Source organism: Burkholderia sp. COPS (assembly GCF_019425585.1).
Lineage (GTDB): Bacteria > Pseudomonadota > Gammaproteobacteria > Burkholderiales > Burkholderiaceae > Burkholderia > Burkholderia cepacia.
The window spans coordinates 115,344-228,636 of record NZ_WIXR01000017.1; the positions used below are offsets into that span (position 1 = coordinate 115,344).

The 113,293-nt window shown below is 68.5% G+C and carries 98 protein-coding genes (2 of these 98 only partly in view); 44 read left to right on the forward strand and 54 right to left on the reverse strand.

From position 1 onward, the window contains the following. Positions 1-713 carry the 5' portion of an alanine dehydrogenase gene (ald, locus tag FOZ70_RS16975; RefSeq protein WP_059485035.1) on the reverse strand. 403 nt of this gene lie to the left of the window's left edge, so only the first 713 of its 1,116 coding nucleotides appear in the window; it begins with the start codon at positions 711-713; its stop codon lies beyond the left edge, outside the window. A 301-nt stretch (positions 714-1,014) separates the two neighbouring features. Here ald and FOZ70_RS16980 point away from each other — a divergent pair, with 301 nt between their 5' ends. Beyond that, the gene (locus tag FOZ70_RS16980; RefSeq protein WP_027791422.1) at positions 1,015-1,431 is read left to right on the forward strand and encodes a DUF3995 domain-containing protein; all 417 of its coding nucleotides are present in this window, start codon (positions 1,015-1,017) and stop codon (positions 1,429-1,431) included. Between the two features lie 9 nt (positions 1,432-1,440). On the opposite strand, the gene FOZ70_RS16985 is transcribed toward FOZ70_RS16980, so the two are convergent. After that, on the reverse strand, positions 1,441-2,025 hold the full coding sequence (locus FOZ70_RS16985; RefSeq protein WP_219706306.1) for an RNA 2'-phosphotransferase: 585 nt from the start codon (positions 2,023-2,025) through the stop codon (positions 1,441-1,443). Positions 2,026-2,629: 604 nt separating this feature from the next. Here FOZ70_RS16985 and FOZ70_RS16990 point away from each other — a divergent pair. The 4 genes from FOZ70_RS16990 to FOZ70_RS17005 all read left to right on the forward strand — a co-directional run bounded on the left by FOZ70_RS16990 (position 2,630) and on the right by FOZ70_RS17005 (position 8,478). Next, positions 2,630-3,367: a gluconate 2-dehydrogenase subunit 3 family protein gene (locus FOZ70_RS16990; protein ID WP_059591461.1), complete on the forward strand. Its 738-nt coding sequence runs from the start codon at positions 2,630-2,632 to the stop codon at positions 3,365-3,367. Further along, complete coding sequence (locus FOZ70_RS16995; protein ID WP_021163240.1) at positions 3,367-5,145, forward strand: GMC family oxidoreductase; 1,779 nt, start codon at positions 3,367-3,369, stop codon at positions 5,143-5,145. Before FOZ70_RS16990 ends, FOZ70_RS16995 begins: the two co-directional genes overlap by 1 nt. Continuing rightward, positions 5,142-6,554, forward strand: a complete 1,413-nt coding sequence (locus tag FOZ70_RS17000) for a cytochrome c (protein ID WP_048021877.1) — start codon at positions 5,142-5,144, stop codon at positions 6,552-6,554. The genes FOZ70_RS16995 and FOZ70_RS17000 overlap by 4 nt, the downstream gene beginning before the upstream one ends. Before the next feature lie 208 nt (positions 6,555-6,762). Next, positions 6,763-8,478, forward strand: a complete 1,716-nt coding sequence (locus FOZ70_RS17005; protein WP_219706307.1) for a cation:proton antiporter — start codon at positions 6,763-6,765, stop codon at positions 8,476-8,478. A gap of 51 nt (positions 8,479-8,529) precedes the next feature. On the opposite strand, the gene FOZ70_RS17010 is transcribed toward FOZ70_RS17005, so the two are convergent. The 4 genes from FOZ70_RS17010 to FOZ70_RS17025 all read right to left on the reverse strand — a co-directional run bounded on the left by FOZ70_RS17010 (position 8,530) and on the right by FOZ70_RS17025 (position 13,177). Further along, a complete protein-coding gene (locus FOZ70_RS17010; protein WP_059485031.1) occupies positions 8,530-9,294 on the reverse strand; it encodes an SDR family oxidoreductase in 765 nt (254 codons plus the stop codon). 19 nt (positions 9,295-9,313) lie between these two features. Then, on the reverse strand, positions 9,314-10,309 hold the full coding sequence (locus tag FOZ70_RS17015) for an arabinose ABC transporter substrate-binding protein (protein WP_219706308.1): 996 nt from the start codon (positions 10,307-10,309) through the stop codon (positions 9,314-9,316). A 210-nt stretch (positions 10,310-10,519) separates the two neighbouring features. Next, positions 10,520-12,415 (reverse strand): penicillin-binding protein 2, encoded by a 1,896-nt coding sequence (locus FOZ70_RS17020; protein WP_219706309.1) that lies wholly within the window; start codon positions 12,413-12,415, stop codon positions 10,520-10,522. A gap of 417 nt (positions 12,416-12,832) precedes the next feature. After that, positions 12,833-13,177, reverse strand: coding sequence for a DUF3564 family protein (locus FOZ70_RS17025; protein ID WP_021164050.1), 345 nt, complete (start codon positions 13,175-13,177; stop codon positions 12,833-12,835). Positions 13,178-13,823: 646 nt separating this feature from the next. Here FOZ70_RS17025 and FOZ70_RS17030 point away from each other — a divergent pair. Then, positions 13,824-15,035: an SDR family oxidoreductase gene (locus FOZ70_RS17030; protein ID WP_021164053.1), complete on the forward strand. Its 1,212-nt coding sequence runs from the start codon at positions 13,824-13,826 to the stop codon at positions 15,033-15,035. Between the two features lie 54 nt (positions 15,036-15,089). Here FOZ70_RS17030 and hpaR read toward each other — a convergent pair whose 3' ends face one another. Further along, entirely contained in the window at positions 15,090-15,530 is a 441-nt protein-coding gene (gene hpaR / locus FOZ70_RS17035) for a homoprotocatechuate degradation operon regulator HpaR (RefSeq protein ID WP_021164054.1), read from the reverse strand. Positions 15,531-15,682: 152 nt separating this feature from the next. Between hpaR and FOZ70_RS17040 the strand changes: the two genes are divergently transcribed. The 8 genes from FOZ70_RS17040 (at position 15,683) to FOZ70_RS17075 (ending at position 22,501) form a co-directional block, all read left to right on the forward strand. Continuing rightward, a complete protein-coding gene (locus tag FOZ70_RS17040) occupies positions 15,683-16,372 on the forward strand; it encodes a fumarylacetoacetate hydrolase family protein (RefSeq protein ID WP_219706310.1) in 690 nt (229 codons plus the stop codon). After that, entirely contained in the window at positions 16,369-17,133 is a 765-nt protein-coding gene (locus tag FOZ70_RS17045; RefSeq protein ID WP_219706311.1) for a fumarylacetoacetate hydrolase family protein, read from the forward strand. The genes FOZ70_RS17040 and FOZ70_RS17045 overlap by 4 nt, the downstream gene beginning before the upstream one ends. Before the next feature lie 22 nt (positions 17,134-17,155). Then, positions 17,156-18,619: a 5-carboxymethyl-2-hydroxymuconate semialdehyde dehydrogenase gene (gene hpaE / locus FOZ70_RS17050; RefSeq protein WP_059485026.1), complete on the forward strand. Its 1,464-nt coding sequence runs from the start codon at positions 17,156-17,158 to the stop codon at positions 18,617-18,619. Between the two features lie 49 nt (positions 18,620-18,668). Further along, positions 18,669-19,517 (forward strand): 3,4-dihydroxyphenylacetate 2,3-dioxygenase, encoded by an 849-nt coding sequence (gene hpaD / locus FOZ70_RS17055; protein WP_048021892.1) that lies wholly within the window; start codon positions 18,669-18,671, stop codon positions 19,515-19,517. 33 nt (positions 19,518-19,550) lie between these two features. Then, positions 19,551-19,943, forward strand: a complete 393-nt coding sequence (locus tag FOZ70_RS17060; protein WP_027791434.1) for a 5-carboxymethyl-2-hydroxymuconate Delta-isomerase — start codon at positions 19,551-19,553, stop codon at positions 19,941-19,943. A gap of 20 nt (positions 19,944-19,963) precedes the next feature. Next, positions 19,964-20,767, forward strand: coding sequence for a 2-oxo-hept-4-ene-1,7-dioate hydratase (gene hpaH, locus FOZ70_RS17065; RefSeq protein ID WP_219706312.1), 804 nt, complete (start codon positions 19,964-19,966; stop codon positions 20,765-20,767). 12 nt (positions 20,768-20,779) lie between these two features. Then, the gene (hpaI, locus tag FOZ70_RS17070) at positions 20,780-21,586 is read left to right on the forward strand and encodes a 4-hydroxy-2-oxoheptanedioate aldolase (protein WP_060231930.1); all 807 of its coding nucleotides are present in this window, start codon (positions 20,780-20,782) and stop codon (positions 21,584-21,586) included. A 135-nt stretch (positions 21,587-21,721) separates the two neighbouring features. Further along, positions 21,722-22,501 (forward strand): DUF3304 domain-containing protein, encoded by a 780-nt coding sequence (locus FOZ70_RS17075; protein WP_219706313.1) that lies wholly within the window; start codon positions 21,722-21,724, stop codon positions 22,499-22,501. A 159-nt stretch (positions 22,502-22,660) separates the two neighbouring features. Here the strand turns inward: FOZ70_RS17075 and FOZ70_RS17080 are convergent, their stop codons facing one another. Next, a complete protein-coding gene (locus FOZ70_RS17080) occupies positions 22,661-23,470 on the reverse strand; it encodes a helix-turn-helix transcriptional regulator (protein ID WP_124466096.1) in 810 nt (269 codons plus the stop codon). 95 nt (positions 23,471-23,565) lie between these two features. On the opposite strand from FOZ70_RS17080, the gene FOZ70_RS17085 reads away from it, so the two are divergent. Next, on the forward strand, positions 23,566-23,817 hold the full coding sequence (locus FOZ70_RS17085; RefSeq protein WP_048021897.1) for a hypothetical protein: 252 nt from the start codon (positions 23,566-23,568) through the stop codon (positions 23,815-23,817). Positions 23,818-23,863: 46 nt separating this feature from the next. Next, positions 23,864-24,832, forward strand: coding sequence for a zinc-binding alcohol dehydrogenase family protein (locus tag FOZ70_RS17090; protein WP_219706314.1), 969 nt, complete (start codon positions 23,864-23,866; stop codon positions 24,830-24,832). A gap of 119 nt (positions 24,833-24,951) precedes the next feature. On the opposite strand, the gene FOZ70_RS17095 is transcribed toward FOZ70_RS17090, so the two are convergent. The 6 genes from FOZ70_RS17095 to FOZ70_RS17120 form a co-directional block, all read right to left on the reverse strand. After that, positions 24,952-25,959: a hypothetical protein gene (locus tag FOZ70_RS17095; protein WP_219706315.1), complete on the reverse strand. Its 1,008-nt coding sequence runs from the start codon at positions 25,957-25,959 to the stop codon at positions 24,952-24,954. Between the two features lie 211 nt (positions 25,960-26,170). Further along, positions 26,171-27,262 carry a porin gene (locus FOZ70_RS17100; protein WP_219706316.1) on the reverse strand — a complete coding sequence of 364 codons (1,092 nt, stop codon included), beginning with the start codon at positions 27,260-27,262 and terminating at the stop codon, positions 26,171-26,173. Between the two features lie 163 nt (positions 27,263-27,425). After that, positions 27,426-28,493: an ABC transporter ATP-binding protein gene (locus FOZ70_RS17105; RefSeq protein ID WP_059552334.1), complete on the reverse strand. Its 1,068-nt coding sequence runs from the start codon at positions 28,491-28,493 to the stop codon at positions 27,426-27,428. Next, on the reverse strand, positions 28,486-30,258 hold the full coding sequence (locus tag FOZ70_RS17110; protein ID WP_059485020.1) for an iron ABC transporter permease: 1,773 nt from the start codon (positions 30,256-30,258) through the stop codon (positions 28,486-28,488). The genes FOZ70_RS17105 and FOZ70_RS17110 overlap by 8 nt, the downstream gene beginning before the upstream one ends. Before the next feature lie 114 nt (positions 30,259-30,372). After that, positions 30,373-31,473 (reverse strand): ABC transporter substrate-binding protein, encoded by a 1,101-nt coding sequence (locus FOZ70_RS17115; protein WP_059623146.1) that lies wholly within the window; start codon positions 31,471-31,473, stop codon positions 30,373-30,375. Positions 31,474-31,691: 218 nt separating this feature from the next. After that, complete coding sequence (locus tag FOZ70_RS17120) at positions 31,692-33,179, reverse strand: PLP-dependent aminotransferase family protein (RefSeq protein ID WP_219706317.1); 1,488 nt, start codon at positions 33,177-33,179, stop codon at positions 31,692-31,694. Between the two features lie 102 nt (positions 33,180-33,281). Here FOZ70_RS17120 and FOZ70_RS17125 point away from each other — a divergent pair, with 102 nt between their 5' ends. The 3 genes from FOZ70_RS17125 (at position 33,282) to FOZ70_RS17135 (ending at position 36,847) form a co-directional block, all read left to right on the forward strand. Next, positions 33,282-34,523, forward strand: coding sequence for a multidrug effflux MFS transporter (locus FOZ70_RS17125; protein ID WP_219706318.1), 1,242 nt, complete (start codon positions 33,282-33,284; stop codon positions 34,521-34,523). A 145-nt stretch (positions 34,524-34,668) separates the two neighbouring features. Then, complete coding sequence (locus FOZ70_RS17130; RefSeq protein WP_059853577.1) at positions 34,669-35,349, forward strand: response regulator; 681 nt, start codon at positions 34,669-34,671, stop codon at positions 35,347-35,349. A 79-nt stretch (positions 35,350-35,428) separates the two neighbouring features. Then, a complete protein-coding gene (locus FOZ70_RS17135) occupies positions 35,429-36,847 on the forward strand; it encodes a sensor histidine kinase (RefSeq protein ID WP_059651073.1) in 1,419 nt (472 codons plus the stop codon). A gap of 135 nt (positions 36,848-36,982) precedes the next feature. Here the strand turns inward: FOZ70_RS17135 and FOZ70_RS17140 are convergent, their stop codons facing one another. The 8 genes from FOZ70_RS17140 to FOZ70_RS17175 all read right to left on the reverse strand — a co-directional run bounded on the left by FOZ70_RS17140 (position 36,983) and on the right by FOZ70_RS17175 (position 45,164). Next, positions 36,983-37,849 (reverse strand): MOSC N-terminal beta barrel domain-containing protein, encoded by an 867-nt coding sequence (locus FOZ70_RS17140; RefSeq protein WP_219706319.1) that lies wholly within the window; start codon positions 37,847-37,849, stop codon positions 36,983-36,985. Positions 37,850-37,937: 88 nt separating this feature from the next. After that, positions 37,938-38,891: an ABC transporter substrate-binding protein gene (locus tag FOZ70_RS17145; protein WP_175888673.1), complete on the reverse strand. Its 954-nt coding sequence runs from the start codon at positions 38,889-38,891 to the stop codon at positions 37,938-37,940. A gap of 37 nt (positions 38,892-38,928) precedes the next feature. Then, entirely contained in the window at positions 38,929-40,122 is a 1,194-nt protein-coding gene (locus FOZ70_RS17150) for a cytochrome c (RefSeq protein WP_219706320.1), read from the reverse strand. Positions 40,123-40,172: 50 nt separating this feature from the next. Then, positions 40,173-41,000 carry an ABC transporter ATP-binding protein gene (locus tag FOZ70_RS17155; RefSeq protein ID WP_219706321.1) on the reverse strand — a complete coding sequence of 276 codons (828 nt, stop codon included), beginning with the start codon at positions 40,998-41,000 and terminating at the stop codon, positions 40,173-40,175. Beyond that, the gene (locus FOZ70_RS17160; protein ID WP_219706322.1) at positions 40,994-42,118 is read right to left on the reverse strand and encodes an ABC transporter permease; all 1,125 of its coding nucleotides are present in this window, start codon (positions 42,116-42,118) and stop codon (positions 40,994-40,996) included. The genes FOZ70_RS17155 and FOZ70_RS17160 overlap by 7 nt, the downstream gene beginning before the upstream one ends. 4 nt (positions 42,119-42,122) lie before the next feature. Then, on the reverse strand, positions 42,123-43,184 hold the full coding sequence (locus FOZ70_RS17165; protein ID WP_059677027.1) for an ABC transporter substrate-binding protein: 1,062 nt from the start codon (positions 43,182-43,184) through the stop codon (positions 42,123-42,125). Positions 43,185-43,216: 32 nt separating this feature from the next. Beyond that, on the reverse strand, positions 43,217-44,056 hold the full coding sequence (locus tag FOZ70_RS17170; RefSeq protein WP_059492314.1) for a class II aldolase/adducin family protein: 840 nt from the start codon (positions 44,054-44,056) through the stop codon (positions 43,217-43,219). 22 nt (positions 44,057-44,078) lie between these two features. After that, complete coding sequence (locus FOZ70_RS17175; protein WP_219706323.1) at positions 44,079-45,164, reverse strand: LLM class flavin-dependent oxidoreductase; 1,086 nt, start codon at positions 45,162-45,164, stop codon at positions 44,079-44,081. Positions 45,165-45,477: 313 nt separating this feature from the next. On the opposite strand from FOZ70_RS17175, the gene FOZ70_RS17180 reads away from it, so the two are divergent. Next, positions 45,478-46,860: an acyl-CoA dehydrogenase family protein gene (locus tag FOZ70_RS17180; protein WP_219706324.1), complete on the forward strand. Its 1,383-nt coding sequence runs from the start codon at positions 45,478-45,480 to the stop codon at positions 46,858-46,860. Positions 46,861-46,921: 61 nt separating this feature from the next. Here the strand turns inward: FOZ70_RS17180 and FOZ70_RS17185 are convergent, their stop codons facing one another. Then, positions 46,922-47,896, reverse strand: a complete 975-nt coding sequence (locus FOZ70_RS17185; protein ID WP_174413061.1) for a LysR family transcriptional regulator — start codon at positions 47,894-47,896, stop codon at positions 46,922-46,924. Between the two features lie 17 nt (positions 47,897-47,913). On the opposite strand from FOZ70_RS17185, the gene FOZ70_RS17190 reads away from it, so the two are divergent. Together FOZ70_RS17190 and FOZ70_RS17195 are read left to right on the forward strand one after the other, a co-directional pair. Further along, positions 47,914-48,480 carry a cysteine dioxygenase gene (locus FOZ70_RS17190; protein ID WP_021163696.1) on the forward strand — a complete coding sequence of 189 codons (567 nt, stop codon included), beginning with the start codon at positions 47,914-47,916 and terminating at the stop codon, positions 48,478-48,480. Positions 48,481-48,585: 105 nt separating this feature from the next. After that, the gene (locus tag FOZ70_RS17195) at positions 48,586-50,211 is read left to right on the forward strand and encodes a rhodanese-related sulfurtransferase (RefSeq protein WP_219706325.1); all 1,626 of its coding nucleotides are present in this window, start codon (positions 48,586-48,588) and stop codon (positions 50,209-50,211) included. A gap of 61 nt (positions 50,212-50,272) precedes the next feature. Here FOZ70_RS17195 and FOZ70_RS17200 read toward each other — a convergent pair whose 3' ends face one another. After that, positions 50,273-51,418: a glycerophosphodiester phosphodiesterase gene (locus FOZ70_RS17200; protein WP_059623130.1), complete on the reverse strand. Its 1,146-nt coding sequence runs from the start codon at positions 51,416-51,418 to the stop codon at positions 50,273-50,275. Between the two features lie 375 nt (positions 51,419-51,793). Here FOZ70_RS17200 and FOZ70_RS17205 point away from each other — a divergent pair, with 375 nt between their 5' ends. Further along, positions 51,794-52,858 carry a squalene/phytoene synthase family protein gene (locus FOZ70_RS17205; protein WP_021159263.1) on the forward strand — a complete coding sequence of 355 codons (1,065 nt, stop codon included), beginning with the start codon at positions 51,794-51,796 and terminating at the stop codon, positions 52,856-52,858. Between the two features lie 479 nt (positions 52,859-53,337). Continuing rightward, positions 53,338-54,537 carry a porin gene (locus tag FOZ70_RS17210; protein WP_060309135.1) on the forward strand — a complete coding sequence of 400 codons (1,200 nt, stop codon included), beginning with the start codon at positions 53,338-53,340 and terminating at the stop codon, positions 54,535-54,537. Between the two features lie 335 nt (positions 54,538-54,872). On the opposite strand, the gene FOZ70_RS17215 is transcribed toward FOZ70_RS17210, so the two are convergent. The 8 genes from FOZ70_RS17215 to FOZ70_RS17250 form a co-directional block, all read right to left on the reverse strand. Continuing rightward, a complete protein-coding gene (locus FOZ70_RS17215) occupies positions 54,873-56,363 on the reverse strand; it encodes an efflux transporter outer membrane subunit (protein ID WP_219706326.1) in 1,491 nt (496 codons plus the stop codon). 10 nt (positions 56,364-56,373) lie between these two features. Further along, complete coding sequence (locus tag FOZ70_RS17220; protein WP_219706327.1) at positions 56,374-57,528, reverse strand: ABC transporter permease; 1,155 nt, start codon at positions 57,526-57,528, stop codon at positions 56,374-56,376. Continuing rightward, entirely contained in the window at positions 57,525-58,484 is a 960-nt protein-coding gene (locus tag FOZ70_RS17225; RefSeq protein ID WP_219706328.1) for an ABC transporter ATP-binding protein, read from the reverse strand. Before FOZ70_RS17225 ends, FOZ70_RS17220 begins: the two co-directional genes overlap by 4 nt. Continuing rightward, the gene (locus tag FOZ70_RS17230; protein ID WP_219706329.1) at positions 58,481-59,446 is read right to left on the reverse strand and encodes an HlyD family efflux transporter periplasmic adaptor subunit; all 966 of its coding nucleotides are present in this window, start codon (positions 59,444-59,446) and stop codon (positions 58,481-58,483) included. The genes FOZ70_RS17225 and FOZ70_RS17230 overlap by 4 nt, the downstream gene beginning before the upstream one ends. After that, positions 59,443-60,141, reverse strand: a complete 699-nt coding sequence (locus FOZ70_RS17235) for a TetR/AcrR family transcriptional regulator (RefSeq protein ID WP_219706330.1) — start codon at positions 60,139-60,141, stop codon at positions 59,443-59,445. The genes FOZ70_RS17230 and FOZ70_RS17235 overlap by 4 nt, the downstream gene beginning before the upstream one ends. 306 nt (positions 60,142-60,447) lie before the next feature. Further along, positions 60,448-60,870 carry a cupin domain-containing protein gene (locus FOZ70_RS17240; RefSeq protein ID WP_021159256.1) on the reverse strand — a complete coding sequence of 141 codons (423 nt, stop codon included), beginning with the start codon at positions 60,868-60,870 and terminating at the stop codon, positions 60,448-60,450. A 10-nt stretch (positions 60,871-60,880) separates the two neighbouring features. After that, on the reverse strand, positions 60,881-61,318 hold the full coding sequence (locus tag FOZ70_RS17245; protein WP_021159255.1) for a carboxymuconolactone decarboxylase family protein: 438 nt from the start codon (positions 61,316-61,318) through the stop codon (positions 60,881-60,883). Between the two features lie 94 nt (positions 61,319-61,412). Next, on the reverse strand, positions 61,413-62,897 hold the full coding sequence (locus FOZ70_RS17250; protein ID WP_111997230.1) for a PLP-dependent aminotransferase family protein: 1,485 nt from the start codon (positions 62,895-62,897) through the stop codon (positions 61,413-61,415). A 255-nt stretch (positions 62,898-63,152) separates the two neighbouring features. Here FOZ70_RS17250 and FOZ70_RS17255 point away from each other — a divergent pair, with 255 nt between their 5' ends. Beyond that, positions 63,153-64,070, forward strand: a complete 918-nt coding sequence (locus tag FOZ70_RS17255; protein ID WP_021159253.1) for a LysR family transcriptional regulator — start codon at positions 63,153-63,155, stop codon at positions 64,068-64,070. 146 nt (positions 64,071-64,216) lie between these two features. Beyond that, positions 64,217-64,966 (forward strand): SDR family oxidoreductase, encoded by a 750-nt coding sequence (locus FOZ70_RS17260; protein WP_021159252.1) that lies wholly within the window; start codon positions 64,217-64,219, stop codon positions 64,964-64,966. A 94-nt stretch (positions 64,967-65,060) separates the two neighbouring features. Here FOZ70_RS17260 and FOZ70_RS17265 read toward each other — a convergent pair whose 3' ends face one another. Then, positions 65,061-66,695 (reverse strand): glycoside hydrolase family 32 protein, encoded by a 1,635-nt coding sequence (locus FOZ70_RS17265; RefSeq protein WP_219706331.1) that lies wholly within the window; start codon positions 66,693-66,695, stop codon positions 65,061-65,063. Positions 66,696-66,870: 175 nt separating this feature from the next. Continuing rightward, a complete protein-coding gene (locus FOZ70_RS17270; RefSeq protein WP_060376129.1) occupies positions 66,871-68,448 on the reverse strand; it encodes a glycoside hydrolase family 68 protein in 1,578 nt (525 codons plus the stop codon). A gap of 187 nt (positions 68,449-68,635) precedes the next feature. On the opposite strand from FOZ70_RS17270, the gene FOZ70_RS17275 reads away from it, so the two are divergent. From FOZ70_RS17275 to FOZ70_RS17295, 5 genes are all read left to right on the forward strand, one after another. Further along, a complete protein-coding gene (locus FOZ70_RS17275) occupies positions 68,636-69,676 on the forward strand; it encodes a substrate-binding domain-containing protein (protein WP_059492301.1) in 1,041 nt (346 codons plus the stop codon). Positions 69,677-70,064: 388 nt separating this feature from the next. Next, positions 70,065-70,751 (forward strand): type 1 glutamine amidotransferase domain-containing protein, encoded by a 687-nt coding sequence (locus FOZ70_RS17280; protein ID WP_219706332.1) that lies wholly within the window; start codon positions 70,065-70,067, stop codon positions 70,749-70,751. 141 nt (positions 70,752-70,892) lie between these two features. Beyond that, positions 70,893-72,002, forward strand: a complete 1,110-nt coding sequence (locus FOZ70_RS17285; RefSeq protein ID WP_219706333.1) for an NADH:flavin oxidoreductase/NADH oxidase — start codon at positions 70,893-70,895, stop codon at positions 72,000-72,002. A 125-nt stretch (positions 72,003-72,127) separates the two neighbouring features. Beyond that, positions 72,128-73,198, forward strand: coding sequence for an AI-2E family transporter (locus FOZ70_RS17290; protein WP_219706334.1), 1,071 nt, complete (start codon positions 72,128-72,130; stop codon positions 73,196-73,198). 211 nt (positions 73,199-73,409) lie between these two features. Beyond that, positions 73,410-73,784: a hypothetical protein gene (locus tag FOZ70_RS17295; RefSeq protein WP_049097651.1), complete on the forward strand. Its 375-nt coding sequence runs from the start codon at positions 73,410-73,412 to the stop codon at positions 73,782-73,784. Between the two features lie 27 nt (positions 73,785-73,811). Here FOZ70_RS17295 and FOZ70_RS17300 read toward each other — a convergent pair whose 3' ends face one another. Further along, positions 73,812-74,606 (reverse strand): SDR family NAD(P)-dependent oxidoreductase, encoded by a 795-nt coding sequence (locus FOZ70_RS17300; protein WP_048023139.1) that lies wholly within the window; start codon positions 74,604-74,606, stop codon positions 73,812-73,814. Positions 74,607-74,775: 169 nt separating this feature from the next. Between FOZ70_RS17300 and FOZ70_RS17305 the strand changes: the two genes are divergently transcribed. Then, entirely contained in the window at positions 74,776-75,621 is an 846-nt protein-coding gene (locus FOZ70_RS17305; protein WP_060055852.1) for an AraC family transcriptional regulator, read from the forward strand. Positions 75,622-75,669: 48 nt separating this feature from the next. Here the strand turns inward: FOZ70_RS17305 and FOZ70_RS17310 are convergent, their stop codons facing one another. The 7 genes from FOZ70_RS17310 to FOZ70_RS17340 form a co-directional block, all read right to left on the reverse strand. Continuing rightward, positions 75,670-76,257, reverse strand: a complete 588-nt coding sequence (locus FOZ70_RS17310) for a LysE family translocator (protein ID WP_021159242.1) — start codon at positions 76,255-76,257, stop codon at positions 75,670-75,672. Positions 76,258-76,354: 97 nt separating this feature from the next. Continuing rightward, entirely contained in the window at positions 76,355-77,830 is a 1,476-nt protein-coding gene (locus tag FOZ70_RS17315; protein WP_219706335.1) for a heavy metal sensor histidine kinase, read from the reverse strand. Continuing rightward, a complete protein-coding gene (locus FOZ70_RS17320) occupies positions 77,827-78,522 on the reverse strand; it encodes a heavy metal response regulator transcription factor (protein ID WP_021159240.1) in 696 nt (231 codons plus the stop codon). The genes FOZ70_RS17315 and FOZ70_RS17320 overlap by 4 nt, the downstream gene beginning before the upstream one ends. 28 nt (positions 78,523-78,550) lie before the next feature. Next, positions 78,551-80,062: an efflux transporter outer membrane subunit gene (locus tag FOZ70_RS17325; protein WP_219706349.1), complete on the reverse strand. Its 1,512-nt coding sequence runs from the start codon at positions 80,060-80,062 to the stop codon at positions 78,551-78,553. A 5-nt stretch (positions 80,063-80,067) separates the two neighbouring features. Continuing rightward, a complete protein-coding gene (locus FOZ70_RS17330) occupies positions 80,068-81,297 on the reverse strand; it encodes an efflux RND transporter periplasmic adaptor subunit (RefSeq protein WP_021159238.1) in 1,230 nt (409 codons plus the stop codon). 39 nt (positions 81,298-81,336) lie between these two features. Continuing rightward, positions 81,337-84,504 (reverse strand): efflux RND transporter permease subunit, encoded by a 3,168-nt coding sequence (locus FOZ70_RS17335; RefSeq protein ID WP_059484985.1) that lies wholly within the window; start codon positions 84,502-84,504, stop codon positions 81,337-81,339. A gap of 238 nt (positions 84,505-84,742) precedes the next feature. Further along, a complete protein-coding gene (locus tag FOZ70_RS17340) occupies positions 84,743-85,498 on the reverse strand; it encodes a Crp/Fnr family transcriptional regulator (protein WP_021159235.1) in 756 nt (251 codons plus the stop codon). Between the two features lie 168 nt (positions 85,499-85,666). Here FOZ70_RS17340 and FOZ70_RS17345 point away from each other — a divergent pair, with 168 nt between their 5' ends. Next, positions 85,667-87,319 (forward strand): acyl-CoA synthetase, encoded by a 1,653-nt coding sequence (locus FOZ70_RS17345; RefSeq protein WP_042974869.1) that lies wholly within the window; start codon positions 85,667-85,669, stop codon positions 87,317-87,319. Positions 87,320-87,369: 50 nt separating this feature from the next. On the opposite strand, the gene FOZ70_RS17350 is transcribed toward FOZ70_RS17345, so the two are convergent. The 4 genes from FOZ70_RS17350 to FOZ70_RS17365 form a co-directional block, all read right to left on the reverse strand. Further along, complete coding sequence (locus tag FOZ70_RS17350) at positions 87,370-89,361, reverse strand: methyl-accepting chemotaxis protein (protein WP_048023117.1); 1,992 nt, start codon at positions 89,359-89,361, stop codon at positions 87,370-87,372. Between the two features lie 139 nt (positions 89,362-89,500). Beyond that, positions 89,501-89,932 (reverse strand): YqaA family protein, encoded by a 432-nt coding sequence (locus FOZ70_RS17355; protein WP_219706336.1) that lies wholly within the window; start codon positions 89,930-89,932, stop codon positions 89,501-89,503. A 93-nt stretch (positions 89,933-90,025) separates the two neighbouring features. After that, positions 90,026-91,201, reverse strand: coding sequence for a voltage-gated potassium channel protein (gene kch, locus FOZ70_RS17360; RefSeq protein ID WP_219706337.1), 1,176 nt, complete (start codon positions 91,199-91,201; stop codon positions 90,026-90,028). 120 nt (positions 91,202-91,321) lie between these two features. Beyond that, positions 91,322-91,966, reverse strand: coding sequence for a LysE family translocator (locus FOZ70_RS17365; RefSeq protein ID WP_060159063.1), 645 nt, complete (start codon positions 91,964-91,966; stop codon positions 91,322-91,324). 284 nt (positions 91,967-92,250) lie between these two features. Here FOZ70_RS17365 and FOZ70_RS17370 point away from each other — a divergent pair, with 284 nt between their 5' ends. After that, positions 92,251-92,733 carry an Lrp/AsnC family transcriptional regulator gene (locus tag FOZ70_RS17370; protein ID WP_021159229.1) on the forward strand — a complete coding sequence of 161 codons (483 nt, stop codon included), beginning with the start codon at positions 92,251-92,253 and terminating at the stop codon, positions 92,731-92,733. Positions 92,734-93,569: 836 nt separating this feature from the next. On the opposite strand, the gene FOZ70_RS17375 is transcribed toward FOZ70_RS17370, so the two are convergent. Further along, entirely contained in the window at positions 93,570-95,219 is a 1,650-nt protein-coding gene (locus FOZ70_RS17375; RefSeq protein WP_219706338.1) for an IclR family transcriptional regulator C-terminal domain-containing protein, read from the reverse strand. Between the two features lie 177 nt (positions 95,220-95,396). Here FOZ70_RS17375 and FOZ70_RS17380 point away from each other — a divergent pair, with 177 nt between their 5' ends. From FOZ70_RS17380 to FOZ70_RS17390, 3 genes are all read left to right on the forward strand, one after another. Further along, on the forward strand, positions 95,397-96,356 hold the full coding sequence (locus FOZ70_RS17380) for an MBL fold metallo-hydrolase (RefSeq protein WP_048023110.1): 960 nt from the start codon (positions 95,397-95,399) through the stop codon (positions 96,354-96,356). 180 nt (positions 96,357-96,536) lie between these two features. Beyond that, on the forward strand, positions 96,537-97,886 hold the full coding sequence (locus FOZ70_RS17385; RefSeq protein ID WP_219706339.1) for an MFS transporter: 1,350 nt from the start codon (positions 96,537-96,539) through the stop codon (positions 97,884-97,886). 87 nt (positions 97,887-97,973) lie between these two features. Then, positions 97,974-99,341: an MFS transporter gene (locus FOZ70_RS17390; protein WP_219706340.1), complete on the forward strand. Its 1,368-nt coding sequence runs from the start codon at positions 97,974-97,976 to the stop codon at positions 99,339-99,341. A 21-nt stretch (positions 99,342-99,362) separates the two neighbouring features. Here the strand turns inward: FOZ70_RS17390 and FOZ70_RS17395 are convergent, their stop codons facing one another. The 3 genes from FOZ70_RS17395 to FOZ70_RS17405 all read right to left on the reverse strand — a co-directional run bounded on the left by FOZ70_RS17395 (position 99,363) and on the right by FOZ70_RS17405 (position 102,752). Next, the gene (locus FOZ70_RS17395) at positions 99,363-99,725 is read right to left on the reverse strand and encodes a hypothetical protein (RefSeq protein ID WP_219706341.1); all 363 of its coding nucleotides are present in this window, start codon (positions 99,723-99,725) and stop codon (positions 99,363-99,365) included. A 79-nt stretch (positions 99,726-99,804) separates the two neighbouring features. After that, complete coding sequence (locus FOZ70_RS17400; RefSeq protein ID WP_219706342.1) at positions 99,805-101,613, reverse strand: sensor domain-containing diguanylate cyclase; 1,809 nt, start codon at positions 101,611-101,613, stop codon at positions 99,805-99,807. Positions 101,614-101,951: 338 nt separating this feature from the next. Further along, complete coding sequence (locus FOZ70_RS17405; RefSeq protein WP_059707734.1) at positions 101,952-102,752, reverse strand: SDR family oxidoreductase; 801 nt, start codon at positions 102,750-102,752, stop codon at positions 101,952-101,954. Between the two features lie 136 nt (positions 102,753-102,888). Here FOZ70_RS17405 and FOZ70_RS17410 point away from each other — a divergent pair, with 136 nt between their 5' ends. Both FOZ70_RS17410 and FOZ70_RS17415 read left to right on the forward strand, forming a co-directional pair. Further along, positions 102,889-103,860, forward strand: a complete 972-nt coding sequence (locus FOZ70_RS17410; RefSeq protein WP_059853659.1) for a GlxA family transcriptional regulator — start codon at positions 102,889-102,891, stop codon at positions 103,858-103,860. Positions 103,861-103,937: 77 nt separating this feature from the next. After that, positions 103,938-105,086 carry an epoxide hydrolase family protein gene (locus FOZ70_RS17415; protein WP_219706343.1) on the forward strand — a complete coding sequence of 383 codons (1,149 nt, stop codon included), beginning with the start codon at positions 103,938-103,940 and terminating at the stop codon, positions 105,084-105,086. Positions 105,087-105,188: 102 nt separating this feature from the next. On the opposite strand, the gene FOZ70_RS17420 is transcribed toward FOZ70_RS17415, so the two are convergent. Next, a complete protein-coding gene (locus tag FOZ70_RS17420; protein WP_048023098.1) occupies positions 105,189-105,680 on the reverse strand; it encodes a 2,4'-dihydroxyacetophenone dioxygenase family protein in 492 nt (163 codons plus the stop codon). 168 nt (positions 105,681-105,848) lie between these two features. Here FOZ70_RS17420 and FOZ70_RS17425 point away from each other — a divergent pair, with 168 nt between their 5' ends. Genes FOZ70_RS17425 through FOZ70_RS17435 form a run of 3 tightly spaced genes read left to right on the forward strand, consistent with a single transcriptional unit; the run spans position 105,849 to position 107,945 of the window. Beyond that, positions 105,849-106,319, forward strand: a complete 471-nt coding sequence (locus tag FOZ70_RS17425) for a MarR family transcriptional regulator (RefSeq protein WP_219706344.1) — start codon at positions 105,849-105,851, stop codon at positions 106,317-106,319. Positions 106,320-106,356: 37 nt separating this feature from the next. Beyond that, positions 106,357-106,692, forward strand: coding sequence for a hypothetical protein (locus FOZ70_RS17430; protein ID WP_027791510.1), 336 nt, complete (start codon positions 106,357-106,359; stop codon positions 106,690-106,692). Continuing rightward, positions 106,689-107,945, forward strand: a complete 1,257-nt coding sequence (locus FOZ70_RS17435; protein ID WP_059492288.1) for an MFS transporter — start codon at positions 106,689-106,691, stop codon at positions 107,943-107,945. Before FOZ70_RS17430 ends, FOZ70_RS17435 begins: the two co-directional genes overlap by 4 nt. Before the next feature lie 112 nt (positions 107,946-108,057). Here FOZ70_RS17435 and FOZ70_RS17440 read toward each other — a convergent pair whose 3' ends face one another. Further along, the gene (locus tag FOZ70_RS17440) at positions 108,058-109,011 is read right to left on the reverse strand and encodes a LysR family transcriptional regulator (RefSeq protein ID WP_059676975.1); all 954 of its coding nucleotides are present in this window, start codon (positions 109,009-109,011) and stop codon (positions 108,058-108,060) included. A gap of 105 nt (positions 109,012-109,116) precedes the next feature. Here FOZ70_RS17440 and FOZ70_RS17445 point away from each other — a divergent pair, with 105 nt between their 5' ends. After that, on the forward strand, positions 109,117-110,475 hold the full coding sequence (locus FOZ70_RS17445; protein ID WP_021159213.1) for an aspartate aminotransferase family protein: 1,359 nt from the start codon (positions 109,117-109,119) through the stop codon (positions 110,473-110,475). 49 nt (positions 110,476-110,524) lie between these two features. Continuing rightward, entirely contained in the window at positions 110,525-112,042 is a 1,518-nt protein-coding gene (locus FOZ70_RS17450) for a CoA-acylating methylmalonate-semialdehyde dehydrogenase (protein WP_021159212.1), read from the forward strand. A 130-nt stretch (positions 112,043-112,172) separates the two neighbouring features. Here the strand turns inward: FOZ70_RS17450 and FOZ70_RS17455 are convergent, their stop codons facing one another. Together FOZ70_RS17455 and FOZ70_RS17460 are read right to left on the reverse strand one after the other, a co-directional pair. Continuing rightward, positions 112,173-112,547, reverse strand: a complete 375-nt coding sequence (locus FOZ70_RS17455; RefSeq protein WP_021159211.1) for a hypothetical protein — start codon at positions 112,545-112,547, stop codon at positions 112,173-112,175. A gap of 331 nt (positions 112,548-112,878) precedes the next feature. Next, positions 112,879-113,293 carry the 3' portion of a DMT family transporter gene (locus FOZ70_RS17460; RefSeq protein WP_219706345.1) on the reverse strand. It continues 521 nt past the right edge of the window, so the window shows 415 of its 936 coding nt (coding positions 522-936); its start codon lies off the right edge, out of view; the stop codon is at positions 112,879-112,881.

A 113,293-nucleotide genomic window follows, 5' to 3' on the forward strand; every position in this document is an offset into this window, starting at 1 on the left:
GCGCCGATCACGACGTCGGCATCGCGCACGGCTTCGTCGATCGTGTGCGCGTTCGAGCAGACGGTCGCGATCCGGTTGGCGAACACGAGGTCGAGCTGGCGCAGCCGGTTCACGTTGGTGTCGAGCACGGTGACGCGCGCGCCGAGGCCGACCGCCATCTGCAGCGCGCCGGTGCCCACCACGCCCGCGCCGAGCACGACGACGTGCGCGGCCGGCACGCCGGGCACACCGGCCATCAGCACGCCGCGCCCGCCGCGCGGGCTTTCGAGGTGGGTCGCCGCGACCTGGATCGACATGCGCCCGGCCACCTCGCTCATCGGCGCGAGCAGCGGCAGGCCGCCGCCCGGGCCCGTCACGGTTTCGTAGGCGATGCAGACGGCGCCGGACTTCACGAGTGCCGCGGCCTGTCCGGGATCGGGCGCGAGATGCAGGTACGTGTAGAGGATCTGCCCGCGCCGCAACATCGCGCATTCCGCCGGCTGCGGCTCCTTGACCTTGATGATCATGTCGGCGCGCGCGAAGACTTCGTCGGCACCGTCGCAGAGCGATGCGCCCGCGGCCGTGTAGTCGTTGTCGAGCAGGCCGATCGCGGTGCCCGCGCCGCGCTGCACCAGCACGCGGTGGCCGTGCCGAGTGAGTTCGCGTGCGCCGGCCGGCGTGAGGCCGACACGGTATTCGTGGTTCTTGATCTCCTTCGGCACGCCGATCAGCATGAGTCGCCTCCATGGCCTTCGTTATCGTTGTCGTGCAGGTGCGCCGTGCGGCCGGTCGCGCGGATGCGTATCGACCGCGGTACTGGAATAACAGGGTAGTGGTGCGCGGAGGGAAGTCAAGCGGCCGGCCCGCGCGCACTGCGTTGCAACATCGGTCGTGGCGGGTTGCGACCGGAGGTCGCAATGCAGGGGCTGCCGGGTTTCGGTATCGTCACGGGTGTCGCGGCCCGGGGCCGCGCGCCGGCGCTTCGCCGGCAGCACGTCGAGATAACGACACAACGAGACGAGGGCATTGACCGACATGACCGGGGCGTATTTCAGCGTGCCGACGCTTTGCGCGATCGCGCTCATTCACGTGTACTGGGCGTTGGGCGGGCGGCGCGGCAAGCGTGCGGCCATTCCGGAGCAGGACGGCGAGCCGCTGCTGCGGCCGACCGCCATCGGCACGCTCGCCGTCGCGGCGGCATTGCTGGGTGGCGCGTGCGTGGTTGCCGCGCGTGCCGGCTGGCTGGGGCCGAACCCGTATCCCGGCACGATCTCGTTCGCGGTCGTTGCGCTCGCATTGATCTTCGCGGTGCGGGCCGTCGGCGATTTCCGTTACGTCGGCTTCTTCAAGCGGATTCGCGGGTCGCGTTTCGCGCGGATGGACACGCTGTATTACTCGCCGCTGTGCGCGGCGCTGGCGCTGTCCATCGCGTCGATGTTCTGGCCGCGGTGAACGCGCGTTTCAGCGCTTAGGCGTTTCCCGTTCCGTAAGGTATTCCGCCGGCACGGTATCCGTCAGCCATACGCCGTTTTCGGCGACGAAGAACGTGTGGCCTTGCCGATGCATGCGCTGCGCATCGACCTCGAGAATCACGGGCACGCCGTAGCGCGTGCCGACGGCCAGCGCGGTCCGGATGTCCGGCGACAGATGCACGTGATGACGGGCACCGGGTATCAGCCCTTGCGCCCGAATCGAATCCAGGAAGCGCGTCGCGGTGCCGTGATAAAGACGCTCGGGCGGTTGCGCGGCCGGATAGTTGCGCTGCACGACGGGCGTCGAATGGCCTTGTACCGCGCGGATGCGTCGGCCGTCGTCGGAGAGGGCGAAGCGCTGCTTGTCGTTGGTCGCGCAGACGGTTTCGAGCGTCGCGCGATCGATGGGATGCCCCAGGCGGGCGATGCCGGCGATCAGTTCGTCGATGTCGGCCCAGCCTTCCGGGTCGAGCCGCAGCCCGATCGTTTGCGGCGCGTGGCGCAGCAGGTAGCTGAGGGTTCGGCTGATGCGGGTCGCGTCGGCCGCCGGCAGTTCATTCTTGTGTGGTCTCATGAGACGCGGAGGCTACCAGAGCGCGATGCAAACCGGCACCCATCGGTGCGCCGCGTGGCTGGAAAGCCACAGCCTTCCGCGAAACCCGACACACGACAATCCTTTGCCTGACGCCCGCGTCAGCGGGTAATCGCGCGAATCCTTTCGCGTTCCGGCTTCCGGACTTTTCAATTGTTGCGATTTTCGATGCATTGAATTGCATTGGCGTACCTTTGAATGGAACCGGTTCCATATATAATTCGCGGCACTTGTCGCCGGGCCCGAAAGAGGGTCGTGCACGTTGCGCTTGCTGTCGGCAAACGCGACGTCTAAGTTGAATGAGGGTCATGAGCGGTGAGGGGCAGATGCGGGCAGATGCCGGTATTTGTCAGACGATAAGGCTCACAAAGAAGCCGATCCGTGCAGCGCAGCCTGAACCGGCGCGACGCGCGGCCGCATGAAGGCGCTGCCGCGCATTGCATGGGCGGCGCCTGCATCGAGGTGGTTCGCAACAGACGAAAGAACAGGACGGCCAGCCGATTGCGGCGAGGCTGCCATGCCGGGCATGCCGCATGCGGAGTGCGCGCGTCCGGGCCCCGAGATCCCCAACGATCAACATCCGACCATGTCCACGTCACCTGACAAACCCAACTCGCGCCGCCGTTTCCTGCGCACGTCGGTCGCGCTCGTGCCGATCGCGTCGGTCGCCGGCTGCGACCTGCGCTCGTCGTCGCCTTCCGCGACGACCGGCAACGCGCCCGGTGCATCGGCCGGCGCCGAACGCGCCCCGTACAAGCCGACCTTCTTCGATGCGAAGGAATGGGCGTTCGTCCAGGCCGCCGTCGACCGGCTGATTCCGGCCGACGCCGAAGGCCCCGGCGCGCTCGAATCGGGCGTGCCCGAATTCATCGACCGCCAGATGGAGACGCCGTATGCGCACGGCGCGACCTGGTACATGCAGGGGCCGTTCCAGCAAGGCGTGCCCGAGCTTGGCTACCAGCTGAAGCTGGTGCCGCGCGACATCTACCGGCTCGGTATCGCGGCGGTCAACCGCTATTGCGAGAAGACCCACGGCAAGGCGTTCGCGGAGCTCGACGCGCCGACGCGCGATACCGTGCTGGGCGCGCTGGAGAAGGGCGGCGCGCAGATCGACGACGTGCCGCCCGGCGTGTTCTTCGGCCAGTTGCTGCAGAACACGCGCGAAGGCTATTTCTGCGATCCGGTGCATGGCGGCAATCACGACATGGCCGCGTGGAAGATGATCGGTTTTCCCGGCGCGCGCGCGGACTTCATGGATTTCGTCAACCAGAGCGGCAAGCCCTATCCGTACGGCCCCGTCTCGATCAACGGGGAGCGCAGCTGATGGCCGCAGAGAAAAAACCGCATGTCGATGCGGTGATCGTCGGTTTCGGCTGGACCGGCGCGATTCTCGCGAAGGAACTGACCGAAGCGGGCTTGAACGTGGTCGCGCTCGAGCGCGGCGAGTATCGCGACACCTATCCGGACGGCGCGTATCCGAACACGATCGACGAGCTGACCTACAACATCCGCAAGAAGCTGTTCCTCGACCTGTCGAAGACGACGGTGTCGATCCGCCACGGGCTGCAGGATACCGCGCTGCCGTACCGGCAGCTCGCCGCGTTCCTGCCGGGTGAAGGCGTGGGCGGCGCGGGGCTGCACTGGTCGGGCGTGCATTTCCGGATCACGCCGGAAGAGCTGCGCCTGCGCAGCCACTATGAAGAGCGCTACGGCAAGAAGTTCATCCCCGAAGGGATGACGATCCAGGACACCGGCGTGACCTACGACGAGCTCGAGCCGCATTTCGATTTCGCGGAGAAGGTGTTCGGCACGTCGGGGCAGGCGTACAAGGTCGGCGGCAAGGTGGTCGGCGACGGCAACGTGTTCGAAGCGAACCGCAGCGACAACTTCCCGCTGCCCGCGCAGCTCAACACGTATTCGGCGCAGCGATTCTCCGATGCGGCGAAGTCGCTCGGCCTGCACCCGTACCGGCTGCCGTCGGCGAACACGTCGGGCCCGTACACGAACCCTTACGGCGTACAGATGGGCCCGTGCAACTTCTGCGGCTACTGCAGCGGTTATGCGTGCTACATGTACTCGAAGGCGTCGCCGAACCTGAACATCCTGCCCGCGCTGAAGCAGGCGCCGAACTTCGAGCTGCGCTCGAAGTGCCACGTGCTGCGCGTCGACCTCGACGACACGAAGAAGCGCGCGACGGGCGTGACCTATGTCGACCCGGCCGGGCGTGAAGTGCACCAGCCGGCCGATCTCGTGATCGTGGCCGCGTTCCAGTACCACAACGTGCACCTGCTGCTGCTGTCGGGCATCGGCAAGCCGTACGACCCGATCTCGGGCGAAGGCGTGGTGGGCCGCAATTTCGCGTACCAGAACCTGTCGACGATCAAGGCGTTCTTCGACAAGGACACCTACACGAATCCGTTCATCGGCGCGGGCGGCAACGGCGTCGCGGTGGACGATTTCAACGCGGACAACTTCGACCACGGCCCGCTCGGCTTCGTCGGCGGCTCGCCGCTGTGGGTGAACCAGGCCGGCGTGAAGCCGATCAGCGGCATCGCGACGCCGCCCGGTACGCCGCAGTGGGGCTCGGCGTGGAAGAAGGCGGTCAAGGACAACTACGCGCACACGATCTCGATGGACGCGCACGGCACCAACATGTCGTACCGCGACGTGTACCTCGACCTCGATCCGACCTATCGCGATTCGTACGGCCAGCCGCTGCTGCGGATGACCTTCGACTGGAAGGACAACGACATCAAGATGGCGCAGTACGTGACCGGGCAGATGAAGAAGATCGCGGAGGCGATGGGGCCGAAGGCGATCGGCGTGTCGACGCGCGAGTTCGGCAAGCACTTCGATTCGCGCGCATACCAGACGACTCACCTCGTCGGCGGCGCGATCATGGGCACCGACCCGAAGACGAGCGTGCTGAACCGCTACCTGCAGTGCTGGGACGTGCACAACGTGTTCGTGATGGGCGCGTCGGCGCTGCCGCAGGGCATCGGCTACAACCCGACCGGGATCATCGCGGCGCTGGCCTACTGGTCGGCACGTGCGATCCGCGAGCAATACCTGAAAAATCCCGCTCCGCTGGTGACCGTATGAAGAGGACGATGAACCACAACGTCGCGCGCCGCATGTCGCGCGCGCTGGCGGCCGGCGCGGCCTGGGCCGCGCTCGGCTTCGCAGGCGCGACGGCGTTTGCGCAGCCGGCTGCGCCTGCGGCGGCTTCCGGCCCGGCGGCTGCACCCGCGGCCCGGTCCGCCGACGCGAACCTGATCAAGCGCGGCGAATACCTCGCGCGGGCGGGCGACTGTATCGCGTGCCATACCGCGAGCGGCGGCAAGCCGTTCGCGGGCGGGCTGAAATTCGACACGCCGATCGGCGGCATCTATTCGACGAACATCACGCCGGACCCGAAGACGGGCCTCGGCGGCTGGACTTACGAGGACTTCACGCGCGCGGTGCGCGAAGGCGTGCGCAAGAACGGCGACACGATGTATCCGGCCATGCCGTTCCCGTCGTACGCGCGCCTGACCGACGACGACATGAAGGCGCTGTACGCGTACTTCATGCACGGCGTCGCACCCGTCGAGCACGAGAACCGTGCGGTCGACATCGTGTGGCCGCTGTCGATGCGCTGGCCGCTTACGATCTGGCGCAAGATGTTCGCCCCGACGCCGAAGCCGTTCGACGCGGCGCCGTACACCGATCCGGTGGTCGCGCGCGGCGCGTATCTCGTGCAGGGTCTCGGCCACTGCGGCGCGTGCCACACGCCGCGCGCGCCGACGATGCAGGAGCGCGGGCTGACCGACGCGGACGGCCCGGACTTCCTGGCCGGCGGTGCGGCGATCGATGGCTGGGTGCCGACGAGCCTGCGCGGCGAGCCGCGCACGGGTCTCGGCACGTGGAACGAAACCGAGATCGTGCAGTTCCTGAAGACGGGCCGCACGCTGCGCACGGCTGCATTCGGCGGGATGACGGACGTGGTCGGCCACAGCATGCAGCACATGACCGACGACGACCTGAACGCAATCGCGCGCTACCTGAAGACGCTGCCGCCGCGCGTGCAGGGCGAGCAGCCGCACGTGTACGACGCGGCGGCTGCCAAGGCCCTGCAGGCCGGCGACGCGAGCAAGCCGGGCGCGGCCGTCTATCGCGACAACTGCACGGCCTGCCACCGCAGCGACGGCCATGGCTACACGCGCGTGTTCCCGGCGCTCGCCGGCAACCCGGTCGTGCAGGGCGACGATCCGACCTCGCTGATCCACGTCGTGCTGGAAGGCAGCGCGCTGCAGGGCACGCGTACCGCGCCGTCGACGTTCACGATGCCGCCGTTCGGCTGGCGCCTGTCGGACCAGGAAGTCGCGGACGTGTCCAACTTCGTGCGCACGAGCTGGGGCAACACGGGGGCGCCGGTGACCGCCGCGCAGGTCGCGAAGGTGCGCAAGAGCGTGCCGTCGACCCGGCCCGAACCGCCGCCGGGCGCGCGGTTCCCGCAAGCGTCGCGCTGACGGGGGCGGCGGGGCGCCCGCCCCGCCTGTCCGATGTGCTTCAAGGCGCCGCGCGATCCGCGCGGCGCCTTTCGTTTCGCCGGGGTTGCACCCCGCCAAGGCGCGCCGCCGCGTGAATTTTTCGCGGCGGCGCGCCATTCTTCCGCCTCATCCCTTATCCTTTCGTTCTTGAACCTTACTAAATCGTTACAAGAACTTGGGAGGGGGGATGCCTCATGACATCAGCCTGATTGCGTTGCTCGCGGCCGGTTTCGGTCTCGCGATGGTCTTCGGTTACTTCGCGTCGCTGCTGAAAATGCCGCCGCTCGTCGGCTATCTGCTCGCCGGGATCGTGATCGGCCCCGGCACGCCCGGTTTCGTCGGCGACCTGTCGCTCGCGCAGCAGCTCGCCGAAGTCGGCGTGATGCTGCTGATGTTCGGCGTCGGCCTGCATTTCTCGCTCGGCGATCTGCTCGCGGTGCGCAAGATCGCGCTGCCGGGGGCCATCGTCCAGATCACGGTGGCCACGCTGCTCGGCGGCGGCCTCGCGCTCACCTGGGGCTGGAGCGTCGGTGCGGCGCTCGTGTTCGGGCTCGCGCTGTCGGTGGCGAGTACCGTCGTGCTGCTGCGTGCGCTGGAAGGGCGCGGGCTCGTCGAGACGGTCAACGGGCGCATCGCGGTCGGCTGGCTCGTCGTCGAGGATCTCGTGATGGTGCTCGTGCTCGTGCTGCTGCCGCCCGTCGCGGGGCTGCTCGGCGGCACGCCGCCCGGCGACGCGCACGCGGCCGGCGGCAGCGTGTGGGGCACGCTCGGCGTCACGATGCTGAAGGTCGCGGCGTTCATCGCATTGATGCTGGTGGTCGGCAAGCGCGTGTTCCCGCGCATTCTGTGGCTCGTCGCGCGCACGGGCTCGCGCGAGCTGTTCACGCTGTGCATGATCGCGGCCGCGGTCGGCATCGCGTTCGGCGCGGCGAAGCTGTTCGACGTGTCGTTCGCCCTCGGCGCGTTCTTCGCCGGGATGATGATGCGCGAATCGGAGTTCAGCCGGCGCGCGGCCGACGAGACGCTGCCGCTGCGCGATGCGTTCTCGGTGCTGTTCTTCATTTCGGTCGGGATGCTGTTCGACCCGAAGATCCTGCTCGCGGAGCCGCTGCACGTGATCGAGGTCGCGGCGATCGTGGTGATCGGCAAGACGCTCGCGGCGGTCGCGCTCGTGATTGCGTTCCGCTATCCGCTGAATACGGCGCTGACGGTCGGCGCGGGCCTCGCGCAGATCGGCGAGTTCTCGTTCATCCTCGCGGGGCTCGGCCGTGCGCTCGGGCTGCTGTCGGCCGAGGGGCAGAGCCTGATCCTCGCGGTCGCGCTGATCTCGATCGCGATGAACACGCTGCTGTTCGCGATGATCGATCCGGCGCTTGCGTGGATCCGCAAGCATTCGGCGTTCGCGCGCAAGCTCGAGGCGCGCGACGATCCGCTCGCCGCGCTGCCGATGTCGACGCCGCAGACACATCTCACCGGGCAGGTCGTGATCGTCGGCTACGGCAAGGTCGGCACGCGCATCGCGCATGCGCTCGACGAGCGCGGCATCGCGTACGTCGTCGTCGAGCAGAATCGCGAGCTCGTCGAGAAACTGCGCGCGGAAGGCGTTGCCGCCGTGTCGGGCGATGCGATCGAGCCGATCGTGCTGGTGCAGGCGCATATCGCGCGCGCCGGGATGCTGGTCGTCACGCTGCCCGACGTGTTCGACGTACGGCAGATCGTCGAAATCTCGCGCACGCTCAACCCGGCGCTCGAGGTCGTGCTGTGCACGAACAGCGGCGACGAGGCCGCGCTGCTGTCGAACGAGGGCATCGGCACCGTGTTCATGGGCGAGACCGAACTCGCGCGCGGGATGACCGAGCACGTGCTCGGCAGGATGGCGAAGCCGGTCGCGGCCGCGCGTTGACGGCGGGCCGGGCGGCCCGCGCGGCCGCCGCCGGCGCCGCGGGCTTCGGTTTCAGTAGAACGTCTCGAGCGTCAGCTCCTGCGCCATCACGCGATTGCCGGCCAGCAGGCCGCCGTCGACGGGCAGCGCGACGCCCGTGATGATCCGCGCCGCCGGCGAGCACAGGAACAGCGCGGCCTGCGCGACGTCGTCCGGCGTCGCGAAATCGTCGAGCGGATACCACTTCCTCAATTGCTCGAACACCTGCGGATTGCGCTGCACGCGCGCTTCCCACGCGGGCGTCTTCACGGTGCCCGGCAGCACGATGTTCGCGCGCACGCCGTCGCGGCCGAATTCGATCGCGAGCGATTTCGTGTAGCTGATCAACCCGGCCTTCGCCGCGCTGTACGCCGGATGCCCGAGCGCATGCACGCCGTTGACCGAACCGATGATCGCGATTGCGCCGCGCCCGCGTGCGCGCATGCCGGGCAGCACGGCTTCGACGCTCATGTAGGTGGCCGTCAGGTTCGCGTCGAGATCCGTGCGCCAGGTGGCGGGCGTCGTGTCGCGCAGCGTGGTCGATGCGGCCGTGCCCGCGTTGGCGACGAGCACGTCGGCTTGCGGATGCGATTCGAGCGTCGATTGCAGCCGTTCGGCGTCGGTCAGGTCGTCGACGACCGGCGTCACGTGCGCGTCGCCGAGCGTATCGATGAAGCGGTCGAGCGCCGCGCGGTCGCGATCGAGCGCGAGCACGCGGTCGCCAGCCGCGAGGAAGGTGCGGCACAGCGCCTGGCCGATGCCACCGGCGGCGCCCGTCACGAGGGTGGTGCGTGTCATGTCGGCTCCTTGTGCCGGCTCACAGGCCGAGCGCGGCGCGCGCCTGCTTTTCGTTGTCGCGCGTGATCAGCGTGCCGGACGTCAGCACGAGCGGCGGCGGCGCCTGGTTCTTCGTGATCCAGTCGTACATGTCGATGCTCGTCTGGTAGCCGTGCTGGCGCGGATTCAGCAGGATCGAGCCGTAGAAGCCCGTCGGCTTCGGCTTCGCGAATTCGTTGAGCGCGATCTGGCTGCCGTTGATGCCGACCGCGACCATCGCATCCGCGCCGATGCCGCGCCCCTCGGCGGCGCGCACCGCGCCGACCGTCGTGTCGTCGTTCGAGCCGAACGCGACCCAGCGCTTGAAATTCGCATGCTTGGTGAGCGCGATGTTCGCCGCGTTGAACGCGCCTTCGGTGTCGGCCGTCATTTCGGGCGCATCGATCACGTTCGCGGCCGGGAAGCCGGCGGCCTTGAGCGCATCGACCGCGCCGGTCGTGCGTTCGCGTGCGGTCGGCAACTGGTCGTACGCGATCCGGATGATGCCGACCTCGGCCGGGTTCCAGCCGCGCCGCTTCGTCTCGTCCGCGATCGCCTGGCCGACCTGCTGGCCGATCTTGTACGCGGAGATGCCCATGTGCGGCACGCCCTGGAGCGGTGCACCGCGGCCGTCGACGAGCTGGTCGTCGACCGACATCAGCTTGATCCCCGCGCGCTTCGCCTTCGCCGCGATGCCGGGGCCGAGCTTCACGTCGGGTGCGCAGATGATCACGCCCTGTGCCTTTTGCGCGGCGAGGCTGTCGAGCGCGGTCGATACCTTTTCGCCGCTCGGCGTCGCGATCTTGATCAGCGTGAAGTGCTTTTCCTTCGCCGCCTGGTCGGCGAAGCGCCATTCGTCCTGGAACCACGGATCGTCCGGCTGTTTGACGAGGAAGCCGATTTTCACGTCGGCGGGGTCGGCGGCATGGGCGGGTAACCCGCCGACCAGCGCCGCGCTCGTAATGGCCAGTGCGAGCGTCTTCCAGTGGAATCGCATGCGTCTCTCTCCTTTTTTGTAGTCGCGCGCACGGGCAGGGCTGCCCGACACGCGGAAAAATTGTAGGAGGAGGGAGCGGGAACGCTCAAATGATGCGCGGCGTTCCTAGAAAGTGGGACGGTGCCCGATGGCGGGGAAATGCGTGGCGGCCAGGGGCCGCCGGTGTGCCACGTGCGCCGGCGGCCGACGTGTCGCGGGGACGTGCCGCGCTTATCCGGCCGCCGTGGCCGGCTGCACCTGTACGTTCGACGGCGCGGCAGTCTTCAGCGGCGCTGCGGTTTTCGGTACCGCAGCCGTCCTGGTTTGCGCAGCCGCTTTCGGCGCGGCCACCGTCTTCTGCGGCGCGGCGGGCTTCGCCGGCGGCGTCTTCTCGGGCTCGACCGGCGCGTCGGGCGGCACGCCGAGCAGTTGCAGCGAGCCGCTCGTGACCGACGCGAACACCGGGCCGGCCACCGTGCCGCCGTAGTAGCCCTTGCCGCGCGGCTCGTCGATCATCACCGCGACGATCAGGCGCGGGTTGCTCATCGGCGCCATCCCCGCGAACAGCGCGCGGTACTTGCCCTTCGCGTAGGTCGCGCCGACCTGCTTGCGCGCGGTACCGGTCTTGCCACCGATCCGGTAGCCGTCGACGCGCGCGCGGCGCCCCGTGCCGCCTTCGCCGACCGCCATCTCGAGCATCGAGCGGATCGACGCGGCCGTTTGCGGCGACGTCACGCGATGGCCGCGATGCGCGTCGATCGTCTGCTGGTCGGTGCCGTTCTTCAGCAGCGACACCGGGTGCAGCGTGCCGTCGCCGGCATAGGCCGTATAGGTTTGCGCGATCTGCAGCAGCGACATCGACAGGCCGTAGCCGTATGCCATCGTCGCCTGCTCGATCGGCCGCCAGCGCTTGTAGCCGCGCAGCCGGCCCGACGCGACGCCCGGGAACGTCAGCTCCGGCGCGCGGCCGATCCCGTATTCCTGGTACTTGTTCCAGATCGTTTCGGCGGGCAGGTTCAGCGCGAGCTTCGCGAGCGCGACGTTGCTCGACTTCTGGAGCGCCTGCGAGACCGTCAGCGAACCGTGGTTCGACGTGTCGTGGATCACGGCCGGGCCGATCTTGTAGGTGCCCGGCGACGTGTTGATGATCGTGTTCGGCGTGACCTTGCGTTCGTCGATGGACAGCGCGACGACGAGCGGCTTGATCGTCGAGCCCGGTTCGAACGTGTCGATCACCGCGCGGTTGCGCAACTGCTGGCCGGTGAGGCGCGCGCGGTCGTTCGGGTCGAAGGTCGGGTAGTTCGCCAGCGCGAGGATCTCGCCGTTCTGCGCGTCGAGCACCACGACGCTGCCGGCCACCGCGTTGTTCTCGACCACGGCCGCCTTGAGCTGGCTGAACGCGAGCTGCTGGATGCGGCGGTCGATCGTCAGCTCGATCGTCGCGCCATGCTGCGCCGGGACGAGCGGGCGCGTGTCCGACACGATGCGGCCGAGCCGGTCGCGGATCACCTCGCGCTGCCCGGACGTGCCCGACAGGCGCGCATTCGCCGCGAGCTCGACGCCTTCCTGGCCCTTGTCCTCGACGTTCGTGAAGCCGACCACGTGCGCGGCCGATTCGCCTTCCGGGTAGAAGCGCTTCGAATCGGCGATCTGCGTGATGCCGTCGATCGCGAGCTTGTCGAGCCTGCCTGCCGTGTCGGCGTCGACCTGCCGCTTGAGCAGCACGAACGTCTTGTCGTTGCCGAGGCGCCGCTTGACCTCGACGAGCGGCATGTCGAGCAGCTTCGAGATCTGCGGGTAGTCGGTGTCGGCGACCTGCTTCGGGTTCGCCCAGATTTCATAGGTCGACAGGCTGACGGCGAGCATCGCGCCGTTGCGGTCGACGATGCGCCCTCGCATCGCGTCGAGCTCGATCGTGCGCTGGTAGCGTTTCTGGCCCTGGCCGACGTAGAACTCCTTGTTCGCGACCTGCACCCAGAACGCGCGGCCGATCAGCGCGGCGAACGCGAGGAACACGATGATCACGATCAGCTTCGAGCGCCACATCGGCAGGCGCGACGCGAGCATCGGGTTCTTGGTCGCGGCCGCGTACGGATCGGCGGGGTGGGTCTTCTTTTTCACGCTCATGCAATGGCCGGGTCGGGTCGCCGGAGGGCGGCGAGTCAGTCTGAATAATGCGATTGTAATAAATGAGTAAACGCCGTGTGGGGAAAGTATGTTCCGGCCCCCTGAAAAGGCGCGAATCGGCGATCCGGCAAAGGGTGGAACAGGGCATACGAAAAGAGGGCGGAAGCGGAGCTTCACAGACGCAGCAGGTGATCGAGGGTGGCCGATTCGGTGCGTATCGATCCGCTCACACGATCTCCGGGACAATCGATGCCGCCCGTCCCCGGCGCGCGATCAATTGCCCGGCTCGCGATTATTTATTTGCACCAGAAAATGAAAACGCCCCGAAAAGGGGCGCCGCTAATACTGAATATCGAAATGAATATCACTGAACCCGGAATAAACCCGAAAACCGCAGACGAATTACATCGATAATTTCTACCGGGTGACGGAAATGAATTCCCGATATTCCGGCTCGCTCGTGCAGCGATCGACAGCCTGCAGTCGCCATGCGCCGGGGTGATTGCCGGCGAGTACGGCGGAGCCCTGTTCGCGCTGGGTCGCACCGAACGACAGTCCCTTCAACTGGCACACGGCATTCCCGCCATCAGCCGCGCAGAGCGCCATCGCGCCCTCGACGTCGCGAACCTTGCCCCAGGCGGGAAGATCGATGCCCTGATGTGCCTCGCGCGACCACAGTCCTTCGTCGGTGTCGACCCACAGTACCGCGAACGAGTGTCGGGTTGCTGATTCGCTGCCATTAATCCGAATGGTGAGGCGCATTGTGATCGTCTCCAAAAAAATGAACATTCGACCGTTTTGACTTGATCAGTCTAGATAGACTGGTGTGAAACGCAAGTGATAATCCGCAATAAATCCGAATTGAGTTCATTGCGGTTTCAGATGAAACGATGTCTGACGATTCATGGTTATTCCGGCGGCGCGCGCAAACACACGCCCACCGGCGATCGCGGCGCCGATCGGGGCCCGGTTGATCCTCGAGACATGGGACGACACCGCCGAGAGGCGCGTCGATCTGTCGCGTGCAACCGGCCGCGGAAACCGGGCCGGCCGACGCGGTCCGGCCGTGCCGGAGGGAGCGCGACCGGAGGTTGAGGCGTTCCGACTGCATTGCCGGACGACAGACTCCGACAATCGCATACAAATCGGCACACTTTCACGAAACTTTCGGGACAGACTTGCCTGCGGTCGGGCCCCACACTGAGATATTCCCGATCCAGTGCCGCGGACGCCCGTCCTCGGCGGCTGCCGCCGCCTCGTGCCAGAGACGCGATCGACGCGATCGCGGGCCGCACGCCCGATCGGGACTGCCGGGGCGCGCGTCAGGCCCCGGCCCGGCCGGTGAGCCGTGCGCAGCCCGCAACCGCGGCCGCCGCGCCGCCCGGCCGATTCTTCGAAGGAGACTATCGTGCTGATCTGGAAAACCGCGTTGTCGCTCAACTGGCGGACGAGCCTCGTGTCGCCGGCCAGCGCACCGGTCGCGGCGGCGAACGTCGGGCGGCTGGTGCTGACCGGCGCAACCGGCTTCATCGGCAGTACCGTCCTGACGGCGCTCGTCAATGCGGGGCTGCTCGACCGCATCGTCTGCGTCGTGCGCGCGCAGGATCGCGGCCATGCCGTCGCGCGACTGCGCGAAGCGGCGCTGCGCGCGGGGCTGGCGCCGTACTGGGCGTCGCGCCTGACCGACGCGAACGTGATCGTCGGTGCGCTCGGCGACGTGTGGCAGGGCGCCGACGCACCGCGCCTCGCCGCCGCGACGCACGTGATTCACTGCGCCGGCCATGCGTCGCCGGCCGACGGCGCGCACCTGCGGGCCGACATCGCCGACGCGGTGCGTTTTGCCGAGCGTTTCGCACGGGCGCCGCGCCTGCTGCGCTTCGTCTACGTCGGTACGGCCTACGCGCATGCGGGTCGTGGCGGGATCGTGCAGGAGGAGGCGGCGGGCGACGCGGCGAACGACGTCGCGCGCGACGAAGAAGGCCTGCCGGGCGCGGTGCTCGCCGCGGACTACCTGCATGCGAAGGCGGAGACCGAGCAGCGCCTGCGTGCGCTCGGGCTGCCGCTCGTCGTGGTGCGGCCGTCGCATGTGGTCGGCCATACGGTACTCGGTACGCGGCCCGCGCCGAATTCGTTCTGGATGTTCCGGCTGGCGCATGCCGCACGCCGCTTCACCGCGCGACCGATGACGCGCATCGATATCGTGTCGGTCGACGACGTGGCGCGCGCGACGATGCTGCTGGCCGTCAAGCCGACGCTCGCACACGACCTGTATCACGTATCGGCCGGCGACGAGGCGCCGCAGGTCGCGCAGATCGTGCGTGCGATGGACGAGGCGGCGGGGATGACCGGCGCACCGCGCTACGCGGCGTGTGCGCCGGCCGAATTGCCGCTCGTGGTGCGCGACGTGCTCGGGCGAACCGATCCGGCACTCGAGCGCGTGATCGGCCGGGCGTTGCAGCGCTGCGGGGAATTCGCGACGGTCGATCGCGTGTTCGACAACCGTCGCGTGCGCGACGAAATCGATTTCGAGCCGCTGCCGTTCATCGATTACGTCGAGGAATGCATGCGCACGTCGCGCGGCGTGGCCGTGACCGAGCTGATGCGCGGCGCGGTGCACTGACCGTCCCGCCGCACCGGCCCCCGTTCCCGCGGCCGGCGGGAACGGGGGCCGTCATCACGTGTTGCCGCCGAGCTCGATGAGCCGGTCGAGCGCGCGATAGATGTCTTCGAGGCCGTCCTCGCCGAACCGCGATTCGAGCTGCCGGTACTGCTCGTCGATCCGCGGGCCGATTTCCGTGACCAGTTTCCTGCTTTGCGGCGTAAGGCTCACCAGCAGCCGGCGCTGATCTTCCTGCGCGCGCGTGCGTGTGATCAGGCCGTCGCGCTCCATCCGTTCCAGCACGCCCGTGAGGCTCGGGCTCAGGATGCAGCAGCGGCGCGCAATCTGTCCCGCTTCGAGCGCTTGCGCCGGTTCGCCGTCGAGCACGCGGATGATCCGCCATTGCTGTTCGGTCAGCGCGAATTCCTTGAGAATGGGGCGGAACAGACCCATCAGCGTTTCGCGGGCCTCCAGCAGCAGCATGGCCAGGTTGCGATGGTCGAGCGTACGGTTCATCGGGGTGAGCAGTGGACGGGGACGCATCAATCTTAACAGCCGAACGGAGTGAATTTCGCGTATCAGGGTAATCGAGGTTGCCAGCGTTCGATTGTTTACTTAAGATATTAAGTATTGACGATACGCCGCGACGCGCGGCAGGGGAATGACGCATGGAGCTGTCTTGCATGACCGCCGCGGCGCCGCCGTTGCCGGTCGCCATCGGTACCGTCTACGGTGCGCTGCTCAACGAGCGTGCGGCGCTCGACGCACTCGGCGATGCCGTGAACGCACCGCCTTACGGCCGCCCGCCGCAGGCGCCGATCCTGTACATCAAGCCCGCCAACACGCACGCGGCCGACGGCGCGACCGTCGTCGTGCCGGCCGGCGTCGACGCCCTGGAGATCGGCGCGTCAGTGGCCGTCGTGTTCGCCCGGCGCGCGACGCGCGTGCCGGCCGCGCTGGCGCTCGACTACCTTCACGGCTTCACGCTCGCCAGCGACGTGTCGGTCCCCCATCCCGACTACTACCGTCCGGCCGTGCGCTTCAAGTGCCGCGACGGTTTCTGCCCAATGGGCCCGGCCATCGTGCCGGCCGCCGCGCTTGGCGATGTCGACACGATCGGCCTGACCGTGCGGATCGACGGCGAGGTGGCCGTGTCCGCCTCGACGGCCACGCTGATTCGCTCCGTGCGCGAACTGATCGCCGACGTGACGGCCTTCATGTCGTTCGACGCGGGCGATGTGTTGCTGCTCGGCGTCGCGGGCGGCGCACCGCGCGCCCGCGCGGGCAGCACGATCGAGATCGCCGCCGCCGGCATCGGCACGTTGCGGCACACGCTGATCGCGGAGGAAACACGATGAAGACGGCACGCGTGATCTACAACGGCGCATTGCATGCGGCCGAACCGGCCGGCGACGGCGCGATCCGTCTCGACACGGGGCGGGTCGTTGCCGAGGACGCGGTTGTGTGGCTGCCGCCCGTCGCGCCGCGCACCACGTTCGCGCTCGGCCTCAACTACGCCGACCACGCGAAGGAACTCGCGTTCAAGGCGCCGAGCGAACCGCTGATCTTCCTGAAGGGGCCGAATACGTTCATCGGCCACCGTTCGCGCACGGTGCGCCCGGCGGACGCGACGCACATGCACTACGAGTGCGAGCTGGCCGTCGTGATCGGCCGGCCTGCGCGCAACGTGAGCCGCGCGCAGGCGCTCGACTACGTGGCCGGCTACACGGTCGCGAACGACTACGCGATCCGCGACTATCTCGAGAACTACTACCGTCCGAACCTGCGCGTGAAGAACCGCGACACCTGCACGCCGCTCGGGCCGTGGTTCGTCAGCCGCGACGAGATCGGCGATTCGGGCGACCTGACGTTGCGCACGACGGTGAACGGACGGGAGACGCAGCGCGGCAGCACGCGCGACATGATCTTCGACGTGCCGGCGTTGATCGAGCACATCAGCGGCTTCATGACGCTCTCGCCGGGCGACCTGATCCTGACCGGTACGCCCGAGGGGCTGGCGGACACGAAGCCGGGCGACGAGGTCGTGACCGAAATCGAAGGGATCGGCCGGCTCGTGAACACGATCGTCGGCGAAGCAGACTACTATCGCGCCGGCTGAGCCCGTCGCCCAAGGAGAGAGCATGACCATCAAGCACTGGATCGACGGCCGCGAAGTCGAGAGCCGCGAGACGTTCACGACGCTGAATCCCGCGACGGGGGAAGTCATCACCGACGTCGCATCGGGCGGCGAGGCCGAAGTCGACGCGGCCGTGCGCGCCGCGAAGGAAGCCTTCCCGAAATGGGCGAACACGCCCGCCAGGGAGCGCGCGAAGCTGATGCGCAGGCTCGGCGAGCTGATCGAGAAGAACGTGCCGATGCTCGCGGCGCTGGAGACGCAGGACACCGGCCTGCCGATCGCGCAGACGAGCAAGCAGTTGATTCCGCGCGCGTCCGAGAACTTCAACTTCTTCGCGGAAGTGTGCGTGCAGATGAACGGCCGCACCTATCCGGTCGACGACCAGATGCTGAACTACACGCTGTACCAGCCGGTCGGCGTGTGCGCGCTGGTGTCGCCGTGGAACGTGCCGTTCATGACCGCGACGTGGAAGACGGCGCCGTGCCTCGCGCTCGGCAACACGGCCGTGCTGAAGATGTCGGAGCTGTCGCCGCTGACGGCCGACCAGCTCGGCCGCCTCGCGCTCGAAGCCGGCATCCCGCCGGGCGTGCTCAACGTCGTGCAGGGTTACGGCGCGACGGCCGGCGACGCGCTGGTGCGTCATCCGGACGTGCGTGCGGTGTCGTTCACCGGCGGTACGGTGACCGGCAAGCGGATCATGGAGCGTGCGGGGCTGAAGAAGTATTCGATGGAACTCGGCGGCAAGTCACCGGTACTGATCTTCGACGACGCCGATTTCGACCGCGCGCTCGACGCGTCGCTGTTCACGATCTTCTCGATCAACGGCGAACGCTGCACGGCCGGCTCGCGGATCTTCGTGCAGCGCACGATCTACGATCGCTTCGTGCAGGAATTCGCGCGCCGCGCGAACAACCTGGTGGTCGGCGATCCGTCCGATCCGGCCACGAACCTCGGCGCGATGATCACGCGCCAGCACTGGGAAAAGGTGACCGGCTATATCCGCATCGGCGAGCAGGAAGGCGCGCGTGTGGTTGCGGGCGGCGCCGACAAGCCGGCGGGCTTGCCCGACCACCTGCGCAACGGCAACTTCGTGCGGCCGACCGTGCTGGCCGACGTCGACAACCGGATGCGCGTCGCACAGGAAGAAATCTTCGGGCCGGTCGCGTGCCTGATTCCGTTCGAGGACGAGGAAGAAGGGCTGCGGCTCGCGAACGACACGTCGTACGGCCTTGCGTCGTACATCTGGACGCAGGATGTCGGCAAGGTGCATCGCCTCGCGCGCGGCATCGAGGCCGGGATGGTGTTCGTGAACAGCCAGAACGTGCGTGACCTGCGCCAGCCGTTCGGCGGCGTGAAGGAATCGGGCACCGGGCGCGAGGGCGGCGAATACAGCTTCGAGGTGTTCGCGGAGATCAAGAACGTGTGCATCTCGATGGGTTCGCACCACATTCCGCGCTGGGGCGTGTGACGGGCGCGGGTCGTCTGCAGCACGAAAGAACCAAACGGAGACTTGAACGATGGGCAAACTGTCCCTCGCCGCGAAAATCACGCACGTGCCGTCGATGTACCTGTCGGAACTGCCCGGCAGGCATCACGGCTGCCGCGAGGCGGCGATCCGCGGCCATCAACTGATCGGCGAGCGCTGCCGCGCGCTCGGCGTCGACACGATCGTCGTGTCGGACGTGCACTGGCTCGTCAACGCCGGTTATCACGTGAACTGCAATGCGCGATTCGCGGGCACGTACACGAGCAACGAGCTGCCGCATTTCATCCGCGACATGGAGTATGCGTATCCGGGCAACCCGGCGCTCGGCCGGCTGATCGCCGAGACGGCCAGCGCGCGCGGCGTCGCGACGCGCGCGCACGAGATCGACAGCCTCGAACTCGAATACGGCACGCTCGTGCCGATGCGCTACATGAACGCCGACCAGCACTTCAAGGTCGTGTCGATCGCCGGCTGGTGCATGTGGCATCAGCTCGACGAAAGCCGGCGCTTCGGCGAGGCGCTGCTCGAGGCGATCGAAAGGAGCGATTCGAACGTCGCATTCCTCGCGAGCGGCTCGCTGTCGCACCGTTTCAACGACAACGGCAGCCCCGAGGAATCGATCCACCAGATCAGCCGCGAATTCTTCCGGCAGGTCGACCTGCGCGTGGTCGAGCTGTGGAAGCAGGGCGATTTCAAGACCTTCTGCGCGATGCTGCCCGAGTACAACACGCATTGCCACGGCGAAGGCGGGATGCACGACACGGCGATGCTGCTCGGCCTGCTCGGCTGGGATCGCTACGATAAACCCGTCGAGATCGTCACCGACTATTTCGCGAGTTCGGGTACCGGGCAGATCAATGCGATCTTCCCGGTGGCCTGAGCACTGCGCCACGCACTCGACTGGAGACCCGCCATGCCACATATCGTCGTCGAATACACCGCGAACATCCGCGACGACGCACGCATTCCCGCGCTGCTGCGCACGATCAACGCCACGCTGATCGCGCAGGGCGGCGTGTTCCCGACGGGCGGCATCCGCTCGCGCGCGATCGAACTGCAGGATTACTGCGTAGCCGACGGCACGGAAGACGATGCGTTCGTGCACGTGACGCTGAAGATCGGCTCGGGCCGCAGCGATGCGCAGAAAAAAGCCGCGTGCGACGCGCTGTTCGACGCGATCAAGGCGCATTTCGCGGAACTGTACGCGAAACGGTACCTCGCGCTGTCGATGGAGCTGACCGAGTTCAGCGAAAGCGGCTCGTACAAGCACAACAACATCCACGCCCGCTACAAGCGGGCCGGCTGAACCCCATTCCCGATCCGACCATGCTCGAAACCGCCCTCATCGACCAGCTCGCGCAGCGTCTGCACGACGCCGAGCGCGAGCGTAAGCAGATCCGCCAGATCTCGCTCGACCATCCCGACATCACGATCGACGACGCGTATGCGATCCAGCGCGCGTGGGTCGCCGTCAAGCTCGCGGAAGGCCGCACGCTGAAGGGCCACAAGATCGGCCTCACGTCGAAGGCGATGCAGAACACGTCGCAGATCGACGAGCCCGATTACGGCGCGCTGCTCGACGACATGTTCTTTGCCGACGGCGGCACGATCCCCACCGGGCGCTTCATCGTGCCGCGTGTCGAGGTCGAACTCGCGTTCGTGCTCGGCAAGCGGCTCACCGGCCCGGACTGCACGATCTTCGACGTGTATGGCGCAGTCGACTACGTGGTGCCCGCGCTCGAGATCATCGACGCGCGCAGCCAGTCGATCGACCCCGATACGAAACGGCCGCGCAAGGTGTTCGACACGATAGCCGACAACGCGGCGAACGCGGGCGTGGTGATCGGCGGGCGGCCCGTGAAGCCGCAGGACGTCGACCTGCGGTGGGTCGCGGCGATCATGTCGCGTAACGGCGTGGTCGAGGAAACGGGCGTCGCGGCCGGCGTGCTGAACCATCCGGCGAACGGCGTCGCGTGGCTCGCCAACCGGCTGGCCCGCTTCGACGTTGCGCTGGAGCCGGGGCAGATCGTGCTCGGCGGTTCGTTCACGCGGCCGTGCGCGGCGCGGCCGGGCGACACGTTCAGCGTCGACTACGGCCCGCTCGGGACGATCCAGTGCTACTTCGAGTGAGGTGAGCGAACGATGCGGATTCCTACGAATGTCTTCAAGGCCGCGCTTGCGCGCGGCGACGCGCAGGTCGGGCTGTGGCTCGGGCTCGCCAATCCGTACAGCGCGGAAGTGGTCGCGGGCGCCGGTTTCGACTGGCTGCTGATCGACGGCGAGCATGCGCCGAATACGGTGCCGACGATCCTCGCGCAATTGCAGGCAATCGCGCCGTATCCGTCGCATCCGGTCGTGCGCGTACCGTGGAACGATCCGGTGATCGTCAAGCAGGTGCTCGATCTCGGCGCGCAGACGCTGCTCGTGCCGATGGTGCAGAGCGCCGACGAGGCGCGTGCGGCGGTGGCCGCGACGCGCTATCCGCCGCACGGGATTCGCGGCGTGGGCAGCGCGCTGGCGCGTGCGTCGCGGTGGAACCGGGTCGGCGATTACCTGCATCGCGCGAACGAGGAGATGGCCGTGCTCGTGCAGGTCGAGACACGCGCGGGGCTCGACGCGATCGATGCGATAACGCGGGTCGAGGGCGTGGACGGCGTGTTCATCGGGCCGGCGGATCTCGCGGCCGATCTCGGGCATCTCGGCCATCCGGGGCACCCGGACGTGCAGGCCGCGATCGATGGTGCGATCCGCGCGATCAAGGCGGCCGGCAAGGCGCCGGGCATTCTCAGCGCGGATGAGGCAGCCGCGCGGCGTTATCTGGACGCGGGAGCGCTGTTCGTCGCGGTCGGGGTCGATACGACGTTGCTGGCGAGGAGTGCGGAGCGGTTGGCGGAGCAGTTCAAGGGGAAAGGGGGCGAGGCGGTCAAGAAGGGGGACGGGACGTATTGAACGAAGCAAGGTATGGCTGATGTGTCTCGGGTGCGATTGAATTTCGCTCATTACGATTTTTGTGTGTTTCGAATAAGCTGGCGAAATCCTGCACTCCGCCTGAACAGTACGATGCCACATACCACGACCCCCGACATGCTCGTGCCTGTCGAAGACGTCGAAGCAGTCGAGCGGCACCGCACGCAGGCGGCTTACCCGGCAACGCGAACCGGTACGAAGCGTACGATGGAAAACGCTCGAGCGGACTGTGGGGGGCGGCGTTCCGCCATTCCTGTCCGGTTTCTGGCTGCGCTCGCATTAGGCCTCCTGGTGGCAGGCTGCAATCAGGAAGCGCCGCAAGCAAGCGCCACTGCACCGGTGGCGCGTGCCGACGGAACGGTCGAGAATCCAGCGTCGGTAAGTGGATTGAACTACGCATCGTATGGAGTTGGACGTTTCTCCATCACGGATTCTCAAGGTCGAAGCGGGGGAGGACCGAACATCGCACCGGTCAGCAAGACTGGGGAACCGGGTGGTGGAGGCTCCGAAATGTGCTGCGTCTATGTTCCTGAGACGTGGCGTGACGGAATGACGGTGAGTGTGCGTTGGGAACGCGACTTGCACCCATACGACGCCAACGACCGTAGTGGCGACCAATGGCTCGAAGCCGTGGCAAAAGTGCCGCCATATGGACCAAAACAATACAACTTCGTGGTGCAGTTCCTCGAGGACGACCGGATTCGCGTCCGCGTTGACGACGGCAGTTCCCTGGACAAACCGGTTAGCAATGATCCGTATGTCGTTCAGGGCGTGCTCGACGCCAGGGCGAATGCACAAACGTACGCATGGCACGAACGCGACGAAGCGGCCAAGGCATACGACCAGCAACTACAAGAAAAGGCGGAGCGGGTGTCTAAACAGCGGGTCGAAAAATGAGCGCGATCCAACGCTCGGTATCCATGTCGGACGCTGGTCGTCCTGGCGAAGCGAAGCAGGCGTGGATCGACGGTGCCACCGTCGTTGCCCCGAAGATGCACTGTCCGACGCTGCACATCAGTCTTTCCTTTGACGGGACGAACAGGCGCTGCCAATGGACTATGACCGACTTCCGCCATTGCTGGTTTCAAGCCTCGTAAGCTCGCTGTACTTCCCCGGCGTCGTCCCCAACGCCCGCCTGAACATGTCGATGAACGCGCTCACGTTGTCGTACCCGAGATCGAGCGCGATCGTCGTCACCGGCACGCCGTCGGCGATTTTCTCCAGCGCCCGCAGCAGCCGGGCCTGCTGACGCCACTGCGCGAACGTCAGCCCCGTCTCGGCCACGAAGCGGCGGCTCATCGTCCGCGCGCTGATTCCCGCCCATTCTGCCCATTCCTCCAGCCGCCGGTTGTCCGCGAGATCCGCGGCAAGCGCATCGGTGATCCTCGTCAGCCGCGGATCCTGCGGCCGCGCCAGCCCCAGCGCCTCGACTTCCGACGACGCGATTTCATCGAGGATCACGTCGGCGATCCGGGTTCGCGCGGCATCCAGCTCCGAACCCTCCCAACTCGCCGCGCGCTGCACGGCTTCGCGCAGCAGCGGCGTCGTGCGGATCGCGCGCGGGGTATCCGGCAGCGCCGCGCAGCGCGCTTCGGCGATGAACGCCGACCAGCCGGAAATCGGCCCGAACGAATGCAACGAATGGCGGCAATGCGGTGGAATCCAGATCGCATGGATCGCCGGCACGACCCAGTCCTGGTCGTCGAGGCCGATCGTCAGCAACCCGCTCAGCGCGCCGACGAGCTGGCCGCGCGCATGCGAATGAGGTGGCGTCACGCGCGGGTCGCGTTGCGACAGCACGGCGGCAACGACGAACGGGCCGTCGTCGGACGTGACGAAGCGGGCGGGCAGGAGCGGATCGGACATGGCCGGATATCGGTATCGAATGGCCGTTATACCGGAGATCGGCCGAATTTGCACGCCTACACTGCGTCCATCGATAACAACCGGAGTACGACACGATGCGAGCCGAACAGATGCTTCCCGACCAGACCGACCGGATCACGCTTGGCGATACGACGATCCGCAAGGGGACCGTCGGTGCGTTCCTGGTCAACGCGCGGGTGCTGACCGACCCGAACGCCGCGCCCGCCGACCGGGCGCGCGCGGAAGCCGACGCGATCGATGCGTTGCCCGCGCTGCGTGCGCTCGGCCTGTTCGACGTGCTGGAAGTGCGCGATCCCGCGCTGCGCGCGTGGCTCGACGCACGCTGATGCGCACCGGAACCGTCGATCGGGATCCCCGATTCAAGGAGTCACCATGAAAGCAGCAGTCGTGACGGGCGCCGGCGTGCGGCCCGTTCATATGGAGTTCGATGCGCCGCACGCGATGCCGGGCCACAGCCTGATCGACGTGACGGCGTCCGCGCTGAGCCGGATCGCGCAGGGGCGCGCGGCCGGCACGCATTACTCGTCGGAGGGGCGTTATCCGTTCGTCGTTGGCGTCGACGGGGTTGGCCGCCGTCTCGACGACGGGCAGCGTGTCTACTTCTTCGGCGCGCCCGCACCGTTCGGCGCGATGGCCGAACGCACGATCGCGCCCGATACGCAGTGCGTGCCGCTGCCGGATACGCTCGACGACGTCACGGCGGCCGCGATCGCGATTCCCGGGATGTCGTCGTGGGCGGCGCTGACCGAACGCGCGCGGCTCGTCGCGGGCGAGACGGTGCTCGTCAACGGTGCGACAGGTACGTCGGGGCGGCTGGCGGTTCGGATCGCGAAGCATCTCGGCGCCGCGAAGGTGATCGCGACGGGCCGCAACGCGGCCGCGCTGCAGGCGTTGCTGAATGCCGGCGCGGATGCCGTCGTGTCGTTGCAGCAGGACGACGCACATCTGGCGCGCGCGCTCGAACCGCATTTCCGCGCGGGCGTGGACGTCGTGCTCGATTATCTGTGGGGCGCCAGCGCGCAGACACTGCTGGTGGCCGCCGCGAAGGCGACGCCGGAGGGCCGCCGGCTGCGTTTCGTGCAGATCGGCTCGATCGGCGGCGCGGACGTGCTGTTGCCGGGGGCGGTGCTGCGGGCGACCGCGATCGAACTGATGGGCAGCGGCATCGGCAGCGTGTCGCTGCCGCGCTTGCTGGCGTCGGTGCGCGGTGTGTTCGACGCGGCCGGACCGGCGGGGCTGACGATCGACACGCACATCGTGCCGCTTTCGGCGGTCGGCGAACACTGGGGCGATGTGAACAGTCTCGTGCGCCTGGTGTTCACGTTGCGGGGCGGTGCGTGATCGGATCGCGGCGCGGCGGCGTGTATTGCATTTGCGGCACCGCACGTATTCCGGCGGTGGCCTTTGCACGACTTTTCAGGTCGAGCGCCCGAACCCGCTTCGGACGCGGCGGGTTCGGCCTACTTTCCCTCTGGTTCCGGAGGCAATTGATACGGCTCGCATCTCTTGCGATTCGCTTCCGACGGCGGACTATGCTGCGCGGCATCCATCCATCCCAGGTTGAATTGAGTATGGCTGTAGTTGCATGCTAACGTCGGCTGGCCGGCCACGGTTGTGCTGTCCACGGTCGCAGTATCCAGTTTGAGTGGCACTGAAGGGAAGGGGACATCGACCAGTGCAATCTGCCTGTCGAGGTTTCGAATCTTGATGTCCTGCTCCGACTCCGCTGCCTGGCCGGCTATGACCCGAGTGCCAACAGGACGCCGCTGGGGGGAAACGTAATACAACGCCATTGGCCGGTGTAGCCGGGCGTCGTCGGCTTCAAAGTGAAATAGCTTGCTGGGAATAAACAGGTCGGAAGGGTGCTTTTTTCCGTCTGACTTGAATTTCGGCTGATTTGCAAAAATCCATTGATGATCGTCGTCATAAATCACCAACTGAATCTCGATATCCGCTGGGTAGACGATGTCGTTGAAGTCTTCAAGCATCGTATAGCTATTCGGTTTCTCTCTACTGGCGACCAGGTCTTTCGGAATGGCGAATGTGATTTCAGGGTAGTGGCCGAACGAGCCCATGAAACGATATCGCGTTCCGGGTACGTAGGCGGAGAGTGGGCGACGCATGGGGACATTCAGGTCCTGGACACGCCAGCTGATCAGATGAGCATCAAGAAGACTCTTCCAGTCGGGACGCGCGTCGTTCTTTAAGGCAACCAGCCTTTGCTGGCGACACCCCTGCCGCGGACGAGCGCATTCCTGATACAGATAAAGGCTGATGCCGTCGCTTTCCAGTGTTAACCAAGGACGAGGGTTATCTGGAATGCTGTATACCGCGCTGGACTTCACGGTCACGAAATGCGGCACGATCATGGGTGGGCAGCCTGCCAGCAGCGCACTGATCGCGATCAGGGTAAGCCATTTTGTGCTTTGTAAAATTTTCGATTCAAGCATCCAGCGTTCACCGGTCATAACATTTATCGTCGTTTGGGTCGGCATCTTCGATTTTTGAGGCGCATTCTAATCGATTCACTCGATTTGAACGCGATTCTGTATCGCGATGCCGAGCGCCCTGACGTGCGCGCATTATTGTTCTGACCGACTTGGTGTCGATGCGTGCGAGGCGGAACGAGGGCGAGCGGCTCCTTGCGAGAAATACCTGCCGCCGCCCGCCACACCAAACTCAGAACCGCTGCTGAATCCCCGCAGTCACACCGACCTGCGTGGTACCGTAGCCCACGAAATCGCGCGACACGCCGACCTTCTGGTCGTGCTTCGCGATCGCGAACGCGCCGGCCGCGTACAGCACGGTGCGCTTCGACAGCGCGTAGTTCGCGCGCAACGACACGAGCGTCGGGTCGGCATCGCTGCCGCCCTTGATGTTCTGGTGATAGACGGCCGCGATCAGCGAGAACGCCGGTGTGAACTGGTACGAGCCGCCGAGCCAGTACGTGTCGCTCAACTGGTTCGCCGCCGTGGTGCGGAACGTGCGCTTGTAGTTGCGATAGCCGGCCATCGTCTTCAGGTTGCCGAAGTCGTAGCTCAGGCCCGCGTGGATGCCCTGGATGTAGTTGACCGTATCGGCCGGCGTGACGCTGTCGGCCGCGCCGTTCTGCCGGTCGAACGTGACCACCGCCGCGAACGGGCCTTTCTCGTAGCCGACTGCGAAATCGTATTTGGAGCTGGTCTTCACGCTGCCCGGCACGTTGCCGAAGCCGTACAGCGCGCCGAACTTGAACCCGCTGAATTCGCCGTCGTAGCGCACCGCGTTCGACGAGCGCGTGAACATGCCGTCCTTGCGGCCGCCCGTCGCCGTCGCCGCCGAGGCCCACGAGTAGTTCTGTGCGTACCCCATCGGGTCGAAGGGCAGCATGTAATCGTAGGTGACGGTGTAGTTGCGGCCGAGCGTCAGTTCGCCCCATTTGCTTTTCAGGCCGACCGTCGCGCGGCGCGCGAAGATCGAATCGGGGCCGTCGTCGAGCGCGCCGTTCGCGAGGTCGATCCCGCTTTCGAGGCGGAACACGGCCTTCAGCCCGCCGCCGAGATCCTCGACGCCGCGCAGGCCCCAGCGCGACGTGTTCTTGTTGCCCGACTTCAGCTTGACCGAGCTGCCGCCCTCCGGCGCCGCGTGGTTCGTGTATTCGATGCCGGCATCCATGATCCCGTACATCGTGACCGACGACTGCGCGTGTGTGACGGATGCGGCGATGCAGGCCGCGGTGGCCGATCCCGTGAGGACTACTGTGCGAATCGAACGTTCTGCGCGTGACTTCATTGACGGTGTCTCCTTGGTTCTTGTGGGTTGGGGTGAAACGGATGCGGCGCGCAGCAGCCCACGACAGACGCCGGAAGACGCCCGCCGGAAGGCATGTCATCCCATGACGAGATGTGCGCGGTATGCGTTGCGCGACGGCGAGCATGCTGCCGCCGCGCGCGGGTCAGCCCGCTTTCGCGAACGCCCAGCAGTCGTTGGTCGGGAATTCGATCCAGTGCTTGCCCGCGGCGCGCGGCACGTGGCCGAATGCGCGAAGGCGCATCTCGCCGCAATGGAACAGGTACTCCCAGCGATCGCCGAGATACATCGACGTGACGAGGTCGGCCTGCAGCCGGTTCGCGCCCGGGCCGTCGGCGACCTGCACGCGTTCGAGGCGGATCACGGCCTGCGCGTCCTGGCCCGGCGCGAACGTGTCGCGGGCGAGGGCCTGCAGCTCCCAGCCGTCGCCGGCGAGCGTCACGCGTTCGCCGTCGATGGCCGCGACGCGCGCGTCGATCCGGTTGTTGCTGCCCATGAACTCGGCCGTGTACAGCGAGCGCGGCGCGCCGTACAGCTCGGCCGGCGTGCCTTCCTGCTCGATGCGGCCGTTGCGCAGCAGCAGGATGCGGTCGGACATCGCCATCGCCTCGGTCTGGTCGTGCGTCACGCACAGGGCCGACAGCCCGAGCGAAACGATCAGTTCGCGCAGCCACGCGCGCGCTTCCTCGCGCAGCTTCGCGTCGAGGTTCGACAGCGGCTCGTCGAGGAGGATCACCGGCGGGTTGTAGACGAGCGCGCGCGCGATCGCGACGCGCTGCTGCTGGCCGCCCGACAGCTGATGCGGGAAGCGTTCCGCGAGATGGCCGAGGCCGAGCTGGTCGAGCGCGGTCTGCACGCGGCGCTTCTGTTCGGCCGGCGCGACGCGGCGCAGCTTGAGCCCGTAGCCGACGTTGTCGGCGACGGTGCGGTGCGGCCACAGCGCGTACGACTGGAACACGAGGCCGAGCGAGCGCTGTTCGACGGGCAGGTCGACGCGCTGCGCGCCGTCGAAGAACACGCGGTCGTCGAGCTGGATGCGGCCGTCGGACGGCTGTTCGAGGCCGGCCACCGCGCGCAGCAGCGTGGTCTTGCCGCTGCCCGACGCGCCGAGCAGGCACACGACTTCGCCGGCCTTCAGTTCGAACGACACGCCCTTGAGGATCGGATTGGCGCCGTAGCTGAGATGCAGGTCGTCGACGATGAGCTTATCCATGAAGTTTCACTCCGAAGCGCAGGGCCACGCCGAGACCGGCGCCGACCATCGCGATGTTGATGACAGAAAGCGCGGCGACCTGGTCGACGGCGCCGGTCGCCCACAGCGACACGAGCAGCGCGCCGATCACTTCGGTGCCGGGCGACAGCAGGTAGACGGCCGTCGAGTATTCGCGCTCGAAGATCATGAAGATCAGCAGCCACGCGGCGAGCAGGCCGAAGCGCACGAGCGGCAGCGTCACGTCGAGCGACACGCGGCTGCGGGTCGCGCCGACGCTGCGGCCGGCTTCCTCGAGTTCCGGGCCGACCTGCAGCAGCGCGCTCTGGATGAGCCGCATCCCGTATGCGAGCCACACGACCGTGTACGCGATCCAGATGCTCCACATCGAGTTCTTCAGCTCGCGCAGGCCGGGCACGAACAGGAAGATCCACAGGAACGCGAGACCGGCGAGCAGGCCGGGCACCGCACGCGGCAGCAGCACGAGGTAGTCGAGCAGCTTGGTCGCCCAGTCGGGGCGGCGGTGGCCGGCGAACGCGACGAGCGAGTAGAAGCCGATCGCGAGCGCGCCGCCGATCACGCCGATGCCGAGCGTGTTGACGATCGCGCGCACGAGGTTGTCCTGCTCGAACAGTTCGGTGAAGTTCGACAGCGTCAGCACCTCGGCGAGCGCGACGCCTTCGCCCCAGTTGGTCACGAACGCGCGCAGCACGATGCCCGAGATCGGGACGATCACGGTCAGCATCAGCCACAGCACGACGATCGCGAGCGCAACCCAGCGCCACACGCCGAGCGGCAGCACCGTCGTACGGCCGGCCTTGCCCTTCACGGTGACGAAGCGGTTCGCCGTCTTCAGCAGCCGGCGCTGCAGCAGCACGAGCGGGAACGTGATCGCGACGATGCACACCGCGACCGCGGCCATCAGGTGATACGACGGCACGCCGAGCTTGTTGGTCAGCTTGTACAGGTAGGTCGCGAGCACGAGGTGGCCTTCCGGGTCGCCGAGCACGAGCGGCAGCCCGAACACCTCGAAGCCGAGGAAGAACACGAGCACGCCGGCGAACAGCAGCGCGGGCATCGTCATCGGCAGGCTCACGTCGAGCGCGACGCGGAACGGGCGGGCGCCCGTGACGCGCGCGGCTTCCTCGACGTCCGAGCCGAGGTTGCGCAGCGCGGCCGACGAATACAGGTACACGTGCGGCACGTGCGTGAGGCCGACGATCACCGTGATCGCGAAGATCGAATACACGTTCCAGGGCACGTTCTGTACCCCGAACAGTTCCTTGAACCACACCGAATAGAAGCCGACCGGGCCGGCCGCGACCACGTAGCCGAACGCGAGCACCATCGGCGACACGAACACGGGCGTGAGCAGCAGCGGTTCGAGCCAGCGGCGGCCGGGCAGGTCGGTGCGCACCATCAGGAACGCGAGGATGCCGCCGAGCGGGATCGAGATGAACAGCATCCCGCCGGCGATGATGAACGAGTTCTTCACGGCCGACCAGAAGTCGGGATCGCTGAAGACGAAGCGGAAGCCCTCGATGCCGAGCGTCTTGTTCGCATCGAAGAACGGCGCGGACAGCAGGCTCTGGAACAGGATGAAGCCGAGCGGCAGTGCGACGGCGATGGTGAGTACCGCGACGACGATCCAGCGCAGCATGCCGGCGAGCGGCTGCAGGCTGTTGACCGGCAGCGCGGGAATCGCGTCGCGCGGGCCGGCGGCAGGTGGCGCGGCCGGTGCCGTGCCGCGGGTGCTGGTTGAAAGCATGAGTTCGCCCCTGCGGCCATCCGGATGGCCGCCTCAAGGAAGTCGGTAAGGGGAAGGGGCCGCCCGCGCGACGTGCGGCGGGTGGCCGTGGGTCAGCCGGAGCCGATCAGCCGATCAGCTCTTGATCGCCTGCTGCCATTGCTTCAGGAACGCGAGCCGCTTCGACTGGTCCAGGTAGACGAGCAGGCCGGTGCCGATCTGGATCGGCTTCAGCGAATCGCCGAGTTCCTTCGTGAGGCTCGCGGCCGACGTCTCGCCGGTCACGTCCGTGCGGATCGCGTACAGGTTCGCCTGGTTCGCGATCATGGTCTGGCCGCGCTTCGACAGCAGGTAGTCCACCCACAGCTTCGCGGCGTTCGGGTTCTTCGCCTTCTTCGAGATGGTGGCGAGGCGGCTCACGATCTGCGTGTAGTCCTTCGGGAATACGTAGCCGATCGACTTGTCCTTCTTCGCCTTCGCGTACGCGTACGAACCGATGATGTTGTAGCCGATCAGGTTTTCGCCCGACGAGATGCGTTCCATCATCGCGCCGGTGCTCGATTGCAGCTTCGGGCCGGTCTTGCCGATGGCCTTCACGAGTTCCCACGTGACCTTCTCGTTCAGGTGCGCGTCCTGCGTCAGCGCGTTGAAGCCGACGCCGGATTTCTCGACGTCGTAGGTCGTGAGCTTGCCCTTGAACTTGTCCGGTTGCGACGTGAGCAGCTTGATCAGGTCGGCGCGCGTTTTCGGCACTTCGTTTTCGGGGATCAGGCGCTTGTTGTAGACGATCGCGAGCGGCTCGAACGTCGTGCCGTACGCCTGCTTCTGGTATTGCGCCCATTGCGGCACGTTCGGGCCTTCCGGCGAATCGTACGATGCCATCAGGCCGTCGTTGACGAGCTTGACCTGCAGGTCCATCGCCGAGCTCCACAGCACGTCGGCGCTGGTGCTGCTCGCCGCGTTCTCGCTGATGTAGCGGTTGTACAGCTCGGTGCTGTTCATGTCGTTGTACTCGACCTTCACGCCGTACAGGCTTTCGAAGTCCTTGATCAGCGGGCGCACGAGGCCCGTGTCGGTCGTCGAGTAGACGATCAGCTTGCCTTCCTTCTTCGCGGCGTCGATCACGCCCTGGTAACTCCCCGGATACCCGGCCGGAACCTGCGCGGCGGCGCTGCCCGCGGCAGTGCCCAGAACGACCGCCAGCGCGGCGGCGAGGTGCTTCGGTGCAAACGGCATGTCTTCCTCCAGTTACGTCTAGGTGTTGTTCGAATGACGCGGATGTTAATTGCGGCGCACTTTCAGCCCGCTTTCATTTCAGTTCACAATCGCGTCGTTCGTGTCATGGATTTCCCGAGGTCGATGCGGCGGCGATCCGACGTTTCGCGGCGCGCGGCACGATCCGGCAACGGAGGGAAGCGGGTTGCCGCGGGGCGCGGCAACGACGGCGGGGGCGCCTAGACGGGGGGCCCGAGCAGCTTCGCGAGCAGCCGGCCGCCATGCCGCGCGTGCGCGGCCGTCAGCGCCGAGTACCCGACGACGACGCCTGCTGCGCACCGCGCGCTTCGACAGAATCCGCGGACCGGCTGCAACTCGATGCCGGCCGCGCGGGCTTGCGCGACATACGTTGCGTCGTCCATCCCGGGCGGCAGCCACAGCACGAAATGAAAGCCCGCGTGTTCGCCGGACACCGTGTACCGTCCGCCGGCGTGTTTCGCCAGCTGATCGAGCACGATGTCGCGCCGCTGGCGGTACGCGTGACGCGCCGCGCGCAGGTGCTTCGCAAAATCGCCGTGCGCGATGAAGCGGGCCAGCGCCAGCTGGGGCGCCACGCCGACCGAGCGCGCGGTCGCGTGCCACACGGCCGACAGCGCCGGCCGCAGTGCCGCCGGCACGACCATGAAGCCGATGCGCAGCCCCGAGAACAGCGTCTTGTTGAACGAGCCGCAGTAGATCACGCGATCGCACGCGTCGAGCGATTTCAGCGCGGGCAGCGGGGCGGTCTGGTAGCTGAATTCGCCGTCGTAGTCGTCTTCGACGATCCACGCGCGGGTGCGCTGCGCCCAGTCGAGCAGTTCGAGCCGGCGCGACACCGACATCGTGACGCCGAGCGGCGCCTGGTGGGCGGGCGTCACGTAGGCCGCCCGCGCATCGGGATGGCGGTCCAGCGACGCGGTATCGATGCCTTCCCGATCGACCGGCACGTCGATCACGGTCGCGCCCGCGATCGTGAAGATCTGCCAGGCCGACGCGTAGCCGGGGTCCTCCATCAGCACCGTCGAGCCGGGCGTGAGCAGCGTGCGCGCGACGAGATCGATCGAATGCCGGATGCCGGTCGTGATGAAGATGTCGCCGGCGTTGCACGGGATGCCGCGATATTCGCGCAGGTAGGCGGCGATTTCGTCGCGCAGGCTTTCGACGCCTTGTGCCGGCGTCGCCCCGAGGTCGTTCGCCGTCGCGGCAAGCAGGCTGGCTCCGAGCGCCTTTTTCCATTGCTGCATCGGCAGCAGGCCGGGATCGGCAAGCCGCGCGACGAACGGGACGCCCGGACGCACGCCTTGTTCCGGCTCGGCGGCGTCGGTCGTGCGCGCCGGCGCGGGGCGCGCGTCGACAGGGGGCGCGCCGTTGTCGCGAGATTGCGCGGCCGCGCGCAGGTAGCTGTCCGGTACCACCGCGCATACCCGCGACCCCGACCCTTGCGCGCGGGCGATGTACCCCTCCGAGCACAGCCGGTCGTATGCCGCCTCGACCGTCCCCCGGGCGACGCCCCAGCGCGCCGCGAGGGTGCGGCTGGACGGCAGCGGGCTGTCGCCGGGGAGCAGGCGTTTCAGGATCGCATCGCGTAGCGCGTCGGCGATGCACTCCTGCTTCGACTGCGGATTGCCCGTGGACAGCCCGGCAGGGCACGGCAGATCGAGCGGTATCGCGGCTTTGCCTCGCGCCATAGTGGTCCAGTCAGGGTCGAATTTAATGGCCCTTCAGCTTATATCACTTTGACCTTAGATTTCAGTCGACCACAACGATCCGACCGGAGGCGGGCTCACCGCATGAAAACGCGTTCATTACCCCAGTGGGGCTGGCTGTTCCTGTTGATGCTCGTCGTGTGCCTGCCGCGCGTCACGATCGATGCGTACCTGCCGTCGCTGCCGGCGATGGCGGACACGCTGCACGGCACCGACGCCCAGTTGCAGCTCACGCTGACGCTCTACATGGTCGGTTATGCGCTGTCGATGCTGGTGTCGGGGCCGTTGTCCGACCGTTACGGCCGTCGCCCCGTCCTGATCGGCGGCCTGTGCCTCTACGTGGTCGCGAGCGTCGCCTGCGCGTGCGCGACCAGCGTCGCGGCGATCGTCGCCGCACGCATCTTCCAGGCATTGGGCGGCTGCTGCGGCACGGTGGTCGGGCGGGTGATCGTGCGCGAGCGCTTCCCGGCCGCGATGCAGGCGACGATGCTGGGCCGGATCTCGGCCGGCATGGCGCTGTCGCCCGTGATTGCGCCGCTGGCCGGCAGCGCGCTGGCCGAGTGGCTCGGATGGCGGGGCGTGTTCGGATCGCTGGCGGCGGGCGGGGTGGTCGCGGCGGCGATGGTGCTGCGCTACCTGCCGGAGACCCGCGAAAGCGACGCGCGGCCGGTGCCGGGCGCGGGGCTCCTGCGGACCTACGCGGGCCTGCTGCGCGAGCGCCGTTTCCTGCGCTACTCGCTCGCGATCAGTTTCGCGTACTGCACGTACTACCCGTTCATCGCGGAATCGTCGACGCTGTTCCAGCGGCAGCGCGGCGTATCCGGCCCGGTGTATGCCGCGATCTTCGGCCTGACCGTGCTCGGCTACCTGATCGGCTCGCACGTGTTCGCACGGACCGGCACGCGCTGGAAGGCCGATTCGGTCATCGCGGCGGCGGCGGGCGTGAATCTGGCCGGCACCGCCGCGTTGTGGGTCGGCGGAGCGGTCGCGCCGACGGCGGTGGCGGCGCTCGTCGTCCCGATGTTCTTCGTGATGATCGCCGTCGGGATCGCGATCCCGGCCTGCCAGTTCGCGGTGATGCAGCCGTACACGACGATCGCCGGGACGGCATCCGGGCTGTTCTTCTTTATCCAGATGGCGATCACGGCCGCGTGCGGCGGCGTGCTGGCGTGGCTGTCGGACGGTACCGCGCGCCCGATGATCGTCATCACGGCCGGGGCGAGCGTCGCGTTCCTGGCGGTGGTGGTCGGCCTGCGCGAGCGGCGGCACGCAGGTGAAGGTTCGCGTTTCGCGCCGCGAAGCCGTGCCGCCGCCGCCGAGCGCTGAGCGCTGAGCGCCAAGCGTTCGGCGACGGTCGGCGGGCCGGCCGACGCGCGGGCGGGCCCGCGGCGCAACCCGTGTTTCCGCGAGGCGTCGCGACGGAAAGGATCATGTAATGTAGCGGCCTGTCGCTGACCTTCCCGGAATCCCCATGCGTGTGCTGCTCGTCGAAGACAACCCGAACCTCGCCCAGTCGCTGAGCGACGCGCTGAGCGCGGCGCGCTTCGCTGTCGATCACATGGCGGATGGCGAGGCGGCCGACCACGTGCTGCGCACGCAGGATTACGCGCTGGTGATCCTCGATCTCGGGCTGCCGAAGCTCGACGGGCTGGAAGTGCTGCGGCGGCTGCGCGCGCGGCGCAATCCGGTGCCGGTGCTGATCCTGACCGCGCACGGGTCGGTCGAGGATCGCGTGAAGGGGCTCGATCTCGGCGCCGACGACTATCTCGCGAAGCCGTTCGAGCTGACCGAGCTGGAGGCGCGCGCCCGCGCGCTGATCCGCCGCAGCCTCGGCCACGAGCATTCGCGGGTCGAATGCGGGCCGCTTTCCTACGACAGCATCGACCGCAGCTTCCATCTCGCGGGCGAGCCGCTGTCGCTCACGCCGCGCGAGCGTTCGGTGCTCGAGGTGCTGATCCTGCGCAACGGCCGTGCGATCAACAAGGAAACGCTGTCGGAGAAGATTTTCGGGCTCGACGAGTCGGTCAACGCCGATGCGATCGAGATCTACGTGTACCGGCTGCGCAAGAAGCTCGAGAACACGGGTGTCGCGATCGTCACGCTGCGCGGGCTCGGTTATCTGCTGGAGGCGAGGGCGGAGGTGGCGGAATGAGCGTCCCGCCCGTCCGCGGCGGTTCGCTGCGCCCCGACGCGGCGCGTGGCGTCGTTGCGGCGGCCCGGCGGAACGCATGATGCCCCGCCCGAACCTGCGGACGCAGGTCGCGCTGTGGCTGCTGCTGCCGCTGCTCGGCCTGCTCGCGCTCGACTCGTGGCTCACGTACCAGCGCGCGATGAACGCCGCGCACGTCGCGTTCGACCGCACGCTGTCGTCGTCGCTGAAGTCGATCCGCGAAGGCGTGCGGCTCAATGACGGCGAGATCGAGGTCGACCTGCCGTATCTCGCGCTCGAAATGCTCGAATCGAGCGACGGCGGCAAGATCTACTACCTGATCCGCGAGGACAACGGCCACACGGTCACCGGCTACCCGGACCTGCCGCTGCCGCACGGGCGCGACGCGGGCGACGGTGCGCTGTTCGTCACGCGCTACTACGACGTCGTCTATCGCGGCGAACAGCTGCGGATGGCCGCGCTGCGCATCCCGGTGCACGACGTGCCGACCGCGCAGTCGCGCATCGTGTGGGTGATGGTCGGCGAGACGATCGAGGCGCGCCAGGCGCTCGCGCGCGAGATCCTGGTGGGGTCGCTGCTGCAGGAAGGGCTGCTGGTCGTGCTGGCGCTTGGCATCGTGTGGCTCGGCGTCGGGCGCGGGCTGCGGCCGCTGAACCGGCTGTCGGCGACGGTCGCCGCGCGCAGCGAGGACGATACGACGCCGCTCGATACCGGCGCGATGCCGAGCGAACTTGCGCCGCTCGTCGAGTCGATCAACCAGTACATCGGCCGCACGCAGCGGATGCAGGTCGCGCGGCGCCGCTTCTTCGCGGACGCGGCCCATCAACTGAAGACGCCGCTCGCGGCCGTGCAGGCGGGCGTCGAGCTCGCGCTGCGGCCCGACGAGCAGCCGCGTGCGAACGGGCACCTGCGGCGCGCGAACGGCGCGGTGCGGCAGGCCGCGAAGATCGTCCAGCAACTGCTGTCGCTGTCGCGGCTCGATTCGGACAGCGGCCACGCTGTTGCCCACCAGCCGGTCGCGCTGCACCGCCTCGCGCGCAGCGTGACGCTCGACTGGTCGCCGGTCGCCCGTGCGCGCGACATCGATCTCGGTTTCGAGCATGAAGCCGACATCGACGTGCACGGGCAGCCCGACCTGCTCGGCGAGATGATCGGCAACCTGATCGACAACGCGATCCGTTATGCGGGCGATCGCGCGGTGATTACGGTACGCGTGTCGCGCGACGGGGCGCATGCGCGGCTCGACGTGATCGACAACGGGCCGGGCGTGCCGGCGGACGAGCGCGACGCGGTGTTCGAGCGCTTCCATCGCGGCAGCAAGACGCAGACGGTAGAGGGGACGGGGCTCGGGCTGTCGATCGTGCGGGAGATCGCGCGCGTGCATCAGGGCACGGTGACGCTGGCCGATGCGGCCGGCGGGGGGCTGGTCGTGACGATCCGGTTGCCGGCGGCGAACGACGCGGCTGCGCATGCCGCGTGATGGCGAGTTGCGATGTGGGCAGCCGGGAGCGGTAACGGGTAAGCGGGAGGCGATTAGCAGGCAGTAGGAAGCCGCTCGGGCGGCTTCCGGGCTACGAAGACGATGTGATCGAGTGAGCGGTGCCGTGTACGGGCCTCAATCGCCGAACCCGATCTCCGCTTCCAGCGCCTGGCCGACTTCGAGCCACCCGCCCGCGCCTTCGACGACGATCGCGTTGATGCCGAACGTCAGCTCGCCGCCGAAGTTCGGGTTCGCGCGATAGGTCTGCATCGTGTCGGTCGGCTCGTGCGGCCACGCGGGATCGGGCGCGCCGTTGACCTGGTCGATCGTCGGCATCGGGCAGCGCGTGCACGGCTTCACGAGCCGCAGCCGCACGGGCGACGCACCTTCCGTATCGAGATGCTCGACGAAATCCTCTTCGTACGCGTCGAGATCCGACACCACGATGTTCGGCCGGAAGCGGTTCATCGGAATCGCCGGTGCACCTTTGGCGGTGAGCCGCGCGTTCAGGTCGTCGAGCGAAGACTGGCCGATCACGAGCAGCGGGTAGCCGTCCGCGAACTGCGTGTGCGTATCGATCTCGCCGGTCCATTTGCGGTTGCAGCCGCGGCGCGCGTCGGGCGCGAAGCGCGCGAGCTTCGCGGGCGTGCCGAGGAATTCGGTGAGCCAGGCGGCCGTTTCGGCGCCCGTGTCGATCGCATCGACGGTGTCGCGCCACACGGTCGCGGCCATTTTCGGCGTGGCGGGCGATACGTCGCCGTCGAGCGGCGTGCGGATCTCGCGCATGCCCGGCGCGCTCAGCACGAGCGCATCGTTGTTCAGTGCGGTGCGGATCAGCGCGAGGCGCGGGTGCGTGCGCTGCGTGATCATCTGTCCGGCGGGGTCGGTGATCAGCCAGTGGCGGTCATACGCCAGGCCCGTTTCGAGCAGCTGCGCGCGCGACAGCGCGATGCCGGCGCAGGATTTGATCGGATAGACGAAGAGTTCGGCGATGGCTGGCATGACGCTGGCTGAAGGCGGATGGCGAGACTGCGATTGTGCCAGATCGCGCCGCAGCCGTTCGGACGGCTGCGCTGCGTCGCGCGGACGGTCATGCGAGCGGGAAGCCGGGGTCGAACGTGGTACGCACGTCGAGCGGCTGGCGCAGCAGTCCCGCCTTCAGGTAGAAGTCGGCCGTGCGCTGCTGTTCGGCGATGACCGTCGCATCGATCGGCAACCAGCGCGTGTTGCGGCGCTCGAACTGCAGCTTCGCGGCCGCCGGCGGGATGCCGATGATGCGCGCGAGCGCCGCCGAATACGCGTCGGCATGCCGGTACGACCAGGCCTGCGCGCGCACGACGCGCCGCAGGAAATCGTGCAGCACGTCGCGCTTCGACGCGATCGCCGCGTCGGTCGCCGCGATGTAGCTGAGGCCCGACCACAGCCCGCGGCCGCTGACGAGCACGCGCGCGCGCCCGCTCGTTTCCGCGAGTGCGGTATAGGGCTCCCAGGTCGCCCACGCATCGATCGAACCGGTTGCGAGCGCAAGCATCGTATCGGCCGGCGGCAGGAAGCGGAACGAGACGGCGTCGGGAGGCAGGCCGGCCGCGTCGAGCGCCTTCAGCGTGACGAAATGCCCGATCGAGCCGCGCGTGGTGCCGATGCGCTTGCCTTTGAGGTCGGCCGGGCCTTTCAGCGCGGCATCGGGCCGCACGAGCACCGCCGTGCCGTACGGGTCGGAGCGGTTCGCGCCGATCACCTTGATGCGTGCGCCCGACGCGAGCGCGAAGATCACCGGCGCATCGCCGATCGGCCCGCAGTCGACGGCGGCCGCATTCAGCGCTTCGGCGAGCGGCGCGGCGGCCGGGAACTCGGTCCACGCGATGTCGTACGGCAGGCCGTTCAGTTCGCCGGCTGCTTCGAGCAGCGCGCGCAGCCCGCCTTTCTGGTCGCCGGCGCGCAGCAGCGGCCGCGTGCCCGATTGCGCGCGCACGGCGGCCGGGGCCGCGGCGATCGTGGCGAGGGCGCTCGCTCGCGCGAGGAAGTGACGTCGGGTCGGATTCATCGTGAAGTTCGGTCGAAAGAGAAAGTCAGGGATTCAATCAATGCGGAAGCCCGGCCTGCACGTCGCGCACGGGCTCCGTGTCGACGCGCAGCAGCAGCGCGGTCAGCGCGTCGCCGTTCGCGGCCGGTACCGCCGGCCGTGCCGTGGCGTCCGAGCGGCACAGCAGGTCGGCATCCGACCAGCCCGCGCTGCCCGGCAACGCGCGCGCCCGCAGCCAGCCGCGGCGATCGGCGAGGAGCTGCGTGCCGCCGAGCGCGGCGGGCGCCACGCCGGCGATCGTCGCGAAGGCGAGCCACGCATCGGGCGTCGACGCGACGCAATCGGCTCGCGCCGTGCCGGCCGCCTGCACGACGGGCGTGCCGCTTGCCGTGACGAGCAAGGTTTGCCAGCGCGCGTCTTCCGGCGGGGGCGCCGCGCCCGGCGCGAGTGCGACGATGCGCACGCGCTGGCCTGCGCGCCAGCGATCGAGCGGTTGGGGCGCGGCGCTGCCGCAGCGCACGTCGAGCGCCGGCAGCGGGACGGGCACGGGCCACGCGCCTTCCGCCTGCGCGCCGCTGCCCGCGGCGAGCGCTTTCAGATAGTCGAGCACGGCCCAGGTGTCGCGGGGCCCGAGCGTCGCGGCGAAGCCGGGCATCGTCGGCGCACCGCGTTCGTCGCGTGTCCCGTGGCGCACGCGCCAGAACAGTTCGCCGTCGAGGCGGCGGGCGAGCAGGGCGCCGGCGAAGGTCGGCGGCCAGTGCGGGAGCGTGGCCGCAAGCGGCCCTTCCCCGCGTCCGTCCACGCCGTGGCACGCCACGCAGTGTTGCGCATACAAGTGCGCGCCGCGCATCACGTTCGATACCGAAAACGGCGCGGGATCGCGCTGGAAACTCGTCGGCACGGCAGGCGAAAGCCACAGCGAAGCCGGTGGCCACGGCGCGAACCACACAACGGCGAGCGCGGCCAGCACCGCAAGCGCCGACGCCGCACGCCGCTTGCGTAACGCGAGCGCGATGCACGCGAGCACGGCGGCCAGTGTCGTCGCCGCGACGGCGAATGCGAGTTGCCGCGTGAGCCCGGCGTCGATGCGCAGCGTTTCGAGCGCGATGCGACGGGCCCACGGCCACGCAGGCTGACCGTCAGCGTCGCCCGTCAGCCCGATCGCATGCAGCACGCGCGACAGCGCGACTTGCGCGCGATACAGTCCTTGCAGAAACAGCAGCGCCCAGTCGGAGAACGTCGGTGCATTCATCGGCTACGTTCCGGCCGCACGGCGGCCCATCGTCGAACGGTACCGCGCATCTACCAGCTCGCATCGAGCCCGAGATGCCGCAACGCGTCGTGACGCAGCTCGGCGAGGCGCGGGTCGCCGCGATGGCGCGGGTAGGGCAGGTCGACGCGCAATTCGGCGACGATCCGCGCGGGACGCGGCCCGAACACGATCACGCGCTGCGCGAGGAACAGCGCTTCCTCGACATCGTGCGTGACGAGCAACGCAGAGAAACCGTCGCGTTGCCACAGCGCGGTGAGTTCGGCCTGCATCGTGAGCCGGGTGAGCGAATCGAGCTTGCCGAGCGGTTCGTCGAGAATCAGCAAGCGCGGATCGTTGACGAGCGCGCGGGCCAGTGCGACCCGCTGCGCCATCCCGCCGGACAGCTGATGCGGGAACACGTTCGAGAATTCCTGCAGGCCGACGCGCGCGAGCGCATCGTCGACGCGATGCTGCGACGCGCGCGCCACGCCGCGCGCCTCGAGGCCGAGCGCGACGTTCGCGCGCACTCGCCGCCACGGGTACAGCGTCGGGTCCTGGAACACGACGATGCGCGACGGATCGGGTTGCTCGATCGGCACGCCGTCCTGCGCGATTCCGCCTTGCCGCGCGGCGTCGAGGCCCGCGACGAGGCGCAGCAGCGTCGATTTCCCGCAGCCGCTCGGGCCGAGCAGCGCGACGAATTCGCCGGCCGCGACCGACAGCGTGACGTCGTCGAGCACGGGCAGCGGGCCGCCGGGGCCGTCGAACGCATGGCTCACGCGGCGGATGTCGATGCGCGCGCCGCGCGGCGCCGTGACGGCAGGCGACGCGGCGGGCGAAGCGGAAGCGGACGATTCGAGTGCGGCGGCGCTCACCATTTGACGGTTCCTTTCTGCCACGCGAGCACACGGTCGCGCACCGCGAACAGCAGCGCGATCAGCCCGGAAAACAGCAGCGCCATCACGATCAGCGCCGCATACATGTTGACGTAGGAGGCCCAGCCCTGCGCCCAGCTCAGGTACCAGCCGAGCCCGGACTTGACGCCCATCATCTCGGCGACGACCAGCACCGTGAACGACGCGCTCAGCCCCATGAAGATGCCGACGAACACGTGCGGCAGCGCGGCCGGAATCGCGACGCGCAGCACGAGGAAGCGCGCGTTCGCGCCGAGCGTGCGCGCCACGTCGTAGTACTGCTTGTTGACGCTCGCGACGCCCGACCACGTCAGCACCGCGACCGGGAAGCCGGTGGCGAGCGCGATCAGGAACGCGGCGGCGGAATAGCTCGACGGGAAGAAGTAGAACGTGAGCGGCAACAGCGCGGTGGCCGGCACGGGGCCGAGCACGCGCAGCACCGGATGCACCCAGTAGCCGATCCGGCGCGACCAGCCGATCGACACGCCGACCGCGAAACCGACCGCGACGCCGTATGCAAAGCCGAGCGCGAGCAGCTTCAGCGTGTTGCCGGCGCTGCCGAGCAGGCGCGGCCAGTCGTCGACGTAGACCTCGATCAGTGCCTGCGGCGGCGCGAAGAACGGCGTCGGCAGCCAGCCGGTTTTCGCGGTGACGATTTCCCACGCGGCGAGCACGAGCGGCAGCGCGACGAGCCACGGGCCGGCCGGGCGCACGCGCGCGAGCCGCGTGCGCGTCGCGGCGACGAGATGGCCGAGCGTCGCGGCGGCGAGCAGCAACGCGGCGATCGTCCACGCGGCCGTGCCGAACGTGTCCGTGTACGCCCAGTCGCTGAAACCGACGATGCGGTTCGGCCACAGCTGCGTGACGGCGCCGAGCGCGGCCCAGGCGAGCGCGGCGGCGATGCCGGTCGGCCAGGTGCGCGCGCGGCGCGCTTCGGCCGCGAGCGTCGCTTCGCAGGCCGTGCAGGCCACGCGTGCGGAGGCAGCGGAAGCAGCGGAAGCACCGGAAGCACCGGAAGCGGGCGCGCCGCCGGCCGGTGACGGTGCGGTGCGCGCGGTGGAGGCGTGTTCGATCGTCGACATCGCGTCACCCGAGCACGTTCGCATAGACCTGCTGCGCGAAGCGCTGCGGGTCGGTGCTCTTCTTCAGCACGCTGATGCGGCGGAAATCGTCCGCATAGAACGCGATTTCCTGCTGCAGGTCGACGTTGGTCGGGTGGTGCGTGTAGGTGAGCGTCGCGTACAGCTTGCGCAGGTCCTCGGGGCTGATCTTCGGTGAATATTTCGCGAACACCTTCGCGGCTTCGTTCGGGTTGTCGTGCGTGAACTCGGTGGCCTGCACGATCGAGCGCGCGAGTGCGGCGGCGGACGGCCGGTCGTTGCGCACGAGATCGCCGCGCGCGCCGATCACGCAGCACACCTTGCGTGCGTATTCGCCTGACAGGTTCGTGGCGAGTTCCGTGTACGCGCCGTTGCTGCGCTTTTCGAGGAGGTAGAGGTTCGGGTCGCCGTCGGCGATCGCGTGGATCTCGCCCTTGTCGACCGCGACGCCGAGCAGGTCGGCCGGATACTGCCGCCACGTGATGTCGCGCTCGGGATCGATCCCGTTCTTCGCGAGCAGGATCGAGAAGAAATGCTTGCCGGGCGCGGCCAGGTCGCTGACGCCGACAGTCTTGCCCTTCAACGCCTGCAGCGTCGTGACGCCGGCCGCCTTCGAGCCGAGCAGCCGCACGCAGCCGCCGTGCGAGCTGCCGATGATCTTCACGTCGAAACCGGCTTCGAGCGGCTTCAGCCAGCGATGGATCATCCCGACCGCCGCATCGGCCTTGCCGGTCGCGATCGATTCGAGCAACTGGTCGGTCGAGCCGCTGTAGTTGATCAGTTCGACCTTCAGGCCGTTCTTCTCGAAGAAGCCGCGCTCCTGCGCGACGACGATCGGCGTCAGGCAGAACGCGTTCTGGTTCCACGCGAACGTGAGCTTCTTCAGCGGCGGCGCGGACCAGGCCTTGCGGCCAAGCGTGATCGCGGGCGCGGCGAGCGCGGCGGCGCCGGCCGCGCGCAGCAGCTTGCGGCGTTTGTCGTCGAGCGCGTCGTGCGTGTCGTGCGTATGGCGCGCATTGGCGGGCGCGGGTGCGGCGGTTCGGGTCATGTGGTCTGGTCTCCGGTCGTGCGGGAAGGCGCTCAGTCGAGCAGGTCGGGTTCGTCGGCGACGACGCGCGCGAACAGGCTGTCGAACGCATGCAGCGCGCCCTCGGGGCCGCCGATCTGGCCGTGCGTGTGGCGCGCGGTGGCGTGATCGATCGGTTGCGGCGTGCCGGCCGCCTCGGCCAGCAACTGCGTGTGCGCGGCGTTGTCGAGCGCGATGTACCACCATGCGGCGGCCTCGACCGTCGGGCCGGCGGTCAGGATTCCGTGGTTCTTCAGGATCGCGCCCTTGTGCGTGGTGCCGTCCGGTTTCGCAAGCGCATCGGCGATCCGTGCGCCTTCGCTCGTGTCGACGACCATCCCCGTGAAGTCGTCGAACAGCGCGTGGTCTTCATAGAACACGCACGCGTCCTGCGTGAGCGGATCGAGCGGGCGGCCGAGCGTCGACCACGCCTTGCCGTATGTCGAATGCGTATGCGCGGCGGCGACGATGTGCGGATGCGCGTCGTGGATTGCCGCATGGATCGCGAACGCGGCCTTGTTCAGCGGGCGCGTGCCGATCGCGGTTTCGCCGCGCGCGTTGACGAGCAGCAGATCGGACACCTTGATCTGCGAGAAATGCACACCGAGCGGATTCACCCAGAAGTGGTCGGGCAGTTCGGGGTCGCGTGCGGTGATGTGGCCGGCGAGCCCCTGTGCGAAGCCGAAGCGGGCGAACAGGCGGAACGCGGCGGCGAGCCGCTCCTGACGGTGACGGCGCTCGGCGGCGACGTCGACGCGCGGCGCGGGCGGATCGAACCAGAAATGCTGGCGCGGCGACGCGGCGAGCGCGAGGCCCGACGCGGTGCGTTCGAGTGTGGACGGAACGGCGGACATCGTAAGGGTCTCCCGGATTGCGTCAGGCCGCGCGGCGCGCCGCGTCGCGTGCGGCGACGGCGCTGCGCACGCGCGGAATCAGTTCGCGGCCGTAGTCGATCGCGTCTTCCAGCGGATCGAAGCCGCGGATCAGGAACGTCGTGACGCCGAGGTCGTAGTAGTCGAGCAGCGCATCGGCGACCTGTTCGGGCGTGCCGACCAGCGCCGTCGAATTCGAACGCGCGCCGGTGAGGCTGGCGATCTCGGTCCACAGCCGCTTGTCGACGCGCGAGCCGCGTTCGGCCGCGGCCAGCAGGCGGCGCGCGCCTTCGCTTTGTTGCGGGCCGCCGGCGCCGAGGCCGGCCGCTTCACGCAGCCTGCGTGTTTCGTCGAGGATGCGATGCGCACGCGCCCACGCTTCGTCCTCGGTCGCGGCGAGGATCGGGCGGAACGACACGGAGAAACGCACCTGCCGGCCGTGCTTCGCGGCTTCGGCGCGCACCCGGGTCGTCAGGTCGCGCACCTGGTCGAGCGATTCGCCCCACAGCGCGTAGACGTCCGCATGCTTGCCGGCCACGGCGAGCGCGGCTTCCGATGCGCCGCCGAAATAGATCGGCACATGCGGCTGCTGGAACGGCTTCACTTCCGAGAACCCCTGTTTGAACCGGTAATGCGCGCCGTCGTGATCGAACGGCTGCGCTTCGGTCCAGATCCGCCGCAGGATGCCGAGGTACTCGTCGGTGCGCTCATAACGTGCGTCATGGTCGAGGAAATCGCCGTCGCGCTGCTGCTCGCTGTCCGAGCCGCCGGAGATGAAGTGCACGGCGAGCCGGCCGCGGCTGAACTGGTCGAGTGTCGCGATCTGCCGCGCGGCGAGCGTCGGCGCGGTGAAGCCCGGGCGATGCGCGAGCATGAAGTGGATGCGCTCGGTCGCGGCCGCCGCGAACGCGATCGTCAGCGTCGCCGACGGGCCGGTCGAGTGGTGCGGCACGAGGATCCGGTCGAAGCCGGCCGTCTCGTGGGCGCGGGCAAAGTCGCGCACGTAGCCGGGGTCGACCACGGGGCCGGCCGGCGGGTGGATTTCCGACTGCTTCTGGCTCTGGATCATGCCGATGAATTCGACGCTCATCTGGGTCTCCGGTGCGGGGATGTCCCGGCACGCGGCCGGGCAGGAATGGAGCGCAGGTTAACGCCGCGATCATGCGGAATGGAAATAATCAATCCCGATTTGAATATCAGATTTGCATGGTTTGGGCGCGTGTGCGCTACGCATACGCTGTGGGCTCACGAACGATCGGGCGCGCGGGCGCCGGCGAATCCGGGGGGACGCGTTGCGGATCGCCCGGTTCATGGGATACCGCGCCGCGCGGCGATCGATTGCCGCGGTTGCCGATTTCCGTCGCGCTTGCCGCCTGTCCGTATTACCCAGGGAATCCGTTTCGATGTCCGCCAGCCTTGCCGTTTCCTCGCCGTCGCCGCAGCCGCCCGCGCTGCGCCTCCTGCCCACCGCCGATGCCGACGACGCACGCGTCGCCGCGCTGCTCGAGCGCCTCGCGCCGGAACTTGCCGCCGACGCGGCGCGCAACGACGTCGATGGGCGCTTTCCGCACGAGAACTTCGCGCGGCTGCATCGCGCGGGGCTGATCGCGCATGTCGTGCCGCGCGAGCATGGCGGCGCCGGTGCGACGCTCGCGCAGGCGAGCCGGATCGTTGCCGCCGTCGCGCGGGCCGATCCGGCCACCGCACTGGTGCTGACGATGACCTATCTGCAACATCGCGCGCTCGGCCGGGCCGACAACCGCTGGCCCGCACAGGTGCGGCGCGCGGTGTTCGACAGCGCGGTCACGCACGGTGCGCTGATCAACGCGCTGCGGGTTGAACCCGCGCTCGGTTCGCCGTCGCGCGGCGGCCTGCCGGAAACCGTAGCCCGGTGCGACGGCGACGGCTGGCGGCTGTCCGGCCACAAGCTGTACAGCACCGGGATTCCGGCGCTGCGCTGGCTGGCCGTGTGGGCGCGCACCGACGAACCGGCGCCGCGGGTCGGCGTGTTTCTCGTGCCGCGCGACCGCGATGCGGATGGCGATCGCATCCGCGTGATCGAAAGCTGGAATCACCTCGGCCTGCGTGCGTCGGGCAGCCACGAGGTCGTGTTCGACGACGTCCGGCTGCCGGCCGATCACGCGGTCGACGTGCGCGCACCGGACGCATGGGCCGTGTCGGCCGCGACCCACGCGGATGCCGACGCGCAGGCCGACCAGCAGGCGTGGATGGTCGCGCTGCTCGGCAGCCTGTACGACGCGGTGGCGCGCGCGTCGCGCGACTGGGTGGTCGAATTCGCGACGACGCGTGCGCCGAGCGGGCTGGGCGCGCCGCTCGCGACGCTGCCGCGCGTGCAGGAAGCGGTCGGCGAAATTGAGGGCTGGCTGCACGCGAACCGCGTGCTGCTCGACGATCACATCGCGCGCACCGACGCGGGTCATGCTCCGCCAGTCACGACGAGCGGGCTAGTCAAGCGCACCGTGACCGAGCACGCGATCCGTGCGGTCGAACAGGCGCTGAAGCTGTCGGGCAATCACGGGCTGAGCCGCGCCAATCCGCTCGAACGCCACTATCGCGACGTGCTGTGCAGCCGCGTGCATACGCCGCAGGACGACGCGATCGCGGTGGCGGCGGGGCGTGTGGTGCTCGACGCGGCGAGCCGGGTCGAAGCGAAGGGCGAGACGAAGGGCGAAGCGAAGGGCGAAGCGAGCGGCAAAGCGAGCGGCGAGATGGAAACGGGCGAGGCGTCGGTCGACGGGACCGAGCGCGGCCGCAGCGATGCGTGAGCGGAGCAGGGCTGGCGCGAGCATCGACCGGGCGGCGCGATGCTGCCGCCGCCCGATAAGGTCACGCAGCCTGGTCGTGCGCCTGCTCGGGCAGCGCGAATGCCGCACGCGCATGCGCGGCGACGGCCGCGAGCGGCGCGCCGAAGCGGGCCGCATCGTGCCGGCGCAGCAACCACAGATCGATGTGCGGCTTGAAATCGGCGAGCGGCACGATGTCGAGCGCATCGCGCAGCGGGCTGCCTTCGACGAGCGGCAGCGGCATCAGCCCGATGCCGAAGCCGTTCGCGACGCTCTGCAGTTGCAGGTCGCGGCCGTAGGCGTCGAGCGTGACCGGCATCGGCAGGCCCTGCGCGTCGAGCGCGCGCCGCAGGCCCGCACGAAAGCCGCAGCCGTCGGGATTGAGCACCCAGCCATGAGCGTGGCAATCGGCGAGCCGGTAGCTGCGGCGCGGCCAGTCACCCTTGCGGCCGACCGCGACGAGCCGCGTGGCCAGCAGCCGTTCGCCGTCGACCTGTGCCGGCAGCACCATCTCGCGCGCGAGGAACACGAGCGCCGCATCGAGTTCGCGGCGGGCGACCCGCTCGACGAGCATGCCGCCCCACGCGGTCGTGACCTGCGTCGCGAGCGCGGGCCACTGCGCGGCGAGTTCGGCGATCAGCGCGGGCAGCATCAGTTCGCCGAGGCCCTGCGTGAGCCCGATCCGGAACTCGCCGGCGGGCGGCTGCTCGCCGGCCGTCAGCTCGCGCAGCGCATCGACTTCGCGCAGGATCGCGCGACACTGCTCGAAGACCTGCCGGCCGATGTCGGTCGGGCGCGGCGGCTTCGTGTTGCGATCGAGCAGGGTCACGCCGAGCGCTTCCTCGAGATTCTGGACGCGCCGCGTGATCGCGGGCTGCGTCATCCCGAGCTCGGCCGCGGCCTGGCTCAGGGTCTGGCAGCGGACAACCGCTGCAAAAGCGTCGATATCGCTAATTTTCATGTTTGTTCTGCATGGTCTTTCAGGTGCATCATGACGATCCATCATATTCGGCATCATATTCGAGGAGCCAGCCGATGAGTACGCTTTCGTTGCATCAGACGCCGCTGCGTCCGTTCGTCGACGGTCTGGGCGCGCTGCTCGCGTCCGGCGCGGACGAGGCGCGCATCCTCGACGAGGGCGGTGCGCTGCTCGCCGCGCTCGTCGAACACGACGACTGGTTGCCCGACACGTTCGCGCAGCCCGACCCCGCGCGCTATCGGCAATACCTGCTGCATCTCGACCCGGACGAGCGGTTCTCGGTCGTCAGCTTCGTGTGGGGGCCTGGCCAGACGACGCCGATCCACAACCACACGGTGTGGGGGCTGATCGGAATGCTGCGCGGCGGCGAATTCTCGCAGCCGTACCGGTTCGACGCGGCCGGCCGGCCGGTGCCGTCCGGCGAAGCCGTGCGGCTGGCGCCGGGCGAGATCGAGGCCGTGTCGCCGCGCATCGGCGACGTCCATCGCGTGACCAACGCGTTCGCCGACCAGGTATCGATCAGCATCCACGTGTACGGCGCGAATATCGGCAAGGTCGAGCGCGCGGTGTACCTGGACGACGGCACCGTGAAGCCCTTCGTGTCGGGCTATTCGAACGCCTGATGCAACGCCCGCCGATGCGACCGGTTGCCCGCACGCGCCGGCGGGCCCAAGATTGATCCGTTCCGCTTTCTTCACTGACTTCAACGCATTCAATACAGAGACATCGTGACGCACTCCGCCGATTCCACTTCCCGTTTTCCCGTCGCGTCGTACCAGGATGTGCGCGCGCGCCTGCTTGCCCGCGACGAGATCGCACTGATCGACGTACGCGAGGAAGACCCGTACGCGCAGGGCCACCCGCTGTGGGCCGCCAACTTTCCGCTGTCGAAACTCGAACTCGACGCGTGGACGCGGATTCCGCGCCGCGACACGCCGATCGTCGTATTCGGCGAAGCGGGCGGCGAGGATCTCGCGCCGCGCGCGGCCGAGAAGCTCGCGCAACTCGGCTACACCGACGTGCGGCTGCTCGACGGCGGCCTCGCGGGCTGGCTCGCGGCGGGCGGCGAACTGTTCATCGACGTGAACGTGCCGAGCAAGTCGTTCGGCGAATGGGTCGAGGCCGAGCGGCATACGCCGTCGCTGTCCGCGCAGGAGGTGCAGGCGCTGATCGACGCGCAGGCCGATGTCGTGATCGTCGATGCGCGCCGTTTCGACGAATACCAGACGATGAACATCCCGACCTCGACGAGCGTACCCGGCGCGGAACTCGTGCTGCGCGTGCGCGCGCTTGCGCCGAACCCGGCGACGCAGGTCGTCGTCAACTGCGCGGGACGCACGCGCAGCATCATCGGCACGCAGTCGCTCGTCAACGCGGGGCTGCCGAATCCGGTCGCGGCGCTTCGCAACGGCACGATCGGCTGGACGCTCGCGGGCCAGACGCTCGAGCGGGGGGCCGCGCGGCGCTTTCCGGACGACATCGACGCGACGCAGCGCGACGAAGCGCGCCGCGCTGCGCGTGCGGTGGCCGAACGCGCGGGCGTGCCGCGCGTCGCGCTCGCCGACGTCGCCGCGCTCGACGAACCGGGCCGCACGCTGTACCGCTTCGACGTGCGCACGCCGGAGGAATACGAAGCCGGCCATCTGCCGGGTTTCCTGAGCACGCCGGGCGGCCAGCTCGTGCAGGAAACCGACCATCATGCGGCCGTGCGCGGCGCGCGGATCGTGCTCGCCGACGACGACGGCGTGCGTGCCGACATGACCGCGTCGTGGCTCGCGCAGATGGGCTGGGACGTGCGTGTCGTCGAGCCGGCCGGCGCGGCCGCTTTCGGCGAGCGCGGCCAGCCGCCGCGCGACGTGCCGGCGACGCCGGCCGTGGCGGAGGTATCGCCCGCGACGCTCGCGGGCTGGCTGAAGGAGGCGGCGCCCGGCGAGCTGGCGATCGTCGACGTGACGGCCAGCGCGAACTACGTGAAGCGCCATATTCCTGGCGCGTGGTTCGCCGTGCGTGCGCAGCTGCGCGACGCGCTCGCGGCGATTCCGGCCGCGAAGCGTTATGTGTTCACGTGCGGGTCGAGCCTGCTCGCGCGGTTTGCGGCGAACGACGCGCGTGCGCTGCTGCCGGCCTCGGCCGAGATACGGGTGCTCACCGGCGGCACGGCCGCGTGGATCGACGCCGGGCTGCCGCTCGAAAGCGGCGAGACGCGACTGGCGTCACCGCGTGTCGACCGCTACCGGCGCCCGTACGAAGGCACCGACAACGCGGCGGCCGCGATGCAGGCATATCTCGATTGGGAATACGGGCTGGTCGACCAGTTGAAGCGGGACGGCACGCACCACTTCAACGTGATCTGACCGATGCGATACAACCGGGCGTAACGCGCGCAACGCGCGTCGCGCCCGGTCGACGCGCGTGTCAGCGCTTGAACGTATCGACGGCCGTGCGGCCGACGGCAGGATCGTCGGTGAAGAAGCCGTCGATGCCCGCGCGCAGGTACGCCTGGATCTCGCGCACCGAGCCTGCCGTGTTGCGCGTGGCCGGCGTGCCGCCGTCCTTCAGCGACGCGGGCAGGAAGTTGTTCTCCGGGCGGAACGTGTACGGATGCACGACGAGGCCGGCCTCGTGCGCGTAGCGCACGTACTGCGTCGGCTGCTGCAGCGTGCCGTCCGCGGCGACCGCGATGATCGACGTCTTGTACGGGCCGACGCCGTTCGCATAGGTCGCGACCTCGCGCATGCCGTCGCGCGTCGACAGGTCGCCGTAGGTGCGCTTGTCGTTCGCCTTCACGAAGTCGTACGGGCGCTGGCCGGCTTCGTCCATCAGCTGCACGAGCTTCCAGTTCGGCTGGCTCGACTTGATCCGGTTGCGGATCGCCTTCAGGTTCGCGACCTCGAACGACTGGATGTAGACGGTCGCGGTGCGGGCCGTGTACGAATCCTTCAGCAGCGCATCGACGAGGCGGTCCTCGAGCGGCAGGCCGATCGACTGGAAGTAGGTCGGGTGCTTGGTTTCCGGATACAGGTGGATCGTGCGGCCGGTCTGTGCGGACATCTGCTTCGCGAGCGCGACGATTTCGTCGAACGTCGGAATCTCGAACTGGTCGTTGTACGCGGTGTTCGCGGGGCGGACCTGCGGAATGCGCTCGCGGGCGCGCAGCGTCTTCAGCTCGGCGAGCGTGAAATCCTCGGTGAACCAGCCGGTCAGCTGCGTGCCGTCGATCGTCTTGGTCGCCTTGCGGCTCGCGAACTGCGGCAGCGCGGACACGTTCGTCGTGCCCGAGATCTCGTTCTCGTGGCGCGCGACGAGCACGCCGTCGCGGGTCGACACGAGATCGGGCTCGATCACGTCCGCGCCGTCCTCGATTGCCTTGCGGTACGACGCCAGCGTGTGTTCGGGGCGCAGCGCGCTCGCGCCGCGATGGCCGACCACCTGGACCTTCGCGGAAATCGGCTGGGTGGGATCGGACGCGACGTCGTCGTCGCCGCCGCACGCGGCGAGCAGGAACGCGGCGGCACAGGCGAACGGGACGTAGCGCAGGGAGGTCGGGCGCTTGAAGAGCATGTCGATGAACCTTCGAAACGAGAGTCGGAAAGGGGCGGTCGCTCCGGCGGCGCGGCTGTCGTGCCGTGTCGCACGGAATCGGATGGGACGCGATCGTCGCACCGAATAATTACATATGTATTACTTCGGCCTTTCCGTTTCCTGTTTTTGGGGTGCGATGTGCGCGGCGGGGCGGTTGACGGCGGCCCGACGGGTGACGCATTCCGGCCGTCCCGGGCAGGCCGTGCGCCGGATGCACTAAACTTGCGGGAATTTTGCATCGCCGTGCCGGGCCGGACGCCCGCCTGGCGCGACGATGCGGCGACTCGCGGGCCGGCGCGGGCGCCCGGCGCCCGTGTGCGTCCGGGGCCCGCGCCGGCCGATTTTTCCCGACCCATGACGACTCGAACCGATTCCGCCTACCTGCTCGGCGACCTGCTGAAGAACGTTTCCCGCTCCTTCTACCTGACGCTGCGCGTGCTGCCCGACGGCATGCGCGACCCGGTCGGCCTCGCGTACCTGCTTGCGCGCGCGGCCGACACGATCGCCGATACGGCGCTCGTCGCGCCCGATCGCCGGGCGGCCTTGCTGACCGAGCTGCGCGACGAGGTCGAGCAGCTCGGCGACGGCGTCGCGCTGTCGCGTGCGCTCGAGGACGTGACGCGGATGCAGACCGATTCGCACGAGCACGTGCTGCTCGGCTCGATGGAGCCGATGCTCGCGCTGCTGCGCGCGCAGCCGGACGCCGATCGCGCGTCGATCCGCAAGGTCGTCGCAACGCTGACGGCGGGGATGGTATTCGACCTGCGCACGTTCCCCGACGAGCAATCGGGGCGGGTCGCGTCGCTGCGAACGCGCGACGAACTCGACCGCTACACCTATCTCGTCGCCGGCTGCGTGGGCGAGTTCTGGACCGACATGACGGGCATGCACACGCCGGCCGCGCGCGGCTGGAACCTGCCGGACATGGTCGAGAAGGGCATCCGCTTCGGCAAGGCGCTGCAGATGACCAACATCCTGCGCGACTGCGCGAAGGACCTGCGCATCGGCCGCTGCTACCTGCCCGACGATGTGCTGGGCGCGCACGGGCTGAGCGTCGCCGACCTGATGTTGCCCGATGCGTCGGCGCGTGCGCGCGGCGTGCTGGTCGACCTGCTGCGCGTGACGCTGGACCAGTATCGCGACGCGTGCCTGTATACCGTTGCGATCCCGCGCCGCTTCGTGCGGCTGCGGCTGGCATGCCTGTGGCCGATCATGATCGGCCTCGAAACGCTCGAGCTGCTGGCCGGCCATGACGCGTGGCTCGATCCGGCGAAGCCGGCCAAGGTGCCGAGAAAGCGCGTCTACCGGATCATGGCGTCGTCGCTCGCGCTGGTCGGCTCGAACACGGCGATTCGCGCGCGCATGACCGCGCTTTCCGATGCCGTGAGCGCGCATCTCGTGCAGCCGGTCACCCGCTGACACCCACCGAACGATGCCGGCGCGACAGGTGCCGGCGTCGCCCCTCCGCCCGCGTCCGCCGGGCCGGTTCTCCCGCATCGTCTAAAAACGTTTTCATTATTTCGTTTCGCGAAACGTGGGTGTCATGAACGTCAGCGATCCTTCGCGGCGGCGTGAATCGTGGCGTCGGCCGCGGTCGCGCATTTGTAAGATGTATTTCGCCGAAGGCATCTGACAACATCCGACGGTCGTGTTGCACCCGTAAAAATGTAAAGCTAGGGTTTTCACCGGGAAATGCCGGAAAGGCCCGCTGCGTAAGCGTTTTCAGGTGTTATGTAACTGCTTGGTGAACCCGTGCGTTGCGTCGATCATACGATGACCGACTGCACATGTTGGGAAATGATTGGTAATCCGTCAGAATCGCGTCGGCATGTACTCGCACATGTGTCAGTCATAAAACCACACCAGAAAAGAAATCATTCTTTGAGGACGGAGAATCAATGAAAAAGCGCGTCGCTTTCGCCATGACGGCAGCGGGCCTTGCAGCCGCTGCCGCCGCCCACGCTCAAAGCAGCGTGACCCTGTACGGTATCGTCGATAACGGTCTGGCTTACCAGAACAACGCGGCACCGTCGACCGGTGCGACGAGCGGCGGTCACTCGAAGGTGTCGATGTCCACCGGCGTGTGGGCAGGCAGCCGCTTCGGCCTGAAGGGCAGCGAAGATCTCGGTGGCGGCACGAAGGCGATCTTCCAGTTGGAAGCGGGTGTGAACTCGGCGACCGGTGCGTCGCAATGGGCAGGCGGTATCTTCACCCGTCAAGCATGGGTCGGGATGACGAACCAGGCGTACGGTACGCTGACGGCCGGCCGTCAGTACACGGCGTACTACACGCTGCTGTCGCCGTACAGCCCGACGACGTGGCTGACGGGCGCATACGGCGCGCACCCGGGTGATATCGATTCGCTGGATACCAGCTACCGCGCGAACAACTCGCTCGTCTACATGTCGCCGAAGTTCTACGGCTTCACGGTCGGCGGTTCGTACTCGTTCGGCGGCGTGCCGGGCAGCGTGAACCGCGGCTCGACGTGGAGCGCGGCGGTCCAGTACCTGAACGGTCCGGCAGGCATCGCGGTCGGCTACCAGAAGGTCAACAACTCGACGCTCGGCGGCGGCCTGTGGGGCGACAACTCGACGGTCACGAGCGGCGGCCAGCCGGCCGTGTCGGCGATCAACTCCGGTTATCAGACGGCGCAGTCGCAGCAGCGCATCGGCGTGACGGCCGGCTACCAGTTCACGCCGGCGTGGGACGTGTCGGCGTCGTACACGAACGTCAAGTACACCCCGGGCGTCGGCTCGGCGTTCCGCAACTCGGCGATCTTCAACACGGCTGGCGCCGTGCTGCACTGGAAGGCAGCGACACAGTGGGACTTCGCAGTGGGCTACTCGTACACGGCGGCGACGCAGTCGAACGGCATCACGAGCGCGGCCAAGTACCATCAGGTCACGCTGTCGCAGTACTACAGCCTGTCGAAGCGTACGGGCCTGTACGCGCTCGAAGCCTACCAGCACGCATCCGGCAATACGCTGAACAAGGCTGGCGGCATCCAGGTAGCGACGACGCAGATCGGCGACGGCGTGGCAGCAGGTTCGAAGCAGAACCAGATTGCAGTCGGCGTCGGCATGATCCACCGCTTCTGATGTCGCGCGGCGCGCGAGCGCCGCTTGCGGCATGCGGTATGAAAACCGGCCTTCGGGCCGGTTTTTTCATGGCTGCGCGATTCGGGCGATTGTCGCGCTGAGATCGCTGGGTCAAACCCGCACCGCGCGATCACTCCACTTCTATCGCTGCGTCGAGCCTGCATGCGCGATTGCTCTGCTTCGATCGCTGCGTCAAGCCCGCGCACCGCGCGGTCACTGCGCTTCTACCGCTGCGTCGAACCTGCATGCGTGATCGCTCCGTTTCTATCGCTGGGTCAAGCCCGCGTCGCGCGATCGCTCCGCTTCGATCGCCGCATTGAGCCTCCACCGCGCACTCACTCCGCCGCATCATCCATCCAGCTTCCCGCCAGCGCCTGAAACAGCGCCGCCGTATCGGCAAGCCGGTCGGCCTGTGCGCGCGTACGGTCGAGCGCCGTCTGCAGTGCCTGCCGCTGCGCGTCGAGCAGGTCGAACGTGCTGATTCCGCCCGCCGCGTAACGGTCGCCGGCAATCGTGTTGCTTGCCGCCGCTTCCTGTGCAGCGGTGTCTCTCGCCCGCAGCTCGGCAGCGTCGTGCTCGACCGCGCGCATCGCGTCTGCTACCTGCTGCAGCGCCTCGAGCACGGTTTCCCGGTAACTCGCGAACGCGGCGTCGTACGCCGCTTCGGCCGCGCGTTTCTTCGCACGCAGTTCACCGCCGTGAAAGAGCGGCTGCGTGATACCGAGACCGACATTCCATACGTTGAGCCCGCTGACGATATCCGCGATACGTGTGCGCTCCGAGCCGATCCCCGCCGAAACCGAAAAGCGCGGATACAGGTTCGCGGTGGCCACGCCGACGTTCGCGCTCGCCTGGTGCAGCACGGCTTCGGCGGCGCGGATATCGGGCCGTTCGCGTGCGAGCGTCGACGGCAGCGCAACGGGCAGCGTGCGAGGCAGCGCGAGCGTATCCAGCGTGAGGTCGGGCAGCATCGCATCGGAGGGCGGCGCGCCGAGCAGGATCGCGAGCCGGTGGCCGGACTGCGCGAGGCGGGCCGCGAGCGGCGGCAGCGACGCCTGCGTCTGCGCGAGCAACGCGCGCTGCGCATGCACATCGGCCTGCGATACGCCACCGGCAGCGAAACGCGCTTCGACGATGCGCAACTGCCGCGTCTGCGCGTCGATCAGCTGCCGCGTGAGCGCGACCTGCTGCGCGAGCGACGCGCGCAGGATCGCGGTGGCGACGACGTTACCCGCGAGCGTCAGGCGCGCGGCGTCGAGCGTATAGGCCTGATAGTCGACCTGCGCGCGCAACGCCTCGAGCGCGCGCCGGTTGCCGCCGAACACGTCGAGCACGTACGACACGCTCACCGACGCGTCATAAAGCGTGAACGGCCCCGGGCTCGGCACGCTGGCCGGCAGGCCGAACGCGGTCGTGTCGACCTGCTCGCGCGTCGCGGACACGCTCGCATCGACTTTAGGCAGCATCGTCGCGCCGGCTTCGGCCGCATGGTTCTGGCGCGCTTCGTCGAGCCGCGCGCGGGCTTCGGCAAGCGTCGGGCTGTTGCGCCATGCGGTATCGACGAGCTGGTTCAGCGGTTCGGAGCCGAACTGCGTCCACCAGTGCTGAGGAGTGTGTTCGGCCGATGCGAACGTCTGACCGTCGCCTGCCGGGCCGGCGGCGGCGGCCGTCGTCGTCGGCGGTTCGCCGCGCGTGTAGCGCTGCGTGGCGGGCGCATCCGGCGCGCGGAAATCCGGCCCGACCGCGCATCCGGCGACGAGCAGCACGGCAGCGGCCAGCGTGCAGCAGCGGGTGGCGTGGAGGGGGCGACGCGAAGCCGGTTTCATCGTGCGGTGCCTAGTCGAGCGTGCGCCGGTAGAAGCGCAACGCGATGCCCATCACGACGACGGTGAACAGCGCGACCGGCCACACGGATGGCCACAGGTCGTTCCAGCCGTTCCCTTTCAGCAGGATGCCGCGCACGAGGCGGTTGAAGTAGGTGAGCGGCAGCAGGTTGCCGATGAACTGCGCCCACTTCGGCATCCCGGCGAACGGGAACATGAAACCCGACAGCAGGATGTTCGGCAGGAAGTAGAACACCGCGAGCTGCATCGCCTGCAACTGGTTCTGCGCGAGCGACGACAGCGTGATGCCGACGGTCAGGTTCGCGGCGATGAACAGCAGCGCGGACAGGTAGATCGCGAATGCGCCGCCGACGAACGGCACCTCGAACACGAAGCGGGCGGCCGCGAGAATGATCGACACCTGGATCAGCCCGATCAGCACGTACGGGACGATCTTGCCCGTCATCACCTCGAGCGGCCGCACGGGCGTCGCGAGCAGGTTCTCCATCGTGCCGCGCTCGCGTTCGCGCGTGATCGCGAGGCCCGTCATCATCACCATCGTCATCGTCAGGATCACGCCCATCAGGCCCGGCACGACGTTGTACTGCGTGATGCCCTCGGGGTTGTAGAGCCGGTGCAGCACGACGTCGAACGCGGCCGGCCGGCCGTTCAGGTGCGCGAGCGGGCCGGTCAGGTCCTTGTCCGCGACCGGCTGCACGAGGCCGGCGAGCGCGCCGATCGCCGACGCGGTCGCGACCGGATCGGTCGCGTCCGCCTCGACGAGCAGCGACGGACGTTCGCCGCGCAGCAGCCGGCGCGAGAAATCGGCCGGCACGTTCAATACGAACAGCACGTCGCCGCGCGCGAGCGCACGCTGGCCGGCCGCTTCGTCGGGCAGCGTCTCGACGATGTCGAAGTACGCGGAGTTGCGCATCGCGGCGACGAAGCTCCGCGCGAACGGGCTCGCGTCGGCGACGATCACCGCGGTCGGCAGGTGCTTCGGATCGGTGTTGATCGCGAAGCCGAACAGCGCGAGCTGGATGATCGGCACGCCGACGATCATCGCGAACGTCACGCGGTCGCGGCGCAGCTGCAGGAATTCCTTCAGCACGATGCTCCACCAGCGCGCGAGCGAGAACGCATCGCGCAAGCGGGCCCACGCGTTCATGACGACGCTCCGCCGGGCGGCGCGGATGCGCGGCCCATCATGTAGATGAATACGTCCTCGAGGCCGGTATCGATCGGCGCGACCTGCAGCGCGGCGGGCCCGCCGGCCTGTGCCGCGACCTGCGCGAGCGTCGCGTCGAGCCGCGCGCGATCGCGGCCGCTCACGTGCAGCGCCGAACCGAACACGACCGTCTGGTCGACGCCCGGCATCGTGCGCAGTCGCGCGGACAGTTCGGCCAGGTGCCCGCCGGTGATCGCGCGGGTCGCGAGCCCCTGCGACGCGACGATCTCCGCCGCCGTGCCCTGCGCGAGCAACTCGCCGTACGCGATATACGCGAGCTTGTGGCAGCGTTCGGCTTCGTCCATGTAGTGCGTGCTGACGAGCACCGAAATTCCCTGGGCGGCCAGCCGGTGCAGTTCTTCCCAGAAGTCGCGGCGCGCGGCCGGGTCGACGCCGGCCGTGGGTTCGTCGAGCAGCAGCAGGGCCGGCTCGTGCAGCATGCAGGCGGCCAGCGCCAGGCGCTGCTTCCAGCCGCCCGACAGCGCGCCCGTGAGCTGGTCGGCGCGGCTCGCGAGGCCGAGCCCGTCGAGGGCGCGCGCGACGGCCGCCTTGCGGTCGGGCATCCCGTACACGCGCGCGACGAAATCGAGGTTCTCGCGAATCGACAGGTCTTCCCAGTACGAGAAGCGTTGCGTCATGTAGCCGACGCGTCGTTTGATCTGCGCGCTGTTGCGCACGATGTCGTAGCCGAGGCAGGTGCCGCTGCCCGAGTCGGGCGTGAGCAACCCGCACATCATCCGGATCGACGTGGTCTTGCCGCTGCCGTTCGGCCCGAGAAAGCCGAAGATCTCGCCGCGCGCGACGCGCAGCGACACGTCCTTCACGACATGCTTGTCGCCGAAATGCTTGTTCAGGCGATCGACGTCGATCGCGTACGGGGCGGAGGGCGTGTTCACGGCACCCTCACGGCGACGGGCTGGCCCGGATGCAGCTTCGGCGCGTCGGCCACGGCCGGGCGTGCCTCGATCATGAACACGAGCTTGGTCCGACTCTCGTTGCTGTAGATCACGGGCGGCGTGTATTCGGCCTCGCTCGACACGTAGGTGATGTGCGCGGGCACGTCGGCCGCACAGCCGTCGCAGTGGATCGCGACGGTGCGCCCCGGTGCCAGCGATGCGATGGCGGCCTCGGGCACGAAGAAGCGTACCTTCAGGTTCTGCGGCGGCAGCATCTGCACGACCGGATTGCCTGCCTGCACCCATTCGCCGACACGGTACAGCGTGTCGTACACGCGCCCGGCGGCGGGGGCGGCGACGCGCTTCTGGTCGAGCTTCCACTGCGCTTCGGCCACGGCCGCCTGCGCGGCGTCGACCTGCGCGGCCTGCGCGGCGACCTGCTGCGCGCGTCCCGGCAGGCGCGCGACGTCGACCTGTTTCTGCAGTTCGCGCATCTGCGCGGCGGTGGTTTGCGCGGACGTGCGCGAATCGTCGAGCTGCTGCTTCGACAGGCCGCCGGCCGCGTACTGCCGTTCGTCGCGCGCCAGTTGCGCGGCGGCTCGCGCGGCCTGCGCGGTGGCCTGGGCGAGCTGCGCCTGCGTGACCGCGATTTCCGGCGGGCGCTTGCCCGTCTGCAGGTCGGCAAGCTGCGCGCGGGCGGCCGCGAGCTGGTGCTGCGCTTGCGACAGCGCGGCGGTTTCGCTGACGGCCTCGAGCGAGAAGGCCGGCGCACCGGCGGCGAGGGTCTGGCCGCGCGCGACCGCCAACTGCGTCAGCGTGCCCGATTGCGACGACGACAGGTACACGAATTCGCCTTCGACGTAGCCCTGGTAAGTCGTGCCGTTGTCGGCCGGGCGTCCGCAGCCGGCGAGCACGGCGACTGCGGCAACCGTCGCCAGCGGCCGTGCGCGGAGCGGGTTCATGACGGCCTCCGTGGCGAGCGGGCCCGAGCGCGACGCGTGGGGGCGGGTGGCTGCATTCCCGAACCGAGCAGCGCGCGGACGTGCCGGTGCAGCACGTCGCGATCGATCGGCGGCATGCCGCGCGCGCTTTGCCACAGTTTCGCGGTCGCGAGCGGCAGCATCACCAGCGCGACGATCGAATGGAACAGGAACGCGGGTTCGAGCGCGGGGTTCAGCGTGCCGGCCTGCTGCGCGCCGCGGATGCGTTCGGCGAAGCGCCCGACATGATCGAGCGGAATGCGCCGGACCATCCGTTCGCGCAGCAGCCCGCCTTCGTGGACGATCTCGCGCAGCCAGATCGACGGCAGCCACGGCATGCGGTGCGTGACGTCGAAGAAGCGGTCGACGAGTTCGCCGACAAGTGCGAACGGATCGTCGTCGATCCGCGGCTCGGTCGGTCGCCACACGAACGCGATCGCCAGTGCGAGCCGTTCCTCGACGATCGCGTCGAGCAACCGCTCGCGATTCGTGAAGTAGTAGTGGACCATCGCCGACGTGACGCCTGCTGCGGCGGCGATCTGCGCGACGGTCGTCGCGGCGATGCCGCGCTCGGCGAACAGCTGCATCGCGACGTCGAGCATGTGGTCGCGCAGGTCGAAATCGTCGACCGACGGGCGGCGCCCGCGCGGCCTGGCGACGGTGGATTTCGCGTTCATGGAATCGACGCTAATTGATGAGTTAGTTAATTTCAAGGAAGGGTTTGCGACCGGGTTGATCGAGATCAGGCGAGCGTCGAACGGGGGCGCGGGCGGGCCGCGATGTGGCGCGGTGCGGCAAGCCGGTAGCGGAGTGTAGGGAGCGGCTAATGCGGAAACGGCGGAGAAACGGCGGAGAAACGGCGGAGAAGCGCCGAGGGAAAACCGGCGGGGAGCGGCGGGGCTCAGTAAGCGAAACGGCGGCGAACCCGGTCGTGCAGCCGGGGCACGTGCGTCGACAACGGCACGCGCCCCCCCGGCAAGCGCTTACTGATCGATCGGCGACGTCAGCGGCACGTGTTCGCCGGTCAGCCCGAACACGACGAGCTGCGCGGGTTCGGTCGCGCTCGCGTTGCGCGACACCTGGTGGCGCGAGCCGGGCGCCTCGTACCAGCCTTCGCCGGCGCGGTAGCGGTGCAGCGGGCCGCCGTTCACCTGCGACAGCACTTCGCCTTTCGACACGACCGCGAACACCGAGCCGAGGTGCCGGTGGGCTTCCGAAGCCTGGCCGGGCGCGTAGTCGACGGTCGCGACGACCGCGAGCTTGCCGGGCGCTTCGGGCACGGCCTGCTGCATGATCGTGTGCACGTTGTCGCCGGTGTCGTGTGCATGGGCGGCGGCCGGCGGCAGCGCGGCCGCGGCCGCGAGCCATGCGCCGAGGGCGGCGCGACGGAGCGTGGCGTACGTCATCGTCGTCTCCTTACTCGGGCATCTTGCGGAACGCGATCGCGAAGCGGTTCCACGTGTTGATCGTCGCGATCAGCATCGACAGGTCGAACAGTTCCTCGTCGGTGAAATGCGGCTTCACGGCCTCCCAGACGGCGTCGGGCACGTGGTTGTCGGCCACCAGCGTCAGCGCCTCGGTCCATTCCAGCGCCGCGCGTTCGCGCTCGGTGAAGAACGGCGTTTCGCGCCACACGACGACGGTCGCGAGACGGCGGTCGGTTTCGCCGTCCTTGCGTGCGTCGGTCGTGTGCATGTCGACGCAGAACGCGCAGCCGTTGATCTGCGACGCGCGCAGGCGGACGAGTTCGGCGAGCGGCTTCTCGATCGAGCTTTTCGCGATGAAGTCCTCGGCGTTGCGCATCACCTTGATGGCGTTCGGGCTGGCGGTATAGAAGTTCAGGCGCGGTTGCATGGCAGGTCCTTGTTCGGTTGGAGCGCACGGTGGCGCGACAGGACCCACTTTAGGACGCAAGCTGGCCTGCTTGAATGGCCAATTTCCGGAAAATTCAGGTAACCAGTGCCGGGCCGTCGACGCTGCCCGAACCCAGCAGGCCGGCGAGCTTCGCAAGCGCCGTGTCGATGCGCAGCGCGTCGATCCCGCCATAGCCGAACAGCAGCCCGGCACTGACCGGCACGGCGACGTGGAATGCCGAGATACCGTACAGGCCGATGTCCTGCGCGCGGGCGGCGCGCACGAGTGCCGCCTCGTCGAGCCCCGGCTTCAGGCGGGCGGCGAGATGGATGCCGGCGGTCGGCACGATCGCGTCGAACCACGGCGCGAGTTCGCCGCGCAGATGCGCGATCAGCATCTTGCGACGCGCATCGTAGTGCTTCTGCACGCGCTTCAGGTGCCGTGCGAAGTCGCCTTCGAGCATGAAGCGGGCGAGCGCCGCCTGCGTCAGCGTGCAGGTGTGCCAGTCGACGATCTGCTTCGCCTTGGCCAGCGCGCCGCGCAGCGCGCGCGGCGGAATCGCGTAGCCGATCCGCAGCTCCGGAAAGATCGTCTTCGAGAAGGTGCCGACATACGCGACGAGGCCCGTGCGGTCGAGGCTCTTCAGCGACTCCACCGGCCGGCCCTCGAAGCGGAACTCGCCGTCGTAATCGTCCTCGATGATCACGGCGCGGCGGCGCTGCGCCCATTCGAGCAGCGCGACGCGCCGGTCCAGCGTCATCGGCATCCCGAGCGGGAACTGATGCGACGGCGTCACGTAGACGAGGCGTGCGTCGTCGGGCAACCGTTCCGTCACGAGGCCGTGCGCGTCGACCGGCACGCCGATCACCGTCGCACCGAGCGACGCGAACGCGGCACGCGCGGGCGGGTAGCCGGGATCCTCGACCGCGACCACATCGCCGGGCCGCACGACGACGCGGGCGATCAGGTCGAGCGCCTGTTGCGCGCCTTGCGTGACGAGCACGTCGTCCCAGCTGCATGCGACCGCGCGGCTGAATCCGACGTAGCGCGCGATCGCGCCGCGCAACTGCGGATCGCCGGCCGGGTCGTGATACTGGGCGGGGCCGCGCATCTGCTGGCGCAGCGCGTGATGCAGGCAGCGCCGCCACGCGTCGAACGGGAACAGCGTCTTGTCGGTCACGCCGCCGCGGAAGTCGAAGGCGGGCGCATCCTGCGGGGCGGGCATCGCGAGCGCGTCGGGCAGGTCGTTCCACAGCGCGCGCGCATCGACCGCGTCGACGCGCGGCGTGCCGTCGACGAGCGACGGCGCCGACACGGACGCGGCGTGCGGCACGCGCGCGAGGCCGTCGGCGACGAACGTGCCGTCGCCCGCGCGGGTATTCAGGTAGCCCTCGGCCACCAGGCGCTCGAACGCGTCGAGCGTCGTCTTGCGCGAGACGCCGAGCTGTTTCGCGAGGTCGCGCGTCGACGGCAGCCGCGCGCCGCCGGCGAGGCGCCCGTCGACGATCGCGGTGCGCAGTTGCCGGAAGATCTGCCCCGTCAGGTCGTGACGGCCTTCGATGCGGATCGCGATGTCCATCGCAGTGGTTACCTCGGTTGCCGGGATTTCGAGCCGACCAGCATACCGGAAGCCGGCGGCGGTTTGGTGCGGGCTGCGTGGCGGCGTGACGCGATGCTTGCAGCGGCCGCCGGAGCGCAAGGAATCGCGCGGAGGCCGACCGACCCGACCGGGCGGGACACGCCCGTGACCGGCACGATTGGCCCGCATCGCCTGATTGGACCTTGGCCCGCCGCTGCCTTACGATCCACGACAACCCCACACCGGAGCGACCCCATGCTGTCCGAAGACGAACTTGCGCTGCTCGACGCGATCCGCGCCACCGGCAGCCTGTCGCGGGCGGCCGCGCGGCTCGGCAAGGCGCCGTCGACGGTGTCGCACGCGGCGCGCCAGCTCGAAACGCGTTTCGACGCGCTGCTGTTCGACCGGCGCGGCTACCGGCTGCAGCTCACGCCGGCCGGACAGCTGCTGACCGACGAGGCGGCACGGCTGGCGCTGGACGTCGCGCGACTGACGCAGCGTGTGCGGCAGGTCGCGAGCGGCTGGGAAGACCGGCTGTGGATCGTCAGCGACGAGGTGCTGGAGTTCGACACGCTGTTGCCCGTCGTCCACGCGTTCGATGCGCTCGATTCGGGCGTGTCGTTGCGTTTCACGCACGAAGTGCTCGGCGGTACCTGGGAAGCGCTGCGCGACGGCCGTGCGGACCTGGTGGTCGGCGCGACCAACGAGCCGCCGGCGATTCCCGGCTTCAAGTGGTTCGAGCTGGGGGCGATGGAGTGGGTGTTCGCGGTATCGCCGCGCCATCCGCTGGCCGCCGTGAGCGGCGCATTGACGCGAGATGCGATCGGCGCGCACCGGGCGGTCGTCGTCGCCGATTCGTCGCGGCGCGCGGCCGGCCGCGCGTATGGCCTGCTCGGCGGGCAGGCCGTGCTGGCGGTGCCGTCGATGCGCGCGAAGATCCTCGCGCAGCGCGACGGGCTGGGCGTCGGCTGGGTGCCGCGCCGGCGCGTGGCGTCGCTGCTGGCGCGCGGCGAACTCGTGGAAAGACAGACGGCCGATCCGCGCGAGCCGAACCGGCTGTATGTCGCGTGGCACGGCGACCGGGACGGCCGGGCGCTTCAATGGTGGCTCGAGCAATTGCGCGAACCGAGGCTCGCGCAGCGGCTGCTCGACGGGATCGACGTGGCCGGCTGACGCGGGGCGGCACCGCGCGACCGAATCCGTCCGCGCAAACACGTTCGACGATTTCGAACGTGTTCGTCGCGCCCGTCGCACGGCAAGGCCGGGCGCGGCGCGCATCCTGTGTCCACGGTCAACTCACCGGTTCACAGGAGAACATCATGCAACGCTTCGAAGGAAAGACGGTCCTCGTCACGGGCGGCAACAGCGGCATCGGCCTGGCGGCCGCCAGGGCATTCGCGGCCGAAGGCGCGCGGGTCATCATCACCGGGCGCGATGCGCAGACGCTCGAGGCCGCGCGGCAAACGCTCGGCGCGGATGCGCTCGCGATCCGCAACGAGGCCGGCAGCGTCGCGTCGGCCCGCGCGCTGGCCGATGCGATCGCGTCGGCGGGAGCGCGGCTCGACGCCGTGTTCATCAACGCGGGCGTCGCGAAACTCGCGCCGTTCGCCGACAGCGACGAGGCCATGTGGGATCTCGTGTTCAACACCAACGTGAAGGGCGCGTATTTCCAGATCCAGTCGCTGGTGCCGCTGCTGAACCGTGGTGCGTCGATCGTGATCAACGGCTCGATCAACGCGCACATCGGGATGCCCGGCTCGTCGGTGTATGCGGCGAGCAAGGCGGCCGTCAATTCGTTCGCGAAGACACTGTCGACGGAACTGCTGCCGCACGGCGTGCGCGTGAACGTCGTGAGCCCGGGGCCCGTGCAGACGCCGCTCTACGGCAAGCTCGGGCTCGACGCGGCCACGCTCGACGAGACGGCCGACAAGATCAAGGGCCTCGTGCCGGTCGGCCGGTTCGGCACGCCGGACGAGATCGCGTCGACGGTGCTGCACCTCAGCGCGCCGGAATCCGCGTTCATCGTCGGCGCGGAGATCATCGCGTCGGGCGGGATGGGCTTGCTCTGATCGGCGAGGCCCCGGCGGGGGCTGCAACCGCCCGGCGTTGCGCCGGGCGGACAGCCCACGTCACCGGCGGACGGAGCGCGTCCGCACCTTGCATCTAACGCGGCGCACAGGTGCCATGCCTGTCGCCGCCGGCTTCGAGCTGCGTCACCGTGAGCCCGGAGAACGTCGCGCGGCCGTGCTCGGCGAACACGGCGACACGGTCCGCGTCGGGCGGCGGGAAGATCAGGTCGGTGAGCGCCACGCGGCCGCCGTTTGCGAACACTTCGACCGAGCCGCGATCGACGACGATCTCGAGCCGCAACCGCCCGTGCTCGAGCGGCAGGTCCACGATGTGTTCGCGGCTGAACGTGCCGGCGAAATTCGCTTCGCCGGAGCGGGAGCGGTCGAGCGTCAGCGTGCGCTTCACGGTGTCGTACACGATCCGGGTGCCGACCGAGCCGTCCGCCGAGCGCCGGACGATCAGGCCGGCACGCGCCGCGTGCCGCGGCTCGATCGTGACGGTGATGCGCTGGACGGCGCCGCGCGTCGCGGGCGACAACTCGCGTGTCGCGGAATCGACCGTGAGGTCGCCTTCGTGCACGGCGGGCCGTCCGTCCGCCCATGCGTCGAACGCGGCCGCCGGCGCGACGACGAGCGTCGGTTCGCCGTCGATCGTTTTCAGCGAGAGTTCACGCGGCAGGGTCATCGCGCCGCGCCACGGCGTAGTCGGCACTTTCGCCGCGTAATCCCAGTTGCTCATCCACGCGATCGCGACCGGTCGTGAGCCGGGCGCGCCCGAGAAGGTGCCGGCTGCGTAGAAATCCGCGCCATGGTCGACCCAGTGGAATTGCGCGGGATCGGAACCGGCGGGGGCGACGCGATCCGGCGTAAACGTGCGGCCGTCGAAGTGGCCGACGAAATACATCGCGCCCGAGCCGCCGGCGATCGACCACGGGTTGACGTTGACGATCATGACCCACCGTGTTTGTGCGGGGTCGCCGTCGAGCGGCAGCGGCACGAGGTCGGGCATTTCCCACAGCGCGCCGTCGTGCGGCACGCCCGGCCGCGTGAAGTCGCTCAGGAAATTCCAGTGGATCAGGTCGTCCGAGCGATAGAGCTTCACGACGTGCGCATCGGCGACGACCGTCGTCATCAGCCAGTAGCCGCCCGGCGCATACCACGACACTTTCGGATCGCGAAATTGCTTCGATTCCGGGTCGAGGGTCAGCACCGGGTTGTGCGCATACGGCTGCCACGTCGTGCCCTGATCGAGGCTGTACGCGAGCGACTGCGCCTGTATGCCGGGTGCGTGACCCGAGCCGGGTTTGTAGACACTCGTATAAAGCGCGACGAGCGGCGTGTGGCCCGGTGTGCCGAGACCGGACGTGTTCAGCGTATCGGCGACGATCGAGCCGGAGAAGATTTCCTCCGTCGCGTTCGCGCGCATCGCGACCGGCTGCTCGCGCCAGTGGACGAGATCGGTGCTCGTCGCGTGGCCCCACGACATGTTGCCCCAGTCGTTGCCGAGCGGATTGTATTGGTAGAACAGGTGATAGCGGCCGTTGTCGTAGACGAGCCCGTTCGGGTCGTTCATCCAGTTGCGCTGCGGCGTGTAATGGAGCGCGGGTCGCCATTGCGGGGTGCCGTCGTCAGCCGGCGCGTGGCAAGGCGCGGCAGCGGCCTGGGTGGCCACGCAGGCGAGCAGCAACCGGGCGATCAGGGCGGAAAAGCGAAAAGACGTCGATATCATGCGGGGTGTCGTGCTTCGCCGTGCAAGGCGGGAAAGAAGGGCGCCTGCCGCTTTCGACGGCGGTGCGCGCAATGGATGGAAGGAAAAAAGCGGAGGCGCGCACGCGACACGCGCGATATGCGCCTCCCTAACCCCGTGCCTTTATCGATGATTGTTATGGTTGGTTATCCCGACTTCACTGGCTGCTGCCGTCGTTGTGTCCGGCGCCCGTCGCGGGCAGGTTCGCCGGAATGTCGCCGTAGCCGCCGAGGCCGCCGCGTCCATACGTGCGGTCGACCGCCGTCGACGTGCCGTTGATGTTCACCTTCACCGTCGGCGCGAGCGTGCCGCCGCGACGCGGGCCGATCGCATCGATGAACGACTCGACGAGCCCGCCCGGCATCACGTAGTGCGAATACGACTGGAATTCGCGCGGGTTCTGGTTCGGATCCTGCGAATACGGTGCGCCGGCCGGTGCGGAGAAGTCGGTCGGGTTGCCGAGCACGAGGCCGCTGCCGCCGTTCAGCGGCAGGAAGTCGCTGCGGATGCCGTTGCCGACGAAACCGTACACGCCGTCCGGGCCGTCGACGCCGGCCGCCATCGTCGTGCGATGGCTGATCGTGAACAGGTAGTACTTGCCGTCCTTCAGGTAGATCTGCGGGCGCTCGGTCTGGTCGTCGACGCAGTTCGCCGACAGGATCGGCGGCAGGAACTTCCACTCGGTCAGTTGCGGGTTCGTCGCGACCGCCAGGCCGACGTTGGCCTTTTGATACACTGCGCCCGAATTCATCACCGCGTTGAGATCTTCGCGGTTCGGATCGTTCGGTGCATAGCCGAGATCGGCCTCGGTGCAGGTGCGCGCGCCGCGCGGGCCGCCGGTGTTGCCTTCGAACACCATGTAGGTCTTGCCCGGATGCGCGGGGTCGGTGAACACGAACGGATCGCGGAACGAGAAGTAGGTGTTCTGCTGGCCGGTCTGGTAGTAGTTGCCGTCCGGTTGCAGCAGCGGCTTGTGATTGTCGAAGCCGGTGAACCACACGTGCGTGTTGTCGGCGTGGATGTTGCCGTCGGCGCGCGTGATGATCGCCTGCGGCGGCGTGATGTCCGCGCCGCCGGGCGCCGAGCGATTGAACGACGTCGCCGTGTAGTACAGGCTGACGTTGCTGCCGTTCGTGAGGCGCGCGGAGCCCGACCATTCGGCGTTGTTGGTCATCGGTGCGGTGCCGAATACCTTGGCGCTCGCGCCGTCCGGGAACAGGTGGCCGCCCCAGGTCCAGCCGCCGTTGGCGGGGCGCTGCGACGCGGGGATGCCCGCGCGGCGATAGAAGAAGCCGATGCGGGCGTGGACGTGACGGTCGTCGAACGTGTAGCCCGCGTGCGGATCGGCGGTGAGCGAGAAGATCACCTCCCAGCCCTTGTAGCTGAGCTGGTTCGCGCGCAGGTCGGCCAGCGGCCACGTGTCCCATACCCACACGTTCGAGTTGATCAGCGGGAAATCCTGCGGGATGTCCGGCATCGTCAGCGCCTGCGGCAGCGAGTTCTTGTCGGCGCCGGCGGTGTGCGACTGCGCGACGATCTGGCGGATGTCCGCACGCGTCCAGCGCATCGTGAAGTTGCCTTCGGGATCGTAGGCCTGCTGCGTATGGGGCGTGGGCACAGGCGCGCCCGTGCCGCTGGACTGCGCGTGCGCGACGGACGCGAAGGCGGCAAGTGCGCCGCCAGCGAGGAGCAAACGTTTGGTCGCGATCGGGCGAAAAAGGGGAAAGTGTGTCATCTCGTCGTTGTTCCCTGGCAAGGTGAAAGTGAACGGCTGAGTGGGCATCGATGTCCAAACCGGTTTGGATGCTATTTCAAACCGGTTTGGAACGCAAAAGATATTTATTTGACGGTAATCGTTACCAATTGGAAATAATTACCCGGCCGGTGCATCCCGGTGTTTGGGCGGCCGGGCGGATCGGCGAATGCGAGGAGTGACGGTGAAGGTGAATCTGAAGGCGCTGTCGGACGCGCTCGGGCTGTCGCGGACGACGGTCAGCCGCGCGCTGAACGGTTACGACGACGTCAGCGAGGCGACGCGCGAGCGCGTGGCGCGGGCGGCACGGGAAATGGGCTACGTGGCCGATCCGACCGCGCGCCGGCTGGCGACCGGTCGGGCCGACATGATCGGGATCGTTTATCCGTTCGGCGCGGGCGACCTCGGCGATCCGCGTTTCGGCGAGGTCGTCGCGGGCATCACCGAGCGGCTCGCGGAACGCAATCTCGATTTCATCATCGCGTCGGCGCGGCCGAACGCGGAACTGGACACCTATCGGCGCATCGTCGAAGGCAAACTCGTCGACGGCCTGATCGTCGCGCGCACGCTGGTCGACGATCCGCGCATCGCGTACCTGCAGGCGAGCGCGTTTCCGTACGTGGCCTACGGCCGGACCCGGATGGCCGAGCCGTACGCGTGGTTCGACTTCGACAACGAAGCGGGCGCGCGGGACGCGGTGCGCCGGCTGACGGGTTTCGGGCACCGGCGCATTGCGATGATCAGCGCGCCGCTTGCGCTGAATTTCGCCGCGCAGCGCCGTGCAGGCTATCTGTCGGCCCTGCGCGAAGCCGGCATCGAGCCGGATCCGGCGCTGCTCGTCGAGTGCCCGTTCACGCACGACGGCGGGTTGCAGGCGGTGCGGGCGCTGCTCGCGCGCGCCGAGCGGCCGACGGCGCTGCTGGTCGACAACAATATCGCGGGCGGCGGCGCTTTTCGGGCGCTGGTGGACAGCGGGCTGCGCCTGGGCGAGGACATGTCGCTGATCGTCTACGACGGCGTGCCGCCGGGCCTCGCGCACCCGCATCGCGTGACGGCGGTCGTGCAGCCGACCGGCCACGCGTCGGGGCGCTCGCTCGCGGAACTGATGCTGCGCCTGCTGGGCGACGGCGTGCGCGAGCACCGGCTCGAGGCGCCGGCAATCGAGGCGGGCGACACCGACGGTCCGTTGCGCGACCAGCCGGCGCGATGAAGGCGAGGGGCGCGAGCACCTTCGGACACTGTGACGGATCGCACCCCTCGAGAAAGCCCATGACGGCGGCAGGGATGATTACCCATTTACTAGACGACTGGTCTAATCCACGACTATCATCCGTCCTCGTGAATGCGGCGACGTCCGTGGCGCATGCAAGCAAGGCGCGAAAATGCCATCTCGCGCTGTGGGGCTGGTAGCGCGGCGAGACGCCGTCGTTTTATTTTCGAATGTTCTAGACGACTGGTCTAATAGGCGCGTGCTGCATTCGGATACGCGGGTCGCACGATGACGCGTCACAACTGACTAACGGACAGGCGCGCCGCGCCGGCCGGTTTTTGGATCATGCGGCCCCGTTCCCATCAATTTTTCGAAGGAGTGTCCGATCATGAAGATTCTCGTTGTCCTGACCTCGCACGACACGCTCGGCGACACCGGCAAGAAGACCGGCTTCTGGCTCGAGGAACTGGCCGCGCCGTACTACGCGTTCAAGGATGCGGACGTCGAGCTGACGCTCGCGTCGCCGAAGGGCGGCCAGCCGCCGCTCGACCCGAAAAGCAGCGATCCGGCCGCCCAGACCGACGCGACGCGCCGCTTCGAAGCCGATGCGGCGGCCAAGGCCGAACTGGCGTCGACGCGCAAGCTCGCCGACGTGTCCGTGGACGACTACGACGCCGTGTTCTACCCGGGCGGCCATGGCCCGCTGTGGGATCTCGCCGAGGATCTGCATTCGATCGGCCTGATCGAGCGCGCGCTGGCGGCCGGCAAGCCGGTGGCGGCCGTCTGTCACGCGCCGGGCGTGCTGCGTCACGTGAAGAATCCGCAGACCGGCGAATCGGTCGTGCGCGGCAAGCGCGTGACGGGCTTCACCAACAGCGAGGAAGCGGCTGTCGAACTGACGGAAGTCGTGCCGTTCCTCGTCGAGGACATGCTGAAGACCAACGGCGCGCAATTCGAACGCAGCGCCGACTGGGCGCCGCATATCGTCACCGACGGGCTGCTGATCACGGGGCAGAACCCCGCGTCGTCGGCGCCCGCCGCCGAGGCGCTGCTCGCGCAACTCGGCCGCCGTTGAGCCGATGGCGCCGGCCGGGCCGGCGCCGCACCGTATCCGTCGCCGGGCGCAAGCCGTCAGGCGACGGCCCGAATCATTCCGTCGTGCGCACCGCACGGCGCGTTTCCCGTCGTTTTGCAGAACCAAGCAAAGGAGCCGTGGATGTCTGCCCTGTTCGAACCGTTCAAACTCAAGGATGTCACGCTGCGCAACCGTATCGCGGTGCCGCCGATGTGCCAGTACGTCGCCGAGGACGGCGTCGTCAACGACTGGCATCACGTGCATCTGGCCGGCATCGCGCGCGGCGGCGCGGGTCTCGTGATCGCCGAGGCGACGGCCGTGTCGCCGGAAGGGCGCATCACGCCGGGTTGCGCGGGGCTGTGGACCGATGCGCAGGCCGAAGCATTCGCGCCGTCGGTCGCGGCGATCAAGGCGGCCGGTGCAGTGCCCGGCATCCAGATCGCGCATGCGGGCCGCAAGGCGAGCGCGAACTGCCCGTGGGAAGGCGACGACCATATCGCCGAAGGCGACCCGCGCGGCTGGCAGACCATCGCCCCGTCGGCCGTGCCGTTCGGCGCGCACCTCCCGAAAGTGCCGCGTGAAATGACGCACGACGACATCGCCCGCGTGCAGGCCGATTTCGTCGCATCGGCGAAGCGTGCGCGCGATCTCGGCTTCGAATGGCTCGAATTGCACTTTGCGCACGGTTATCTCGGCCAGAGCTTCTTCTCGGTGCATTCGAACCACCGCACCGACGAATATGGCGGCTCGGCCGAGAATCGCGGCCGCTTCCTCGTCGACACGCTCGCGGCCGTGCGCAAGGTCTGGCCCGAGCACCTGCCGCTGACCGCGCGCCTGGGCGTGATCGAATACGACGGCCGCGACGAAGAGACGCTCGCCGAGTCGATCGCGCTCACGCAGCGGATGAAGCGGGAAGGGCTCGACATGCTGAGCGTGTCGGTCGGTTTCTCGACACCCGACGCGCAGATTCCGTGGGGTCCGGCGTTCCTCGCGCCGATCGCCGAGCGCGTGCGCCGCGAGGCCGGGCTGCCGGTGTCGTCCGCATGGGGGATCGACACGCCGCAACTGGCGAACCGCGTGGTGGCGGAAGCGCAGCTCGATCTCGTGATGGTCGGGCGCGCACATCTGGCCGATCCGCACTGGCCGTACTACGCGGCCAGGCAGCTCGGCGTCGAGCGTCCGTCGTGGACGCTGCCCGCGCCGTACGCGCACTGGCTCGAGCGCTACCGGATCGCCGACAAGGCGGCCTGAGCCGCGTTGACGACACGGCGCGCGCATCTTGCGCGTCGCCGATCCGGCGCCGATGGATAGAATGGCGGTTCATGCAGGCCGGTTGCCTGCGCGAACCGCCATTTTTTCATTTCGACAGAGGTGCCATGGGCGCACATGTCCCGTCGTCTCACGACTCCGCCGCACGGCCGCGCGCGCAGCAGATTGCCCGCGCCGTGCTGTATGCGGCGCTGCTGGTGCTCGCGCTGTGGATCATCCGCGACTTCATTCCCGCCATCGCATGGGCCTGCGTGATCGCCATCGCGATGTGGCCGCTGCTCAAATGCTTCGAATCGCACCGGCTGTTCCGTGACCGGCCGACGCTGATCGCGACCGTCATCACGGCCGCGATCTCATTGCTCGTCGTGCTGCCGGTCGCGGTCGCGACCATCCAGGCGATCGGGCAGGCGCACGATCTGCGCGAGTGGCTGAAGTCGGTCCAGGACAGCGGCATTCCGTTGCCGGACGTCGTCAGCCGGCTGCCTTACGGCTCGGCGCAGATCACCGAATGGTGGCAGGCCAATCTCGGCCATCCGCTGCATGCGGCCAGCGCGATGCACAGCGTCAACAGCGAGAAATTCCTCGCGTTCGGGCGGCAGTTCGGCACGAAGGTCGCGCATGCGCTGCTCGAATTCGGCTTCATGCTCGTCACGCTGTTCGTGATCCTGCGCGCGGGCCACAAGCTGTCGGGCGCATTGCTGCAGGGCGCGCGGCGCGCGTTCGGGCACAACGGCGCGGAACTGATCGACCGGATGGTCAAGGCCGTGTACGGCACGGTGACGGGGCTCGTCGTCGTCGGGCTCGGCGAAGGCGCGCTGCTCGGCATCGCGTATGCGCTGGCCGGCGTCCCGCATGCGGCGCTGCTCGGCCTCGTCACGGCGATCGCCGCGATGCTGCCGTTCTGCGCGCCGATCGTGTTCTGCGGCGCGGCGCTCTGGCTGTTCGTGCAGGGTGCGACGGTGTGGGCCGTCGTGGTGGCCGTGCTCGGTTTCGTCGTCGTGTTCGTCGCCGAGCATTTCGTGCGGCCGGTGCTGATCGGCGGCTCCACGCGGCTGCCGTTCCTGCTCGTGCTGTTCGGCATCCTCGGCGGTGCCGAGACGTTCGGCCTGATCGGGCTGTTCGTCGGCCCCGCACTGATGACGGTGCTGACGATGCTGTGGGCCGAGTGGATCGCATGACGATGCGCGACGTTGTGCCGATTTGACGCGTCGGCGCGGCGGGTTCGATGCGTGTACAAGCATGCGCGGGCCGCAACGACCGGCTGGCGCGCGGGCATCACATGCAGGGATTCGTATAAAGATCTCTACATTTCTTTTCGATCCGGACCCAAAGGTCGAGTAGCATGGGGCTTTCGATCGCGCCGGCGCGGCGCAGCAGATTTCCTCAAGCATGCGATTGATTTCGATGGCCCGTCCCGCAGCGACGCTGTCCCTGGCCGCCAGCTGCCTGATGTTGCACGGCTGCGCGTGGTTCGACTCGTGGCTGCCATTTTCGTATTCACGCACGCCGCTCGCGCGGGCCGCGTCGCGGCACGGCGCGACGCGCGCCGACGTCGTCCGCGCGGCCGGCAACCCGCGCAGCGTGTGGATGGTCCGCAACGGCAGCGGCGTCTGCTACAACTACTTCATCGAGCACGGCAACGATCACCGCGAATATTTCGTCGTGTTCGACAGGGCCGGCATCGTCACGCAACACGGCTTCGATTCGTGCATGAACGCCGATCGCAAGGGCACGCTCCAGCCGGGCAAGGCCGCTTCGCGCTAGTGCGCGGCGGCCCGCGGGCGCCGGCCGTTACGCGATCGTATCGACCACCCCGCCATCGACACGCAGCGCGGCGCCGGTTGTCGCCGAAGCCTGCGGCGAGCACACGTAGACCACCAGGTTCGCGACTTCCTCGGGCGTCGCCGGCCGCTGGATGATCGAGCTCGAACGATGGCTGCGCACGAATTCCACGGCCACGTCGTCGACGCTGCGGCCGGATGCGTCGGCCGTTTCCTTCAGCATCGCGCGCACGCCGTCCGACATCGTCGGCCCCGGCAGCACCGAGTTGACGGTCACGCTGGTGCCGGCCGCGAGCTTCGCGAGGCCGCGTGCGATCGACAGCTGCGCGGTTTTCGTGAATCCGTAATGAATCATGTCGACCGGGATGTTCAAGCCCGATTCCGACGAAATGAACACGACGCGCCCGGCATTGCGTTCGATCATCCCCTTCAGGTAATGCCGTGCGAGCCGCACGCCGGACATCACGTTCATCTGGAAGTAATGTTCCCACTCGGCGTCGTCGATCTCGAAGAACGCCTTCAGGCCGTAGATGCCCGCATTGTTGACGAGGATGTCGGCCTCCGGTGTGTGCTGCGTGATGCGCGCGACGCCGGCCGCGTCGGACAGGTCGGCGGCGACGCCCTCGAGGCTTGCGCCGGGCACTGCCGCGCGCAGGTGCGCGAGCGCGGACTGCACCGACGCGTCGCTGCGGCCGTTGACGACGACGCGCGCACCGGCGCGTGCGAGCCCTTCGGCGATCGCGAGCCCGATGCCGGCGGTGGAAGCGGTGACGAGCGCGGTCTTGCCTTTCAGATCGATGTGCATGAGCGTGACGGGAGAGGAGTGAACGAAAACCGCCGCGTGTGCCGCGGTGGCCGGAACACAAAGCTTAGGCGAAACGGCGAGATCCCGCGTCGAAGTGGATGGATCCGGTTGCGCGGCGCCGCACAGTCTTGTACGGTGAGCGTTCGCCGTCCGAACCGGGAGCCCGCGCGTGAGCCGTACCGCCAACCGATCCATCGATCCGTCGCCGTTCTGGCGCGATGCCGCGCTGCCGTTCATCGAGGCGCGCACCGTCGACGACGGCCGCGCGATCTGCTATGCGAAGCACACGCACGACACGTTTTCGGTGGGCGCGATCGTCGGCGGCACGAGCACGTACGTGAACGGCGCGACGCACGAGCATGTCGGGCGCGGCGTGCTGGTGATCATCGATCCGGAACAGGTGCATGCGTGCAATCCGTACGGCCCCGATGCGTGGGCGTACCGGATGGTCTATGTCGACGTGCCGTGGCTCGCGCGGCTGCAGCATTCGCTGGGTCGCGATCCGAATGGCGATTTTCACGGCTTTTCGCCGAAGTTGACCGAACGGCACGACCTGTTCGCGCAATTTGGCGGTTTCTATCGCACGCTCGTGTCGCCATCGGTCGATCCGCTCGGCAAGGAGAGCGCTGCGGTCGAATTCTTCACGGCGCTGCACGGCGCGCTCGACCGCGAACTGCCCGGCCCGCGCGCCGGGGACGACAACGCCAAGCTCGCGCGCGCGGCCGATTACATCGCCGCGCATTGCCGCGAGGGCGTCACGCTCGATGCGATCTGCGCGGCCGCCGATTTGTCGCCGTCGTACCTGATCCGCGCGTTCAACGCGCGCTACGGCATGACGCCGCATGCGTTCCTGATCGACCGCCGCGTGCAGTACGGCCGCACGGAGCTGCGCCGCGGCCGGCCGATCGCCGACGTTGCACTCGACGCGGGCTTTGCCGACCAGGCCCATTTCCAGCGCGCGTTCCGGCGGATCGCGGCCGCGACGCCCGGCCAGTACCGCAGCGCGACGAGTTGAGCGGCGAGCTGAGCGACGCGTTGAGCGACGAGCCGGGCGGGGCGCGCCCTACGTGTCGAGCAGAAAGAGTGCGCTGCCCGCGAGCAGCAGCGCCATCAGCCGGTTGAACACGCGCATCCTCCGCGCGTTCGCGAGCCGGTGCCGCAGCGATGCGCCGGCATACCCCCAGCACGCGATCGACGCGAAGCAGATCACGAGATACAGCGCGGCGAACTGCCAGACCTGCGCGCGGTCGCCGTCGGCCGCATACGCGCCCATCGCGGCCACGCACGCGAGCCATGCCTTCGGATTGAGCCACTGCATCGCGGCGCCGGACGCCGCCGACGGGCCGGCCACGTCCGGGTCGGCCGACAGCCGGCCATCGTCGAGCGCGAGCCGCAGCGCCAGGTAGAGCAGGAACGCGATCCCCGACCATTGCGTGGCCGTCGTCAGCATCGGCCAGCGCGCGAGCGCCGCGTGCAGCCCGAGGCCGATCAGCAGGAACAGCGCGACGAAGCCGAGCGTCGCGCCGGCCGCATACCGCAGGCTTGCGCCGAGACCGTGGCGCGCGCCCGCGCTGAGCGCGACGATGTTGACGGGACCGGGTGTGATCGACGACGCCAGCGCGAACGCGGCCATCGAAACCAGCATGCTCATTGATTGCCTCCATGCGAATGTCAAAGTCGCATCGAGACTAAAGAAGCCGTGCGTGCCGGTATTGAAGAAAACTGCCCTCCGCCGAGCGCAGCCGCCTTCAGTGCAGCGCCCGCGGCGCGTGCGCCGGCCGCGAACCGGTGGAGTCGACCACGCCGGTTGCGTCGGTTGCATCGGTTGCATCTCCCGCGCGCAGCGGTCCGCCCGCGCAGGGTTCCGTCGACACCGAGAAGCCGAACGTATTGACGCCGCCCGAACACGCGACGAATACGCTGCCGCCGTGCATCTCGGCGACGGCCTTGACGATCGACAGCCCGAGCCCGTGGTTCTCCTTGCTGTTCGCGCGGGCTTCCTCGAGCCGGTAGAAGCGCTCGAACACGTGCGAGCGCTGCACCGGATCGATCGGCTCGCCGGGGTTCGACACGGCCATCTCGACGAGCGTGTCGCGGCGCGTGATCGTCACGTGCAACGTCGCGCCGGGCGCGGAATGCTGGATCGCGTTGATCAGCAGGTTCGTCATCGCGCGGCGGAACAGCGACGGATCGACGGCCGCGCGCGCATCGCCGTGCAGTTCGGCGTGCAACTGCGCCTCGTCGAGCGGGATCTCGAGGAAATCGAGCATGCGCCGCACCTCGTCGGCGAGCGACACGTCCTTCAGGTCGGTTGCCCGTTCGCCGCGGTCGCTGCGCGACAGGAACAGCATGTCGTTGATGATCACGCGCAGCCGCTCGAATTCCTCGAGGTTCGACTGCAGCGTCTGCCGCATCCGCTCGACCGTGCGGTCGCGGCTGGTCAGCGCGACCTGGGTCTGGCCGATCAGGATGCTGATCGGCGTGCGCAGTTCGTGCGCGACGTCCGCGTTGAACGCCTCGAGCCGCGCGTAGGTCTGCTGGATGCGATCGAGCGCGCCGTTGAACGACGTGGCGAGGTCGCGCAGCTCGGCCGGCAGCGCGTCGGTGTGCAGCCGCTGGCGGCGGTTCGCGAGGCTGATGGCCGATGCATCCTGCGACAGCCGGTCGAGCGGCGCGAGCCCGAAGCGGGCCACCGCGCGGCTCAGCAGCAGCGTGATGATCGTCGCGATCGCGATCAGCCCGGCGAGCGTCCAGCCGAAGCGGCGCAGCATCCGCTGCGTGCGCTCGCACGAGCTGGCGACGATCAGCCTCAGTGTCGGCCGCTCGCCGTTGCCGGCCACCGTGACGGTCTTCGTCATCACGTCGTAGCTGCTGTCGTTCAGCGCGTAGCGCTGGAATGCGCCGAACGGCGCGCCGACGGGCACGCCGTCGACGGGCTTGCCGAACCGGAAATCCGGATTCGTGCTGTCGACCTGGTAGCGCGTCGAGCCGTCGGGCGGTTCGAGATCGGCGAGCTTTTCCTGCATGAGGCGCCCGCGTTCGGACGTGAGCGCGTGCGACACGATCATCTCGGCGACCTTGGTGCGCGTATCGAGCGTCGCGCGCAGCTCGGCGAACAGCTGGCGCTCCATCATCACGAACAGCCCGCAGCCCACCAGCGTGAACACGAGCAGCGACACGATGCCGAACATCGCCGACAGCCGCAGGACGATCGAGCGTTTCATGCCGGCCTCTCGGTATCGCCGTCCTCGCGCGCCTCGAGCACGTAGCCCATGCCGCGGATCGTGTGCAGCAGCTTGTCCGCGAACGGGCCGTCGAGTTTCGCGCGCAGGCGCTTGATCGCCGTCTCGACGACGTTCGCGTTGCTGTCGAAGTTCACGTCCCACACGAGTTCGGCGATGGTCGTCTTCGACAGCACCTCGCCGCTGCGCCGCGCGAGCACGCCGAGCAGCTGGAATTCCTGCGCGGTCAGGTCGAGCCGCGTGCCGTCGCGGGTCGCACGGCGGCCGATCAGGTCGACCCGCAGGTCGCCGATCGAGATCAGCGTCGATTCCTGCACGCGCGCGCGGCGCGTCAGCGCGCGCAGCCGCTCGATCAGCTCGAGGAACGAGAACGGCTTGGTCAGGTAGTCGTCGGCGCCGCCGCGCAAGCCCCGCACGCGGTCGTCGACGCGGTCGCGCGCGGTCAGCATGATGACGGGCGTCTGCTTCTGCGCGCGCAACGCACGCAGCACGCCGAAGCCGTCGAGCTTCGGCAGCATCACGTCGAGCACGACCACGTCGTAGTCGAATTCGACGGCTTTCCACGCGCCGTCCTCGCCGTCGAGCGCGGTATCGACGACCCAGCCTTCCTCGGTCAGGCCGCTCTTCAGGTATTCGACGACTTTCGGTTCGTCTTCGACGATCAGGACTTTCATGTTCGAATCCGTTGTCCGCGTAATCCGGTTAAGGGCCCGGGGGCGTTGGCGCCGGTGCCGGGGCTGCGGCGACCTCGGCCGGCGCCGGGCCGCTTGCCGCCTGGCCGTCCCAGCCGCCGCCGAGCGCCTTCGCGAGAAACACGACGAGCGCCGCGCGCTGGCCCTGGATCTGCACGGCCTGCCGCTCGCTCGTCAGCAACTGCTGCTCTGCCGTCAGCACGTCGATGAACGGCGTCAGGCCGCCCGCGTAACGATCCTGCGCGAGCGACACGAGCTTGCGCGCGTCGTCGACGGCCGCGGAGGCCTGCTGCGCGGCCTCCGCAAGCACCGACAATCCGGTGACCGCATTCTGCACCTCCTGGAACGCGGTGAGCACGGTCTGCCGGTAACTGGCCTGCGCGGCGACATATCCGGCCTGCGCGAAATCGACGCCGGCCTTCAGCTTGCCGCCTTCGAACAGCGGCTGGCTGAGCGACCCGCCGACCGACCACAGCAACGCCGGCACGGTGAACAGGCCGGCAAAGCGCGTCGCGTCCCAGCCGATGTCGGGCGACAGCATGATGCGCGGGAAATACGCGGCGCGCGCGACGCCGATCTGCGCGTTTGCGGCGGCCATCGCGCGCTCGGCCGACGCGACGTCGGGGCGCCGCTGCAGCACGTCGCTCGGCAGGCCGGTCGGCAGCGCGGGCGCGTTGATCGGCACGACGCGCGGCGCGATCGAGAAGGTGGGGGCCGGCGTGCCGACCAGCGTCGCGATCGCGGTTTCGACCTGCACGCGCTGCTGGAGCAGCAGCTGCGCCTGGGTGCGCGTCGCGTCGAGCTGCGCGCGCTGCTGCAGCAGGTCGAGGCCCGACACCGCGCCGAGGTCGTGCCGCGCGCTCACGTAGTCGAGCGCCTTCTGCTGCAGGTCGATCGAGCGCTTGACGACGTCGATCTCGGTGTCGAATTCGCGCAGCGCGAAATAGCTCGACGCGAGATCGGCGGTCAGCACCAGGCGGGCGTTCGCGAAATCGTCGCGCGCCTGTTCGGTGGTGGCCTGCGCCGATTCGACGCTGCGCCGCACGCGGCCGAACAGGTCGAGCTCGTAGCTGACGCTCGCGCCGACCTGGACGTCGTTCTGCACGGTCGACATGCTCTGCGTCGCGTAGTTGGTCTGCGGCCGGTCGGCCGAGATCTTGAAGCGCTGGCCGCTCGCGTTCAGGCCGACGGCCGGATACTGCGCCGAGGCGACCGACGCGAGCGTCGCCTTCGCCTGGTCGTAGCGCGCGGCGACGGCCTTCAGGTTCTGGTTGTTGCGCAGCGCTTCGGCTTCCAGCGTATCGAGCTGCGGATCGCCGAACGCGGTCCACCATGCCGGGTCGAGCGGCGCGCGGGCCGGCGCGGCCGGGTGCCAGTACCCATCGGCCGGATCGAGCCGCCACGCGGCCGGCGTGGCGACGTCGGGCCGCTGGTAGTCGGGGCCGACCGTGCAGCCGGCAAGGGCGGCGGCGAGCGCAACGGCGGTGGCGGAGACGGCGGCGGGCCGCCGGCGGATGCGCATCGCGATCACGACTTCGCCTCCGCGGCGCTCGATGCCGGCTTCGCGGCCGGCGCCGAGACGATCACCTGATCGCCGTTGGCGAGCGCGTCGCTCGGGTTCGTGACGAGACGGTCGTTCGGCGTGAGCGGGCCGTCGACCTCGAGCGTCTGCCCGATCGTGCGCACGACCGTCACCTGTTTCAGGCGCACCTGGCCGTTCGCATCGACCGTCGCGACCGTCGGGCCTTCGGCGCGGAACAGCAGCGTATTGGCCGGCACCTGCAGGCGGCCGACCGGCGTCATCGGCAACGTGGCCTGCACGTAGGCGCCGGGCAGCAGCCGCCCGTCCGGGTTCGGCAGCGTGATCTCGATCTGCAGCGAGCGCGTCGCGACGTCGATCGCCTCGGACGTGCGCGTGATCGTCCCGTCGAACGTCCGGCCCGGCAGCTCGGCCTGCGCGACGCTCACGTGCTGGCCGACCTTCACCTGCTGCGCGTACGCCTGCGGCACCTGCACGTAGAGGCGCAGCCGGTCGGCCTGCACGACCGTGAACAGCGAACGCCCCGCGTTGCCGGAGCTGACGAGATCGCCGACGTCGACGTTGCGCTGCGTGACGATCCCGTCGATCGGCGCGACGATCCGCTGGAAGCCTTTCAGCTCGGTGAGGCGGCGCATGTTCGCGTCGGCCGCGGCGAGGTTCGCGGTGCCCTGGTTGAACGCGCCTTGCCGGTCGTCGAGTTCCTGCTGCGAGACGGCATCGCGCTGGCGCAACTGCTGTGCGCGGTCGAACGACGTCTTCGCGAGCGCGAGCGCGGCTTGCGCCTGCTGGCGCTGCGCGGTGGCCTGCGCGAGTTCCTGGTTCAGCTCGGGCGTGTCGAGTTCGGCGAGCACCTGGCCCTGCTTCACGTGCGCGCCGATGTCGGCCTGCCAGCGCAGCACGTAGCCGCTCGCGCGTGCATAGATCGGCGCCTCGACGAAGCCGCGCAGCGTGCCGGGCAGCGACAGCTTGCCGCCGGTGGCCGCATCGACCGGATGCGCGACGGTCACGTACTGGCGCGTGTTCTGCTCGGCGACCGTGTCGAGCCGGTTGCGGTTCAGCACGTTGACGACGATCGTGCGCGCGGCGCCGGCGGCCAGCAGCACGCCGATCACGATCAGGACGATGCGTCCGCGTCGCGACACCGACGTGCGTGTCGGCAGGTGCATGCCGTGTTCGTCCACCTGGATGCCGACGGCGCTGTGATGTTTCTCTTCCATGAATTCAACCAATTCAACCGGGTAGTGGGCGAAAGAAAGTCAGTGTCCGGCCTGGCGCGCGCGCCGGCGGGCCAGCCGCGCATGCACGCCGCCGAACACGAGCGGCACGAACAGCAGCGTCGAAACGGTCGCGAACAGCAGCCCGCCGATCACCGCGCGGCCCAGCGGCGCGTTCTGCTCGGCGCCTTCGCCGAGACCGAGCGCCATCGGCACCATCCCGATGATCATCGCGAGCGCCGTCATCAGCACCGGCCGGATCCGCGTTGCGCCGGCCTCCAGCGCGGCCGTGAGCGGCGGCGCGCCGGCCGCGAGACGCTGGCGCGCGAACGACACGACCAGGATGCTGTTCGCGGTCGCGACGCCCACCGTCATGATCGCGCCCGTCAGCGCGGGCACGCTCAGGTGCGTGCCGGTGATGAACAGCATCCACACGATGCCGGCGAGCGCGGCCGGCATCGCGCTGATGATGATCAGCGGGTCGAGCCACGACTGGAAATTGACGACGATCAGCAGGTAGACGAGCACGATCGCCATCGCGACGCCCGCACCGAGGCCGAGGTACGACGTGCGCATCGTCTCGATCTGGCCGCGCATCGTCAGCTCGGTGCCGCGCGGCAGCGTCGCGCGCGCGTCCGACACGATGCGGTCGATCTCGCCCGCGACCGCGCCGAGGTCGCGGCCCTCGACGCTCACGTACACGTCGATCGCCGGGCGGATGTTGTAGTGCGTGATCACGGCCGGGTTCGCGGTGCTGCGCACCTGCACGAGGTTGCCGAGCAGTTGCAGCGGCATGCCGGTGCGGCCGCTCGCCGAGATCGGCGTGCCGAGCAGGTCGTCGACCGACGAGATGTTGTATTGCGGGGTCTGGATCTGCAGCGGGTACTGGACGCCGGTGCGCGGGTTGATCCAGAACGACGGCGTCGTCTGCGAGCTGCCGGACAGGGAGATCAGCATGTTCTGCGCGACGTTCTGCGCGGAGAGATTGAGCTGCTGCATGCGCGTACGGTCCATGTCGGCCAGCAGGGTCGGCTCGTCGTTGCGTTGCAGCACGTGCACGTCGACGGCGCCGGGGATTTGCCTGAACTTTTTCATCAGGCTGCTCGCGATAGTCATGTTACTCGCGAGATCGTTGCCGAGCACCTGCAGGTCGATCGCGGCCGGTTGGCCGAAGTTGAGGATCTGCGTGATGATGTCCGACGGCTGGAAGAAGAACTCGACGCCCGGGAAGCGCTCGGGCAGCACCTTGCGCAGTGCCTGCACGTAATGCTGGGTCGCGCGGTGGCCCGGTTTCAGCGCGATCAGCAGTTCGCCGTCGAGCGTGCCGATCGTGCCGGCGTTGCTGTACGACAGGTTGATGCCGCTCACCGGCAGGCCGAGGTTGTCGACGATCGCGCCGAGCTCGTCGGGCGGCACGGTTTCGCGGATCACGCGCTCGACCTGGTCGGCGAGGCGCGCGGTTTCCTCGATCCGGTAGCCGGTCGGCGCGCGCATGTGCAGGCGGATGTTGCCCGAATCGGCGTTCGGGAAGAAGTCGCGGCCGAGCGCGAACACGAGGCCGGTCGACAACACGCAGAAGCCGAGGAAGCACGTCGCGTAGAAGCGGCGGCGCACCAGCAGGATGCTGAGCAGCACGATGTACCAAGCGCGCAGCCGCTCGAACGCTTCGTTGAACGCGTGATGGAGGCGTGCGAAGCGCGACGTCGAACGATCCGGGCCGGCGCTCGCCTGCTGCGGGCGGAACAGCAGCATCGCGAGCGTCGGCACCAGCGTGCGCGACAGCACGTACGACGCGAGCATCGCGAACACGACGGCTTCCGCGAGCGGCACGAACAGGAAACGCGCGACGCCCGTGAGGAAGAACATCGGCACGAACACGATGCAGATGCACAGCGTCGACACGAACGCGGGCACCGCGATCTCGCCCGCGCCTTCGAGGATCGCGTCGTGCAGGTTGGTGCCGAGATGCAGGTGCCGCTCGATGTTCTCGATCGTGACGGTCGCATCGTCGACGAGAATGCCGACCGCGAGCGCGAGCCCGCCGAGCGTCATGATGTTGATGGTCTCGCCGAGCGCGGACAGCGCGATCAGCGACGTGAAGATCGACAGCGGAATCGAGATCGCGATGATCAGCGTGCTGCGCCAGTTGCCGAGGAACAGCAGGATCATCATCGCGGTCAGCACGGCGGCGATCAGCGCTTCGTGGATCACGCCCTGGACGGCCGCGTCGACGAACACCGACTGGTCGAACAGCGGCGTGATCGTGAGCCCTTCGGGCAGCGTCGGGATCACCTTCGGCAGCAGCGCCTTCAGGTCCGACACGACCTTGAGCGTCGACGCGTCGCCGCTTTTCAGGATCGAGATGAGCACGCCGCGCTGGCCGTTCTGGCGCACGACGTTGGTCTGCGGCGCGAAACCGTCGCGTACCGATGCGACCTCGCGCAGATAGGTCGTCGCGCCGTTGACGGTCTGGACCGGCAGGTTGTTGATGTCGGCGACCGTATCGGCCGACGCGTTGGTGTCGATCCGGTATTCGGTCTGGCCCATCTTCGCGGTGCCGGTCGGCAGCACGAGGTTCTGCGCGTTGACCGCGTTGACGATGTCGGCGGGCGTGAGCCCCTTCGCGAGCAGCGCCTGCGGATCGAGGTCGATCGCGACCACGCGCGTGCGGCCGCCGTACGGGAACGGGATCTGCACGCCCGGCACCGTGATCAGCTGCGGGCGCAGGAAGTTGAGCGCGATGTCGGCGAGCGACTGTTCACTGAGCGTCTTGCTCGACAGCCCGAGCTGGATCACCGGGATGCTCGAGGCGGAATAGGTGATCACGAGCGGCGGCGTCGCGCCCTGCGGCATCTGCCGCACGATCGCCTGCGCGGACGAGACCGTCTGCGCGATCGCCGTCTGCACGTTCGCGCCCGGCTGCAGGAACACCTTCACGACCGCGATGCCGGGCAGCGACGTCGATTCGACGTGCTGGATGTTGTTGACGGTCGTCGTCAGGATGCGCTCGTGCACGGACGTGATGCGGTTCGTCATCTCCGTCGCGGAGAAGCCGCTGTAATTCCAGATGACGCTGATCACGGGGATGTTGATCGCGGGCAGCACGTCGACCGGCGTGCGCATCAGCGCAAGCGGGGTGGCCAGCACGATCATGATGGCCATGACGATGAACGTGTAGGGGCGCCTGAGCGCAAGATTGACGATCCACATGGAGGCAGCGGGACAGGCGGTGATCAGGCGTCGGTAAAGGGAACCCGAATGATAGGCGTCGGCGTGGAACGGGTTACTGTCGCGAAACTGGCGGAATTGTCAGGTTGCGGCGGGCGGCCCGACGCCGATTCGGCAGAGGAAATGCCGCGCGGCGAGCTGGCCTGAAAGCGGCCGCAAAACGGTCGCGATACCGGACGGGCCGGCTGCGCCTGCGGCGGTTCCGCTCATGGGCCCGCGCTCAGATCTGCTCCATCCCGACACGCGCGAGCGCACCGAGGTCGACGACGTCGATCTGGTTGTACGCGAGCCGCAGCACGCCGAGTTTCTCGAGCTGCTGCAGCGCCTGGTTGATCCGCTGCCGCGACACGCCGACGAGCATCCCCAGTTCCTCCTGCGAGATCGACAGCGACGGGCCGGTGTCCGGGTACAGGTCGGGATTGAACAGCTGCGCGAGCGACTGCGCGACGCGCGCATCGACGTCCAGCAGCCGGCTGTTCTGGATCGACGCGATGAATTCGCCCATCCGGTTGTTCAGCTGGTGAATCACGAAGCGCGTAAACGGCAGGCTCGTGTCGAGCAGCGCGTGGAACGTGTCGACCGGCACGAACAGCACGGTCGAGCGCTGGATCGCGACGACCTCGTACTTGCGCAGTTCGCGCTTGATCACGCTGCCTTCGCCGAACCAGCCGCCCGACGGCACGCCGGAGAACGTGCAGCCGCGCCCGGACGCGTTGAAGATCGCGAGCTTCAGCAGCCCGCGATGCACGCCGATCCAGTATTCGGACGGCGCGAGCCGATGGGCGATCACGTCGCCGGCCTCGCACTGCTCGACGCGCGATTGCGCGAGCACGAGCGCCTGGTGTTCGGGCGCGAGCGTGCGGAACCACGCGCACTGGCCGAACAGCGTGGACAGCGCCGGCAGCGGGCCCGGTGCGGAAAGGGCGTCGGCCGGGTGGACGGGCGCGTCGGGCGGTGCGGCGAGAGGGTCGTGCATGGGTGCGGGTTTGCGAGGATAGGGATAACGCGCAGCGCGGGAAAGGCACTCTGTCGTTTCGATGACAGACGGCTCACAATAGCGCCCGTTAGGCTGTCGGCAATTGAACCACATCAAAACGATCCGGGGTGGATCCACCCCGGTCGACAGGACACGGGAGACAGGATCATGACGCAGATGTTCGAGGCCGGGCTCGGCCGCCGCGACGCCAATTACGTGCCGCTCACCCCGATCGACTTCCTGGTCAGGACGGCCGAAGTCTACGGCGAGCGCCTCGCGATCGTGCACGGCGACGTGCGGCGCACCTGGGGCGAGACCTACACGCGCGCGAAGCAGCTGGCGAGCGCGCTCGCGCGGCTCGGCGTCGGCCGCGGCGACACGGTCGCGGCGATGCTGCCGAACATCCCGGCGATGGTCGAGGCGCACTTCGGCGTGCCGATGGCCGGCGCCGTGCTGAACACGATCAACACGCGGCTCGACGTGTCGTCGGTGCTGTTCATGCTGCGCCATGGCGAGGCGAAGGTGCTGATCGTCGACACCGAGTATGCGGAATTCGCGCATCGCGCGGCGCTCGAGGTGCCGGGCCTGAAGATCGTCAGCGTGGCCGATGCGATGCCGGCGGACCCCGCACGCTTCGCGGGCGCGACCGACTACGAGGCGCTCGTCGCAAGCGGCGACGCCGACTACGCGTGGACCCCGCCCGCCGACGAATGGGATGCGATCGCGCTGAACTACACGTCCGGCACGACCGGCGATCCGAAGGGCGTCGTCTACCACCATCGCGGCGCGTATCTCGCGGCGATCAGCAACATCCTCGAATGGGACATGCCGAAGCACGCCGTCTACCTGTGGACGCTGCCGATGTTCCACTGCAACGGCTGGTGCTTCCCGTGGGCCGTCGCGGCACGCGCGGGCGTGAACGTCTGCCTGCGCAAGTTCGATGCGAAGACGGTGTTCGACCTGATTCGCCGCGAACGCATCACACACTACTGCGGTGCGCCGATCGTGCAGAGCGCGATCGCGAACGCGCCGGCCGAATTCCGCGCAGGCATCGACCACACGGTGCACGCGATGGTGGCGGGCGCGGCGCCCGCGCCGGCCGTGATCGCGAAGATGAAGGAGATCGGCTTCGACCTGCTGCACGTGTACGGGCTGACCGAGGTTTACGGCCCGGCGACCGTGTGCGCGAAGCAGGCGCATTGGGAGGAACTGCCCGATGAGGAGCGTGCGCGGCTCAATGCGCGCCAGGGCGTGCGCTACCACCTGGAAGCGGGCGCGACGGTGCTCGATCCCGACACGATGGCGCCGGTGCCGGCCGACGGCGAGACGCTCGGCGAGATCATGTTCCGCGGCAACATCTGCATGAAGGGCTACCTGAAGAACCCGAAGGCGACCGACGACGCGTTCCACGGCGGCTGGTTCCATACCGGCGATCTCGCGGTGCTGACGCCGGACGGCTATATCCGGATCAAGGATCGCAAGAAGGACATCATCATCTCGGGCGGCGAGAACATCTCGAGCATCGAGGTCGAGGATGCGCTGTACCGGCATCCGGCCGTCGCGGTCGCCGCCGTCGTCGCGATGCCCGACCCGAAATGGGGCGAGGTGCCGTGCGCGTTCGTCGAGCTGCGCGAAGGCGCGAGCGCGACCGAAGAGGAGATCGTCGCGCATTGCCGGCAGTTGCTCGCGGGCTTCAAGGTGCCGAAGGTCGTGCGGTTCGGCGAGTTGCCGAAGACCTCGACCGGCAAGATCCAGAAATTCCAGCTGCGCAACGCGGTCGGCTCGGACAAGGCGATCGACCTGGCGGGCGACAAGAAGTAGGCGGGTTGCCCGGCCGCGGTCGATCGTCCGTCGTCTCTCGTCCGCTCCGGTCACGCGTGCCGCTCGAGCCGGAACACGCTGACCGCGTCCGCCAGCTGCGCGGCCTGGTCGCGCAGCGCGACGGCCGCGCGTTCGGCGTCCGAGATCAGCGAGGCATTCCGCTGCGTCGCGTCGCCGATCTGCGTGACGGCCAGGTTCACCTGTTCGATGCCGGTCGATTGTTCGCGCGACGCGGCGCTGATCTCGCCGATCAGCGTGCTGACCTGGTCGACGCGCGCGACGATGTCGCGCATCGTGCCGCGCGCGGCGTCCGCGATCCGGTAACCCTGTTCGACGGTCGTCGACGATTCGGCGCTCAGCGCGTCGATCTCCTTCACGGCAGCCGCGCTGCGCTGCGCGAGCGTGCGCACCTCGGCCGCGACCACCGCGAAGCCCTTGCCGTGTTCGCCCGCACGCGCGGCCTCGACGGCCGCGTTCAGCGCCAGGATGTTGGTCTGGAACGCGATGCCCTCGATCGTGCCCGTGATCTCGGCGATCCGGCGTGTTGCGCGGCCGATGTCGTCCATCGTCGCGACCACGCGCTGCACCGCGGCGTCGCCGTTCGTCGCGGCGGCCGACGCGTGGGCGACCAGCGCGTTGGCCTGCGCCGCGTGCTCGGCGCTCTGCTGCACGGCGGCGGTGATCTGCTCCATGCTGGCCGCGGTCTGTTCGACGCTGCTCGCCTGCGTCGCGATCCGCGCGGCCATGTCGCCGCTGCCGGCCGCGATGTCGACCGTGCCGCGCGCGATGTCGGCCGAGCTGTTGCGCACCTGCTCGACGATCCGGGCGAGGCCGTCGCCGATCCCGTCGACGGCCTGCACGAGCCGGCCGATCTCGTCGTTGCCGGCGTGGCCCGCGTTGCCGCGCATGGCTGCGTCATCGCGGATGCGCACGCTGAGATCGCCCGCCGCATAACGCTCGGAGGCGCGTGCCGCCGCATCGAGCGGCCGGCTCACGACACGGCGGACCACGATGACGAACAGCGTCGCGAACGCGGCGACGAGCAACGCGCCGAGCATCAGGAAGCGGTTGCGGGTGGCGCGCATGCCGGCGAGCAGTTCGTCGTCGAGCGCGATGCCGCCGACGAGCCATTGCCACTGCGGAATCGTCGTGAACGACACGAATTTCGCGGTGGGCCCGCTGTCGTGCGCGGCCGGGTCGGTCGACGTGTAGGCAAGCCGTCCCGTGCCGGCCGCGAGCATCTGCGCGTAGGGCGCGCGCGTGTCGTCGGCGGGCGCGCCGGCCGCATCGGGATGCACGACGAAGGTGCCGCGCGACGGGCCCTGCGATGCGTCGAGCACGAAGTAGTAGCCGTTGCTGCCGATCTTCAGCGCGCGGATGCCGTCTTCGACCAGCTTGAGCTCGGCGCCGATGTCCAGGCCGACGAACAGCGCGCCGATCACGCGGCCGGTCGCATCGGTCACCGGCTTGTATTGCGTGATGTACGGCCGCCCGAACAGCTTCGCGAGGCCCGTGTACACGCGTCCGGCGACGAGCGGGGCGTATGCGGGGCCCGCACGGTCGAGCTTCGTGCCGACGGCGCGCGCGCCGTCCTGCTTCTTCAGCGACGTCGTGATGCGCACGAAATCGTCGCCGTCGCGCGCGAAGATCGTCGCGATCGCGCCGCTTTTCTTCAGGAACTGGTCGGGAATCGAATAGTCGAGGTCGAGCGGCTGGCCGCCCGCGACGAGCGTCGGCGCGGCGACGCCGCCGATGTCGACGGTGCGCGCCGGGTCGAGCGAGAACTCGGCCGGCAGGAAGCTCGCGAACAGCGACATCGAGCGATCGGCTTCGGCGGTCAGCGCCTTGTCGAACAGGTCGACCATCGCGCGGATCGACTGCTCGTTGTCGGCGATCCGCAGGTGCGCCTCTTCGGCGAGTTGCCGGCCGGCGAAATGGGCGAGCGTCCATGCGAACACGGTAAACAGCAGGGCGACGAGCGCGCACGCCAGCGCGGCAAGACGCGCGCCGACGCTCACCCGGCCCAATTGGGTCAATCTCATGAAACTTCCTGAGTGGGGAGGGAGAGGGGCGGAACGCACGCGTCACCGCTGATCGACCGTTTAATACGGCAGCAGCGGCGAATTCTTTAGCGGCGCGTCGTCGATGGCGACGCTGGCAGGTGCGGCGGGAACGCGGGTGTCAGTGCGCGACGAGCCACGCGACGGCCAGGTAACGGCCGACCTTCGCGATCGTCACGATCGCGAGAAAGCTCGGCAGCGGCTCGCGCAGCACGCCGGCGATCATCGTCAGCGGATCGCCGATCACGGGCGCCCAGCTGAGCAGCAGCGACCAGCGGCCGTAGCGCGCATACCAGCGCTCGGCGCGTGCGAGCGCGGCGGGCTTGACGGGAAACCAGCGGCGCTCGCGGAAGTGCTCGATGCCGCGCCCGAGCGCCCAGTTGATCGCGGAGCCGGCGACGTTGCCGATGCTCGCGACGAGCACCAGCGCCCATATGGGTTCGCGCCCGGCAAGCAGCAGGCCGGCGAGCACGGCTTCGGACTGGAGCGGGAACAGGGTCGCGGCGACCATCGACACGGCGAACAGGCCGCCGTAAGTGAGCAATTCGGACATCGCGCGATTGTACCGGGCGCATGCCGGCCGCCGCGGGTCATGCGGTCATGAGGTCATGATTTCACGCGGTCACGCGGTCACGGGCCCGACAGGTCATGCGGCATCGGCCGTGCCGAACAGCAGGTGCGAGATCATCGACTTGTCGACCGGTTCGTCGTTGAGCGTGCTCGCGAGCAGTTCGCCCGCGAGCTGCTGCGGCGAAAACACCATGTCGGGCTTCAACAGGCGCAGCCGTTCAAGATTGCGCTGCTGGTTCACGAGCGCGACCGTGCGCACCGACGGCGCGATCTCGCGGATCGCGAGGATGATGAACGCGTTCTCGGCGTCGTCGGAGCGCAACGCGAGCACCGCGCGCGCGGCCGCCGCGCCGGCGCTTTCCAGCACCGCATGGTCGGTCGCGTCGCCGACGATCAGGTCGGTCGCCGCCGCGTAGTTGTGCTCGACGCCGGCCGGCACGACGACGGTCACCGCGTAGCCGCGCTTGCGCAGCCCGTCGTGTACCGCATGCGCGACGGGCGTCGCGCCGACGATCAGGAAATGATGCTTGCGGATCACGTTCGAAATGCCTCCCTTGACGATCCGTTTCAGATTGCCGCCGATCACGGGGCCGACGACCGCGCTGATCGACGTCGCGAACACCGTGATGCCGAGCACGATCACCGACGCGGTGAACAGCCGCGCGGTCGGCGCGTGCGGAACGATGTCGCCGTAGCCGACCGTCGACATCGACACGATCGAGAAATAGACGGCGGTGGCGAGGTCATGGACGGGCGGCGTGAATTCGTCGCCGAGATACAGCACGCCGAAGGTGGCGTAGATCAGCAGCGACACGATGCTCAGCAACGCGAACAGGCTGCTGGCGGCGATGCTCGCGCGGTCGAAATGCCGCCAGTAATAAAGCAGCGTGACGACCAGCACGGCCGTGTAGGCGAACACGCCGTGGCTCGGATAGCCGCCGAGCGCGCTGAGCGCGGCGGCCGCGACCAGCAGCAGGATCGACAGCACCCATGCGACGCGCGCGCGCAGCAAGATGCCGATGGCCATGGTCGCGAGGCCGGCCGCGATCACGACCTGCGGCAGCACGACGAGCCCCGCGTTGTCGACGAGGTTCAGCGCATCGGCAAGCCACGCACCGTGGCGGCCGAGCTTCGCGTTGTCGACGACCGGGCGCAGCACCATCAGTGCATCGAGCGCGAGGAGAAGGGCGAGATACCAGTGCAGGCCGATCGGCGCGAACAGGCGCCGCAGGCGTGTAGTGACGTGCTTCATTCAGTCGCCCGGCAGGCCGGGCATGTCCAACGAACCAGGCGCTACCCTAAAGCATTCCGCGATCGGCTGCTTTTTCGCGGGGCCGGCGGCGGTTGCGACGACGCGCGTGGCGGCGGCCGTTCAGTTCCAGCCGGCCATGATCGCGCCCATCCCGACGAGCAGCCCGCCCGTGACGCGGTTCATCGCGCGCATCCGCGCGGGCCGCTGCAGTGCGCGGCTCAGCCGGTGCGAGAACAGCGCCATCGACGCGACGCCGCCCGCGAACAGCACCGCGAAGGTCGCCGAGAGCAGCAGGAACTGCTGGTTCAGGCTCCAGTCGGCGTCAGGGACGATGAACTGCGGGAAGAACGACGGGAAGAACAGCAGCGTTTTCGGATTCAGCCCCGAGGTCGCGAGGCCGCGCCAGAACAGCGCGCGGTGCGAGTCGGTGTCCGGCGTTGCAGCCCCGGCCGGCCCGGCCGTAGCGGGCCCGCCGGCCGGCGCGCGGCTGAGCCATTGCTTGCAGCCGAGCCAGACGAGGTAGGCCGCGCCGGCCCAGCGCAGTACGGTCAGCGCGCGCTCGTCGAGATGCACGAGCGAATTCAGGCACAGCGCGGTCAGCGCGAGTTGCAGCAGCACGGCGAGCGTGCCGCCCCAGACGCACGGCAGCGCGCGGCGCCAGCCGGCGCGCAGCGCTTGGTTCATGGTGAGGAGGTTGACGGGGCCGGGAGCGTAGACGAGAACGGCGGAAGCAGCGAGAAACGAGAGGTAAAGCCTGAACGACATGACGGGTAGGGCAGGAACAGGAACACGGGCGCCGAAGCCGCGCGGCCGGATAGGCGCGCGGGCGGCGGGGAATCGCATGCCTGCTGGCCGGCACCGCAACTCGTGATTGCGGCCGTGCGTCCCGCTGCGAAGGGGTTGTCGCGGGGAGCGTGCCGGACAACAGGCATGGGGAAAATATATCAAGGGGCCGGATTAAAAGGCTTCCGCATTTCCACACAAACCGACACAAATCCGGAATGTCGTTCAGATAGAATCGCGCTTTTCAGTAGAAGATTCTTCCTGCCATGGCCACACGTGAACGCTCGCCGAAAACGCTCGACAGCCAGGACCGCAAGATCCTGGGTGCACTGCAGAAAAATGCGCGCCTGTCGAACGCCGAACTGGCCGAACAGATCGGCATGTCGACCACCGCGTGCTGGAACCGCACACGGCAACTCGAGGTGGACGGCTACATCGACGGTTATGTGGCGCTCGTCAATCAGCGGAAACTGGGCTATGCGGACATCGTGATCCTCGAAGTCACGCTCGATCGCCACGAGGACGACGCGCTCGCCCGCTTCGGCGAGGAGCTCGCCGCGCTGCCCGAGGTGCTCGAGGCGTATCTGGTGTCGGGCGAGTACGACTACTGGATCAAGGTCGCGGTGGACGGCACGGCCGGCTACGAGCGCTTCCTGCGCGAAAAGCTGTACAAGATTTCGAGCATCCGTCACAGCCGCTCGATGTTTGCACTGCGCTGCATGAAGGACGTGCCGTCGATTCAGGTGTGAGGAAGGCAGGGGTGAGAGGCGGCCGTCGTTGAAACGACGGCGCTAGTGGCTGCGCGTATGCGCGCAGAAAGCCGGCAATCGCGCGGGGGAGAAGCCGCGCGGCGCGATTCGGTACCGCCGCCGGCAACGCGGATGAATCTTCCGTCCGCGATGGTTCAGCCTTCCCACGTGCTGGCTGGATAACGGCTGCCCGCCCGGGCAGCCGTCAGATAAATGCGCGCCGAAGCCGATTCGATACCGCGTCGAGGCGGACTGGCGCCGGCATCGGCGTTAAAGCGACCCCGACACGCTCCCGACACCGGGAGCGCATTCAGCCGGGGCAACGCTTGACGGTTTCCACGTTGTTTGCCGCGCCGGGCGTTGCCGGGTGCCGCGGCCTTGCGGCGCGCATCCGGGCAAGCGGATCAGGACGGCATCGTGCGGCCGGCTGTGGGCCGGTCGTACCGCTCAGCGCGGCAGGCGGGCGTGTGCTTCAGCGATGACTTCGCAGGTCTCGAGGTGGAGTGCCCAAGCTTCTGCAATCAGCTCGCCCATACGTGCGAGCCAGCCAGCGGATTCGGTGGAACGGTCGGAGACATTAGACGTTTGCATGACGAAGCCCCATATAGGTGGCGAGTTAGGGATAACCCTAATCATAGCGAAACACCTCCGCTTTGTGAAATGCGATTTCGTTATATGAGAATTACTGACAATTTGTGTTGCTGCTTCGCAACATGAATATCGGGCGCCCTGGCGTGGCCGTGCTGGCGCGCGACGAGGCCGTGCCGGCACGGCTCGCATGAAACAAGAGAGGGGGGATTCGGGCGCTGCGGAGGATGGCGAAAGCAGGCGCCGGCTTACCGGCCGATCCACCCGAACCGCCACGACAGCCGCCGCGTCGCGGCGAGCAACGCCTGCGCGAGATCGCTGTCCGGCCCGCGCGGGAAGCCGCGCGACGAGCCGATGATCGCGATCACGAGCCGGATGCTGCCGGTGTGATCGAACACGGGCGCGGCGACCGTCCCGATGCCCGGCACCGGCGCGTCGAACGCGAAATCGAGCGCGTCCGCGCGGATCGTCGCGAGCCGCGCCCGGAATGCGTCGTCGGCCGGCGGGGCGATGCGGCCCGCGAGGCGCACGGGCTCGTCGGCGAGCAGGTCGGCCAGCACGTCGTCGGACATCCCGGCCGCGAAAATCCGGCCGATCGCCGTATTGACGAGCGACATCACGGTGCCGACCTGGAGGCTCACGTGCTGCGGTCGCGCCGATTCCTCGAGGCGGATCACCGTCGGGCCGAGCGGCCCGAGCGTCGCGGCCGCCACGCTCATGTCGGTCGCGCCGGCCAGTGCGACGATCTCGGCTTCCGCGTCGCGCGTCGGCGACACGCGCTGCATCGCGATCAGGCCGAGCGCCTGCCCGAGCGGGCCGCCGCCGAAGCAGCCGGCGTCGTCGCGGCTCAGCAGGCCGATCTTCTGCAGGCTGACGAGATGCGGAAAAGCCTTCGCGGCCGGCATGCCGGCCGCCGCCGCGAGATCGCGCAGCGGCAGCGCGCGGCCCGCCGATACCAGCGCGAGCAGCAACTCGCCGGTGCTGTCGAGCGCGTTGATCCCGCGCTGCGCCTTCGCATCGTCGGCCAGCGCGGGCGGCACGCGCGCAGCGGCCGGGGCTGCGCCGGGTGCGGGCGGCGAGGCGTCGTGCGCCTCGCCGAGCGATGCGCTCGCCTGCCGTGCCGCGTCGCGCAGTGCCGCCGCGATCGGGCCGTCCCACGCGACGTCGATCGAGCCCGTCGAACCGATCACCGTCAACGCGAGCTGCAGCGCGCCCGCCGCGTCGAACACCGGCACGCACATCGCGCTGACGCCGGGGCTCGGCAGGTCGACACCGCGCTCGATTCCGCGTGCGCGGATCGCATCGAGTTCGGCCTGCGGCACGCCGGTATCCGGCACGGGCTGCTCGCCGCCTGCAAGCGTGTCGGCCGCGCCGGCCTGGCTGGCGGCCATCGCGCGGAGTTGCGCGGGGTCGCCGAACGCGCGGAACACGCGGCCGGTGGCCGTCGTGTCGAGCGACATCACCGAACCGACATGCAGGTTCACGTGCAGCGGATAACCGCCGTGCTCGATGCGCACGATCGTCGGCCCGAGCGCGCCCGGCACCGACAGCGCGACGCTCAGGCCGACCGCTTCCGCGAGTCGCGCCGCGTGCGGCAGCGTCGCGCGATAGGCCGGCTGGCGCTCGATCGACATCAGCCCGAGCCGCAGCGACAACGGGCCCGGCTCGTAGTTGCCGGTGAGCGCGTCGCGCTTCACGAGCGCGAGCCGCGTCAGGCTGACGAGATAGGTGTGCGCCTGCGCGGTCGACAGGTCGGCCGCCGCGGCCAGCTCGGACAGCCCGAGCGGCTTGCGCCGGCGCGCGAGCGCGTCGAGCAGCCGGCCGCCGACCTCGACACTCTGGATCCCGCGCTGCGCCTTGGGCGGCGCATCGTCTGCGCTGACTTCGTGGTTCTGCACGCGATGATTCTTCCGTTGACGAAACCCCGCATGGTATCCGACGCCATTTGTCGCGCCAGCCCGCAGGTTTACCCGTATTAGACAATAGCAAGCGACTTTGTCATTGACAAATATTCGGCGCAAGAAGATGATCCGCTCACTCCCCTCAACACATGGCTCGCAGCCACGGAACGCAACATGGCCAAAGCATTCGCCTCCCAAGCCGATCTGGAAGAGAAGAAAGTCACCTGGACGAAGCTGTCCGAGAACGCGTACGCGTACACCGCCGAAGGCGACCCGAACTCGGGCGTGATCATCGGCGACGACAGCGTGCTGATCGTCGACACGACCGCGACGCCCGCGATGGCGCAGGACCTGATCGCGAAGATCCGCAGCGTGACCGACAAGCCGATCAAGCACGTCGTGCTGTCGCACTACCACGCGGTGCGCGTGCTCGGCGCGTCCGCGTATTTCGACGAAGGCGCGCAGCACGTGATCGCGAGCCGTGGCACGTACGAGATGATCGTCGAACGCGGCGAGGCCGACATGAAGTCGGAGATCGAGCGTTTCCCGCGCCTGTTCGCCGGTGTCGAGACGGTGCCGGGCCTGACCTGGCCGACGCTCGTGTTCGAACGCGAGATCACGCTGTTCCTCGGCAAGCTCGAGGTGAAGATCATGCACGTCGGCTCGGGCCACACGAAGGGCGATACGATCGTCTGGATCCCGTCGCAGAAAGTGCTGTTCTCGGGCGACCTCGTCGAATACGACGCCGCGTGCTATTGCGGCGATGCACAGCTCGAACAGTGGCCGGCCACGCTCGAGGCGCTGCGCGCGCTGAACGCCGAGAAGCTGGTGCCGGGCCGTGGCCCCGCGCTGCTGAACCCGGCCGACGTGAACAAGGGCCTCGACTACACGAAGGATTTCGTCACGACGTTGCTCGCGCAGGGCCGCAAGGCCGTCGAGCAGAAGCTCGACCTGAAGGCGTCGATGGCGCTCACGCGCGAAGCGATGGACCCGAAGTTCGGCCACGTGTTCATCTACGAGCACTGCCTGCCGTTCGACGTGTCGCGTGCGTTCGACGAAGCGAGCGGCATCACGCATCCGCGCATCTGGACCGCGCAGCGCGACAAGGAAATGTGGGCCGCGCTGCAGGACTGAGCGGCTTGCACAGGCGGGGTGTCCGACAGGGCGCTCCGCCTTTTTTCTGAAGCGGCGACCGGCCGCGGCGTTCCGCCGCCTTGCCGACCGCCGTGATCCGAGCTCACTAGAATGCAGGGCGCACGTACGCCCTGGGAGACGGCTGCGCGCCCGAATCGCGCAGCCTGTTTGGAGAGAGACATGCCCCAATCGCTTCATGCCGAAGCGACGCTCGCGCACGCGAGCGCTTCGGCTTCCGCATCCGCCGCCACGGACGACGCGCTGCTGTTCCGCACGATCGCATGGCGGATCGTGCCGTTCCTGTTCCTCTGCTACGTCGTATCGTTCCTCGACCGCATCAACATCGGCTTCGCGCAGTTGCAGATGAAGCACGATCTCGGCTTCAGCGACGCGATGTACGGCCTCGGCGCCGCGGTCTTCTACGTCGGCTACGTGTTCTGCGAAGTGCCGAGCAACATGCTGCTCGCGCGTTTCGGCGCGCGCCGCACCTTCACGCGGATCATGCTGCTGTGGGGCATCGCGTCGACCGGGATGATGTTCGTGTCGCAGCCGTCGCATTTCTATGTGCTGCGGTTCCTGCTCGGCGTGTTCGAAGCGGGCTTCTTTCCCGGCATCGTGCTGTACCTCACTTACTGGTTCCCCGCGAACCGGCGCGCGGCCGCGATCTCGGTGTTCTTCGCGGGCGTCGCGGTGGCCGGCGTGCTCGGCGGCCTGATGTCGGGCTGGATCATGCGCGACATGGGTGGCGTGCTCGGCCTGCACGGCTGGCAGTGGATGTTCGCGATCGAAGGCGCGCCGGCGATCCTGCTCGCGTTCGCCGCGTTTACGTTCCTGGTCGACCGGCCGCAGGATGCCGCGTGGCTCACGGCCGATGAAAAGGCGCGGGTCGCCGCGCTGTGCGCCGACGGCCGCGGCCACGGCCACGCGCACGACGGGCGCAGCCTCGTGGCCGCGCTCGCCAATCCGCGCGTGTACCTGTTCGCGTTCATCTATTTCTCGCTGACCTGCGCGTCGCTGACGCTCAACTTCTGGATGCCGCTGATGATCCGCGATTTCGGCGTGACCGACGTCGTGGCCGTGAGCCTGTACACGGTCGTGCCGAACGCGGTCGGCGCGGTGGGGCTGGTCCTGATCGCGCGCCGTTCGGACCGGACCGGCGAGCGCCGCAAGCACTTCGCGTGCTGCACGATCGGCGGCGGGATCGCGCTCGCCGCGCTGACGCTGCACCTGCACAGCTTCGCGGCGATGCTCGCGTGCCTGTCGATCGCGGCGACGCTGATCTTCGCCGCGCTGCCGATCTTCTGGGCCGTGCCGACCCGCTACCTGTCGGGCAACGCGGCCGCGGCCGGGATCGCGCTGATCAGCAGCATCGGGATCACGAGCGGCATCGTCAGCCCGTGGGTGATCGGGATGATCCGCACGCGCACCGGCAGCATGGATCTCGCCGTGTATCTGCTGGCCGCGTTGCTGGTGGCGAGCGGCGTCGCGCTGATGCTCGGCGTGAAGGGCGAAGCCGCGCCGCGCGACTGAACGCGCAACGGCCGGTTGCCGCGCGCGGGCGGCGGCGACCGGCGCCCCATGTTCGCCCCGCACCCGAATCCATCGAGGAGACGATCGATGTCAGCCCCTCTTCAAGCCGACGCCGCGCGTGCCGTCGCGTCCGGCGCCGCCGCACCGGACGACGACGCGCTGTACCGGCGCATCGGCATGCGGATCGTGCCGTTCCTGTTCATCTGCTACATCGTGTCGATTCTCGATCGCAGCAACATCGGCTTCGCGCAGTTGCAGATGCGGCAGGATCTTGGCCTGACCGACGCGATGTACAGCCTCGGCGCCGTGCTGTTCTTCGTCGGTTACGTGCTGTTCGAGGTGCCGAGCAACGCGTTGCTGCGCCGCTTCGGTGCGCGCCGCACGTTCGCGCGGATCATGTGCCTGTGGGGCGCGGTGTCGGTCGCGATGATCACCGTCGACAGCGCGAAGCACTTCTACGTGCTGCGCTTCCTGCTCGGGGTGTTCGAGGCCGGGTTCTTTCCGGGCGTGGTGTTCTACCTGACGTACTGGTATCCGGCGCGGCGGCGCGCGTCGGTGCTGTCGATCTTCTACGCGGGTGTCGCGGTGGCGGGGATGGTCGGCGGGCTGCTGTCGGGCTGGCTGATGCGCGGGATGTCGGGCGTGCTCGGGCTGCACGGCTGGCAATGGATGTTCGCGATCGAGGGCGCGCCCGCGATCCTGCTCGGCGTGATCGCGTGGTTCTGGCTGTGCGATCGTCCCGAGCAGGCGCGCTGGCTGTCCGACGCCGATCGCCAGCGGCTTGCGGCCGACCTGGCCGCCGACCGCGCCGGTGTCGCTGGTGCCGCCGATGCCACCGGTGCCGATACGCCGGCGCCGCATTCGCTGCGGCAGGTGCTGGCCGAACCGCGCACGTACCTGTTCGCGTTCATCTATTTCTCGCTGACCACCGCGCTCCTGATGCTGCTGTTCTGGATGCCGCTGATGATCCGCGAATTCGGCATCCACGACGTCGTGCAGATCAGCCTGTTGTCGGTCGTGCCGAACGCGATCGGCGCGGCCGGCCTGATCGCGATCGCGCGGCGTTCCGACCGCAAGCGCGAGCGGCGCCGGCACTTCGCGGCATGCGCGTTCGGCGGCGCGGTGGCGCTGGCGCTGCTGACGCTGCACCTGCCGAGCATCGTCGCGATGATGGCGCTGCTGTCGGTCGCGGTGATGCTGATCTTCGCCGCGCATCCGGTGTTCTGGGCCGTGCCGTCCGCGTATTTCTCCGGCGCGGGCGCGGCCGGCGGGATTGCGCTGATCAGCAGCATCGGCGTGTCGAGCGGCATGATCACTCCCTGGCTCGTCGGGCTGATCCGCACGCGAACCGGCAGCATGGATCCGGCGATGCTGATGATCGCCGCACTGTTGGCCGCGTGCGCGGTCGCGATGCTGCTGGGGGTGCGGGCGGTGCCGCGTGCGGAGGCGGCGTGACGCCGGCGGCTGCGGTGCGATTCAGTGGAAGGACAGAAACAGCCCGGGCAGGACGAGCAGGCCGTGCAGCACCAGCGCACCGTAGATCACGCCGCCGCGCGCCTGCAGGTCGATCGACAGGCAGGCGATCGCCGCGATGACGCCGAGGGCCGAGAGGCCTGCCGCCCAGAACAGCGCGGTAATCAGCACACGAACGCCGGTGTACGGATCGTCCATCGAACTGGCGAACACGTAGCCGATCAGAAGCGCCAGCAACTCGACGAGCGCGACGACGAGCAGACCTGTCGCGATTCGTGCGGTTCGTTTGGCATTGTCCATGGCAAGTCGTGGTGAGTAGAGCAAGGGGCGCAAGTCTACACGATCGGTTTCGAACCAGTCGAGCAACGGGGGCCGGGAAACCGGGCGGCGGACGCGGCGCGGATGTCGCACGGCGCGACGTCGAGTCGTCGCGCCGTCGCGTCGGCTACGCCCGATACACCTCGATCCGGTTGCGGCCGCGTTCCTTCGCGAGATAGAGCGCCTTGTCGGCGCGTGACAGCGGCTGGTACGCGCCGAAGTCCGACGCCCGCATTGCGTCGATGCCGATGCTGACGGTCAGCGTGACCTGCTGGTCCTCGTGCATCAGCCGCGCCGCTATCGCGCGTTGCTGCACGCGCTGCGCGAATGCCAGCGCGGTGTCGAGATCCGCCTTCGGCAGCACGACCGCGAATTCCTCGCCGCCGACCCGGCCGACGATCCCGTCGGGCCCGGTTTCCGCGAGCAGCAGCCGCGCGAAATGCCGGAGCGCGCGATCGCCGACCGGGTGGCCCCAGCGGTCGTTCAGCGCCTTGAAGTGATCGAGATCGAGCATGAGCACCGCGGCGGCCAGGCCGGTCGTGCGCACGTTGCGCAGCGCGGCTTCGCTTTGCCGCATGAACGCGTGGCGGTTCGACAGTTGCGTCAGGTGATCGGTCGTGGCCATCCGGTGCAGCTCGGCCTCGATGTGCTTGCGGTCGGTCGCGTCGGTGATGAAGCCGTGCCACACGGTGCCGCCGTCGGCCGTGCGCTGCGGGCGCGCATCGCCTTCGCGCCAGCGCAGGCCCTGGCCCGGCAGCAGCACGCGATATTCGAGGCGCCACGGGGTCAGCCGCACCGACGAGTCGTGCAGCGACAGCCGGTAGGCGACCAGGTCGGCCGGATGAATCCGCGTCTCGACCGCCTCCGCACTGTGGGCGACCTGCTCGGGCGTCAGTTCATAGATGTCGCTGACACCCGCGCTCGCGTAGGTAAAGAAGCGGTGCCCGTCGGCCGTTTGCCGCAGCTGGAACACGAGCCCGGGAACCTGGTCGGTGAGATCCGTGACGAGCGCGGCCGAGTCGCGCAACCGCGTGGCGAGCTCGCGCAGCGCGGTGATGTCCGTGGTCGTGCCGACCATCCGGAGCGCGCGGCCGTAGGCGTCGCGGGTGATCACCTTGCCGCGGCTGCAGATCCATTTGTAGGTGCCGTCCTTGCAACGGATGCGGTGCTCGACCGCGTAGCGGTCGGTGCGGCGCTCGAAGTGCGCGAGCATCGCGGCTTTCACGTCGTCGACGTCGTCCGGATGCAGCCGTTCGTACGCATCCTCGATCCGGGTGCCGAGCTCGTGCGGCGCGTAGCCGAGCAATGCCTTCCAGGCCGGCGAGTAATGGATCTCGCCGGTTTCCACGTTGCGATCCCACACACCGGTGCCGCTTTCGGTGAGCGCGAGCGTGGTCAGCGTGCTGTGTTCCTCGACGACGCCGAGCCGGTCGCGCAACGCGGCGGCTTCGGTCGCGCGGCAAAGCGCGCTGGCCGCCAGCGTGGCGAGGTCGCGGAGCAGCGTGCGTTGCGTGGCGTCGAGCGTGCGTTGCGCTTCGTCGACGATGCACAGCATGCCCAGCGTCGCGCCATCGGGCGCGGCCAGTTCGCAGGCCGCGACGATCCCCGGCGCGCGAGGCGGGCCGCCGTCGCGTTGCCCGTTCGCATTCGCATTCGCGTTCGTGTCGTCCGGCACGAACCTCGCATCGGCGGCCGGGTCCGGCTCGACCCGGGGTGGCAAGCCATCGGCGAAAAGGGGATCGGGCAGCGCGCCGTCGACGGCGAGCACGCGTGGCGCATCGGCATCCGCGTGCGCAATGAACGCGCCGGCGGCACCGAAATGCGCCCGCGCGACACGACAGACGGTGGCCAGTTCCGGCACGGGCGGGAGCGCGGGCGGAAGGTTGGCCGAACCGCGCGCGGAGGCCGGCGCGTCGCCGGTCTCGGTGATGAACATACGGACCCGCTTGGTCGAGTTTGCAACGGACGATTGCCCTCGTGATCGGACGAATGCCGGTCGGACGAGGCCGCTTGGGGACTGCAATCGCAGAGCTTACTGTTGCGCGGAATGCGTGGCAAGCGAACCGGAATCGTCTGTCGGTATGCGCGATTTGCGCCGATCGGGAACGAATCCGGTGCATGTTTCGGCAGACGAATCCACCGATCGGCACGTGCCGGGAAACGTGCCGCGGACCCCGGGACGATCGGCAGCGATTCGCTGCCTGTCACCGGGTTCCGCGGCGCGTCCCGGAGGGCGCCGCGCTTGCTGCCTTCGACCTGCGGGACGTCGGGCGGTCAGCGTGCCGTCGCGTAGCGCGGCGCGGGCGTATCGGCCGACAGGTGCGGGGCCATCGTGCGGCGCGCGGCCTCGTAGGCGTCCCATTCGTCACCCGCATGCAGCGACGGGATCGTCACGAGTTCGCCGCGCTCGAAGCCGACCAGCGCCGCGTCGACCAGGTCGGACGCCGACATCACGATTTCCTTCGGCAGATGCTCGAGCGGCAGGCCGGCCGTCTGCCAGAAATCGGTGGCGGTCGCGCCGGGCAGCACGGCCTGCACCTGCACGCCCTTGTCGGCGAGTTCGTGGTGCAGCGACTGGCTGAACGCGAGCACGAACGCCTTCGTGCCGCCGTACACGCCGTTCAGCGTTTCCGGCGAGATCGCGACGATCGACGAAATATTGATCACCGCACCGCGGCCGCGGGCGACGAAGCCGGGCACCGCCGCGTAGGTGAGGCGCGTGAGCGACGTCACGTTCAGGTCGATCATCCGGGTCATCGCGTCGACGTCGCTGTCGAGCAGCGGCGCGTGCGTGCCGACGCCCGCATTGTTCACGAGCAGCGTGATGCTCGCATCCTGCTTCAGCTTCGCCTCGACAGCGGCGAGGGCCGTGCGGTCGTTGAGGTCGGCGTCGACGATCTCGACGCTGCGCTGCGTGTCGTTCGTGATGCGATCGGCGAGGGCGGCCAGCCGGTCGCGGTTGCGGGCGACCAGGATCAGGTCGTAACCGCGGCGCGCGAGGCGGTCCGCGTAGACGGCACCGATGCCCGACGAGGCGCCGGTAATGAGGGCGGTACCGCGATGTGCTTGCGTCATGATGTGCTCCGTTTCGATGGGATTGGCCGGATGGCGTGAAGCCATTCTGGCCGTGAATCGCTGTGACACAAATGACGTAGATGGGTATGATTCAGGACATCGGGCCAATTCACTGGCCGGGGAAGGGAGAACGCACATGCACCGCATCGGCTTTCTGATCAGCGACGGCTTCCAGATCATGGCGCTCGCCGCGCAGTCGGTGTTCGAGTACGCGAACATGGGCATGAGCGAGCCGTTCTACGTGATGGGCAACTATTCGGTCGACGGTGGCGACGTGCGCTCGTCGCTCGGGCTGCCGGTCGCCACGCACGCGCTGCGCGGGCAGCTTGCCGTCGATACGTGGATCGTCGCGGGCGTCAACGATCCGGTCGCGTCGCCGGCGCCGCCCGGCGTCGTCGCGTTCCTGCGCCGCGCCAACGCGCGCGCGCGGCGGATCGCCGGCATCTGCACGGGCGCGTTCGTGCTGGCCGAGGCCGGGCTGCTCGCGCAGCGCCGCGCGACGACGCACTGGGCGTTCGGCCGCGACCTCCAGCGGGACTACCCGGAGATTCGCGTCGAGGAAGACCGGATCTACATCGTCGACGGCCCGATCTGGACGTCGGCCGGGATGACGGCCGGCCTCGACCTCGCGCTCGCGATGGTGGAAAAGGACCTGGGCGCGGATGCCGCCCGGTCGGTCGCGCACAAGCTCGTGATGCACCAGCGGCGGGCCGGCGGCCAGTCGCAGCATTCGGAAATGCTGGATCTCGCGCCGAAATCCGACCGGATCCAGAACGCGCTGAACTACGCGCGGCAGCATCTCGGCCGCGCGCTGACCGTCGAGGATCTCGCCGAAGCGGTGCACCTGAGCCCGCGCCAGTTCAGCCGCGTGTTCACGCTCGAGACGGGGCAGTCGCCCGCGAAGGCGATCGAGCGGCTGCGGCTGGAGTCCGCGCGGCTGATGATCGAGCAGAGCCGCCATTCGCTCGACGTGATTGCGAAGGAAAACGGCTTTCGCGACCGGCGGCACATGCGCGAGGCGTTCGTGCGCGGGTTCGGCGTGCCGCCGCAGGCGGTGCGGCGCGACGCGCGGTCGGATGAGCGGTCGGGCGAGCGGGAGGCGGGCTGACGCGTGTGCGCGAGCCGCTCTGCGCGCGCCGGAAAAATCGCGCAGAATCTCGTCGACCCGCTTCGCGAGGAGACCCGATGCACACCGCCCCGTTCGACATTGCGATTCCCGATCACGCGCTCGATGACCTGCGCCGGCGCCTGCGCGCCATGCGCGCACCGGCGCTGACCCCCGCAGCGCCATGGCAGCAGGGCGTCGACGGCGCCTGGTTGCGCGAGCTGACCGCGTACTGGGCCGAACGCTACGACTGGCGTGCGGCGGAGTGTGCGCTGAACCGGCTGCCGCAGTTCGTCGCAGACGCAGGCGGGCAGCGCGTGCATTTCATCCATCGACGCGGCGTCGGGCCGAGGCCTTATCCTCTCGTCATCACGCACGGCTGGCCCGGCTCCGTCTTCGAATTCGACGCGCTGATCGATCGCCTCTGCGACCCGGCGGCGTTCGGCGGCGATCCGGACGACGCGTTCGACGTCGTCGTGCCGTCGCTGCCCGGTTTCCTGTTCTCGCCGGCGCCCGCCGCACCCGGCATGTCCGCGTTTCAGGTTGCCGACCGCTGGGCGGCACTGATGTCCGGTCTCGGATACCGACGCTTCGGCGCGCAAGGCGGCGATCTCGGCGCAGGCGTGTCGATTGCGCTGGGCGCGCGGCATGCCGACGTGGTGGACGGCCTCCATCTGAACTTCCTGCCCGGCAGCTACGAGCCGCCGACCGACGCGGCCTTGCCGCTGACCGACGAGGAACGCGCGTTCGTGACGCAGCGTGGCGAGTGGGCCGCGCTGGAAGGCGGATACGCGCATGTCCACATGACGAAGCCGCAGACGCTCGCCGTCGCGCTCAACGATTCGCCGGCCGGGCTGGCCGCGTGGATCGCCGAGAAATTCCGCACGTGGAGCGATTGCGACGGCGACCTGGCGCGGCGGTTTTCGTACGACACGCTGCTGACCGGCATCTCGTTGTACTGGTTCACCGGCTGCATCGGCTCGTCGATGCAGATGTATTGGGAAAACCGGCTGCAGCCCATGCGCTTCGCGGCCGGGCAGCGCGTGGCGGTGCCCGTCGCGTTTGCGCGTTTTCCGAAGGAAATCGGCCGCCCGCCGCGCAGCTGGCTCGAACGGGTGTTCGACGTCGTGCAGTGGACCGACATGCCGAGCGGCGGCCATTTTGCCGCGATGGAGGAGCCGGATCTGCTGGCCGACGATGTCCGGCGGTTTTTCCGGCGGTTTCGGTAATGCGCGGGCAGGCCGGGGACGTTGGCGAAGCGCGCCGGCTGCCACCCGCACATCGGCGCGAGCCGGCACCACACGCATCGCGACGCGGCGATGCCGCCAGTCTTAGCGCGTGACGAACGGCGCCGCGTCGCCCGGCACCGTGCGCGCATGCTTGCGCTGGCGCAGCAGCGCGACGCGGCAGTTCTCGCGCGCGGTTTCGCGGCCTTCGTCGTCGAGCAGCACCAGATCGCCGCGCATCACGTTCAGCGTGATCACGTCCTCGCCCGGCGCGCCGAGCGTTTCCGGCGTATGCACCGAGCCGGCCGGTTCGAGCACCGTCGAGCCGGCGTGCGCGATCCAGTCGTATTCGAGGTAGCGCCACGCCCCCTGCAGCGTATGGACGAATACCTCGCCGTCGTGGCGATGGCGCGGCAGCGTGCCGCCGGCCGGCATCCTCAGCAGCGCGGTGAGCGTGTCCTCGGCCGCGTTGATGTGCAGGTACTTGATTGCGAGGCCGGGCAGGTCGGCGCTCATCGGCAGCCACGGCAGCGCGTCGCCGGGCAGGCACGAGATCGGCGGCAGGTCGGTGGAGAGCGGAGCGGACGGCTGCGTCATGGCGGGAAGCGGAGCGGAAATGGGGAGCCCGCATTATCGCAGAGCCGGCCTGCGCGGCCGAACGCGACGTTTCGCATCGGCTCGAGCGCAGGCGAAGGGACGATCCTTACAGGATGAAATATGCAGCTAAACTGTACAGTTTGACTGTACATCTGCTATCTTGAATTCATGAATCCGCCATTACCTCCCTCCGACGCGCTCCCACTGGCCGGCCTCGCCGGCGAACTCCGCATCTCGGTCGGCAAGCTGATGCGGCGGATGCGGGAGCAGATCCACCCGAACGACCTCACGTCATCGCAGAAGTCGGTGCTGTTGCGGCTCGATCGCGACGGCCCCGCGACCGTATCGGCCCTGGCGCGCGCCGAAAGCGTGCGCCCGCAGTCGATGCGCGTGACGGTCGCGACGCTCGAGGCGCTGGGCGCCGTCAGCGGCGAGCCCGATCCGTCCGATGGCCGGCAGACGCTGATCGCGGTCACGCCCGGTTTCCGCAAGGTGCTGCAGGCCAACCGCGCGGCCAAGGACGACTGGCTGTTCCGCGCGCTGCACGCGCAACTGTCCACGGCCGAGCGGGCCGAGCTCGCGTCCGCCGTGAAGCTGCTGCAGCGGCTCGCCGAATTCCAGGAAACGCCGCGCCCTTGAACCGCATCCGCCCGCTTGCCGAAAGGACAACCCGAACATGAACCTCCCGCATCTCGTCGCGTACTTCTTCGGCGGCGCGTTTCTCGCAAACGTCGTGCCGCACCTCGTCAGCGGATTGCGCGGCGAGCCGTTCCAGACCCCGTTCGCGAATCCGCCCGGGCGCGGGTTGTCGTCGTCCACCGTGAATGTCGTGTGGGGCGTCGCGAACCTCGTGATGGCTTATGTGCTGGTGTGCCGAGTGGGCGATTTCGACCTCCGGGTCACGGCCGATGCCGCGGCGTTCGGCCTCGGCATCCTCGCGCTCGGCCTGTTTCTCGCGCGCCACTTCGGCGAACTGCACGGCGGCAACGAGCCCGACCGGGAGCGGCCATGAGCGTGCCGGCGGCGGGCGTGTTCCGTTCGCTTCGCAGTTTCAACTACCGTGTGTGGGCGATCGGTTCGCTGGTGTCGAACATCGGTACGTGGGTCCAGCGCACCGCGCAGGACTGGCTCGTCCTTACGCAGCTCACGCATCACGACGCATCGGCCGTCGGCACGGTGATGGCGTTGCAGTTCGGGCCGCAGTTGCTGCTGTTGCCGTGGACCGGCTACGCGGCCGACCGCTTCGACCAGCGCAAGCTGCTGATGGTGACGCAGGCGCTGATGGGCGTGCTGGCGCTGGTGCTCGGCGCGCTGACGGTCACGGGTGTCGCGCGGCTCGAGCATGTCTACGTGTTCGCGTTCCTGTTCGGCTGCGCGGCGGCGTTCGACGCGCCCGTGCGACAGACCTTCGTCGCCGAACTGGTCGGAGATCGCGAACTCGCGAACGCGGTCGCGCTCAATTCGACGTCGTTCAACGCCGCGCGGATGATCGGCCCGGCGGCAGCGGGTTTCATGATCGCGTCGGTCGGCACGGGCTGGGCGTTTGTCGCCAACGGGCTCAGCTTCTTCGCGGTGCTGGTGTCGCTGTTGCTGCTCCGCGAGGACGAACTGCGCGCGAACCTGCGGGCGGGTCGCTCGCGCGGCGGCCTGCTCGACGGGTTCCGCTACGTGTGGCGGCGCGACGACCTGAAGGCGATCCTTTTGATGCTGTTCCTGATCGGCACGTTCGGGCTCAACTTCCAGTTGTTCATCTCGACGATGGCGGCCAGCGTGTTCCACGTCGATGCGCGCGGGTTCGGCGTGCTGTCGTCGATGATGGCGGTCGGCACGGTGTCGGGCGCGCTGCTCGCCGCGCGCCGCGAGCAGCCGCGCTTCCGGCATCTGTGGTTCGGCGCGGCGCTGTTCGGGCTCGGCTGCACGCTCGCCGCGCTGGCGCCGGGCTATTGGCTGTTCGCCGCCGCGCTGGTGCTGACCGGGATCGCCGCGATCACCTTCATGAACTCGACCAACAGCCTGATGCAGTTGTCCACCGAGCCGGCGATGCGCGGCCGCGTGATGGCGCTGCGCCTCGCGGTCGCGCTCGGCGGCACGCCGATCGGCGCGCCGGTGGCCGGCTGGGTCGCGAACCATCTCGGCCCGCGCTGGGCGCTCGGCGTCGGTGCGATGTCCGGTTTTGGCGCCGCGTTGGTCGCGACGCATTTCGTGAAGCGCAGCCGCGCGCAAGCGCAAGCCGACCGCGCGCGCGACCGGTTCGACGGCGTGTGACCGGGGCGACCGGGCGGGGCGCTGGTGCCGCCGCCGCGCTTGTCGGTCCCTTCATCGCCGGCACGCTGCCGCACGACGGGCGGCCGGGAGCCCGGTCCTTTGCGTGAGTCGCCTACGCCGCCGGCCGTGCCGTCGCCGCGTGCGCGGCTTCCAGACACGACTGGAACAGCAGCGCGGCCCGCGACGGCCGCGGCGAGCGCCGCAGCAGGCTCACGAACCGGCACCGGTAATTGAACCGGTGCGGCGCGATCGGCTGCATCAGCCCCTTGTTTTCAAAACTTTCCGCGTAATGGTCGGGCAGGAAGCCCAGGTAGCGGCCGGACAGGATCAGCGTCGCGATCGACTCCTGATCCGACGCGGTCGCGCTGCGCGTGAGCTTCGCGCGGTGGCTCAGCTCCATGTTCGGCGAATGGAAGCCGAGCCCCGCGAATGCATGGTTGCGGATCGTCGTCCACGTGAGCTTGCCGTGCGGCGCGTCGTAAAGCGGATGCTGGCGGCCGCAGTACAGCAGCATCCGTTCGTCGAACAGCTCCGAATACACGAGGCTGCCGGAGTTGCGGTGCGCGGGAATGATCCCGACCTGGTAGCTGCCGTCGATGATCCCGCGCTCGACCTCGTTGATCGACGCGACGTGCAGGTTCAGCGCGACGTCGGGCGCTTCGTCGGCGAACTGGCGGATCGCGTCGCCGAGGCGAGCGTTCGCGTTGGTGGCCGTCTTGTCGAACACCGCGACATTCAATTCGCCGCCCATCCGGTCGTGAATGCCGTCTATCCTGCTTCTAAACGCTTCCATCGACGCGAGCAGCCGCAGTGTCTCCTCGTACACGGTCTGCCCCTCGGGCGTCAGCGTGAAGCCCGCGCGGCCGCGCCGGCACAGCACGAGGCCGACGCGCGTTTCCAGGTCCTTCACGTGCCGGCTGATCGTCGAGATGCCGATATTCAGTTCCAGTTCGGCCGCCGCCATCCCGCCGCACTGCACGACGCCCTTGAAGACCCGCAGCAGGCGGAGATCCATGTCGCTGAGCTGCCCGAGCAGCGCGCGGCTCTTCGGTTTCTTTGCTTGCATAGTTGCGCAAGTGAACATTGATATTGCGATATTGAAGAGACTAATTGGCCTCCCGACAATGCGCAACATCATCACAAGAAGGAGGGGCGCGCCGCGCCGACCGACATGACCGACATCACCACCGCCGCGCAGCAGGACGACACGACCATCCGCACCGACGCCGCGTGGCTCGACGCGCACTGGATGCCGTTCACGGCCAACCGCCAGTTCAAGGCCGACCCGCGCATGATCGTGTCGGGCAAGGGCGCGTATTACACGGACGCCGAAGGCCGCAAGATCTTCGACGGCCTGTCGGGCCTCTGGTGCACGGGCCTCGGCCACGGCCGCACGGAAATCGTCGAAGCCGTGAGCCGCCAGGTCGCGCAGCTCGACTACGCGCCGGCGTTCCAGTTCGGCCATCCGAAATCGTTCGAGCTCGCCAACAAGATCAAGGAACTGACGCCGGCCGGCCTCGACTACGTGTTCTTCACGGGGTCGGGCTCGGAAGCGGCCGACACCTCGCTGAAGCTGGCCCGCGCGTACTGGCGCGCGAAGGGCAAGGGCACGAAGACGCGCCTGATCGGCCGCGAGAAGGGTTATCACGGCGTGAACTTCGGCGGTATCTCGGTCGGCGGGATCGGGCCGAACCGCAAGCTGTTCGGCCAGGGGATCGACGCCGACTTCCTGCCGCACACGCAACTCGCCGAAAACAAGTTCTCGCGCGGGATGCCCGAGCACGGCGCCGAGCTGGCCGACCGCCTGCTCGACCTGATCGCGCTGCACGACGCGTCGAACATCGCGGCCGTGATCGTCGAGCCGTTCTCCGGTTCGGCGGGCGTGGTCGTGCCGCCGAAGGGTTATCTGAAGCGCCTGCGCGACATCTGCACCGCGCACGACATCCTGCTGATTTTCGACGAAGTCATCACGGGCTTCGGCCGTGCCGGCGCGATGACGGGCGCCGACGCATTCGGCGTGGTGCCGGACATCCTGAACTTCGCGAAGCAGGTGACGAACGGCGTGCAGCCGCTCGGCGGCGTGGTCGCGACGAAGGAAATCTACGACACGTTCATGGCCGCGGGCGGCCCCGAGTACATGCTCGAGTTCCCGCACGGCTACACGTATTCGGCGCATCCGGTCGCGTGCGCGGCCGGTGTCGCGGCGCTCGACCTGCTGGTGAAGGAAGACGCGGTGGCCCGCGTGCGCGATCTCGCGCCGCATTTCGAGGCGGCCGTGCACGGGCTGAAGGGCCAGCGCCATATCGCGGACATCCGCAACTACGGGCTGGCTGCCGGCCTGACGATCGCGGCACTGCCGGGCGAGCCGGCACGGCGCCCGTACGAGATCGCGATGCGCTGCTGGGCGAAGGGCTTCTACGTGCGCTACGGCGGCGACACGATCCAGCTGGCGCCCCCGTTCATCTCGGAGAAGCGCGAGATCGACAACCTGGTCAACGCGCTGTCCGACGCACTGAACGAAGTGGACTGAGCCGCGGCGCGCACCGACCGACAACCGAATTCACGAAAGAGCCTCAACGATGAAACACGACAGCAATGTGACCTCCACCGTCGGCCACCTGATCGACGGCAAGCGCGTCGACGGCGGCAGCCGCGTCCAGCCGGTGTTCGACCCGGCGACCGGCGAATCGCACAAGAGCGTCGCGCTCGCCGACAAGCTGACCGTCGAAGCCGCGATCGCGTCCGCGCAGGCGGCGTTCCCGGCCTGGCGCAACACGCCGCCGCTGAAGCGCGCCCGCGTGATGAGCCGCTTCAAGACGCTGCTCGAGGAACACGCCGACGAGCTGTGCGCGCTGATCACGGCCGAGCACGGCAAGGTGCTCGCCGATGCGATGGGCGAACTGCAGCGCGGGATCGAGAACGTCGAATACGCGACCTACGTGCCCGAGCTGCTGAAGGGCGAGCACAGCAAGAACGTCGGCCCCGCGATCGATTCGTGGAGCGAGTTCCAGGCGCTCGGCGTCGCGGCCGGCATCACGCCGTTCAACTTCCCGGTGATGGTGCCGCTGTGGATGTGGCCGATGGCCGTCGCGTGCGGCAACACGTTCGTGCTGAAGCCGTCCGAGCGCACGCCGTCGTCGACGCTGCGCATGGCCGAGCTCGCGCTCGAAGCGGGCCTGCCGCCGGGCGTGCTGAATGTCGTGAACGGCGACAAGGAAGCGGTCGACACGCTGCTGACCGACCCGCGCGTGAAGGCCGTGAGCTTCGTCGGCTCGACGCCGATCGCCGAATACATCTATTCGACCGGCTGCGCGCACGGCAAGCGCGTGCAGGCGCTCGGCGGCGCGAAGAACTTCGCGGTCGTGATGCCGGACGCCGACATCGGCAACGCGGTGAACGCGCTGATGGGCGCCGCGTACGGGTCGTGCGGCGAACGCTGCATGGCGATTCCGCTGGTCGTCGCGATCGGCGACGAGACGGGCGACAAGGTGGTGGCGGGCCTGAAGGCCGAGATCGAGAAGATGAAGGTCGGCCCGGGCAACGGCGCGGGCGTCGACATGGGCCCGCTCGTCACGCAGCAGCATTTCGAGAAGGTGACGGGCTTCGTCGACGCCGGCGTGGCGGCAGGCGCGACGCTCGTCGTCGACGGCCGCGGCGTGAAGGTCGACGGCCACGACGGCGGTTATTACCTCGGCCCGTGCCTGTTCGACAACGTGAAGCCCGGCATGCCGATCTACCAGCACGAGATCTTCGGGCCCGTGCTCGGCGTGATCCGCCTGAAGTCGCTCGACGAGGCGATGGCGCTGATCGACGCGCACGAGTACGGCAACGGCACGTGCCTGTTCACGCGCGACGGCGAGGCCGCGCGCTACTTCAGCGACAACATCCAGATCGGCATGGTCGGCATCAACGTGCCGCTGCCGGTGCCGGTTGCCTACCACTCGTTCGGCGGCTGGAAGCGTTCGCTGTTCGGCGACCTGCATGCGTATGGCCCGGACGCCGTGCGTTTCTACACGAAGCGCAAGACGATCACGCAGCGCTGGCCGTCGGCCGGCGTGCGCGAAGGAACGGTGTTCAGCTTCCCGTCGAACCGCTGATGCGCTACCCGGCCGCATGAACCGGCCGCCTGCGGGCGGACGGTGCAACGCGGCCGGCGCGATCGCGAGCAGGCCCGCCCGGATCGACGATCCGGGCGGGCTTTTTTACGTCCGCGCGGCGGAACGACGCTTACGGTGCAACCACGTGCCACATGTCCTTGAAGTTGTCGCCGTTGCGGTCGCCCTGTTTCATGTCCTTCGAGAAGAAGTACAGCGGCTTGCCCTTGTATGCCCATTGCGGGCTGCCGTCGTCGCGCTTGACGATCGTGTAGGGCCCGACCGGAACGTCGGTCGCGCTGGCCTTGTAGGGCGGCCAGAAGGATTCGCACTGGCCCGTGCACGCGCTGGTGCCGGCGTTGGCCTTGTCCTTGTCGAACGTGTAGACGGTCATCCCGTTCGCGGCGACGAGCGAACCGTTTTCGACTTTCGTGATCGAGCCTTGAGCCGACGCCGATGCGGATGCAATGGCGAGCAGGGCGGAGCTGACGAGCAGCGCGGCTTTCATGAGGGCCTCCTGTAATCCGGTGGGCGGCCGCGATCGTGCACGGGCGAGCGTGCGCCGGGATCGCGATGAATGGTGCCGGAGCGCGGCGCCGTCGCCGGTGCGAGCGACGCAGGGTCGAATGGCGACAAACGGAGCGCTCCATTCACGATAGGCGGTTTTTGGCGGGGCTGCGAGAACATCGGGGGCGTATCGGCGGGCATATCGGGGGCGTATCGGGGGGCGTATCGGTATCGGCCGCCCGTCTGCGTCACGCAACGGGCCGTGATCGCCGCCGCGCGTCGCGCTGGTATTCGACATCCGTCCCCGAGTGCGCGTCGCGCCCGCCCATGGATCAGCGTTTCGAGCGATTGGTCAGCGCGACGCCCGCGATCACGAGCGCACCGCCCGCCAGCATCGACGGCGACAACGGCTCGCCGAGCAGCGCGACCGACAGCAGCACGCCGAACACGGGTACCAGGTTGGTGAACACGGCCGCGCGGGCCGGCCCGAGTTCGCGGATGCCCTGCGAATACCAGACGAACGCGACCACCGTGCCGATCGCGCCGAGATAGAGCATCGACGCGACGGCCTGCCACGTCAGCGGCGTGCCGCTGCCGGCGGGCGAGCCGAACAGGTGCGCGACGACCAGCAGCGCGAGGCCCCACAGAGCCGCATACGTCGTCGCCGCCAGCGGCGACAGCCCGTCGAGCGCGCGCCGGCCGATCACGGTATAGGCGGCCCAGCTCAGCACCGCGCACAGCATGAAG

Excerpts from the sequence above, each read along its gene's own strand:
- FOZ70_RS16980 (WP_027791422.1), top strand. The coding sequence starts at position 1,015 with ATGACCGGGGCGTATTTCAGCGTGCCGACGCTTTGCGCGATCGCGCTC.
- FOZ70_RS16985 (WP_219706306.1), bottom strand. The coding sequence starts at position 2,025 with ATGAGACCACACAAGAATGAACTGCCGGCGGCCGACGCGACCCGCATC.
- FOZ70_RS16990 (WP_059591461.1), top strand. The coding sequence starts at position 2,630 with ATGTCCACGTCACCTGACAAACCCAACTCGCGCCGCCGTTTCCTGCGC.
- FOZ70_RS16995 (WP_021163240.1), top strand. The coding sequence starts at position 3,367 with ATGGCCGCAGAGAAAAAACCGCATGTCGATGCGGTGATCGTCGGTTTC.
- FOZ70_RS17000 (WP_048021877.1), top strand. The coding sequence starts at position 5,142 with ATGAAGAGGACGATGAACCACAACGTCGCGCGCCGCATGTCGCGCGCG.
- FOZ70_RS17005 (WP_219706307.1), top strand. The coding sequence starts at position 6,763 with ATGCCTCATGACATCAGCCTGATTGCGTTGCTCGCGGCCGGTTTCGGT.
- FOZ70_RS17010 (WP_059485031.1), bottom strand. The coding sequence starts at position 9,294 with ATGACACGCACCACCCTCGTGACGGGCGCCGCCGGTGGCATCGGCCAG.
- FOZ70_RS17015 (WP_219706308.1), bottom strand. The coding sequence starts at position 10,309 with ATGCGATTCCACTGGAAGACGCTCGCACTGGCCATTACGAGCGCGGCG.
- FOZ70_RS17020 (WP_219706309.1), bottom strand. The coding sequence starts at position 12,415 with ATGAGCGTGAAAAAGAAGACCCACCCCGCCGATCCGTACGCGGCCGCG.
- FOZ70_RS17025 (WP_021164050.1), bottom strand. The coding sequence starts at position 13,177 with ATGCGCCTCACCATTCGGATTAATGGCAGCGAATCAGCAACCCGACAC.
- hpaR (WP_021164054.1), bottom strand. The coding sequence starts at position 15,530 with ATGAACCGTACGCTCGACCATCGCAACCTGGCCATGCTGCTGCTGGAG.
- FOZ70_RS17040 (WP_219706310.1), top strand. The coding sequence starts at position 15,683 with ATGGAGCTGTCTTGCATGACCGCCGCGGCGCCGCCGTTGCCGGTCGCC.
- FOZ70_RS17045 (WP_219706311.1), top strand. The coding sequence starts at position 16,369 with ATGAAGACGGCACGCGTGATCTACAACGGCGCATTGCATGCGGCCGAA.
- hpaE (WP_059485026.1), top strand. The coding sequence starts at position 17,156 with ATGACCATCAAGCACTGGATCGACGGCCGCGAAGTCGAGAGCCGCGAG.
- hpaD (WP_048021892.1), top strand. The coding sequence starts at position 18,669 with ATGGGCAAACTGTCCCTCGCCGCGAAAATCACGCACGTGCCGTCGATG.
- FOZ70_RS17060 (WP_027791434.1), top strand. The coding sequence starts at position 19,551 with ATGCCACATATCGTCGTCGAATACACCGCGAACATCCGCGACGACGCA.
- hpaH (WP_219706312.1), top strand. The coding sequence starts at position 19,964 with ATGCTCGAAACCGCCCTCATCGACCAGCTCGCGCAGCGTCTGCACGAC.
- hpaI (WP_060231930.1), top strand. The coding sequence starts at position 20,780 with ATGCGGATTCCTACGAATGTCTTCAAGGCCGCGCTTGCGCGCGGCGAC.
- FOZ70_RS17075 (WP_219706313.1), top strand. The coding sequence starts at position 21,722 with ATGCTCGTGCCTGTCGAAGACGTCGAAGCAGTCGAGCGGCACCGCACG.
- FOZ70_RS17080 (WP_124466096.1), bottom strand. The coding sequence starts at position 23,470 with ATGTCCGATCCGCTCCTGCCCGCCCGCTTCGTCACGTCCGACGACGGC.
- FOZ70_RS17085 (WP_048021897.1), top strand. The coding sequence starts at position 23,566 with ATGCGAGCCGAACAGATGCTTCCCGACCAGACCGACCGGATCACGCTT.
- FOZ70_RS17090 (WP_219706314.1), top strand. The coding sequence starts at position 23,864 with ATGAAAGCAGCAGTCGTGACGGGCGCCGGCGTGCGGCCCGTTCATATG.
- FOZ70_RS17095 (WP_219706315.1), bottom strand. The coding sequence starts at position 25,959 with ATGACCGGTGAACGCTGGATGCTTGAATCGAAAATTTTACAAAGCACA.
- FOZ70_RS17100 (WP_219706316.1), bottom strand. The coding sequence starts at position 27,262 with ATGAAGTCACGCGCAGAACGTTCGATTCGCACAGTAGTCCTCACGGGA.
- FOZ70_RS17105 (WP_059552334.1), bottom strand. The coding sequence starts at position 28,493 with ATGGATAAGCTCATCGTCGACGACCTGCATCTCAGCTACGGCGCCAAT.
- FOZ70_RS17110 (WP_059485020.1), bottom strand. The coding sequence starts at position 30,258 with ATGCTTTCAACCAGCACCCGCGGCACGGCACCGGCCGCGCCACCTGCC.
- FOZ70_RS17115 (WP_059623146.1), bottom strand. The coding sequence starts at position 31,473 with ATGCCGTTTGCACCGAAGCACCTCGCCGCCGCGCTGGCGGTCGTTCTG.
- FOZ70_RS17120 (WP_219706317.1), bottom strand. The coding sequence starts at position 33,179 with ATGGCGCGAGGCAAAGCCGCGATACCGCTCGATCTGCCGTGCCCTGCC.
- FOZ70_RS17125 (WP_219706318.1), top strand. The coding sequence starts at position 33,282 with ATGAAAACGCGTTCATTACCCCAGTGGGGCTGGCTGTTCCTGTTGATG.
- FOZ70_RS17130 (WP_059853577.1), top strand. The coding sequence starts at position 34,669 with ATGCGTGTGCTGCTCGTCGAAGACAACCCGAACCTCGCCCAGTCGCTG.
- FOZ70_RS17135 (WP_059651073.1), top strand. The coding sequence starts at position 35,429 with ATGCCCCGCCCGAACCTGCGGACGCAGGTCGCGCTGTGGCTGCTGCTG.
- FOZ70_RS17140 (WP_219706319.1), bottom strand. The coding sequence starts at position 37,849 with ATGCCAGCCATCGCCGAACTCTTCGTCTATCCGATCAAATCCTGCGCC.
- FOZ70_RS17145 (WP_175888673.1), bottom strand. The coding sequence starts at position 38,891 with ATGAATCCGACCCGACGTCACTTCCTCGCGCGAGCGAGCGCCCTCGCC.
- FOZ70_RS17150 (WP_219706320.1), bottom strand. The coding sequence starts at position 40,122 with ATGAATGCACCGACGTTCTCCGACTGGGCGCTGCTGTTTCTGCAAGGA.
- FOZ70_RS17155 (WP_219706321.1), bottom strand. The coding sequence starts at position 41,000 with ATGGTGAGCGCCGCCGCACTCGAATCGTCCGCTTCCGCTTCGCCCGCC.
- FOZ70_RS17160 (WP_219706322.1), bottom strand. The coding sequence starts at position 42,118 with ATGTCGACGATCGAACACGCCTCCACCGCGCGCACCGCACCGTCACCG.
- FOZ70_RS17165 (WP_059677027.1), bottom strand. The coding sequence starts at position 43,184 with ATGACCCGAACCGCCGCACCCGCGCCCGCCAATGCGCGCCATACGCAC.
- FOZ70_RS17170 (WP_059492314.1), bottom strand. The coding sequence starts at position 44,056 with ATGTCCGCCGTTCCGTCCACACTCGAACGCACCGCGTCGGGCCTCGCG.
- FOZ70_RS17175 (WP_219706323.1), bottom strand. The coding sequence starts at position 45,164 with ATGAGCGTCGAATTCATCGGCATGATCCAGAGCCAGAAGCAGTCGGAA.
- FOZ70_RS17180 (WP_219706324.1), top strand. The coding sequence starts at position 45,478 with ATGTCCGCCAGCCTTGCCGTTTCCTCGCCGTCGCCGCAGCCGCCCGCG.
- FOZ70_RS17185 (WP_174413061.1), bottom strand. The coding sequence starts at position 47,896 with ATGATGCCGAATATGATGGATCGTCATGATGCACCTGAAAGACCATGC.
- FOZ70_RS17190 (WP_021163696.1), top strand. The coding sequence starts at position 47,914 with ATGAGTACGCTTTCGTTGCATCAGACGCCGCTGCGTCCGTTCGTCGAC.
- FOZ70_RS17200 (WP_059623130.1), bottom strand. The coding sequence starts at position 51,418 with ATGCTCTTCAAGCGCCCGACCTCCCTGCGCTACGTCCCGTTCGCCTGT.
- FOZ70_RS17205 (WP_021159263.1), top strand. The coding sequence starts at position 51,794 with ATGACGACTCGAACCGATTCCGCCTACCTGCTCGGCGACCTGCTGAAG.
- FOZ70_RS17210 (WP_060309135.1), top strand. The coding sequence starts at position 53,338 with ATGAAAAAGCGCGTCGCTTTCGCCATGACGGCAGCGGGCCTTGCAGCC.
- FOZ70_RS17215 (WP_219706326.1), bottom strand. The coding sequence starts at position 56,363 with ATGAAACCGGCTTCGCGTCGCCCCCTCCACGCCACCCGCTGCTGCACG.
- FOZ70_RS17220 (WP_219706327.1), bottom strand. The coding sequence starts at position 57,528 with ATGAACGCGTGGGCCCGCTTGCGCGATGCGTTCTCGCTCGCGCGCTGG.
- FOZ70_RS17230 (WP_219706329.1), bottom strand. The coding sequence starts at position 59,446 with ATGAACCCGCTCCGCGCACGGCCGCTGGCGACGGTTGCCGCAGTCGCC.
- FOZ70_RS17235 (WP_219706330.1), bottom strand. The coding sequence starts at position 60,141 with ATGAACGCGAAATCCACCGTCGCCAGGCCGCGCGGGCGCCGCCCGTCG.
- FOZ70_RS17240 (WP_021159256.1), bottom strand. The coding sequence starts at position 60,870 with ATGACGTACGCCACGCTCCGTCGCGCCGCCCTCGGCGCATGGCTCGCG.
- FOZ70_RS17245 (WP_021159255.1), bottom strand. The coding sequence starts at position 61,318 with ATGCAACCGCGCCTGAACTTCTATACCGCCAGCCCGAACGCCATCAAG.
- FOZ70_RS17250 (WP_111997230.1), bottom strand. The coding sequence starts at position 62,897 with ATGGACATCGCGATCCGCATCGAAGGCCGTCACGACCTGACGGGGCAG.
- FOZ70_RS17255 (WP_021159253.1), top strand. The coding sequence starts at position 63,153 with ATGCTGTCCGAAGACGAACTTGCGCTGCTCGACGCGATCCGCGCCACC.
- FOZ70_RS17260 (WP_021159252.1), top strand. The coding sequence starts at position 64,217 with ATGCAACGCTTCGAAGGAAAGACGGTCCTCGTCACGGGCGGCAACAGC.
- FOZ70_RS17265 (WP_219706331.1), bottom strand. The coding sequence starts at position 66,695 with ATGATATCGACGTCTTTTCGCTTTTCCGCCCTGATCGCCCGGTTGCTG.
- FOZ70_RS17270 (WP_060376129.1), bottom strand. The coding sequence starts at position 68,448 with ATGACACACTTTCCCCTTTTTCGCCCGATCGCGACCAAACGTTTGCTC.
- FOZ70_RS17275 (WP_059492301.1), top strand. The coding sequence starts at position 68,636 with ATGCGAGGAGTGACGGTGAAGGTGAATCTGAAGGCGCTGTCGGACGCG.
- FOZ70_RS17280 (WP_219706332.1), top strand. The coding sequence starts at position 70,065 with ATGAAGATTCTCGTTGTCCTGACCTCGCACGACACGCTCGGCGACACC.
- FOZ70_RS17285 (WP_219706333.1), top strand. The coding sequence starts at position 70,893 with ATGTCTGCCCTGTTCGAACCGTTCAAACTCAAGGATGTCACGCTGCGC.
- FOZ70_RS17290 (WP_219706334.1), top strand. The coding sequence starts at position 72,128 with ATGGGCGCACATGTCCCGTCGTCTCACGACTCCGCCGCACGGCCGCGC.
- FOZ70_RS17295 (WP_049097651.1), top strand. The coding sequence starts at position 73,410 with ATGCGATTGATTTCGATGGCCCGTCCCGCAGCGACGCTGTCCCTGGCC.
- FOZ70_RS17300 (WP_048023139.1), bottom strand. The coding sequence starts at position 74,606 with ATGCACATCGATCTGAAAGGCAAGACCGCGCTCGTCACCGCTTCCACC.
- FOZ70_RS17310 (WP_021159242.1), bottom strand. The coding sequence starts at position 76,257 with ATGAGCATGCTGGTTTCGATGGCCGCGTTCGCGCTGGCGTCGTCGATC.
- FOZ70_RS17315 (WP_219706335.1), bottom strand. The coding sequence starts at position 77,830 with ATGAAACGCTCGATCGTCCTGCGGCTGTCGGCGATGTTCGGCATCGTG.
- FOZ70_RS17320 (WP_021159240.1), bottom strand. The coding sequence starts at position 78,522 with ATGAAAGTCCTGATCGTCGAAGACGAACCGAAAGTCGTCGAATACCTG.
- FOZ70_RS17325 (WP_219706349.1), bottom strand. The coding sequence starts at position 80,062 with ATGCGCATCCGCCGGCGGCCCGCCGCCGTCTCCGCCACCGCCGTTGCG.
- FOZ70_RS17330 (WP_021159238.1), bottom strand. The coding sequence starts at position 81,297 with ATGGAAGAGAAACATCACAGCGCCGTCGGCATCCAGGTGGACGAACAC.
- FOZ70_RS17335 (WP_059484985.1), bottom strand. The coding sequence starts at position 84,504 with ATGTGGATCGTCAATCTTGCGCTCAGGCGCCCCTACACGTTCATCGTC.
- FOZ70_RS17340 (WP_021159235.1), bottom strand. The coding sequence starts at position 85,498 with ATGCACGACCCTCTCGCCGCACCGCCCGACGCGCCCGTCCACCCGGCC.
- FOZ70_RS17345 (WP_042974869.1), top strand. The coding sequence starts at position 85,667 with ATGACGCAGATGTTCGAGGCCGGGCTCGGCCGCCGCGACGCCAATTAC.
- FOZ70_RS17350 (WP_048023117.1), bottom strand. The coding sequence starts at position 89,361 with ATGAGATTGACCCAATTGGGCCGGGTGAGCGTCGGCGCGCGTCTTGCC.
- FOZ70_RS17355 (WP_219706336.1), bottom strand. The coding sequence starts at position 89,932 with ATGTCCGAATTGCTCACTTACGGCGGCCTGTTCGCCGTGTCGATGGTC.
- kch (WP_219706337.1), bottom strand. The coding sequence starts at position 91,201 with ATGAAGCACGTCACTACACGCCTGCGGCGCCTGTTCGCGCCGATCGGC.
- FOZ70_RS17365 (WP_060159063.1), bottom strand. The coding sequence starts at position 91,966 with ATGTCGTTCAGGCTTTACCTCTCGTTTCTCGCTGCTTCCGCCGTTCTC.
- FOZ70_RS17370 (WP_021159229.1), top strand. The coding sequence starts at position 92,251 with ATGGCCACACGTGAACGCTCGCCGAAAACGCTCGACAGCCAGGACCGC.
- FOZ70_RS17380 (WP_048023110.1), top strand. The coding sequence starts at position 95,397 with ATGGCCAAAGCATTCGCCTCCCAAGCCGATCTGGAAGAGAAGAAAGTC.
- FOZ70_RS17385 (WP_219706339.1), top strand. The coding sequence starts at position 96,537 with ATGCCCCAATCGCTTCATGCCGAAGCGACGCTCGCGCACGCGAGCGCT.
- FOZ70_RS17390 (WP_219706340.1), top strand. The coding sequence starts at position 97,974 with ATGTCAGCCCCTCTTCAAGCCGACGCCGCGCGTGCCGTCGCGTCCGGC.
- FOZ70_RS17400 (WP_219706342.1), bottom strand. The coding sequence starts at position 101,613 with ATGTTCATCACCGAGACCGGCGACGCGCCGGCCTCCGCGCGCGGTTCG.
- FOZ70_RS17405 (WP_059707734.1), bottom strand. The coding sequence starts at position 102,752 with ATGACGCAAGCACATCGCGGTACCGCCCTCATTACCGGCGCCTCGTCG.
- FOZ70_RS17410 (WP_059853659.1), top strand. The coding sequence starts at position 102,889 with ATGCACCGCATCGGCTTTCTGATCAGCGACGGCTTCCAGATCATGGCG.
- FOZ70_RS17415 (WP_219706343.1), top strand. The coding sequence starts at position 103,938 with ATGCACACCGCCCCGTTCGACATTGCGATTCCCGATCACGCGCTCGAT.
- FOZ70_RS17420 (WP_048023098.1), bottom strand. The coding sequence starts at position 105,680 with ATGACGCAGCCGTCCGCTCCGCTCTCCACCGACCTGCCGCCGATCTCG.
- FOZ70_RS17425 (WP_219706344.1), top strand. The coding sequence starts at position 105,849 with ATGAATCCGCCATTACCTCCCTCCGACGCGCTCCCACTGGCCGGCCTC.
- FOZ70_RS17430 (WP_027791510.1), top strand. The coding sequence starts at position 106,357 with ATGAACCTCCCGCATCTCGTCGCGTACTTCTTCGGCGGCGCGTTTCTC.
- FOZ70_RS17435 (WP_059492288.1), top strand. The coding sequence starts at position 106,689 with ATGAGCGTGCCGGCGGCGGGCGTGTTCCGTTCGCTTCGCAGTTTCAAC.
- FOZ70_RS17440 (WP_059676975.1), bottom strand. The coding sequence starts at position 109,011 with ATGCAAGCAAAGAAACCGAAGAGCCGCGCGCTGCTCGGGCAGCTCAGC.
- FOZ70_RS17445 (WP_021159213.1), top strand. The coding sequence starts at position 109,117 with ATGACCGACATCACCACCGCCGCGCAGCAGGACGACACGACCATCCGC.
- FOZ70_RS17450 (WP_021159212.1), top strand. The coding sequence starts at position 110,525 with ATGAAACACGACAGCAATGTGACCTCCACCGTCGGCCACCTGATCGAC.
- FOZ70_RS17455 (WP_021159211.1), bottom strand. The coding sequence starts at position 112,547 with ATGAAAGCCGCGCTGCTCGTCAGCTCCGCCCTGCTCGCCATTGCATCC.